This window comes from Candidatus Falkowbacteria bacterium, assembly GCA_018674305.1.
GTDB lineage: Bacteria > Patescibacteriota > Patescibacteriia > UBA11705 > JABHMO01 > JABMRF01.
This window is the reverse complement of sequence record JABHAL010000007.1, coordinates 1-115,343: the sequence shown is the minus strand read 5'-3', so window position 1 is coordinate 115,343 and position 115,343 is coordinate 1. Positions and strand designations below refer to the sequence as shown.

Genomic DNA, 115,343 nt, shown 5'->3' with positions numbered 1-115,343 from the left:
AGGTGGAGGGGGTAGCTCAGCAGTTAATCGCATGATTCAGGCTCGCGTTAAGGGAGTTGAGTTTATTGTGGTTAATACAGATTTACAGGCTTTGCAAAACAGCATGGCTCCTACCAAAATACATATTGGCAAAAGCACAACTCGTGGTCTAGGCGCAGGGATGAACCCATCCATTGGACGTAAGGCCGCAGAGGAGTCTCAGAATGAACTTAGAGAGGTTCTAAAGGGCGCAGACATGGTATTTATCACTTATGGTGCAGGTGGTGGCACAGGTACGGGTTGTGGCCCAAAGCTAGCAGAAATTGCTAAGGAATTGGGGGCTTTGACTATTGCTGTCGTTACTAAACCATTTTCTTTTGAGGGTGGACCAAGGAAGCGCGTAGCTGAAGATGGACTAAATGAACTTAGTGGTAAAGTGGATACATTGATTACAATTCCTAACGATAGGATTTGGCAAATTATTGATAAAAAAACACCACTATTAGAAGCTTTTGGTGTGGTAGATGAAGTATTAAGACAGGGTGTTCAAGGTATTTCAGAAGTAATTACTTTGCCTGGTTTAATTAACGTGGATTTTGCTGATGTCAAGACTATTATGGAATCCAGTGGTTCTGCTTTGATGGGTATGGGTGAGTCTTCTGGTGACAACCGGGCAGTTGAAGCGGCCAAAGCAGCGATTTCCAGTCCGTTATTAGAATTATCTATTGAAGGTGCGAAGGGAATTTTATTTACCGTTACAGGTGGCCCGGATATTACTATGTATGAAGTCAGTGAAGCTGCGAAAGCTATAACTGAATCAGTAGATAATGATGCAAGAATAATTTTCGGTGCAGTTGTTGATGAAAATTTAAAAGATCAAATAAGGATTACTGTCGTAGCCACTGGATTTGACGAATTGATGGCTAAAAATTCAATGTTAAGGTCACCGGTAGCAGCTAAATCCGCACCATCTTATTTTGCTTCAAATAGAATAGCAGAACAACCAACTGCAATGTCTATGGAGAAAGCTCAAGATGATGATGAGGATTTAGGATTTGATGCAAAGACACTAGAACAAAAAACGTTAGAACCAGAACCAGAAGATCCTGATAAGATTAAACCAGAAGACGTTATGGTTGGAACTACTCAAACAACGACTACAGGTGATGATGAAGATTTAGAAATTCCGGCTTTTATTCGCCGTAAAATGATGTAAGTCAGTTAAAAAGTTGAAAGTTGAAAAGTTTATAAAGTAGGATATGGAAGGGCGACTGAGGTCGCTCTTCGTTTTACAAGCTATTTTTTACTGTTTACAAATTACTAATTACCCGTCTCGCCCGTTCGCAAGGCTTACGTGCGGACGAGGCGGACTATTTACTATACTTATATGAAAGAATATAAAGGATTATTATTTCTTGATCTAGACGGTACTTTTTTCCGTTGGTCTTTGTTTTTGTATATGGTTGATAAATTGATCGAGACTGGTATTTTTAATGAAATGATTAGAAAACATTTTAATGTTGAAGAAAAAAAATGGCGAGAACGCAAGGGTAGTTACGATGAATATCTATATAAAGTAATAGAAATATTTGAAGCGCGCATTTCTGGAGTTAAGGTAGAAGATTTTGAGCTTTTGGGTAGGGAAATGGTTGCTGAATACAAAGATCAAGTTTATCGTTATACTAGAGAATTAATTAAGGAAAAAAAAGAACAAGGTTGGTATATTACAGCGATCAGTTGCTCTCCCGAGGAAGCAGTAAAGCCGTTTGCCGAAGCTTGGGGGATGAATGAATCTCACGCAGCGGAGATCGAACAGGTAGATGGTCGCTATACTTCAATGAGAAGTGTTCCGCATGATAAAGCTAGCATTGCCCAAAAAATTATGCAGAGACCTGAATTTGCGGACATTCCAAAAGAAAATATTTGGGGCATAGGTGACAGTGAAGGTGATATTAACTTTTTAGAAATCGTTGGTCACCCAATTTGTTTCAATCCAACTCTTCCCTTATATCAAGAAGCTCAAAAGCGAGGATGGAATGTAGTTGTGGAAAGAAAAAATGTAGTTTATAATATTTAGGTGATGGTAGTTAAGATTCTTAAGTAACCCTTAGTTTCCTGCCTCGACTGTCCAATAATTCATCCAGAAGTAATAATTTGGTCGGGCAAGGCGGGCTTTATTTCGTATTTCTTGTTTCTGTTTTATATGAAAAACATTCCCCCCATAACAATTGATCGCGAAGTTATAATTGATAATTTCCGAAAAGACATAGAAGACCTCCAAAAAGAACAGAAGGAGATTCTAGGTCGTCTTGCAGCTGAGGGTGAGTTGGAAAAGGTAGCCCTGCAAAGTTCTGAGGGAGCTGAGCAACTTAAAAGGTATGTTTCAATCAAGAAACGACAATTAGCTATACTTAATGATATAGCAAGTCGATTTCCCGAGGATTATCATTTGTATTTAGAAATGCACAGGCTAGTGCTTGGAGATGGGAAGTCTCACAAAAATCATTCGTCTTAAAATATAAAACATTTTAAGTTAACAAATGAAACTAAAATATATGGGAAAATTTGATTTACCTATCCCAGGGCTAGAAGACCCAAAGACAAAGAAAAAACTTGCTGCTGGCGGCGAAATAAGCGAGGCCGCTGAAAAACTTAAAGGATAAGATATCTTAAAAGGCTCCGTTATGCGGAGCTTCTTTTGACATTCTTGTTAAATAACATATAATATAGGAGATTTAATGAAAAATTATATGAAGAAAGGACAACCAAATTTAGAAGTACCTACCGAATGTGATGAAGATGAAGATTCTTCATTTTTAATTAATGAAAAAAGTGGCGAAAAGTTGCCAATGTCAAGGGTAACAGATGAACATCTGGAAAAAGCTAGGGCGATTATTGATGCTAGAATGGCTTTGTTTAATTATGCTCAAAGTAAGCCAGAAGAATACCCGCAGATTAAATTTGGCAATTCTTCTCGTATGATTGAAGACTTAAGAAAGTCGAAAGATCCCAATAAACAAGATTCTGAATATGATCGTTTAATCGATGAATTGGAGAATGCAGAGCAAGAATTGGGGTTTAAATTAATAATTTGAGGTCATAGCAGAAAAGCGGGTCATTCATTGATTTGCTTTTTGGTTTGCCGACGATTTGGGTTTTGATCAATGTCATGCTGAGTTTACCGAAGTATGACATTGTATGAAATCAATCAGAAGAGCTGTCTTTGTCGTCCTTCGGTAAACTCAGGATGACAAGGGGGTTCACATATTCCAACAGGCAGGTGGAACGCTGGAGGAAAGGTACATGTTTTACTAATACTTATCCACAGTTTTTAAATGTCAGATTTAAAAATTATGCGACACTTAAATAAAACCAAATTTTACATCAAAGTTTAAATTTTCTTTAAACTTTGAAGCGATGTTGTATTTGGTATATAATGGATAGAGTGAAGGATGCAAACCAAAATCAGATTTAGAAGCTGAAAAAGGAGGTGATTTTGCGAAGCGACGACATAGGAGTAACTGTAAGTTACTTCAAGGAGGATCGACAAAAAAATCAGTCATTTTTTGGCTTCCCTCCGGGCGGTTCAATTTTGCCCTTATTCTGCATTACTCGTCTCTCATGATGCTTTTAGCATCGTTTCGTTCCTCGTGCTTTGAATAAAAACAAAATTGATACCGCTAAATCAATTTTGGCTTGCATCCTGCACTCTTAATAGCTCATGAAAATTAGAGACCAAATGAAAGCGGTTTTTTTTGTTTAGGTAGGGCACAAGAAGTGCCTGTTGATTTTGTTTATTTTGGAAAGTTGAGTATTGGTAATTATGAATTTATTTAGAATTTAGAAATTAGTATTTAGAATTTTACTAAAGTATGGTTTACACAGCTAATAAAATTATTCAGGTAAGAAAACGTGATGATAGGATAGTGGATTTTGACCAGGAAAGAATTTCCTTGGCGATTTTTAATGCAATGCGCGCGGTCGGAGAACCGGACAAGGAAAAAGCAGAAGAGTTGAGTGATTTGGTATTGGAGTTACTTAATAAAAAATTTCATGAAAGATCTATACCAGCAGTTGAGGAAATTCAGGATTTAGTAGAAGAGGTGATAATTGAGAGTAAATTGCTCAAGGTTGCTAGGTCTTATATCATCTATCGAGACCAACATTCAAAGTTGAGAGACTTTCAATCAATGATCAATTCAGACGAATTAATGGAAAGTTATTTAGGCCAGTTGGATTGGAAAGTCAAGGAAAATAGCAACATGGATTATTCTTTGCAAGGATTGAATAACTATGTGGCTTCAACCATTAGTACGAATTATTGGTTAAATAAGGTTTATTCTCCTGAAATTAAAAATGCGCACGTTGACGGTGATTTTCATATTCATGATTTACAACTTTTAGCACCGTATTGTTGTGGTTGGGATTTTAAAGATCTATTACTCAAAGGTTTTGGAGGTGTTCGGGGTAAAGTTGAAAGTAAGCCACCAAAGCATTTTGGTACTGCTCTTAGTCAGTTAGTTAATTTTTTCTATACTTTGCAGGGTGAAGCGGCTGGCGCACAGGCAGTTTCTAGTTTAGATACTCTTGTGGCACCATTTATTCGTCATGATGGATTGGATTACAAACAGGTCAAGCAACAGGTTCAGACATTTTTATATAATATCAATGTGCCAACTCGAGTTGGTTTTCAAACCCCATTTACTAATGTCACCCTTGATCTATTTCCACCTTCAAGTTTAGCTGGTGAGTCAGTTATTATTGGTGGTGAACCACAAAAGGAAACCTATGGTGAATTCCAAAAAGAAATGGACATGTTTAATCAAGCATTTATTGAAATTATGACCGAGGGAGACAGAAAAGGGAGAGTGCTTAGTTGGCCAATTCCAACTTATAATGTGACTGCAGATTGGGATTGGGATGCTCCAATTATTGAAAAAATTATGGAGATGACTTCTAAGTACGGTATTCCATATTTCTCCAATTTTATTAATAGTGACATGAGCCCAGATGATGCTCGTAGTATGTGTTGTCGCCTACGTTTAGACAATAGGGAGCTACGTAAGCGTGGTGGTGGCTTGTTTGGAGCTAATCCTTTGACTGGATCAATTGGGGTGGTCACAATAAATATGGCTAGACTGGGTTATACTTCCGAAAACAAAGAACAATATTTTGAAAGACTGGCTTACCTAATGGATTTAGCAAAGAAAAGTCTAAAAGTTAAACGGGCAGCCTTGGAGAGATTCACAGAAGGTGGCCTTTACCCTTATTCAAGATTTTATTTAGCAGTTATCAAGGAACGATTTGGTCAATATTGGAAAAATCATTTTAATACCATTGGTTTGAATGGTGTTAATGAGTCTTGTTTAAATCTTTTGAAAGTTGACATTACTCATCCTGAAGGTCATAAATTTGCTCGCCAAGTTTTAGATTTCATGCGAGAAAGAATGATGGATTATCAAAATGACTCTAACGAATTGTTTAACTTGGAGGCTACCCCAGCAGAAGGTACAGCTTATCGATTTGCTCGATTAGACAAGGTCAAATTCCCAGAAATTGTTGTTGCCAATGAAGAAGCAGTTGGAAGTCAAGGAGCAGAGCCATATTATACTAATTCCACTCAATTGCCGGTTGGTTATACTGATGATATTTTCGAAGCTTTGAAATTGCAGGATGATCTACAAACTAGATACACTGGTGGTACAGTTTTGCATGGTTTTATTGGTGAAAGGTTGCCGTCTGCGGAAAGTACTAAGGCTTTGGTCAAGAAAATAGCAGAAAATTTCAAGTTGCCATATTTCACAATAACACCTACTTTTAGTGTTTGTCCGCAACATGGTTATATTGAGGGTGAGCATGAATATTGTCCCCATTGTGATGAGGAAATGGGTTATATTGATGATGCAATTAAATTAGAAAATATAAATAAAAAATAAAAAATAAAAGTAAATTGATAATTGATTGTACCATGAACTATGACTTTGTTAAGTTCACGGCAAGCTGATATACTGAAGTGATTATAGTTTTTATAATAGTCCGTATATTCTGCATCAATCCGTAATCCGTAAATTATGTCAATCAAGATGCAAAGACAAAAATGTGAGGTTTATTCACGAGTCGTTGGTTACCTAAGTCCAGTTCAACGTTGGAACGATGGTAAAAAAGCGGAATTCTCTGATAGAAAAACATTTAATAAAGTTTTACATAAAGTATAATGTTAAGTAAAAGTCCAAAGGTAAAAGTTTACAGTATAGTCTTTAGTCATAAGTTTCTTAGTAAATACTTTTACCTTTTACCTGTGGACTTTTAATTTACTGTATGCTTATCGGAGGATTACAAAAAACAACTTTATTGGATTACCCAGATAAAGTAGCAGCGACAGTCTTTACTATAGGATGCAATTTTCGCTGCTCTTTTTGTCATAATCCAGATATTGTAAAAGGGATAGCTAAAGTAATTGCTACAGATGAGATTCTTAATTTCTTAAAGAAACGTAGAAAACTTTTGGATGCAGTATGTATTACTGGGGGAGAGCCAACAATTCAAAGTGGGCTGATTAGTTTTTTAAAGAAATTAAAAAATTTGGGTTATTTAGTTAAGTTGGATACCAATGGAACTAATCCAGAGTTGTTGCAAAAGTTAATTGATAAGAAGTTAGTTGATTATGTGGCAATGGACATTAAAGCTCCTTGGCGAAAATACGCCAAGGTGACTTGTCGTAAACTGGACTTATCAGCAATTAAAAAAAGTGTTATAATATTAAAGAAGGGAAAAGTTGATTATGAGTTTAGATCAACTATTTTGCCAGCCTTGCATTCACCTGAGGATATAGAGTCCATGGCGAGGCAAATTAAAGGAGCGGATAGATATTACCTACAACAATTTCAAGTAAGTGATAAGCTAGTGAGTGATGATTTTGTAATTGAACGACCATATACCAAAAAGCAACTTAATGAAATAGTTCAACCCTTAAAAGAATGGTTTAGAGTTTGTAGAGTTAGATAAAAAACACGGAAAACACAAGAAAACACAGAAAGCACAAGAAAACACAAATAAACGTTAATTGATTTGATGGTTTCGTGATTTCGTGGTTTCGTGATCCCACATATGGAGGATTTACAAAGACAAATAAACAAAAATCTAGAATATACCAAAGAGATTCATACAATGGTTAAAAAAATCCGGAAGTATATTATTTTTCAACAAATTTTTAGTGTAATAAAAATTGTTGTTATTGTCGTTCCTTTAGTTATAGCAGTTATGTTTGCTTTACCATTTTTTAAAGAAGCATTAAATACTTATCAGGGAGTGATGGGTAATTTAAATAAGACAAGTGCTCCTGATACTAATAATATATTTGAAATGATTAATCAAATTCAAGGAACATCAGGCCTTAATAAAGCAGAAATTGAAGAGTTCTTAAAATGAAATAAGTAATATTGTGTAGGCAATGGTTTTTGTTTATAGTATATTACTTATTTTTTTGTGAATAACAAACACGGAAAACACAAAAACACAGAAAGCATAAAAAAACATAAGAAAGAAGAAAGCAGTGTGATGTTTTCGTGATTTCGTGGTTTTGTGATTTCGTGAATAAAAAATATGCAGAGAAAAAATCAAGGGCAATTCGCTTTAACAATTATAGTTGCCTTAGTTGTTGGCGCTATAGCTGGCGCCTTTGGTTCTTTTTTTCTTAAACCTTATTTAGAAAGTTATCATTGGGGGCAGGAATTTTTAGGCAATAACCCCATTGTGAAAAACGCAAATACCAAGGTTTATAAAGTTACGGAAGAGTCATCTACAATTGATGTGGTGAAGGACGTTTCACCATCTGTTGTTAGTATTGTAATTACTAAAGAGTTGAGTAATTATTATAATTTAACCGGTCCTAATGTTTTTGATTATTGGAATTTTAGTGGGACATTACCGCAAGAGGAAGAAACTCAAAAAAGAGAAGTTGGTGGAGGAACTGGATTTGTTATTGATTCCGAAGGACTAATTTTGACTAATAAGCATGTAGTTAGTGATCTCGAAGCAGAGTATTCTGTGATTTTTAATGATGGAACTAAGCATGAAGCTACAGTTTTGGGACGGGATCCGGTAAATGATATTGCGATTTTGAAAATCGAAGCTACGGATTTACCAGTGGTTGATTTAGGGGATTCTGACGATTTAGAAATTGGACAAACGGTAATCGCGATTGGTAATGCTCTCTCAGAATATCAAAATACTGTAACCCGTGGAGTTATTAGTGGTATTGATCGTCAAATTGTAGCAGGTGATAATTATGGCAAATCAGAAGTTTTGGATGGTGCTATTCAAACGGACGCGGCAATAAATCCTGGTAATTCAGGTGGCCCGTTACTTAATTTGGATGGGCAGGTTATTGGTATAAATACAGCAGTTAACTGGCAGGGCCGTTCTATTGGCTTTGCTATCCCAGTTAATCAAGCCAAAAATGTTATAGAAAGTGTTAAGGAGTTTGGAGAAATCATTCGTCCATGGCTTGGGGTTCGTTATGTCCAATTAAACGCAGAAATTGCTGGTCTGAATAATCTAGATTATGAAAATGGTGCTTTAGTTGTACGTGGTGATAGCGAGACTCAGTTAGCAGTAGTCCCAGATTCACCAGCAGACAAAGCAGGTTTAGTTGAAAATGATATTATTCTTGAAGTAAATGGTGTTAAACTGGATGGTGAACATACTTTATTAAATGAAATTGCGAAATATAAACCAGATGAACAGGTTGAACTAAAAATTGTTCATGACGGTGAAGAAAAGGTGATTACAGTTATTTTGGTTAAACGTGAAGAGTAATTATAAAAATGTACAATTCATAATAATTATTAGGTATTGGAAATTGTGTATTGGTTATTGCAAATGCAGGATATCATTAAACAACTAATTGAATTAAAAGACCGGCTGATGAAAGCCTGGCAGGTGGTTGGAATTGATAGCAAAAAGCAACAAGTGATTGAGTTACAGCACAAAATGAGTGAACCTGGATTTTGGAATGATCAGGACAATGCAAAGCAAATCAGTCAAAGAGCCAGTGACCTGGAAGAGGAGGTGACCGATTGGGAAAAAATAAAAAAAGATATTTATGATTTATTGGAAATCACTCAGTTAGACAAAGATGATCAGACCGTTGATTTAAGAGAGGAGGCAACCAAACAATTAGGAATATTCAAAAAAAAGTTTGAGCAACTAGAGTTTGCTCTTCTTTTTAAAAATAAATATGATCACTCTAGCTCAATTATGGCAATTCACGCCGGTGCCGGTGGAACCGATGCTCAGGATTGGGCAGAAATGCTCTTGAGAATGTATTTACGTTTTTGCGAAATTCAAAACTGGAAAACTCAAATTATTAGTTTGTCACCGGGGAGTGAAGCCGGAGTCAAAAGTGTCTTGTTTGAAGTTAAAGGTAGGAATAGTTATGGTTATCTCAAGGCAGAAAAGGGGGTACATCGTTTAGTTAGAATTTCACCTTTTGATGCTGAAAAAATGCGTCATACCTCTTTTGCTTTGGTGGAAGCGTTGCCACATGTGTCTGATCAAGTGGAAATTGAAGTGAAGTCAGAAGATTTGAAAATTGATACCTACCGAGCTAGTGGTCATGGTGGGCAGGGTGTTAATACTACAGATTCAGCTGTGCGAATCACGCATTTACCGACAAAATTAGTAGCAACTTGTCAAAACGAACGTTCCCAGCAACAAAATAAGGAAACGGCAATGAAAATTTTAACTTCAAAATTGCAACAATATTATGAAGCAGAAAAAGAAGAAGAAAAGCAAAGACTTAGAGGTGAATATACGGAAGCGGCTTGGGGAAATCAAGTTCGGTCTTATGTTTTACATCCTTACAAAATGGTAAAGGATCATCGTACGAATTTTGAAGTTACTGACACAGAAGCAGTTTTAAATGGTAATATATTAGAGTTTATAGAAACTTATTTGCGACAGGAGGCCTGCCCAGACCCGACCAAAACTACATAGTGATGGATTTCAAGTCTAGTCGAGGCTGGCGCAGGTCAAAAAAGTATGAAAAAACTAATCATAATTGTAATAGCTCTTGGCGTAATTGGCGCTGGTGGTTTTATTTATTGGGAATCGCAAACTGACGAAGTAGAGACAGTGGTAAGTTTTGATCCCCAGGGTTTAATCAGTTTGGATGAATGGCAAGCGGAACAAGAGAAAGTTGCAAAAGTGAATTTACAAACCAAGGCGCAGGAGTTGATGGAGCAAGGTTTTTCTTTGCTGGCAGTTGGTGACGTAATGCTGTCTCGGATGGTCGGCCAGAAAATGGTTAAATACGATGATTACCATTATCCGTTTTTGAAAGTGCAATCATTACTTAGTTCTGCTGATATAACTTTTGGTAATTTGGAAAGTCCAATAATTGCTGGCTCGCCGGTTCTGACGGGATCTTTTGTTTTTCGAGCTGACCCTGAAACAGCTGAAAGTCTAGATTGGGCCGGTTTTGATGTAATGACTTTAGCGAACAATCATAGTTTAAATAAGGATGAAGCAGGATTACAGTCAACCTTTGATCATTTAAAGAAATATTCTATTGATTATTTTGGGGCGGCAGAAAATTTAACTGAGCTGGATAATCAATTAGTCATCAAAGAAGTAAATAAATATAAAGTTGGTTTTCTCGGGTATGCTTATGGCCCAGATTATTACGAGGCAGATAACGGACCTGGAATTGCCTTGATGCAGGAAAGTCGTTTAGTTAAAGATGTTCAAAATGCGAAAGAAAAGGTTGATTTCCTGGTTGTATCTATGCACGATGGAGTAGAATATGAACATGAAAGTAATGTTCATCAGCAAAAATTCGCTCATTTGGCAATTGACCAAGGCGCAGATTTAGTAATCGGTCATCATCCACATGTTGTTCAAGAGCTTGAAATTTATAAAGATAAATATATATTCTACAGTTTAGGAAATTTTGTATTTGATCAGATGTGGTCGGAGGAAACACGACAGGGTTTAGCGGTTAAATTAAGAATAAATATGGATGGCGTGCAAGAAGTGGAATACTTTCCAGTTGTAATTGAAGATTTCGCTCAACCACGCTTAGCTGACGAGAAAGAACAAGAAAATATCATGAAATATCTTCAATTAAAAGATTAGGATTTAGGATTCAAGGGCCAGGGGCAAGGGAAGGTTTAGTGGGCAAGGTTCAGGAATAGGGAGATTAAGATTATAAATATGAATGAGAATCATAATGATTACAATTATTCTAAGAAAGAAGCGTTATATAAGAGAATGTTCAAGTTTGCAAAAGATTGTCGTGCTTTGGTAAAGCGGTTGCCAAAAATTTCAGCAAATTTTGAAGATAGCAAACAATTAATTAGATCTTCCGGGTCAGTAGGAGCAAATTATATCGAGGCTTGGGATGCAATTAGTAAAAAGATGAATTACATAGGTTAAAAATTAGTCGAAAAGAAGCAAAGGAGAGTAAACATTGGTTAGAACTTTTAGATTGTGAAGATGATCAATCTATTGAAAAAGAAAGAAAAAGACTTTCTCAAGAAGCATTGGAATTAACTAAAATTCTAAGTACTATTGTTGGAATAGTAGAGAAAGCCAAAAATGAATAATTCTACAGTTCGCTTGAATCTTTCTTTCTTGAACCTTAATCCCTCCCTTGCCCTTAATTTTTTATACATAAAATAAAATCATATGTTTAAACCAAAAGTTCTAGTCACTGGTGGCGCTGGTTTTATCGGCTCACACCAGGTCGATGCTTTAGTAATGGCGGGTTATAAGGTAGTGGTGGTTGATGATTTATCCAGCGGGAGTAAAAGCAATGTTAATGCTGAGGCAAAATTTCATCAACTGGATATTCGGGAAGAAAATAAATTGAGAGCTGTTTTTGAACAAGAAAAACCGCAGTTTGTTTTTCATTTTGCCGCGCAAATGAATGTTAATCGTTCAGTGGAGGATCCAGTTTTTGATGCAGACGTAAATATTATTGGTAGTTTAGGGTTATTGGATTTATGTGTTGAGTTTGGTGTCAAAAAAGTAATGTTTTCTTCAACTGGTGGAGCTTTGTATGGCGAAGCTGAGATGGTGCCAACACCAGAAAACTATCCTTGTGAACCAGAATCACCGTATGGAATTGCTAAGCTGGCAGTGGAAAAATATATCCGATTTTACAGTCGACAGTATGGACTTGAGCACGGTATTATGCGGTATGCAAATGTGTATGGACCAAGGCAAAACCCCAAGGGCGAAGCTGGAGTAATTTCAATTTTTGCTCAGAAATTACTAGCTCGACTACAGCCAATTATTCATGGTGATGGTCATCAAACCCGAGATTATGTTTTTGTTAGTGACGTGATTAATGCAAACATGCTATCTTTCACTAGCCCAGAGAGTGATACTTATAATATTGGCACAGGCAGGCAATCAACTGTAAATGAAGTTTTTGGTCATATTCGAAAGAGCTTAGCTTCTTCAATTGAGGCCAAGCATCAAGATGTTTTTCATGGTCAAAACGTTAGTTGTCTCAGTTCATCAAAGATAGTCCAAGCTTTGGGTTGGAAACCGGAGGTTGAATTAGCTGAAGGTATTGAAAAGACTGTTAAATGGTTCAAGTCACAAAGCGTATAATGTGACCGTATACTCTATAACAATTTTTGTTTACCAGTTACTTTTTACTATTTACTAATTTTATGCATAGACACGATAAAATTTTCCCTCACAATCAATCAGTTGAAGGATTGATTGACAGCTTCAAGCACACGAAGTTGTCAGGTTCTTTGACAGCTTTGTATTCCAATAGAATTATACAGCAGTTCGCCGGGGGATTGTTAGGTTTGTTTCTTCCAATTTTTTTCTATATAGCGTTTGATTTTTCTTTATATAAACTGCTTTTGTATTATCTTATCAGCTGGAGTATTTGGGTTTTGATTATTCCGATTGGCGCTATGATAATGTCTAAGATTGGTATGAAAAAGGCCTTAATTATTTCAGTAATATTTGGGACTGCCCAGTTTTATTTCCTCCGGTTGTATGACTTACATTCACTTTTGTACATATTAATTTTTGTAATTTTCGCAGCAACTTTAGATAGGTTGCTTTACTGGGTGCCGTATCATACTGATTTTGCCAAATTCACAGATCGACGAACTCGTGGTAAGCAGATTTCGTTTTTAGTGTCCATTGCTTCTTTGGTTAGTATTTTTACACCATTTATCGCGGGGTATGTTATTAATGCATACGGGTTTGATGCCTTGTTTCTGTTTGTGATAATTATATATATCATGTCAGTTATCCCATTATTTTTATTACCAGATATTCGGGAAAATTTTTCATTTGGTTATTTTCAGTCCTACAAAGAAGTTTTTAGTAAAAAGAATAGACGTTTATTATTGTCCTATGGTGCGGATGGTATGCAGTCTATGGTTGGTATTGTAATTTGGCCTATTTTCATTTGGTTATTGTTGGATAAAAATTATGAGACAGTCGGTTTAGTTTCGTCTTTAATTGTTTTATTTAGTTTGCTTTTGAGGTTAATCATGGGCGAATTTTCAGACCGTTATGATAAACACAGAGTTTTGCGTTGGGGGACAATTCTAAATTCTTTTGGTTGGTTATTTAAAATGTTTGTGGGCACAGGTTTTCAAATTTTTATTGCTAGTACTTATCACAGTTTTGCCAGTATTGTTATGCGTACACCGTTTGATGCTCTGATGTACGAAAAGGCCGCCGATAGTGGACATTATGTAGATGAATATACAGTGGTTAGAGAAATTTCCTTAAATTTTGGTAAGGTCGTAATGATTGGTCTAGTAGCAGGAGTATTTTTCATAACCGGAGGTTCTTTTGTAGCAGCTTTTTTAATGGCCGCTATTGCCGCTTTGCTCATTAACGTTATTTAAGGGTATGTGCAAGTCAATCACAAAAAACTGGAGGTATATAGCCATCCTGGTGGTAATTGTTTTGATTGGGTTGCTAGTGCGATTGCCAGAGTTTAGAACAGTTATACCTGGGCAAATTGACAGTTCAAAGGTAATTTGGTTTGATGAAGCATTGTCAATTCATTATGCTAGTTTGGACTTTGAAAGTTTATTTAATATTTTAAAATTTGACTCCAGTCCGCCATTGTTTTATTTGCTACTTTGGTTATGGCAAAATATATTTGGGAGTAGCCTCACAACCTTAGTTTTATTGCCATTCATTTTTAGTCTAGCCAGTATAGTTAGCGTCTTTTATCTGGCTAAGGAAATTTTTAATAAAAAGATAGGTCTTTTAGCGAGCCTATTTTTTAGTTTGTCAGCTTTAAACATTAGTTACGCCACAGAATTAAGGACTTATTCTTTGCTGGTATTTCTGGTTAGTTTGTCCATGTTGTTTGGCTGGAAGGGCTGGCAGCATAATCGAAATCGCGATTGGATTTTGTACATTGTTTTTACTTTATTAAGTTTATATTCTCATTATACGGCCATTGTTTACTTGGCAATTTGGTTTGTTTTGTTGTTGTTTTTTAACCATCATAAATGGCAGAAGATTCTTAGTGTACATAGCCCAATATTCCTACTTTATGTTCCGCAATTTTTATATTTTAGTCGTTGGCAGGATTTATGGGCCGGAGATTCTAGGTTAACTCCATTTTTTCAGCGTACTTTTTCTCATGGCGGTTATCAGGAGTTTTTATTGTATTTAAAAAGTTTAGTTTTTGGTAAAATATATTTGGCCGATTATTCTTTATTGCTGGGCGGTTTCGTATTTCTGCTTTTGGTGTCAATAACTGCTTATTTCTGGTCAGAGAGGAAAATGCGTTTTCTGTTTTTTCTAATTTTGGGAGGTTATGTTGGTTTAGCAATTCTAAAATGGGTTTATGTGCCCAAGTATTTTATAATTTTTACTATTCCGGTAGTAATATTTATCGCCAGTGCATTGTTTCAAATTAAAAACTTGTTGCTCAAAATAGGAGCGTTCATATTAATCATGATTCTCTTTTCAATAACTGTTAATGCTAATCGGGCAACTTCAATTCAGGACCAGTTTTTATTTTATGCACCCAGTGCTTATGAGTTTATTGAACAAAATGAACAACCTGGTGATTTGATTCTAACGGATCACTTTAATGATTTATCATTACCACATTATTATCATGGCGATTCAGAAGTTGAACTGTTTATGCCGTATGAAAATAATTTGGCCACGGCTGATCAACGTTGGCGTTACTGGGATTACAATGTGATGACTGAAGAAAATGTGGGATTAGTTCAAGGTTTAATTGAAAATAATCAACGGGTTTGGTTTTTTAATTATTTACCACAGAGCTCGGGGGTCCAAGATCCGTCTGGTTACTTAGTGAATTATTTGAAAGAAAATTTAAATCCTGTAAAATACTATTACTTTCCTGATAATAGTGAAGCGGTTCAGAAAGTAGAATTAATTCTGTTCGAGAAAAATGTTATTGACTAAATATAGAGCAAAAATGATAGCCAAATTGTATAAACCATACCTAGCTTCAGGTGTGGATGTTTTAGATATTGGTTGTGGGAATGGGGAAGTGTCTGACTATTTTCTTAATAAGTTTGAAATAAAATTAGTTGGTACGGATATTGATCAGTATTTAAAAAAGAAAATTGAATTCAAAAAAATGACTGATCTTGAAAAATTGCCATTTCCGGACAAACAGTTTAAAGTCGCTATGTTTAATGATGTTCTGCATCATACTGAATGTATTGAAAAATTAATTGCAGAATCTTTACGAGTGGCAGAAACAGTTTTGATTTTTGAAATGCAGGGAAATTTTTGGGCGCGTTTGATTGACAAGGGGATTAACTGGTTCCATCGTCCGCAAATGCCAGTACCTCTTAATTTTAAAAATAAAAAACAGTGGAATGAACTCTTAACTAAACTTAACTGTAATTATAAAGTTGAAGCTGTGAAAAAGCCGTTTATTGGTTATCCGTTGGAACATTTGTTTATTGTGGTAAACAGTAAATGACAACTTTCACCCTATCTCATTATAGTGGGACAAGTTCAAATTACATGTTTCTAAAAATTGACGCATTAGTTTCCACTCACTAAAACCAGTCATCCCACCCACCCTCCCCATTGAGAGGCCTGGCGGCCGGCCTGGTTCCTCCTCTCCTTGTTCGTCGTTACCTTTTTATTAATCTTAAATTTTTAATGTCAAAAGTTTTACTAATCAATCCACCAACGGGTGTTTACATCCGAGATGATCGTTGTCAGGTCCCTGTTCGTGGATTGACTTCCAGTTTACGTATGCCTTTGGACTTGGCCTATATGGCCACCGCCTTTTTGAGGTATGATTGGCAAACAAAAATAGGGGACTATCAGGCGTATGTTGATGGGCTGGCCAGATTTAAAAAAGATTTAAAAGAATTCCAGCCAGATTATTTAATTGTTAGTGTGACTACGCCAACTTTATTGAGTGATATGGCAATTTGTATGCAAGCTCGACAGTTGAAACCAGATTTGAAAATTATTGTAAAAGGTGCGCATATTACAGCAAAGGCAGAAGAGGTTTTAACTCAATTTCCATTTGTGGATGTGGCAATTATTAATGAATATGAAAAGGTGGCAGGGCAGTTGGCTCAAAATCTATCTTTACAACAAATCCAGGGAGTTGTTTTTCGAAATGAAGGTCAGGTTGTTGTTAATCCTTCGGCTGAATTAAATTTAGATTTGGATGAGCTGGGAATGCCTGCCCGCCAGTTGATAGATAATGCCTTGTATACTCGGCCTGACACTGGCGAGCTGCAAACTTCGATTCTGACGAGCCGTGGCTGCCGGAACCGTTGTTCCTTTTGTTTAGTGAGCTTTCTTTCCGGCAGCCACGTAGCGAACCGAACGTCTGGTAGCGTAATTCAGGAGATTGAGCAGTGCCTGGCGCAGTTTAAAATAAGCAACTTTTATTTCCGGGCAGATACCTTTACTTGGGATCGGGAATGGGTAATTGATCTTTGTGAAAAAATTATTAAATTAAAATTACCAATTCAGTGGGTTTGTAATAGTAGAGTGGACACCATTGATCTCGAGTTGGCCCAGATTATGCGACAAGCTGGTTGTTGGATGATTGGTTTTGGTATTGAAAGTGGTCAGCAACAAATATTAGATCAGGTTGCCAAGAATATTGATTCTGAGCAAATTGAAAAGGCAATACAGGATTGTAAAGAAGCTGGGCTGAAAACTTATTTATTTTATATACTGAATTTACCAGGTGAGAATTTAATCAGTTTAGAGCAAACTCTGAAGTTGAACCAAAATTTAAAACCTGATTTTGCGGAATTTCATTTAGCTTATCCTTTCCCAGGAACTAAGTTGTATGATATGGTTATTCGAGAGGGGTTGATCAGTGATCAGGAATTATATAATGCGGACGTGTTTAATTTTTATTTACCAAATCCAAATTTAACAATTGACCAGCTTAAACGGTTTCGACAAAAAGCCATAAAGCAAATGTATTTACGACCAAGTTATATTTGGCAAACCTTGAAACAAATAAAATCTTTCACTCAGTTGAAAAATTATTGTAAAAAGGGATTTGAAGTAATTAGTAAATAGTCCGCCTCGTCCGCACGTAAGCCTTGCGAACGGGCGAGACGGGTAATTTGAATAATTGTTGTTATAATATTGGAGCAATATCTGTGTAATATTAGTCTAATATTTGTTAACTTATTTAACCATGAAAGTCATAGTCGTCTTGCCAGCGTACAACGCGGAGCAAACTTTAATCAAAACCTATAACGAAATTCCCTTAGCTGAAGTGGATGAAATACTTTTGGTTGATGATAAAAGTCAGGATAGTACTGTAAAATTAGCCTCAGAATTAGGATTAACAGTAATTCAGCATTCCAGTAACCTTGGCTATGGCGCAAATCAGAAAACCTGCTATAATGAAGCATTGAAACGTGGAGCCGATATTGTGGTTATGTTGCATCCAGATTTCCAGTACGATCCCAAGTTGATTCCCGCAATGGTAGAAAAGGTTAAATCGTTTGATTTAGTTCTAGGTTCAAGATTTTTGACGGAGTCTCCTGTAAAGCAGGGTATGCCAAAGTACAAGTACGTTTCAAATCGTTTTTTAACTTGGCTACAAAATAAAATTCTAAAACAAAATTTATCAGAATATCATACAGGTTATCGAGCTTATCAGCGCCAGGTTTTAGAGCGAATTGACTATAATAAATTTTCAGATGATTTTATTTTCGATAATCAGATGTTGGTATCAGCTATTCGAAGTAAATTTTCAATTGGTGAGATTGCTTGTCCAACCAAGTATGAAAAAGATTCATCTAATATTAATTTACTTAGAAGCATAAAATACGGCTTAGGTGTGATAAGAGTCACATTGTTACATCGTTAAAACTCACCACTCACTACTCACTTAACTATGAATTTAACAGAACTAAAACAGATTTTAAGAGAAGAGCAGGTTCAGCCCTCGAAGTTTAAGGGGCAGAATTTTTTGATTGATAATAATATTTTGGATAAAATAATTAAATCGGCAGATGTTCAGAAAAAGGATAACGTTGTAGAGGTTGGGCCAGGTTTTGGTTCTCTGACTTTTCGACTGGACGAAGTTGCCGGAAATGTTTTGGCAGTAGAAAAAGATAATAGAATTTACCGGTATTTATCAGAGCAAAAGTTCAAAAATACAAAAGTTATATGTCACGATATTTTGAAGATAGGGGAGCCGGAGCTATTAAAAGAGTTGGGCTCAAAGAAGTTTAGAGTGATTGCTAATTTGCCATACAGTATTACTAGTCGATTTATTCGTCGCTTTTTCGAGTTCAAGCATCAGCCACGGGATATGGTATTGATGGTTCAGAGGGAGGTGGCTGAACGTATGTTAGTTAAAGAGGGCGATATTAATTTATTAAGTTTGGCTGTGAACTTTTATTCTGAGCCAAAAATTTTGTTTAGAGTCAGTCCCCGAAGTTTTTTTCCTGAGCCCACGATTGAGAGTTCAGTGATTCATTTAGCGAATATTAAGCCTCAGTTCAAGGTTGACCCAGCAAAGTTTTTTCTTGTTGCAAGGACGGGTTTTTCTGCAAAGCGTAAACAGTTAAGACGAAATTTAGCGAAGTTTGGTCTAGAAAAGGTTGATAAGGCATTTGAAAAACTGGGGATTAAGGATAATGTCAGAGCTCAACAGTTGTCTCTGCAACAATGGGTTGATTTGGTGAAGCATATAGGATAATTCTCCAGTCCCAGCGGTCATTTTTTTCTTAGTCTGGACTCCTACTATATCTCGGCGGTCATTCCGGACTTGATTCGGAATCTCACCATGGCTCAGTGGTCATTCTTTTCTTAGTCTGGAATTCTACTATATCTCGGCGGTCATTCTGGACTTGATCCGGAATCTTACCACGTCCCAGCGGTCATTCCGGGCTTGATCCGGAATCTCAATACTTCTCAAGTTATATGACCTATCACGATAAAACTCCAACTGTTTATATAATGACAAATAAAAAGCATACTGTTTTGTATATTGGTGTAACAGCAAGTCTTAAAAGTAGAGTTTGGCAACATAAAGGTAAATCTTATCCTAATTCGTTTACGTCAAAGTATAAGTGCTCTAAACTTGTGTTTTACGAAGACTTTCCAACTATGGAAGAAGCGATCACTTGCGAAAAGCGATTCAAAAATTGGAAAAGAGAGTGGAAAGAAACTTTGATTACTAAGAAGAATTCAAATTGGGAGGATTTGAGTAGGGAGTGGTTCGAGGAGGAGGGCTTAGATTCCGGATCAAGTCCGGAATGACGTTTAGGGGAGTTTTATAATGACGTTTAGTGTGTGGTTCACAATTGTGGTTGGGAGGATTTGAGTAGGGAGTGGTTCGAGGAGGAGGGCTTAGATTCCGGATCCTGCCTCGACTGCCCCGCTTCGACCGCGAAGCGAGGCGAGCTTCGGGCAAGGCGGGCAAGTCCGGAATGACGTTTGGGGGCGGGAGTTTATGGGTGGGAGTTTATGGGTGTTTTGCAATGATGTTTAGGCGAGGCTTTCTGTTTTAATTTTACAAAAATATTTATCCACTAGTCGTGGATATTTTTATTTGGGTAAATGGTGTGAAATGTGATATAATTATAAAGTATAAATTACTTAATTTGAACAAGCAAAACTTATATTTTTAAAGTTGCTTGTTTGTATTTTTGGAGTATGCCAAATAAAAGTGGAGAGGTTAATTTTGAGGAAAAAGAAAATCTGACATCAGAAGAAAGATTGAAACAGATATTAAATCGAAATCAGGAAGAACCAAAGACATTTTTTAGTCACAAAAAATTAAAACAAAGACAAAATATTGCAATGGCAGTGGTGTCGATTGTTAGTTTTATTGTTGTAATTATTGGAGTTTACCAAGTAAAAAATATTTTATTGATTCCGATGCCAGGTATTGGTCAGCCTGGAAATTCACCATATGTTGCACCCGTAGTAGATGAAACAGATTTATCTCAGATTGATCCAGAAAAGCTTAAGGACCAGGATACCGATGAAGACGGGATTACTGATTTTGATGAACTGTATGTATACGAAACAAGCCCATATTTAGCTGATTCTGATAGTGACGGGTTTGATGATGCTTATGAAATTCAAAATTTCGAAGATCCAATGTGTCCACAAGGCCAGAATTGTTTTTCTAGTTTTAGTCCCGAAGAAGGAACTGCAACAGAACTGGTAGAAGATGCTACTGGGGGATCAAGTCAGTATCAACCAATAGCGGTAGACCAAGAAGATATTTTGCAAATTAGTGCAGATCAGTTACGAAGTTTACTTGTGGCGACCGGAAATATTACTCAGGCTGATTTAGCTTCTATTGATGATCAGTCCTTGTTGGTTATGTATGATCAGATGCTAGAAGAAAATCCAGCTATGAAATCACAGCTGGCCGGATTTTTGAGTGGTCAGCAAAGTGCAACTGAGCCAGTTACTGAACCAGTATCCCAAACAACCCAGGTAGAAGATTCATCTGGGAACCTTGATCAGGCGGTAGAGCAACTAAGTAAAAAAACACCTGCACAGGTTAGAGCATTGCTGATGGAGCAGGGTTTTTCGGAAGCAGATTTTGCTGGAATTGATGATGAAACTCTAATGGAAATCTATTACGAGGCTATTAATGAAGCCAGTTTGTCAGTGGAATAATTAACAAAAAAATAAATAAAATTGATAAAAAAATATTTATGTTTTTCTCAAACAAAAGCAATTCAAGTAAGAGTAAGTTTATTCTTGGGCTTCTTACTTTCTTCTTTGTCCTGCAAATAGCCTTACCGGGTTTACTTTTTCCACTGACAGCCAATGCTCAATATACTGATCCTGCTGCGCTACCTCAGCGTATAGGTTTACAAATAAAGACCTTTGTCAAAAATGCAGCTGACAAAATTAAAAAATTTGCCAAGGAAAAGCTATTTAAGGGGCTAATTTTGACAGTTTCAGTTACTCTGAAAAATACTTTGGTCAAGTTGGCCAAGAAAGCTGCGGAAGCCAGTGTTAGCTACATAACCACGGGAAGTTGGGGAGAGGGGTCGATGTTCTACGAAGATGTCTGGGGTGATTTCAAAAAGGACCTCAAAGATCAAATGGTTGGTCAGTTTTTAGATAATGTAAATGAAATGTTCGGAATAGATATTTGTCAGCCAAAACTGCCTGAACTTGAATTGAAAATGAAACTTGGTTTACAGTTGAATTATTTAGAAACGCCAGGATATGATCAGCTCAAAAAACCGGATTGTACGCTTAGCGCGTTAACAGATAATTGGCAAGCTTTTGGTGATCAGATTAAAAGTAAGTATGAAGATGCTTTGAGTAAAGTAAAAGATCCATACGGTACTAGTGTTGCTTTTTTACAAGAAAGTTTTGACGTCAGCTTTTCTCCAAGTAAGTCTGAAATTGGTGGCTACATGACTATGGAGGGTGGATTAATCGAAGCCCAACAAAAAGAAGTTGATGCCAAGGAAAAACAACGTCTAGAAGATCAGGGATCCAAGGGTGTAACAGGAGTAACAGGGAAAAATATTAAAACACCATCTTCATTAACTAGAAGTCATAGTCAAGCAGAATTAGAAAAAGCAAAGCAAACAACAAAAAGTGAGATGTCTACTTCAAAAGATGTAATCACTGAAATTCCTGGTCAGGTGGCGCTAGCATTTTTGAACACCTTTGTTTCTTCACTTTGGGAATCAGGTGTAATCCAAAAATATTTTCAAAAAGGTTTAGTTGACAAGGCGACTTCCTTTAATCCTGAACAACAGGTATTTGAAGTCAAAAAACAATTACAAAAAGAATTCGCTTCTCAAAAAATTAATTTTGCGATGGCCACGAAACAGATTGATCTGATGACGGATTATGCTAACTGTCCAACTGGCGATGGGGGATCACTTCGTGGTGTTAATAATTGTGTGATGGATTCGGGTTTTGCAGAGGCTGTGCGTAATGCCACGCAGGGAGATCCAATATCAGTGAGTGAAGCAATCGAACAAGGATATATTGTTGGTAATCGACCGTTTATTGGTCCAAATGACCGAAGGAATAGTGATGCAGACTGTTTTGAACGAGGATTTTGTTATTCAAACTTAGTTAAACTTCGTAAGGCACGTATTATCCCGATCGGTTGGGAAATTGCAGCTTCCAAGGTTCAGGAAGGGCAACTTATTACTCTACAATACGTAATGGATAACTTTTATAATTGTAATACAGGTGATCCAGAAGTTGATAAGTTTTGTCACTTAGTAGATCCAAATTGGATTCTTAAATATCCACAAACTCAGTGTAAGGCTGCGGTTAGTGGCCCAATGCTTTTGGCCAGTGGTGCTAGTGAAAGATCTGAAGCTTGTGTGGATATGCCGAGTTGTATTGAACACAATGAAGATGGTAGTTGTCGTGGTTGGGGATATTGTGCAGCGGAAAAAGGCACTTTCAAGTTTGGTGGTCAGGGCTGTTCTGGTGCATACGACTCTTGTCAGGTCATGACCAATTCTAGAGGAAAGGAAGTTAGCTTTTTGATGAATACAGTTGAACAGAAAAATTGTGATGAAAGTAATGTAGGTTGCTTGTGGTACAGCACTATGCGTGACGCAACGGATGAGTATAATTGGGATGCTTTATTTGAAAATAGGGTACATTTAAATAGGAAAATTTATGATAATGAATGTCCTCCTGGAGCAGAAGGTTGTACTCGACTTATTAGTACATCCCCAGGTTTAGGAACTAATTTATTACCTAATGGCAGTTTTGAAATTTTTGAAGGAGATGTTATACCAAATGCACCAATGGAAATCCCAGGTTGGGCTGGAACACATATATTAAACGGTGATGATAAATATGATGCAACCTATTCTCTGGATACTCAGGGACCAGCTGACCTTATTTCAGAGTGGGTGCCAGTAGTGCGAAGTCAGAGAGAACGTTATTTTGCAGTTTCTGCGCAGACTTATCGAGATTCTAGTGGAATAATCAGTGTTTCTATAGAAACTGATAAACCTACTCTCTATACTGTCGAGGTTTTGAAAGAGCAAAAAAATGAATTGGATAATTATTCTGGTTTATGGACCGAAGTGTATGTGTTGGTTTCTATCAAGCCAAGCTCAAATCTTGGCCAACAACTATATAGTTCATACGAAAATATAAAAGTCACTCTTAATACGGACGTATCTGCTTATTATGATGCAGTAATACTGGAAGAGCTGGATGTTCCAAGTGAAAATTCTCGGCATGTTTACAATGATTATGCCAGTAAAAATGTTAAATATTCCAAGAAAGCGCCGGAGTATTTGAGTTGTTACAATGTAGGAAAAAAACAATGTTCAGATGGTGCTGGAAGCTTTTCTCTGAATAAGTGTGAAGTAGATTCGGACTGTACAGGTGTGAATAACATTTGTGCTGTCAATTATAATGATGATAATTATGGTCATCCATTAACCACTGCTTCAATTTATAAAGGAGACGATTTTCCTGGAACAGATACAATCAAGGGGTGTGACAAATTTGCTGGTTTATGTTCGGCTGAAGAGGTTGGTTGTAATGCCTATACTCCATCGGTTGGTGGTAACGTAGTTTATGGTACATCAGCATATAGTGATTATTGTCCACAAGAATGTAATGGGTACCAAAGTTATAGTCAGTCAGAAACATTCTTTGCTGACTATGTGTTTCCTTTGTATTTCATAGCTGATACAGCCAAGGAATGTCAATCTGCTCAGGTTGGTTGTGAGGAATTTACTAATTTAGATTTATTAGATGAAGGCGGAGAAGCCAAAGAATATTTCACAGAAATGCGATTGTGCAAGAAATTACCTGATGACCAACATTTATGTGGTAATTATTATACTTGGGAAGGGGATGAAGTTACAGGTTATCAACTTCAAGCGTATACTTTACAAAAAGATGATGGTGATGATCCAACTGGAGCTCCAAAGTTAGTTCTAGAAAGTTATCTAGACGAATGCAATCAAGATATTTTTGAAGAAAAAATTAACCCTGATTGTCGACAGTTCTTTGATGAATCGGGCACAGCTTATTTCCGAATCTTGTCCAAGACTATCTCTTGTAGTGAGGACTGCCATCCATATCGAAGAACCATTGCTTTTGACGATTCTACTGAGTGTACCAACCGCCAAGGTAGATGGGCAAACGGTGAATGTATATTTATGACTATTTCTGGTGAAGGCAAGTCTTGTAGTGTCCAAAATGCTGGTTGTAAAGAATACAAAGGCAATTTAGCGGGCATTGAGGTAGAAGTAGAAAATTATAGTTTTTCTAGCGATACTATTGATGAAGAGCTGGGTAGTCTGAAAACTTCTTATTCCGTGCCATTAATTACTCCTGAATTTGGTTCATTTCTTCAAGTAACACAAGGAAATGGAATTGAAACAAGTGGAGATCCTGCTCTTTATACCAATTCTGATTTAGTTGGTTTAGGTGGTGGTGATTATGAATTATCATTTTGGATTAAAGGTAATAGCCCAGACGGTAAATTTACAGTCAATGTAAAAGAGGGAGATGCTTTAACTGCTGATCCAGTCGAGCAATTGATGGAAGGAAACTTAACTGAGAACTTTACTTTTTATCATATGGTTGTTTCGTCTAATGTGGCCACTGCCGGTAGATCTATTGGAATTGAGATTAATGCAGATACTTTTTTAACGGATATGTTTAATATTGATAACTTTAAATTATCCCAAGTAAACGATGTTAAATATTTAATTGAAAGTACTTGGGCAACTCCAACGACTTGTGATTATAAATTAAATTCAGATACTGGAAATTCTGATAACTATTTAGCTCAGGCGCATTTAGGTTGTAGGGAATACAGAGACCCAGAAGCAAATACTCATTATTTAAAGAGTTATTCCAGCTTGTGTGAATCAGGTAGTGTCGGTTGTCAGGCGGTGCTGGATACCAAGAACAATGTTTATCCGTATGAAAAAGAGTATAGAAAGAATTTTTCTAATGAAGAAGTTTGTGAGTTAGTTGTCCAGAATTGGGGAAATTTTAAGATGGACTCACAATTAAAAAACACTTTAAGTAATAAAACTTTACTTGGGGTTGATGCGACAGCGACTCAATGTGCCCTTACCGTAGAACCGTTTGTGATTGGTACTCAATATAGTTTTAAAAAGAGTTGTGAAGCATCTGGTTATGATTGGGATCTGGTAACCCAACAATGTTATGAACCAATGATTACTATTCTTCAAGACTCCTTAATGTATTTAGTATTAAACGATCAATCAGCTTGTGTCACCAGTGAAAAGGGTTGTACTGCCCTAGGTTTACCAAATTTAACTGCGGCTGCTAAAGATATTCTTGAAGATCCAAATGATGCAAATTCACCGATAAAGTATCATAAGGGGGAAAAATATGTGAACACTGAATATGCAGAGGATGATTATGATGGTGGTTGGAACAATGTGTTTTACAAACTTGATCCAGAAATGTTTGAGAATGAAGCAGTCAGTCCTTTATGTTCAAATCTGGAGTCAAGCTGTGAAGAATTTGTTGACGGCAAGGGCTCAACTCATTATTTCAAAAATCCAGGTGACAAGACCTGTCAATACACCAAAGCTTCAAAAGATTCAGAAAGTGTTTATGGTTGGTATACTCAGGACGCAGAAGGTAATTATGTCGAGTGTGATTCAAAGGAATATTACAACGATGGTGTATTGCAGATGGCAAAAACTTTGGATGCTGATTATACAGGTTGGGTTGGTTTATGTCCTGGAACAGAAGACCAGTGTACTGCTTTTGTTGATCCAACTGACAAAACCAAGGCCTTAGCTGGTCGTCCATATTACTACATCAATAATGACTTGATGGATAATGCTACCTGTAATTCAGTCAGTCGCAAGGATGGTTGTATCTTGTTTAATGATACCTCCCAGATGGACGCAGACGGTGAACCGAGTGTTTCCTATAATTCCTTCGAAACATATATTAATAGTAAAAATCCAAGTGATCCATCAAGTAATCCATATAGTCCAGTTACTGCGGTTAGTACTGATTCTGCACTGATTGATCATGATGCAATTTTTATTGATAGTGATTATACCGCTGAAAATTGTGGTGTTTATAAATATTGTAAATGGTTGACTGAGTGTTTAGCTCAGGAAAATGATTATGAATATTGTAGAGAATTTGTTAGCTTTGAAAATGGGCCAGTAGATGCAAATGGTCTTGTCTTGGGAGATGCAAATCCATCTATAGAGGGTAAACAGCTTTATTGTCCACTTACAGAAGATGAAGAAGACGACGGGAATACTTGGAAACAAAATAAGGGCGTAGTCTGTACAGCAAATGAAGTTCTAAAAACTGATGCTAATAAAATTATCAAGGTCAACCGCGATCGTGAGTGTGGTGCCTGGTATGCTTGTCGAAGTGGTCATTGGAATTGGGATTCTGCTAAGGGTGAATATGTCAAAGTTTGTGATCGAATCGGTTTATGCGAAGCTCTAACTGATGATGTTGATTCAGCAGCTTGTGCTAAATTTGTACAGAGTAATGATGAAACTAATATTTTATCATTCAATGAAATTATTGAAAATAAATACATAAATAAAGATAGAGGAGTAGGTTGGTATGATAATGATTACTCAGGTTTCGCTATTCCGGCAAATAATCCAGTTCAATTTACTAATGCCTTTGATATTAATCAGAACAATCCCGATGAAGACCCAGATTATCATTTAGTAAATCAATCAATGAATAGCTGTCAGAATGACACTGATTGTGAAGTTCTTGATTTTTGTAAGACTCCTACCGAGCCCGTTGTTCAAGCCCCTGTTGTTAATCCATGCATTCCATCACTACCGACTTGCCAACGTCCTGAATTGGTTGGTAATGGTCAGTGTGATACTGGTGATTGGCCAGGTTGGAGTGCTGCTGAAACAATTCCAGTAGAAGACACTTTAGCTTGTCTTGTTGATGATGATTGTCTTAGTTTAGGTTCTAATTCTTATTGTCATATTGATGATAATATTTGTATTGCTGACGATTCAGTAAGTTGTGACTTGGATTCAGATTGCGATTATTTAGGTTCTGATTATCATTGTGATGGTTATGGGCAAAATACTACATGTAAAAAGCTAGAAATGACTAGCGTCTCTTGTGGTGATGAAGGTGATGACGCTGACGAGTTTTGTATGGATGCGGATTATGATCAATGTTGGACATTTCCGTCGTTGGCGGCTGATCATGTATGTGTTAACGTTTTAGAAGAGGCTAAAGTGGAGGTACCAACTGTGGTAAATTGGGGAGCTTATGATTTAGGGGCAAATACAGCAGATTGTCATTTTGATGGTGGTGAATGTTGTTTAGAAACAGATGTCACTTCGGTTACTGGTGCTACTGAGGAGACCTGTTTGAATGTTTGTTTAGATGGTTATGAAGCATATGCTCCAAATGATAATTATTGTTCAGCACAGTCAGCATGTTTAGAGTATTTACTTGGTGTAATAGAGGATGAATTAGCAGACGAGGAAGAAGAGGATTGTCGTTGTTTGAATAATACCTGCGTAAAACCATTTAACGATTCAGCTACGTTTGAATTATCACCTTCACCAGAATGCCGAGCTTATCCAGATATAGAAGCACCGTTTACTCTGAGTGAATTTAATAGAAGTGATCAGAAATATGAAAATGCTACTAAGTTCGAAAATGTCGGTGATATGGATTCTGACAAAAAAGATGATTATGCTTGTAATTATTATGCAGTGACCTTTGGTGGTAAGGCTATGACATTGTATGTGCCGAAGGAATATAAAAATGAACTTAGTTCTCAATATTGTCAAGACACAAATACACCTTGTGATTGTAGTGGGGATTCTTCTGGTGGTACGCCAGTTAAGATTAACAATGAAAAAATGTGCTCTTCTGATAAGTGTTCTGGCGATATGTGTTTAAAAGTTGATGGCGCAAACACAGAATACACTGGCTGGCAAGGATATTGCCTAGAGTGGGATGATAGCACAACTATGAATAATGATCCTGACCAGCATCCTTGTTTGACCTGGTATCCAACTCAGAGTTTAGCTGGTTTACAGGATTTATCAAATAATTATTTGGAGGCAGGGTATAATCCAAATGAAAATGTTGGTCGTTTATTTACCACCAATGCTAAGGGAAGAAATCAGAAGATGTTTTTGCCAGAAGACCCTGCTGATGATATCCACAATATAAAGGAGTATATAAGACCGTTGTTTTCTATAAATAATTCAAGTAATGAACAAAAGGAGCAAAAAAATGGAACACTCCCAAATTGGTCCTTTAGTCTAAAGGCTGGTTCAGATGGTGATGAATCATATAAAGAGGGAGTATCTTCGATTAGTGGTCCAGCAGTTTATGATGAGGAATTAGTTGGTATCATGATTGATTGTGTTGATGGGCAAAGTACGGATTGGTGTGAAAGCGCCAAGGACTGGGATGGGCAGGTGGTAATTGATCCTGGAAATAAAACGGAAGAGTTTGACATTGAGAGATATGCATATTTTCTAAAAAATGGAACTGATAATTATGGTAATTACGAGAAGGGTTATGCTGGAGCAACTGATAAGCATACTTTCAAAAAGGATGACTGGGCTTTTTTCTGTCCCAAGGGAGAAGGGGAGTGGATTGATACTAATACTCAGGGTGCTTCAGAAAAGCTAATAGATTGTTTTGGTAATGATTATTCAAAGTGGTATTATTGGCAGGTTGTTTGGCATGGAGGCCACGAATTGCAAGAAAATCATAATAATTATAAATTTGGTGGACCTAAAGAGAGCGTTTATTTAAAAGGTGATAATGCAAAAAAGGAATCTAAGTTTACCCCTATGTTCATGGGTAAAGGTTATGATTATTCACAAGGTGAGTGTATTGACATTATAAACCAAACAACATTAGATCCTGACTATTGTGATAATCCTGAAGTCGCTGATGTTGAACCTGAAATAGATGACACAGTATATGAGTTAGAACTCTATAAAACAGATGATAGCGAATGGGTCAAAAAGCCCTTGGCAGGTTGCAGTGAAGACTCTGATTGTGACGGTACTTGGGAGTGGCAGGATAGTAACTCTTCTTTTGTTTATATGCCCGAGGGCGTTGGTAAATGTAAGACAATAAATGCCGAGCTATCAGTTTGTATTAATACAGAGTGTCGAATGAATAAGTCTAATAATAGTGGAAATCCTGATTGTCGTGATGATTTAGTTTGTATTGATAATGATAATGGTAATTATGGTCTGTGTGCTAGTGATATATCTGCGGGATTAGAAGAGCCTGCGGAGACAGAACTAGGGTTTGATTTTGGTGATATTGTGGCAGTGAAGCAGGAAGAAAATGGATTCAAAGCTTTAACCGGTTATTGTGATGTGGGCAATCATGACGGCGATGCTTCCGCTTATAAAAATTACTTTGGTTTGAGAATAATTTTTGATGAAACTGGTCGGATGCGTAAATCATGGTTTGCTTTATGTGATGATTCTAAGGACGGAGGTTGGCAGGAACTGGTGATCAAGGGAGTGTTTCATGAATATGCGCAGGAAATGGTGCAGGTATATGATTCTTCTAATGTTCTTGCAGGTGAAAGTCTTAATAAAGCGTTTACAAATAGGATATATCAATATCAAAAATGGTATGAGGAAGATGATCCAAATGCTTCCCTTCCAGGTGGAGGTAATGGTATAGTTTGGGGTTCAGAGCCAACGCCATTTGGTAGTGCTGTAGGAGATTCTCTTGAAGGGCGAGATACCTTAATGAAAATACCTGATAAATATATGGGATCTAATAATTCAATGTGCGTAGGTGATACTTGTGATGGAAGTTATGACGAAATGCCTGGGGGTAGTCTCTGGACTAGATTTGATGACAATTACACTCAAGGCACTGATTATGGTGGCAAACCATATGGTTGCACCCAATCTTTGCCTTATAATTATTTGAATGAATCCCATAACGCTGTTGGTAGGACTATACAGTGCACAAATATAGACGAGGTAACTATTGCTAATAACAAGCCGGAGTATTCTTCCTTGGATTATATTTTTGCTAAGGTTTATAAAGGATGGACGTGGAATTATACTACGAAGAAGTATGAGGAAAAGGCAATTTATACTGAGGATTTTTCAGGTGATACTATTACCGATTACACCCCACATCCACCAATGATAGCTTCAGTTGGACCTGGCGAAGCGGGTGGAGCATTGAAAGCTTCCCCTAACCAGCTCACAATTGCTACGAGTTTAGGTAGTTACACTGGTGGCGATATCGTAGCGCACAATGGTCAGTTGGATTTAACTATGAAATTCTACGCCTGGGCTGCCCATGAACAAATGCCATTGAAGCAAGTTACGATAAACTGGGGTGATGGTGCCGGATCAATTACAAATAGTGGCTCCTTCAAAAATCACAAACCATTTTGTCAGGAAAAGGTTGTAATTCCTATGGGTCAATGCGGAGACTGGGATGGATTTTCTTGTCCGTGTGAGCGAGTAGGTGAAGGTGACGAAGCTACCTATGAATGTAATGATAATTCAGTTTGTGGTCAATATGGTGACTGTGATGATCCAAAAGATAGATTTGGTGATACATCAGATGCTTGTCACGAAGGATATTTCTCTTACGAAAATACATATATTTGTTATTCAACTGATGGGTTACCTGACTGTGTCGGTGATAACGACACGAGTTGTAAAGAAAAATTGTCAACCGGTGAAACTGCTTGTCGGTTCTTACCAGGTGTTCAGGTTAAGGACAACTGGGGCTGGTGTAATAAGGATAATGAATATACGGGGTATTGGGAATTGGATTGTGATTTTGAAGCAGACAGATTTGAGTTTTATGATGGATATATTTATATAATTCCATAATTAAATTAAAACTACCTCTTTACGTCATTCCGGACTTGCTCCGGAATCTGTAAAGGGGTAGTTTTTTTATTTAAAATAAAAAGACCACCATCTCTGTGTAGAATTGGTGGCTTTGGTTTTTTATTGTTTTACATATACGAAATTGGTGGTCGGAGTTGTGTCTGATTTCGCCGAGAAGGTGAGAGTGCTATCATTGTTTGTAATGATTCCGTCGAAGCATTGTACCTTTCCTGACTGAGATTTTCCACTAAACGTGAATTCATTTTGATTTTCTGTGGTCATTGCATAACCGATACAGGGACTGAAACCATTCACATTCGCTCCCAATTTAGTATCCCAGCCCTCAATTGTGACGGTATAGGTGTTGCCCTGAATTGTACCTTCAGTACACTTCCACTCACCCTCGATCCAGTAATATGGCTCGAGTGGGTCTTCAACGTCACTGCACACATAGAGCTGACCTTCTACTGGCTGGATACAAACTTGCTCTTTTTCACAACCGCAATCCGCCGGGCAGTTGATACATTCTTCCTGGTAGTTACAATCACCATCTCCACAATGTTCTAACTCTTCGCAGTCATTACTGCAGGTCAGGTAGTCTTCGAACTTATCCGGCTCGCAGATGAAGTTACCGCAGTCGCCCTGGTTTTGGCAATCTTCGATGCAGGTGAGTAGATTTTCACCCTTTTCTGGCTCACAGATACCATTACCGCAGTCAAGTAGTTCAACATCTGGATCGGTATCAGGATCGCTGATTTCAGCGTTGACATCGAGCTCCTCGCCGTCAGGCGGTGTATATTTATCATCCGTCACGTCCACGCCGGGCGTGTCGTTGGGATCATTGCCGTTACCGCTTTCGCAAGCTACAAGCACGAAAGCACAAAAGCACAAGGACACGAATGCACGAAAGCACAAGGGCACGAATGCACGAAAACACGAAAATCCTACTACGCCAAGGCTTCGCAGGACAGGCACGAAAACATTTGAAAGAACCATGAACCATTTGCTGCGCGCAGGTTCATGGCAAGCAGACATGTTGGAATGAACATTGTTACGCATTTGGGACCTCCTTTGGAGTTAATTTATCAAATGAATGCGTCTACTTTGATAATACTGTAGCTTACAAGATTTGTAAAGAGCTGTCAAGTCTAAACTTTTATTGACGAAGATGTTAATATAGGTTACGCTTTAAATGAGAATATAGAATATGCTAGACAAAGTTTTACCAATTTACAAGTACAAGTTCGAACTTTTAGTTAATGAGATTGAGCAACTGCGCGCTGGTGGTGATTCTTTTATTTTGCCACAAAAGCCGGTCGATCGGGATGTTTTGTTTTTTACAGCAGTTCACGGAGATGAAAAGATCGGCGTAGATGTTATGAGAAAAATTGAGCAGTCCCAAGAGATTGATTGGCTGATTGCTAATGATAAAGCTTTAGACGCCAATAAGCGCTTTATTAATGTAGATATGAACCGCGCAGGACCGGGAAATCCTAATTCTGAAAAACACGAAGAACGACGCGCGGCGGAAATTATTGCGAAAGCGCAAGAATTCAATTATATGGTTGATTTACATGGTAGTAAATCAGATACTGGTTTGTTTGTTATTATTACCAAGCCTAGTTTTGAGGATTTACTTTTGGCATTGCAGTTCAAAATAGCGAACATTGTATTCTGGTTGCCATCGGAGAAAAGACCGACTGGCCCTTTGGTTGAATTTCTTGAGCCGGCTATTGAAATTGAAGCTGGGCCTAAAGATAGTAGTTCCGTTCAGGCTGAGTTGCAAGAAAAAATTCAATACTTTTTACAGAATTATACTAATCAAATTACCAAAGAAAATTTACAAGGGAAAAATATATTTTGGGTGTATGGCAAGCACGAGAAAATGGACCCGAAGTTGATAAACTTTGAGGAAGTTGAACTTGACGGTGAAAAGTTTTATCCGCTTCTGGTTGGAGAGTATGATTTTGCTTGTTATAAGATGTTTAAAGTAAATTGCTAAATTGTTATATTGCCATATTGTTATAACAGAGATTGTCATGCAGGGAGGGAAAATGAACCTGAAAATTCGTTTGATGCAAGATGAGGATTTGGAACAGGTGCTGGCAGTATATAAACGAGCTTTTGCTGGCCTTCCCTGGCATGAAGATTTAAGCGATGAAGAAGTTCTCCGTCGCTGGGAAGAAGCTTTTAGCTTGCCGGGATTTCGATGTTTTGTGGCTATAGATGAAGACACAGATAAGCTTGTTGGCGCGCACTGGCATGACTTGATGTCATTTGCTCGACTGGAAGCTGAGAGAGGTACAAACTTGTGGCTCTGGGTTCATAGACAGATGGAAAGAATGAGTCAGTTTGGTTGTTTAATCATTTGGGAGCGTGAGCTGGTTGTTGATCCAAAATTTAGCAGGCAGGGGATCGGCACACTGCTTCGCAAAAGCTTTTTGAAGGAAAAACAAAAAATGGCTATACCTAATCTGATATTAACTCGCTTGCGCGAAGATAATATCGGCTCAATCAAGCCAGCTGAACAACTAGGTTTCCAAAAAACCGGTATTCAAAAGCCAGCCAGTGAGGAACCATTCATGCATGATTACTGGTATCTGCTTGTAAATTGCTGATAAGTCATAGCCCCGCACGCGGGGCTTTTTTATTGTCCCGAGGGGACTACTTTGTGGTAATTTTGCATGCTTTTATTAGGTGTACCGAATTAAAGTCAAGAGCTTGGCAACACTTGTAGTGGAGTTAAATGTAATTAATTCTAGGATGTAAATGTTCATAATTATTGTATTTAGTCACCTGGCCCTGAAAGGGCCAGGCTAGGTTTTGTAAAGGCTACTAAAGTAGCCTGAAGAGACTTAGCCCCATTTATGGGGGTTTAGAATATAATAGCCTGGGGTTTTCAACCCCAGGTGGCTAAGTAAGTGAAATTTAACTCATTAATATTGCAAAGATATTGAACCATTACGGTGTACTTGACATATTTACTCGGTTGTGATATTCTTATCTGTGGTTCTGTTCAGTTAAAATATATTAATCAAGGGGGTACTCAATGGAAGATGGTAAACATGTTGTAACAAGAGATGATGACAAGGTTTTTGAAAAAACCTTCGTTCCTGATCGGTCATTTTGGGAAAGGAATAGAGAGGCTATTAAACTCAGTACGTTCATTTGTTTCATTATTGGGGCTTTTGTATTCGCTCTTTGTTTGCTAACCGCACTATCTGAGGGGTCAGTTGTTTTAGCCTGGATTTTCGGAATTGCGTTGGTGCTCTTTCTTTGTGTGGTTGGTGTTCTCTATGAGAATACGGCGATCGAGGTTCCCAAAGGGCATGTTCTGGTTTATCCTAAAGGAAGAAACATTCGAGTTTTACGTTCAGGTAAACTCCGTGGGTTTTATACAATGGTTTCTTTTGTTCCTATAAAAAGTTTAGATTTTACCATTGAACGACTCGGTGAGGAAGCCTTGCTTTTTGATGATATTAAAGAAGTAGAAGCTGAAATCACTAACAAGGTTAGGGTCAAGGACGATGGTTGTTCTGTGGTTGAAGTAGCAAAATGCATAAGACCTAAGTTAGTAGAAGATTCAGACTCACGTAGAAACTTGCAAGAATTGGTTGAAACATACATAGTGAGCGCAGTACGCACTGTTTGCGCGCGTAATTCCTTGGATGAAGTTTTGAAAGACAAAGAACTTCTAGCAAGAATGGAAAGAGAAGTGGTTAATAAAGTGAATGAAGATGTTGATCATATGGGTATACTTATTGAAGCGGTAGGTATTACCATTTTGCGACAGGTTCAAACTGAAAAAAACAGAGGGCTTAGAGCTGCTCATGCTGATGCGCCCATAGCTTAGAATGATATACAGCGATTCGTACATGTACGGGTCGCTTTTTTATTTTTGTGTTGCGAGATGTTTGAACTAATTGATCAATTACCTAATAATCAAACTCTAAACAAATTTAAATATTCAAATTCAAAAGTTTTATTTTGTGTTTTAGATTGTTAATTTTAAAATTGTTTAGGATTTAGAGAATTGATAAATTGATTATTTATACAGTTTGACTAAACTGGGGTAAATTGGTAAGATTGAGATGTAAATGAGGTGTAAATATGAACAAAAAACTTCTAATTTTAGATCTTGACGGAACCCTTTATCAGTTGAAGGGCGGATCTTATAATAATTCTCCATTAAAGCCAGCAATTTTAGCAAGGGCTAAGGCTTTTATAGGAAACAAATTAAATAAAGATGAATTTGGCGCAGAAGAAATTTTGAATCATGTCCAAAACACATTCAAGGAGGGTGTCAGTATTGGACTGGAGAAGAGCTATGGTTTGGATCGTTATGAATACTTCAATTTTGTTTGGGACCTTGAGCCGTCTTCTTTTATAGTTCGTGTCGGGGACGTAAAGCAAACTTTGGAGAGATTAGCCACTGAATTTAAATTAGTACTGGTTTCCGATGCACCGAAAATTTGGGTAACCAGAGTTTTGAAGGAGTTAGATTTAGTCCAAATTTTCGGCAACAATGTCTATACAGGTGAAGGCGATATTCGTAAAGACCATGGGAACCGTTTTCAGTTTATTTGTGAAAAGTATGAAACTGAATTCAAGAATACTATTTCTGTTGGTGATCAGGAAAGCACAGATATTATTCCCCCGAAAGCTTTGGGGGTGACCACTGTTTATGTTGGTTCAGAAAAATCTAATTATGCTGATCACTCAATTGATGATATTTTACAGTTGCCAAATGTGCTTAATTCAAGAAATTATCTAGAAGTTTTAGCCCAATATTTAGGTGAGAGTGTAGCAGACAAAAAGATCAAGAATCTTGGTGGTACTTCAGACTCCAAAACAGTTTCAGTTGACGGACAAATTTTAAAAATCGGATTAAGCGGTGAGATCAATAAAGAATTAGCTAATTATCAAAAATATCAGCAGGCACTAGATAATTATAATGATTATTTTCCCCAAGTGGAGTTGGTTTATTCTCAAGAAGGTCAGTCAATTTTGAAAATAGAAAATTTAGGTAATGATAACTTTGAACAAAACTTACGGTTATCTCAAGTTGAAGATGAATTAAAATTAGTTAAGAGTAATGAACGGATTTTATTAAACTTGAGACAAATATATAATGAAACTAAAAATCCAGACAAAGATAAAGCGGAATTATTTTTCACAGAATTAATACAAGCTCTAAAAATTAATTTGCATAAGGCTGGTTTATGGTCAGAGTTGGAAGGCAAATATAAAAGGATTCTTGAAAATAAACACTTATATTTGAATAATTTAACCAGTGGCCTAGCACATAAGGACTTGAGTGCTGCCAATATAATTATAAGACAAGATAAGGCATATTTTATTGATCCGCGCCCTGCTTTCCCATATCTGGGTAGCTCAGAAGCGTTAGGGAATGTGGCCATTGATTTGGCTGGATTGCAGGTTTCCGTTTTTCGTAAAAATCTAGAATTGAAAAAAAATAATAGTTTGGTTAGTTTACAAAGTCTAGTCGAGCGAATTGAAAAGGAATTGGATTATTATATAAAACAACAAAAAGCGTTTAGTAAAAGTTTTTGGCACCTCTGTCAAATTGTTTGGTACTCAGTTTACTCTGCTTGTAAATGTGAGTATTGTACTTCGGCGGAAAGATGTTGGTTGTACGACGAGATGGTTATCAAGTTGAAAAAATTAATAAGTGAATAAGTTATGAAAAAAGTAATGGTTTTAGTGATTTTTTTCACAGTTATTTTAATAGGAGGAAATGCTTCAGCGGATATGGCACCTATAGTTCATCCTGGTGCTACAATTAAAGCTTTGAAAAGTTCGGATATTCAAATGAAATCTGAACATGTAAGGATTGATATTCAACCAGATGAAATGAATAGCCATTATTATTTATATAATGCTAAAGTGTCGGCTGAATTTGTTTTTTATAACAGTGAAGAGCCGGTTGACATGCAGGTTGGCTTTCCAATGGAAGATTTGATGAGTTTGAATTTGTGGGGAGACCCAAATATGCCGAAAGAGTTCACCGTTAGAGTGAATGATCAAGAAGTAGAAACTGAAAATATCAAATTGAATGAAGCAAGTTATCAAGATGATTGGATTGCTTGGGATATGACCTTTGCTGCAGATGAAACGGTAGTTGAAGTTGAGTATTTTTTGCCGTCCAGTGGTGGTGGCTATAGTGACATGGCGCGCAACTACTCTTACTATGTTTTGGAAACCGGTCAGGGGTGGAAGGATGAAATTGAATCAGCTTTAATCGAAGTTAAATTTCCTAGTGATTATGATTTAATAAAATATTTAGAAATGGATATGGTTGGTCCTCGTAATTCTGTTTTAGATCTTTATGATCCGCCGTTAATTATAGAACCTACTGGTTATACGATTGAAGAAAATACCGTAAAATGGGATTTAATTGACTTTGAACCTACTCATGAAGATAATATCGTTTTCGGAATTGCACATTGGGATGTTTATAATAATTTAGCATACACAAAGGACTCAGTGAAGGATAACACAGCAGCTGAAGATTATTTCATGTTAGCACGAGCCTATTTGCCTTTTGCTAGAGTATCTAAATCTATGTGTTACGGAGGTTTGTATAAAGAATTGGCAGAAAAAACATTGGAAAAAGTTACTGGTGATAATGTTTTCTCAGAAGAAGAAAGAGCTTTGGGTTTCTTGGAAAATGCGAGAATTTATTTGTGTACAGACTTTGATGGTGAAAATGCCAAAGAAGTAAAATATTATATTGATTTGGCAAATCAGATTTCTGGTGATAGTGAAAAAGTAAAAATGCAGTTAAGTAACCTAGAACAAGATGAATATTACAAAGGAATGTTTCCAAAAGTGGAGGAGCCAGTAGTTGAGGAGCCGTCTGTAATTGAAGATAAACCGGCTGAAACTTCGGATAAGGATTTGTTTATTATAATTGGTTCGTTTATCTTGCTTTTATTAGTATTTGCAGTAGCTTTTACTGTTAGAAATAGTAAAAAATAGTTAAATAAAATAAAGAACGCTCCACGAGTTTAGTGGAGCGTTTTTGGTTTTACGCGTTTTGTTCAGCCCAGGCTAGGCAATCAATCACGCCGGAGGCGTACTTTCTTCCTGCGACAAATTGACAAACATTTTTGTAATCGTCCCAGGCGTTGGCCACTCCGAGTTGAACAACTCGTTCAGTGTCCTTTAGGTCGTCAAAAGAAGTGTCTCCGATCATGAAGATTCGGTCATAATCATACTTGTCCAGCAAGGCTTGACCAGCTTTGTTTTTTCCATTAGTTGGAAAATGAACAATAACGCAACCCCATTCTTCGGGATTGACATAGAGCATTGGAGAGAAGCTTTGGCTTTCCATTTCAAGATTGTTACCAAATTGATCTGCAAAATCTCTTTTTGCAAACTCGGCGAGGTCTTCAATAATTTGACCGCATTTTTCTGGACCATCAGGTCCAAACACACGCATGCTCATGGCAAAACTGTGTTCTCTGGCAATGTCTACATAAATGTAACGTATACCTTGCTGATGATCTGCTAGAATTCTACGTTCATGTTCTATGGAGTTTCTACCTAGAGTGATGTGCAGGTAGTCTTCTCTTGATATGTCGATTAATCTTACAATAAATTTATTTCTTATATCAAGGAAGCCCAAAGATATCCTGGTGCTCAAGAGCATATGGGTAGATTCTAAAGAGTTTTGCAACTCAGGAAATTCGATAACTGCACCCATTTCACCAACAAGTGGTCCATTCACGGGGAGAAATCTTGCAAAATATTCTAATTCATCAGTTGGTCTGTCAGAACATAGTCCAATTTCCCAGCCCTGCTCAACCATTTGGGCAATTTTTGTAGCTAGAGTCGGGTCAGTGATTTCTGCTTTTTCGTTGATGATGGTTCTGTCGATATCAATCAGAATTAAAGTTTTGCTCATGACGGCCTCCGATTTTAAGGAACGAGTTATTATATTATAATTAAATCAAGTTTTTGTCAAATAAAAAACTGTTCTGATTTTCAGAACAGTTTTGGTTTATTAAGCCTTTCTGGTTTTCTCAATGAACTGCAGACATTCAATTGCACCTGTGGCTAATTTTTTTTGTGAAACAAACTTGGAGCGAGCCTTGAGATTATCTGTCGCGTTGGCAACTGCAGTATGGATAACTCTTGGCAGGTCAATAATGTCTGAGTCTGAATCACCAACAATAGCCAGGAAATCGATATTTATTAAACCCTGAAGAGTTTTGATTCCCTGCGTTTTACTTGAGTCAGGATGATGCAAGATACAAGCACAGTATTCATGTAGATTGACGTCAATTATAGGTGTAACTCCAAGAATTTCCCTAAACATATTTACTGCTCTTTCTACAAGTAGTGACATAAGTTTAGGATTAAGACTAAAACCAGTAGGGTCAAGCAGTTTTGCGTAAAACGCAAAACTGTATTGCCGTTCACCATTTACAATAACAACTGGTTTGGCTGGATCTTCTTTGAGTGGCCTCAGGATTCTTAGCCAATCCATGGTGTCCCCAGAAGTGACAAGAATTTGAGAATCGTTTCTACGTAGACTATTTACAAATCTCATATACAGTGACTCAAAATGATCTCGCCTAGCATCAACTAAATACCCAGAAGAACTGACGTTAGGGCTTAAGCGAACAATATTGCCTTTTTCCGCAATAATTGGACCGTTAGTTTGCAATATTCTTTGAAAATGCATTACCGAATTAAAGTGACGGTCTGAGTTTAGTCCAATTCGCCAACCATCAGCCTGTAGTCTGGCAATCTCTTCAATAATTCGCAAGTCAGTTATTTGCATGTTGATATCAAGAATGGTTTTGTCCAGATCAAGTAAAATCATCTTTGCGCCCATTTTATCTCCTGGGAAAAATGTTAAAGAAAGTAATCCCTTAAAAGAACTTTAAACTAGTTTAATTTAAATCAGCCATATTGTCAACGTCAAATCTTGTCGACCTACCTCGTCAAGATTTTTTACTTTTTTCTATGAGTAAAATTAGTTTCTGAAAATCTTGACGGACGTGGATAACATTTTTCTTGAATCTTGGAGAGAAGTGTTTAACAATAGAAGTAGAATTAATCAATTGACCAATTTCTAAATCCTAAATAAATTTCAAATAACAATTATCTAAATTGAAAACAAGTATATGAATAAAAAAGAAAAAAAATACGACCTTGAAGAAAGGACAGAGCGATTTGCTGCTAATTGCCGTGCATTTATTAAAGAATTAGTCACTACCATTGGTAATAGAGAAGACAGTAAACAGTTAATTCGCTCAAGCGGTTCGGTGGCTGCAAATTATATTGAGGCTAATGAAGCTTTTAGTAAAAAGGATTTTGTGTTCAGATCTAAAATTTGCCGTAAAGAAGTTAAGGAAAGTAGATTGTGGTTGAGTCTTTGTTATATTTCACAAAATCAATCAGAGTTGGAAAATCAGCGAAATTTTTTAATTGTGGAGGCAATAGAGATTACAAAGATATTTGGAGCAATAGTGGAAAGTTGTAAATAATTTGTGTTTCAACTTTTGAATTTATTTAGAGTTTGATCAATTGATTAATTGGTCATTATCGCCAGAGTGGCGAATTGTTCATTGACAATTAGGGGGGCGTAAAATGAAAAAGGTATGTTTGTTTTTACTAAGCGTATTTCTCGTTTCATGTGCAAGTCAACCAGAACTACAATTTAGGAAAGCTAGAACCAATGAACCAATTGATTATGAGAAAATTAAGGTAATTGATCCAGATGTTCGTTTAGCTTCAAACGGAAATGTTGGAGTATCAGCTTTCGGGTATAATCCACGTAAATGGGAAGCCAGTAAATTACAAATTTTCAATTTTCCAATTTTATGGCTCAAGGATCCTCAGCTATTAAGTAAAAACATTTACATTGTTAAGCAGGTTGGACGTTCAATTTTGTTTTGTCTTATTGAAGTGGATGAGAAAGGGGCCAGAGAAGAAAGAAAAAGCAAAGCTGACTACAGTTTGTTCTTGATAAAAATCAGTGATGCTCGTTTACCAATAAATTGGGAAGAGTATTTAGAACAAAAATATCAGTCGAATTATTTCTCTCATCGCGTCGTTGATGTTGGACAGAGACAAGTAGTTGAGCTTAATTGGAATACAAATCATTATTGGAATGCACCAACTATTTTGGTGCAAAATGGCGAACAGGTTCACGAAATGATCATGCTCTATCAGGGAACAAGTAGAACTTATGTCAATCAAATTATGAATAAGTTTCCTTGGCGAGCGGTAACTCTAAATTAAAAGGAGAAAGTTATGTGTAGATTGGAGAAAATGGGGATTCTTTTGTATGTGGTGATCTTAGTAACAATGTGGATAGTCTTTACGCCGGGCTGTGTTCGTCATGTTGAGCTAGAAGAAGATTATTCTTGGGAAAATAGTCAGACAGTAAATTTGAGTTCAGATGATAATATTGCTGAGCAAGCGACTCTAGATTGGCAATTACATGAAGACGAAATCAGTTTTCAGTTTCCCGCTGATTGGCGAATTGTTAAACATGAATCTATAAACTGTTTGAGCTATGAAATTAAAAATACTGAGAACCAAATTGTCAGAGGCGCAGTTTTGCCTGAGGACTATTATCAAGATTTCGGCGGTGAGTGGCAGGTCAACACTGAAAAGTATGCTACGGACTTTATGGCGTTTTCGGTGGATTTCTATCCTGGGCTTAGCGGAGATTGGCCAGAAATTCTGCAGATTATTTATCCGCAGTTGGTGGCTGAGTATGATTATTATCAAGTCCCATACCAGCCGGAAGTTGAAGCTATTAGTTTAACTATCAAGACTGGCTTGATCGAAGGACAGACGCGATTCATTGCCAAAGGCGAACAAGGAGTGTTTGACTTTGCCTTGTTGTTTAGACAAACAGAACAAAGTAAAGCAGTCGACATGTATTATCAATTCATTTCCAGATTTGTTTTTTAGGAGGACGTCATGAAAAGATTTTTACTAAGTGTATTCATTTTGTTTTGGTGCTGGCCAGTTTTGGCAAATGATGTGTTGCTTGAAAATGTGACATTTAAGTCACAGTCTCCACCTGGTGATTGGGATGATAATATGAATTGCGGTCCAACTTCAGCGGTCATGTTAGCTTCCACATATTTAGAAATTGACGCGGACGAAGACGAGATCAAGATTGTTATTGATTGGTTGTATGATAATGAGTATATTCAACCACAGTTGGATGCTGAATATTATGATGGTAATTCAACTAGCATCACACAAATAGCTAATGTTTTGACCGGGAAATACAAGCTAGGGCCGGTAGTGAAAAAGAACATTGGCCAACTGAGCTATTTGCAGGCAAAGTTAGAGAAAGATAATCCAGTGATGGTAGCAGTTAATGTGCAAATGGACCCAACCAAGATGGGACATTTTATGGTAGTGGTTGGCTTAACAGAGGATAACGTAGTTGTGCATGATCCTGGAAAAACACAAGGTTCTTTCAATAGCTATTCGTACGCAACATTCCTAGCCTCCTGGAAAACGTCAAATTACGCTAGTTTAGTTGTGGATACTTCCAAGGTGACCTGGCATCCAGATGGTAGTCTGGTTCAAGTGATCGGTAATGCAAAGGTTTACATTTTGATAGACTCCAAGACTTATTGGATCAAAAACGAGGCAGTGTTTAATGCTCACAATTACGATTGGCAAAAGATTATCTCAATTTCACAAAAAGAATTCAACTGTTATGAATATGGTGGTGAGATTGATTGGCAACCGTATCGAGAACTATTTAAAGTTGATGACATCTATTATCTAATGGAAAAACAGACCTTTGATTCGAATGGCGGTTCTGTTTACCAGTTTGCTTCAGAGGCAAGTTTTAATAGTTGGAACATTTCAGGTGCTGTTGTTGAATTGTCTGTTAATCAGGCTAATGAACAATACTTTTCTATTTATGCAAATGGGGGACCGCTGTACATTCGACATGGTACTTTGTTAAAACCAACTTTCAATGTGCCAGCTTATGGTGAAGGTTTAACCTTTGTTGTAGATAATCAAGGAACTCTTAGAAATTTTGAAAGTTGGGACTTGTTTGAACAGATGGGTTATGACAAGTTGCCGGTGACCTTGATTGGTGACCCAGAACTACTGGAGAGTATTCCTGGCTTTGATGAAATGATTACTGTTGATATGAGTAAGCAGTGTCAAAATCCTGGTGAATATGGTCAATATTCAATTACCATTGATGAACCTGAGCCAGAAGTAGAACCAGAGCCAGAGGTAGAACCTGAGCCAGAAGTTGAACCTGAACCAGAAGTTGAGCCTGAGCCAGAGGTAGAACCTGAACCAGAAGTTGAGCCTGAGCCAGAAGTTGAACCTGAACCAGAAGTTGAGCCTGAGCCAGAGGTAGAACCTGAACCAGAAGTAGAACCTGAACCAGAAGTTGAGCCTGAGCCAGAAGTTGAACCTGAACCAGAAGTTGAGCCTGAGCCTTTTGAAATTGTTTGTACGGTTAGTTGTCCTTCAAATATGAAGGCATTTATTTGGTACGGTTCAACAGGGGAGTCAATTGGTTCTCCTGCTGTAATGCAAACGACTAAACAGGAACTTTGTTTGCGTGGTCAGCCCTGGATTGATTTCAATTGTGCTTGCAAGTACCCAGAACTTTGGTCATGTTTTGACCCGACTGAAGCTGAAGTATTATGCAGTCACAATTTTGAAATTGAAATTCCTGGTTTGATTGATTCGGTAGGAGAAGGCGAGGCTTGGTTTACAGAGTTTATGTGTTTTGAATAAAACAAAAAAGGATGGAGTCATATCTCCATCCTTTTCTCTTTATCTGAGAGGATTATTTTTTTCCAGGTTCAATACTTATAAAAGTTCGTCTTTTCAATTTGCCAGTAAACGTCTTCATTTTCTTTTTTGAAAATTCTACTATTCCATCAATTGTTGAAAATAAAGTATCATCTTTTCCTTTCATTACATTTTTTCCAGGATGAACTTTTGTCCCTCTTTGGCGAATCAAAATATTACCGGCTCTAACAGTTTGGCCACCATATTTCTTAACACCAAGTCTTTGTGCATTTGAATCTTTTAAATTTGAACTACTACCACCCGCTTTTTTATGTGCCATATATCGCTAAATTTAGTTATTTATGTTTTTAGAATTCATCAGTCATTAGCTGATATACAGTTTATAAAAATTTATCGACTTTGTCAAGTATTTATCAACAAATTTAGTTATTTAAGGTATTAAATTGACAGTTACTCAAAAATTTGGTTTGCTATATGTATAAATCAATTATATGAAGTTATTCATCTTAATTCTAATTAGTTTGGCTGTTCTTAACGGAGCAAGCTATGATCAAGCTATTGGCCAGGTTCAGGATCAGTTGGCTAGTTTTGAATACAAAGTAAAAGATTGGCAAGTTGATTTAGAAAATGAGCCTAAAGAAGAAGAAGTTCCAACTACGGTAAATTTAAATGTGGATTTTGCCTCTCAAGCTCCGCTGGCTAATTGGGACTTGCCATATCAGGAAGCTTGTGAAGAAGCAGCTCTAATTCAAGCTTATTATTATTTTAATAATAAAAAATTGACCAATGAATTAATGGACAAAGAAATCATTGAAGTTGTTGAGTGGGAGAAACAAAAGTTTGGCTTGTATTCTGATACTGAGCTTGTAGAAGTTGAGATTATGGCAAAAGAGTATTTTAATTTGGATGTGAAAATTGTTGAGCAGGTTGAAGTTGATTTAATGAAAAAATATTTAAGCCAGGGTTATTTAATATTAATCCCGACTGCTGGCCGTGAATTGGGTAATCCAAATTATACAGAGCCTGGTCCTTTATATCACTTCTTAGTTATTCGTGGTTATGACCGCAATGAATTTATTACCAATGATGTGGGAACCCGAAAAGGGGATGGTTATAAATATAAATACCAAACGATTATTGAAGCAATTCATGATCTGCCCTTAAAAACTGATGGCCAACCATTTCGCCCATACGATGAATTAGTTGAAGATGATGAAAAAGAAAAGAAGATGTTAAAGGGTTCCAAACGAGTTCTGTTAGTAAAAGGAATTCTCGATAATTAACATAGAGAATAGCTACTTATATTGAGTAGCTTTTTTATTTTGACAAAATTGACTGGTTTGCTAAACTATTGTTGTGACCAATATTTATTATGTTCTACGGTTCAGATTACACATTGCACCTGAATCAAGGGAGAAAAACTATGCCTAAGGGATTGAAGTTATTTGCAGGTAATTCACATTTGAAGTTTGCACGTGAAGTTGCAAGGCATTTAGATGTGAAGTTGTATGAACCTGATCTGGCTGACAAAAAAGGCAAACAAATTACTTGGTTCTCTAATGGCAACTGTTTGGTTGATATCAAGGAAAATGTCAGAGATTTTCATTGTTTTATAATCCAAACTCAAGCACACGGCAGGGCCTTGATAGGAAAAGACGAACAGGGTAATGACCTGTGGGGATGTAATCTTCGGCTTAGCGATATGATCATGGAGTTATTTTTGATGATTCATGCTTTGAAAACTTCCGGAGCATCCAGCGTCACGGTTGTGATGCCATATATGCCGTATGTGCGTAGTGACAAAAAAGATCATGCGAGAGTTTGTATAGGCGCGCGATTAATGGCTGATTTGCTTACTGAATCAGGAGCTGATCGCATATTATTGATGGACCCACACTTTGCTCAGATTAATGGTTTCTTTGATGAGAAAAGAGTCAAAGTGGAGGTTCTCAAGGGAAAGCCGATCATTGCTCGACATTTTTTGGAAAAGCATGATTTAACTAATTATGCGGTAATTGCACCTGACGTCGGTGATTCCAAGCCCTGTGGTGCCTTGGCAACTAACCTGGGTTTACCTATGGCAATCATTGATAAACGTCGATATGGTGATGATGAAAAGGCCGTGCCAGAAGCGTTAATTGGCGTTGATAGAGTCAAGGGACGAATTGGCATTATGCCAGACGACGAAGTAGCCAGTGGTGGAACAATGAATGATGGTGCAGACTTTCTCATTTCAAAAGGTGTTAAATCCTTAATTTTAGCACCGACTCACGCAGTGTTTAGTTCCATGAAGGGCTTAGCTGCCATGGAAGCCAATACCTCAATCCAGGAAGTAATTGTAACTGACACAATTCCGATTGATCCAGAGAAAAGAGCTGTTTTGAAAAAGTTAACAGTTATTCCCGTGACTAGAAACTTTGCTGATGCAATAAGAATTCTTTTTTACGGTGAATCACTGGATAAATACAAAGCAGGGTTGTATGAGGGGCTGAGCGATATGAGGAATGCTCGGATTAAATCTGTAGAGAACTAACAACTTGACACTATTTTTAAGTGTGCTACACTAATACCAACTAAACTAGTTGGTATTTATTTTTATGAAATTTAGCACCAAAGCAGAGTATGGTCTAAGGGCAATTGTACATTTAGATAAAGCTGGCAAAAAGTCAGTTTCTTTGGCTTGGATTGCTGATAAGGAAAAAATCTCGCTATCTTATTTGGAACGATTATTTGCTAGTCTAAAAAAAGCTGGTTTGGTAAAGGCAGATAAAGGTGTTAAGGGTGGTTATTATTTAACCAAGCCTGCAAGCAAGATAAATTCTCTTCAAGTAATTGAAGCTCTTGAGGGTTCAGTTGCTCCGTATGAGTGTGTAACAAGTGGGGCATGTTGTGATTGCAAGTGCAAAGTTTTACCAATTTGGACTAAACTTTATAAACAAATAACTAAAACGTTAAAAAATATTAAACTAAGTGAATTATAAAAAATATGCAATATTCAGAAGAACTAATGGATCATTTTAAAAGTCCCAGAAATCAAGGTCAGATAGAAGATGCTGATGGTGTCGGGGAGGTTGGTAATATTAAGTGCGGTGATGTAATGAAAATATATATTAAAGTAGGTGAAGAACTAGGAGACGATACAATTTTAGAAGATGTTAAATTTGAAACTTTAGGTTGCGCAGCAGCTATTGCTGCAACTTCAGTTTTGACCGAGTTGGCCAAGGGAAAGACTTTTAAACAAGCTTTTGCTATTACAAAAGACGATATTGTAAAGAAATTAGGACAAGTCCCAGCTCTTAAATATCATTGTTCAGTTTTAGCAGAAGAAGGGTTAAAAAAAGCAATAGAAGATTACAAAAGTAAATAATTAATAGTAAATATTAAATTTATGAAAGATAAAATTGAAAAAGCTCTAGAAAAAATAAGACCAATGTTACAAGCTGACGGCGGAGACGTTGAGTTTGTTGATTTTGTGGATGGTATTGTTAAAGTTAAATTAACTGGCGCTTGCCATGGTTGTCCAATGTCGCAAGTCACACTCAAAGATGGTATCGGAAGATTATTAAAAGAGGAATTTCCAGAGGTGAAAGATGTTGAAGCTGTTTAATTTTTGAAAAGAGAATTAAGAGATTAAGTAATTCAGCTAATTTAACTTAATTCACCCAGTTCGTTTAATTAACTTTTATGAAAATTTATTACGACAATTCAGCAACCACTAAGGTTGATCCAAAAGTTTTTGAAACCATGGCGCCATATTTACAGGAAGAGTTTGGTAATTCTGGATCAATGCACAGTTTTGGTCAAAAGGCATTAGCTGCAGTTGATAAAGCCAGAGACCAGGTGGCCAGATTTTTGGGTTGTGAAGCCCAGGAAATTATTTTCACATCAGGCGCAACGGAATCAAATAATTTGATTTTACAAGGAGTCGTTAAGTACTTTACAAAACAAAATAAAGAAATTCACATAATAACATCTCAGATTGAACACCCAGCAGTATTGGAAGTTTGTAAGGAATTGGAAAAACGTCCAATGGTCGAAGTTGATTATGTTAAGGTTGATAAAGCTGGAATTATTGATCTTGAACAACTGGAAAGTAAAATAAAAGATAACACAGTTTTGGTTTCAATAATGTATGCCAATAATGAAGTCGGTTCTATTCAGCCATTAAAAAAGGTTGACGAAATCCTAAAACAAGTTCAGACGAACAGGGGGAGTTCAGGGCTACCAATTTATTTTCACACTGATGCAGTCCAAGCAGTTAATTATCTTGATTGCAAGGTTGATAATCTTGGCGTTGATTTTTTGAGTTTATCAGGTCATAAAATATATGGCCCCAAAGGTGTTGGTGCGCTATATATTCGAGCTGCTGCTAAGCTGGAACCAATCATTTGTGGAGGTCATCAGGAATATAATTTGCGACCAGGTACTTTGAATGTGCCAGGCGTTGCGGGATTAGGCGAGGCAATTGAATTAGTAGGAGAAGAAAGTAAAAAAGTGAAAAAAATCAAAGAACAGATAGTCAAGGAATTGGAAAATATTGAAAATGTTCGTTTTAATGGCGAGTCTGAAAGTCAATTGCCAAATTTGATCAATATTAGTTTTCTAAAAGCAGAAGGTGAAAGCATCTTGATGATGTTGGACATGGAGGGTATTGCAATTTCAACTGGTAGCGCTTGTTCTTCTGGGTCTTTGGAACCTTCTCATGTTTTAACCGCGATGGGAATTAAACCTGAGTGGTCTCATGGCAGTGTTCGTATCTCTCTTGGAAGATTTAATTCTGAAGATGAAATCAGTCATTTTATTAAAGTTATAACTTCAACTATAAAAAAATTACGGCAGATGGCGCCGTAACAGTGGAAAGCACATGAAGTAAAAATCAGCTGGAAAAGCTGATTTTTATTTTAGCATTTTTGTTTGTTTAGAAATATTTATTAATATGCCCATGGCCATCATAGTTACAGCTAGCGCTGAACCCCCATAGCTTATGAATGGCAAGGGGATGCCGGTCATCGGTAAAAGTCCAGACATGGAAGCAATATTGAAAAATGCTTGAAACACTAACCAACTTACAATACCAGTAGCCACAAGTCGACCAAATTGATCAATAGAATGTTTCGCAATTATTAATCCTCTATACATTAGGAAAATAAATAATGCCAACAAGAAGATACAGAGAATAAAACCTAGCTCCTCAGCGTATATTGCGAAAATTGAATCACCAGTTGCTTCTGGTAAATATTGAAATTTTTGTCTGGAGTGACCAAAGCCTCGTCCCCAAAAACCACCAGATCCAATTGCTAAAAAAGCCTGATTAATGTGATAGCCAATTCCTTGCGGATCAAGTTCTGGATGTAGAAAAGTGGTTAATCTGGCTGCTCGGTAAGCAGAGTTGATTATTAGAAGGTAAATTGAGCTGGCGCCAGCCAGAAATAAAAAAAACACATGTTTGAATTTTGCGCCTGAGGCAAAGTAAACTGCAATACACATGAAAATGATAATTGATAAAGTTCCCATGTCTGGTTGTAGTAACATCAATACTGAAATTATACCGATTAGAAAGACAAATGGTAAAAATCCGGAATACAAATCCTTAACACCGAAAGTTCCTCGTTTTTCTAACCAGGTTGCCAAGTACAATAAAAAGGTCAATTTAACAAGTTCAGCTGGCTGAAAAGAGAATCCACCCATGTTGATCCAACTTTTCGCCGTTCCATATTGAACACCAACACCAGGTATAAAAACTATGACCAAAAGTAATATTGAAACAGCTAATAAGGGCAAAATGAATTTCTTCCAAATTTGGTAATTAATTCTAGCAAAAATAAAAAGTAAAGCTAATCCTGGAAGTAACCCAAATAGAATTTGATGTTTTGCAAAATAGTAACTATCATTGAACTTTTGATAACCAACTGCTGTACCAGCTGACGACAAGACAATCAAGCCTAAGACAATAAGTACCCCCAATGTTACGATTAGGGGCATGTCAGGAGAATGGTATTTTGATCTTTTTTGGTGCATTTATTTAAGTTGTTTAACAAAAGTTTTAAATTGCTCACCACGATCAAATTCGTTAATAAACATTCCAAAGCTGGCGCAACCTGGAGAAAGTAGAATTGTATCACCAGGCAGGCTTAGGCTGTAGGCGTGTTCAATCGCTTTCTTGAAATCATTATACCTACCAGCAATAATGTTTTTACCGCCATATTTTATTATTTTCTTTTCAAGTTCATCAGTCGCAGACCCCTCGAGAAGAACAACTACTTTTACTTTTTTAACAATAGTTCTTGCGAATTCTGTCAGATTGAGATTTTTTGTTGCTCCACCAGCTAAAAGTATAACTGGAGGCTCGACTGAATTTAGAGCCATTTTTCCAGCTATTGGAGTTGTGCTAGTGGTGTCATTTATAAATTTAATATCGTTAACAGTGCCAACTTTTTCTAGTCGGTGTTCAATTCCTGAAAAAGCTTCGATTGAGTCCCTCATGTGTTTTTTTGTGAAACCTAAAATTTTACCTACCGCTAACGCGGCTGACAAGTTTTCTAGATTGTGAGCTCCATCAACTTTTAGTTTCCAGGAGGCTGGGACATCCTTTTTGTGAAAATTTATTGTTTTTGATTTGATTTCAGAGGAAATCTTTTTTGTGTAGTTATTTTCAGCATTAATTAAACAGTAGTCAGATTTTTTTTGATTTTGAAAAATTAGTTTTTTGTCATTAATATACTCGCGCATGGATTTGTAGCTATTGAGATGATCTGGAAAGATATTAGTGAAAACAGCAATGTGTGGACTGATTTTTTTCCAGCCGAATCCTTGTAATTGCCAACTGGATAATTCCAAAACGACTAAATCATTTTTTGTTACCTGATTGATTAGGGGTAAGGTCGCTTCACCTTGGAGATTTCCTGAAATATAAACATTCCTTTTTTCATTTGCCCAAATTTTTTGCAGCATTTGTCCAATTATTGTGGTGGTTGTACTTTTACCACGAGTCCCAGTTATACCAATAATTGGACAGGGACAATATTCAGCAAATAATGATTCGTCCATATCAACGGGAATGTTATTTTTGAAAGCTAATTTCAAAAAGGGGGACTTTAGTGGAATTCCTGCATTGCGAATGATCAAGTCTGCACTTAGAATGTCTTCTTCTTTGTGTTCTTCCAGTGTATATTTGATATTTGAATAAGGTTTTAGTTTTTCTAGTGAGGTTTCAAGTTCTTCGGCAGTTTTCAAATCTGTAACTGTGACTTGCGCGCCTTTCTCAGCAAAAAAAATCGCGTCTTTGAGACCACGACCAAGTAAACCTAATCCTAAGATTAGAATTTTTTTATTTTTATAGTTTGGTAATGTTTTATTTGGCATTGCGTATTGGATATTATAGGGTTAATACCAGCCTTTATCTAATAGAAAAACTATTACACCGGCCACTGCAGTAATTGAAGAAATTAGCCAAAATCGCATAACAACTTTTTGCTCTGGCCAGCCAAGAGCTTGAAAATGGTGATGAATCGGAGCTGAAAGAAAGACTTTCTTTTTGCGAATTTTTTTTGACAACACTTGAATTATTACAGATAAAGATTCAATTACAAAGAGTAATCCGATTATGGGTAATAGCAATGCTGTATTGGTTAACATAGCAATGATTCCAACGGTTATTCCTAAGCTCATTGCTCCAGTGTCACCCATAAAGAAGCGGGCTGGATTGATATTGAACCATAAAAAAGCCACCAGGGCTCCCATGATAACGCCACACATAGCAGCTAATTCAAATTTCCCTTGAGCAAAGCAAATGGCACCTAGTGCTGCAAAAGTTGTGGCTAAAGTTCCACCAGCAAGACCATCGAGACCATCAATTTCGTTGACTGAAAAAGCAGTAGCCACGATTATGAAAACAAATAATGGAATATACCAAAAACCAATTTCAAAATTGCCGACAAAGGGTACATGAAAAACGTCCCAATCTAACTTGAAATAAAACCATAGCGCACCAATGGCCGCAATGATAGTGTACAGGCTAAGTCGGTAAATAACGCTTAGACCACCTCCTTTGGGACCTATTTTTCGAACACCTAGATAATCATCGATCAGACCGACAACGGCAGCAAACATTAATAGACCTAGTGGCAATAAGGTTTGTTCTCGGGTCAAAAAGTTTAATTTACTGACAACGCTTCCGGGCCAGAACATTTCTAGAAAAGGGAAGAGTAGAGCTAAGAATAGTACAGGCGCCCAAATTAAAATCCCACCCATGGTTGGGGTACCTGACTTTGCTTTGTGTAGGGAAGCAAAAATTGGAGCTGACTTAGAGTCTCGGATTTGCTTTCCCATTTTATATTTGTACAAAAAATGAGTTAATAGCGGAGTTGAAAAAAAAGCAATTAAGAAAGAAAAAAGACTTAAAAGTCCGATTTTAAATACTAGGGCTGTTTCCATAACTAAATATTAATTAAAATTGTTAGTAATGTTGAGAAAAATAATAATACTTGGCACACAGTTGAAGTAATTGTTAGAAAGTAGCTGACCAGTTCTTTTTTGTTGTAGATAATCAGCGCAAAAATTGTGTTTATTAGAAAAATTGCTAAGCCAATTCCAGGTAAGTAGAATATTTTTTGCCAGCGACCAAAAAGATCAATGCCTAAATAAATATTATAATGCAAGGGAATAAAAGCTTGTTCTTCTGGTAGGTTATAAACTGCTGGGTAGAACTTGTAATAAATTAGCAACCAGATCAAAATATTAATTAAAATACCAATCCCACTGGAAATCAAAATTAACTTATTTTTCCAGGCGGGAGTGTTTTTTAACTTATTGATAAATTGATGGAAATGAATCAACATATATAAGCGAATTTCAAAATCTTAAATTCTTTGACATTGTAGCATATATTTTGCGTAATTTGAAGAGTTTTGTCAAGCTTGAATAATTGTGTAAATTATGCTATTTTGTACGTATGAAAACATATCATGTTATAACTTATGGTTGTCAAATGAATAAGTCGGATTCTGAAAGAGTGGCGGCTGTTTTTGAACACCTAAGTTATTCACTAGTAGAGAAAATGGAGCAAGCAGATTTTATCGTGGTAAATGCTTGTAGCGTAAGACAAACTGCAATTGATCGAATTTGGGGGATTGTTAAAAAATGTAAGATGTTAAAATCAAAAAAAGAACTTACTACTATTTTAACTGGCTGTTTGCTTGATGAAGATAAGAAAAGTTTTCAAAAAAAGTTTGATTTTGTTTTTAATATAAAAAAATTGAGTGAACTAGAAAAGTTCTTACACTCAAAACAGGAGTATACCAGTGAAAACTATTTTGACACTCTACCAAAATTAAAAAAAGATTATCTAGCATATGTCCCAATTATGACTGGTTGTAATAATTATTGTAGTTATTGCGCTGTGCCATATGCTCGTGGTCGAGAAGTTAGTCGCCCGGTTAAAAAAGTTGTGGAGGAGGTTAAAAGTTTGGTTGCTTCTGGTGTAAAAGAAATTCATTTGCTAGGTCAGAATGTCAATTCATATAATCCCAGCAATGGTTTTTCTGCTGAAAATCCATTTAAACAAAATTTTGCCAAACTTCTCTGGGAGGTGGATCAAATAAAGGATTTAAAACGAATTGGTTTCACTTCTAGTCACCCAAAAGATTTACATGATGATGTGATTCAAGCTTTAGCCTTGCCAAAAATGATTAATCATCTTCATTTAGCTTTACAGTCAGGTGATAATCAAATACTAAAAAAGATGAATCGAAAATATACAGCGGAGGACTTTTTATTACTTATTAAAAAATTAAGAAAAATTAAACCAGAGATTACGATTGGAACGGATATTATTGTGGGATTTCCTGGAGAAACAAAAGAACAGTTCGAAAACACTTTGAAATTATATGAAAAATTAAGATTAGATATTTCCTATCATGCCATGTATTCACCAAGAAGCGGAACTAAAGCAGCAGAATTTAAAGATGATGTCTCCTATGAAGAAAAGAAAAGGCGTTGGCATAAAATTCAAACGTTGGTTAAAAAAATTGCTCTCGAAATAAATCAAAAGTATTTAGATAAAGTTGTAGAGGTTTTGATTGATAAAGTGACGACTCGTTATGCTGAGGGAAATAGTTTGGAAATGAAAAGAGTTCGAGTGAAAAATGACAATGTGAAAGTAGGCGATTTAATAAAGGTAAAAGTAAATAAAGCTCAAGAGTGGTTGTTGTATGGTGAATTAATAAAGTAGTTGTGTTAAAATAGATTAAGAACGGCACTCTAAATTTGGGGAGGAGATATGAATGCAGATATTAGAAAAATGCTGGAACGCGCTGAACTGATACGAAAAACTGGCAATATGCCCATGCATGCAATGTTGATGGCAGATATTATGAAATTTTGTCGGACAAATGATATTCCTGGAGGTAATGTGTTTGATGGGACTGCTAGTGATGAAAAGTTAGCTATCTCAAGTGAAATTGCCGCGGGGGTATTAGAATTTTGTCATGATCAAACAATTGGTTCAATTTTTAACTTGTCAGAGCAACAAATGATTGAGCTCAATCTAAGGGCAACTACTATGGCAAGAGGAAATGATGGAAATGGAATTAATTAAAAAAGATTTTCAAAAAAACAATAAACCGTTCAAACGTTTGAACGGTTTTAAAATGAAAAAATAGCTTTATAGATTGTTTAAGTAATTGTATTTTGAATAAAGTCAACCTATTGACCAGTTAATGTTTTATTGTTATTGTTTTAATGTTTTTATGAACAAGAAAAAACAAAAAGTAATCATCGTCCTTGGTCCAACCGCCAGTGGTAAATCAGGTATCGCTCTCAAACTCGCAAAACAGTTTAACGGTTTTTTGATTTCTGCAGATTCGCGCCAGGTTTATAAACAGATGGATATTGGCACCAACAAGGATCCAGGTGTTTGGAAAGAGGGAAAATATTATCTTGTTGGTGAGGATTCAGGATTCAAGAGCCAAGAGCCAGGAAAGATTAAGGAGCAAGGATTAAAGAAAAAAAACTTGGAACATTCGGACCAAATTCAAGAATACATGGTGGATATTATTGAACCGAATCAGGAGTTTAGTCTGGACGACTGGTTAAAACAAGTTAAACAAATTATAAAAGACAATCCTAGTCGGATGCCAATTATTGTCGGTGGAACCGGACTATATATTTCTGCATTGGTAAATGATTATCAATTATTAGACGGTTTTGATGAGAAACTTCGAGCCAGGTTAGAAAAGCAGATTGAGAAAAAGGGGATTAAGGCTTTGCTAAGTGAGATAAGGGAAATCGATCCAGGAATTGAAAATAAAATTGACACCTCCAATTCACGTAGAGTTGTGCGCGCGGCAGAAATTATTTTAAAAACCAAAAAGCCATTGGAACCTCAAGTGGGGGAAGGTGAATTTGAATTTTTACAACTTGGGATAGCTTTACCAAGAGAAGAACTGTATGCAAAAATTGACAAACGAGTAGATCAAATGATGAAGGAAGGTTTAGTTGAAGAAGTAAAGTCTTTGATCAAAAAAGGTTATGACTGTAGTTCTTCTTCTATGAGCGGTATTGGTTATCGGCAGGTTTGTCAATTTTTAAATAATGAAATTAACGGCGTAGAGGCCGTTCGTTTAGTTAAACGAGATACGCGCCGTTACGCCAAACGGCAGTTAACCTGGTTCAAAAGAGATAAAACAATCCATTGGATTAAGGATTATAATGAAGCGAATAATCTAGTGAACGACTTTATATAAAAAGAAAAGTCTCACAGTTTGACTGCGAGACTTTTTTGTTTGGGTCGGTGGTAACCTTTCGGGAAAAAGCTTTTTTGTGAAAAACGTTTTATGGATCGATCCAATCACTAAAAGCAAATTCCTGGGTGCCTGATCACCGCATTGTCCCACGGTGTTCTTGCTTGAAAGCACATCGGCTAATAAGCTGTCCCTAAGGCTTTAGAAAATCCCAGTTTTATCTCAGTGAGCTTTCGCTCACATAACTGAGCACCAGGAGTTACCGTGCCCCAAAACCCATCCGATCGCAATTTCCGCAGCAATCATCAAGGCTCGAAATTAAATTATCATAATTGAAAATGAATGTCAATGTTAAAATCAAAGATTGAACAAATATTCAGCAAATATTCAGCTTCTGTTATGATAATATTTGTCTAATATTAGCGTAATATACGTGCAATATCTTTGATCTAGTATTGACTTTTTGTGCTATATTTGCTATACTCAACTGTTAAATATAGTATAATGTTAATGGTGAATAACCAGGAGGTGAGTGATGAGATATTTGTTTATCTTTGTGATTGTGGTAATTTTGATGTCTGGGTGCGTTCTTGATTGCATTGATTGCTATCCAGCTTGTTGGGATGATTATGACTGCTATTCGGATGAATATTGTGCTAGTGATGGATATTGCTATGCCTATTCTTCTCCGAGTGCTTCGGTCGTTGTGGTTTCTGACTATTGCTACTCAGACAGTGATTGTATGTACGATACATACTGTGCCACCGATGGTTACTGCTATGAAGCAGTGGAATTCGCTTGTTACACAAGTGACGAATGTCCGTACGGTACGTACTGTGATATGTACGGCTACTGTCATGAGTCGGGGTATTCAAGTTCGGACTACGGTTGCTGGGATGATTACGATTGTCCAACGAATTCCTATTGCGCAGATGATGGTAGTTGTTACGACTACGAGGACGGTTGTTATTCAGACTATGATTGTGTAGCTGGGTACTATTGTGACGTAGACGGACACTGCTACGAAGAAGAAGTTTGCTGGAGTGATTACGATTGCCCAGGTGGTTTCTTCTGCGCGACGGATCACTACTGCTACGAGTGGTAAAACCAAAGAGCGGACTTCTCACGTGAGGTCCGCTCTTTTTATATTGAAAGTTTATTGTTTACAGTTTATCTTTAAGTAGCTTTTCTGTTTTCTTTGGGTCAGCCTTACCTTTGGTTTCTCGCATGACTAGTCCCACAAAATATTTTAGAACAGTTTCTTTGCCAGCCTTGAATTGTTCAACTTGCTCGGGGTTATCTTTTATGACTTTTTGAATAATGCTTGCTAAATCTTTCTCTGAACTAATTTGGCTTAAGTCAAAGTCGTCCATTACATGAGAGGGGTCAGCTCCGGTTTTGGCCATTTGCTTTAGAATCATTTGTGCAGCAGCACTGTTAACTTTATTTTGATAGATTAGAGTAATAAATTCTGCAAAGTTTTCGGCAGTTATTTTATTTTTTGTTAACGGAATTTTTAGTTCATCTAGTAGTGGTAAAAACTTATTAATTATCCATCCGGTTACTAGCTTGATAATTTTTTTCTTATTTCTATTCCAGATTTCTTCTTCTGTTCCTTCAATGCCTTCTAGTGAATGAAGCCAGTCTTTGAGTTCAGAAATAATTTGTTCAACGTAAAAAGATAACTTTTTCTCCTCAGTTAATATTTTTGATTCCTCTCCTGTGAAGCCATACATGTCCATAAAACGACGACGTTTGTCTTGTGGTAGTTCATGTTGTTCAGCTTTAAATTCGTCGATTTGTTTTTCAGTGAAGGTTAATGGTGGTAAATCTGGTTCAGGAAAATATCTATAATCATGTTCCTGCTCTTTGGTTCTCTGTGAAACAGTTTGCCCCTTGGCGTCGTCCCAGCCTCGAGTTTCTTCTGTGGTCGGAGGATTGTTTTCTCTCCAAAGAATGGTTTGTCTTTCAATCTCGTGAGCCATGGCCCTTTCAATGGATCGAAAAGAATTGATATTTTTAATTTCGGCTTTGGGATATAAATTACTATCTCCTTCAGGACGAAGGGAAATGTTAGCATCGCAACGCAGGTGACCTTTCTCCATATCAGCATCAGATATTTCCAGGTGACGCATGATTAATCTTAATTCTTGTGCAAAAGCTTTAGCTTCTCCTGGAGTCGAAAAATGGGGAGCGGTTACAATCTCAATTAGTGGTGTTCCTCCACGATTATAATCAATTAAACTGTCTTTATCTGAATGAGTTGATTTAGCCGAATCTTCCTCCATGTGTAACCGAATGATACCAATGCGTTTGAGTTCATCTTCTTTGTCCAGTCGACCAGATAGAGCATCTTTAGCTTTGTTATTAATGGCGATCCAGCCATGTTCCGCAATTGGTTTATCGTATTGTGAAATTTGATAACCTTTTGGAAGGTCTGGGTAAAAGTAATTTTTCCGATCAAATTTAGTGAAGTTGGCAATTTTACAATTCAAAGCGAGTGCTACTCGGATGGCCATGCTGGCAGCTTCTTGGTTTATAGTTGGTAGAACTCCTGGATGACCAAGGCAGATTGGACAAATATTCTTATTTGGTTGATCAGCTTCGGCATTGGAACAGGAACAAAACATTTTAGTTTTGGTTTTTAGCTGAACGTGGAGCTCCAAGCCAATTATTGTCTCAAGTTTCATATGGAAAAAGGGGATAAAAGGGATAAAGGTGATAACAAGAAGATTATAACAAATTTGGGTTAAAAAATAAAGGGCGCCTGAGAGTGGCAGACAGCCCTTGTTTTGTTTAAGGTTTCGGTGGATTAGCTTCAAGTTCGCGGAAGCAATGTCGACAAACAGAAAGATAGTCTTCATCACCAACATGAATTGATCCAGAAAGAACTTTTTCTCTGTAAGTCGGATGTAACCAGCTTTTAGTTGCTGGAGCTTCACCACAGTGCATGCATACAGCACTTAGTTTTCTCACATGGTCAGCTTCACATAAAAGGTGGGGCATAGGACCAAAAGGTTCTTCTAGGAAAGTTTGATCTAATCCAGTAACAATTACTCGAATTAGATGCTTTTCAGCCAGAATTTTACAAACTTTAACTAAGTCAGTGTGACAAAAATGGCCTTCTTCAATCAGAACAGTGGTGATGTCCGGAGTAATGAATTCCAGGATTTTCCAAGGATCATTTTTAGGAAAAATAATTGCATTTTCATGAGAAATTGTTCCACAACGACTTACAGCTCTACCTTTGGTCTCAATTTTTTCACCATTAGTCAAGCACACTTCTCGGTCAGCAATATCAGGTTGAAATATTAAGTATTTTCTGCCTTTACCATAGCTTTCTTGGTTTATCCAATGAAGAGCAAGTTCACTTTTTCCTCCACGCATACAACTAACAATTACGTCAATACAACCTCGTCTAAACATTAATAACCTCCATTATAATTCTAGTTTGTGAACTATATGTCGCCAAATATCATCATGAATAGCTTCAATGTTATTGTCTGCATTAACTACTGCCCAGTCTGCGCGAGTTTCCGCTAGAGTTAAAAAACCAGTACGAACTTTTTGGTGAAAACCCATGCTTTCACTGTCCAGTCGATCACCATCTCTTCTATCACCAATCCTCCCAATTCCAGCATGAGGGTCGATGTCTAATAAAATTGTTAAATGTGGCTCAAGGCCACCAGTGGCAAATTGATTAATCTTTTTTACTTCTTCTAAGTTAAACAGGCCACGTCCGAAATGTTGATAGGCAAATGTGGAACCATGAAAACGGTCAGAAATAACAATTTCCCCTCGTTTTATATGAGGGAGAATAACTTGACGAACGTGTTGTGCACGTGAAGCCAAAAATAAAAATAATTCAGCTTCCGGCACCATTTCCGTGTGGGCCGGATCTTTTAATAGGGTTCTGATTTTTTCAGCCAGAACACATTCTGTGCCACCTGGTTCACGAGTCAAAAAAACGTTATGACCGTGTTTCTTGAATCGGTTTTCTAGTCGTTGAATTTGGGTGGTTTTCCCAGTCCCTTCACCGCCTTCAAAAACAATGAATTGTCCCATGATTTGATCCTCCATCATATAATTATTGCTTATGGTAAAAAATTAAAATTATTTTTTATTTCTTTTATGATTGATTGACTTATTGGTTGATTAGATTTTTTTAACTTTTCGTATTGGAGTAGGTTTATAGTTAGATTGGCGCTTTGCTTGAAGTTGAGTGGAATGATATATGGGTCCTTGTTTTTTTCGAAATTATCTTTAGCTTTTTGCATGGTAGTTAATAATAGTTCATGTTGCTCTGATTTGGGAGCTTCCTCTGGTGTCGAAAAGCCATGTCTGGTGGAAAAAGGTTGAAAACAAACTGATGGTTGGATAATATTAAAAATTGGTAAATATTCTGAGAAAGGAACCGCTAATTGAGTAGTACAAAATGGGTATTTACTTATGGTCGAAGGTAGTGAAGCTTGAATACCGGCGTTGAAAATGTTTTTGATAATTTGTTCTTGAGTTTCCATGGTCATTAGTTCAGCTTTGTCCATCAGTTCTGATATTGGGTTGCTGTTTCTGAAAAATAGATAATAAAACAAGAGTTTGTTTTTGAATGACTTGTCGATGTCTAAAATCCTGATAGAGGGGCAATTTTTTTCTTGACTTGAATATTCAAGGGACTCAAAATTTTCTGTAGTTGTTGTTGTAATTGAATCAGATGTTAATTGTTCTGCAAGTTGTGTCAATTCTGGTTTGTTTTGATTAAGTGATTTGTGAAGAACAGTTTTTAGTTGTGATTGGTTTAGAATAAATTCAGCATTTACTAAACTGGCAAAAGTAGGGAAGTGTCCCTTGAAGTTTAGTTTTTTAAAATCATTTATTAAGTTTACATATTCTTCGACTGTTTTTCGTGGTTGAATATATTCATTGGTAAACTTATATTTGCTGGTTAAACAATTACCAACTATAAGTTGAAAAGCATAAAACGAAATATTCTCAGCAGTTAGCTGAATAAGACTGGCGGTGAGATTTTTGGTCTGAATATTCATATGTCAAACTTGAGTTTCAAGTTGGTTGGCGCTAACTCGACCGTTCTGCCATTGGCCCCTGTATAAGTTAGTTGAACCTTTGACTTCAATAAATAAGGCATGAACTACGCGAGCGCCCAATTCAATGTTGATTGGGTTATTTCCCATGTTTGTGATTCCAAAAATTAATTCACCTTTGTAACCTGGAGCAACGTTTCCTGTGAATATCATCATTCCGGAGCGAAAGATAGTTGTTCTAGGGCGAAAAAGAACCGCCAGATTGTCTGGGGTGTTGATACGTTCAATTGTTTTCATTAAATAATATTTACCAGGTTCAAAAATGAATGATTGTTTGTTGGTTGGGTCATATTCAGCTAATAACTTTTCGGTTGGGGTTTTTCTTTGTTCAATACCTAGATAGCCTTGACCTTGAATTTCGTATACAGCACCAAGTCGAAGATCAAATCCACAACCCTCTGGATTATTTAATTCTCGATCACAAAGATTTTCTACTAGATTTTGTTCTTTAACTAGACGATGAAGTTCGTCAACTCCTAAAATCATATTTTTATATTTTATTAATCATTTTTTTAGCCTGTATTTAATTTGGTAATCAAGTCGTCAAGCTGAGAGTACAATTCTTCGAATGTTCCATTGTTATTTACAATGAAATTAGCTTGCTTGGCAACTTCGCGAATGGTTAGTTCAGTTTCTCCTTGCTGATCTTTTTGAAATTCCTGAAAAGTTTTGTTTTTATCGTCAGGGTTTTCTGCACGCCTGATGATTCTTTCAAATCGAATTTTTTCTTCAGTTTGGATATTAATTAAATGAAAATTGGGGAGCTCTCGGAGATATTTTATGTCGGGAGTTCTTCGAATTCCGTCTACGCAAACAATTTGATGTGGATCATTTTCTGCATCTTTTGCTATTACTTTTGCAAATAGGTCCTGGCCAAAATTTTCTCGAAGAACAAGAGAGATTCTTTGCATTGTTTCTCGTGATTCTTCTAGATGAAGTCGTTTGAGAACTTCCCTGATAATTGTAGAGAAACGAAAATAACCGGTTTGGTGTTTTTTGGTTATGTAGTCGCTAGCTTCGCCCTTGCCACTAGCAATTTCACCGACAAATCCAATAATTAATTTTTTCATATTAATATGTGTTATGTAAAATAAAAAGGGCAGTTTTTGCCCTTATTTTGAGGCATCAAGGTCAAACATCTCAGTGGCACCTTCGAGTAAATGAACTTTTGTTAAACCAATTTTCTTTATCCAATCCCAGCAAGGTTCACAACACCACCAATGACCCCAAAGAAACATTTCAGCACCTTCAGAACTTAAGGCTTTCCTTTGAAAATCCTTGGCTGTTTGTTCTTCGGCATGGCCATCTTGTTTGCAAGTCTCTTTGCAGTGATGATAACCTTTCCCAGTGGCGCATTTCTCAACTACTCGTGGGCAAACTTCAACTCGCAGGCCTGCATTAGAGCCTTGGGCAACTATTTGATTGTCAATTACAATCACAGCTCCAGTTGATTGTTTAACACAGCCAGATTCTAGAGCGACTTTTTTCGCCGCCTGGATAAAAGGATTATCGTCTTTGACGTACACAATTTCACATCCAGGCGGCATATATGGATATGCCTTTAGTGATTTATAGTTGCTGAGCATTAGTATTTCCTTGATTAGTTTTGGGTAGCTGTTGCGACGTTTCTGCCAACGTCTTCAAATTATTTTTTTGCTTGAGCTCTATTAGGTTACCTTGTTTAATTTGTTCAATTTCTTCAGTGTTGTCAGCCTTGGATTCTAGAGAGTAGGGCGTTGAACCGGCATATTTAGCATCTTGTTTGCCGTGTTTCTTTGCATCCTCTTTTGATAAATCACTCTCTAGTTTGTATAGTTGTACCTGGCAAATTCTTTCTCCTGGATACAATTTTATAATATGATGAGAGTTGTTAACCACGGGAATAGTTAATTGGCCACTATAACGACAATCAATCATTCCAGTTTCAATTTGTAGGCCCCTTCTTAGCGCGGAACTTCTGGGCATTAGTGTTCCAGCAATGTCCCCACAGTTTAAGGTTATTTTTTCTAAGGTAGAAATCAAGATGAATTCCTTCGGAAGAATTTCAAAGCATTGACCTGGGCTAAGTTTAATTAACTTAAAATATTCTTCCATGTTCTGGTAGTCCAGGTAATCAGCAATAACAGCTACTCGACCTTTTGAATTCATTTTCCAACTGTGAGGAATATAAAAACTCCAGCCAACACGAAGATCAATTGAGTTCGGTGATAGTTGAAATTCATCTAGTTCTGGAGCGAAAGTAATTTTTCCTTCTTGGATTCTTTGTAGGATTTCTTTTTTAGTTAGAGTAGACATATTGTTTTGTTAGAATAATTACCCCTCGCTTATTTTATTATTTTATATTTTAAATTAATTACATTACTTCCCAAATCCTTATATTCTAGAAGTTCAAGTTTAATGTTCAAATTTAAATCCTTGAATAGATTTAATCCACCACCGAATAAAATTGGTTCAATAGTGATTAGCAATTCGTCAACTAACCCTTGATCTAAAAATAGGGAATTGACCTGTGTTCCGCCGGCCAGGATTGCTTCAGTAAATCCTTTGTCTTCAAGTTCTTTTAGAAGTTCTTGTGGTTGTTTGTTTGTATATTCAATTTGTCCTTCAATGTTTGTAAATTGCTCAGGAATTCGCGTTAAAACTTTAATTAATCGACCGGGTAACGGTCTGTTGATAGTTTTGTAAGTTGAATTGCCCATTATGATTACGCCAGCTTGCTTAGTTTTTTCAACAAAAAGTTCTTTGTCCGCATTTGACGTCCATTCGATTGACGGCTGGCCAGCATTTTTGGCAATAAAACCGTCTGTTGTGATTACCATCATGAGGGTGTTTTTCATAATTTTCAATTTGTAATTTCCAATTTGCAATAAATTCTCAATGATCTAATTTTCAATTATCGTGTCGTGTGAATAATTTGAAAACTGATAATTTATAATTTAATGAAAATTGAAAAATTGATAATTTTATAACACTATCTTCATTCCTTTTATTGGACCAAGTGGATTATAATTTTTTTGTAATTGGTCTACAATTTCTTGAACCAAAGATTCATCACCAGCTTCGGCTCGGTCATAATGATCTGCTTGAGATTCAAACTGAAGGGGTGGGTGATCATTATTTCTTTCCACCAATTCCCAGGCATGTTGAAAGTGAATGTCATAAATGTGGGCATTGGAAATTGTATGGGTCAATTTTCCTGGTTTAACTCCAAGTTTCGCAGCCACGACACAAAGTAATAAATAAAAACCTGCCACATCGTGTGGACAGCCGAGCATCATGTCGTTTGATCTAATTACAGAATGAATATGTAGTTTGTTTCCTATAATGTTAGCCGTCCAAGTGTAAGGGCAGGGGACGTTCTTTTTTGATTCTGGATTACCGAGACCATCTTCACGTGGATCCCAGGTAATGACTACTCCATGGCGTGAGCCGGGATTTTCTTGTAAATGTTTAACTAGTAGGCCTAATTGATCTCTCCCAAAGGCGCTTCTCCAGCGGTGACCATAAGCTGCAGGAATGGTGCCATCTTCTTCTGTGAAATCTTTCCAAATTCCTGTGAATTTATTAACAAAGTCATCGGGGTTTCTACTACCCATAATATACCAAATTTGCTCAGCCACGAATAGTTTTATTGGGATTTTTCTCAAGGTTAGCAAAGGGAACCCTGTGTCTAATTCAAAAGTCACACCTGGTAAAACTTTACAGGTGTGGCCGGTTCTTTCATTGTATTCATCAAACCCTTCATTCATTATTTTGAGAACCGCTGCTCGGAATTGTTCATCATATTGAGTAGCCATACAACAAGCATGAGATGAGTTTCATTGTCATAATTATTTTACCAGATAAGTTGAGGCCTGAGAAGTGTATAAGGTTGACAAAAATTATAGTAAATGCTAGGATTAGAAAATGATTAAAAGAATGCTTTTAATTTAGACTAGGTTCATTTTACAGGAGGATGTCATGTATAAATGTGTAGTAAAGAACGCTGAGGCTGGATTCAATGGCTTGCATATTTTTTTCAGCATTATTGAGGAAGGAGTGGAGCGATCTTGCGCAGAATGTGATGAGCAGGGTGATGGTATTCACCGTCAGTTTGAAATTGTGAAGGTCAAGCGGGGAGTTGTCATTTTAAATCTAGATAGAGCCTTTAGGGCAAAGCTAGAAGAATACTTGCGAAACACTTATCGTCATGGCGAAGTGATATGCTTTAATTGTTTTGAAGAGTTCATCGAAGAGAGTACCCCCGGTTTTGTGCCAGTTGATTAGGAGTGTATAATGGATGCACCAAAAAAAATTCAATACATGGATCAGGATGAGTTGTTGGATTATGCTGCTTCTTTGATTGAGACAGGTGTCGATCATTTCCAGCCAGAGATCAAGATAGCATGTGCTAGGCTAGCAGACTCAACGTTGCGTTTGGCTGAACTCCGTAGAAAGTTCGATCAATAAGATTAAGTGAAGATTGCGGGGTAAAGTAGTTAGTTCCCAAAAATAACCGTCTCACCAAGTGAGCGGTTTTTTATTATTGACAAGTCTGATTCTAGATGGTAAATTTAGTTCAATATGGAGGTGAAAAATGAGCTCATTGAAATGTGAAGTTGAGAAGAAAAATCATCAATTGGTCATTTGTCTTGTTGGAATGTTGTTTGTTCTTAAGATTGTAAATTTACTACTGCTTCGCGTGAATCATGCTCAGGTGGGTATGTTTTTAACTGAAAGTTTGTGCGTGATTGTTTTTTTGTCAGCCATATTTTTTTCAATTATATACGGCCGAGCAGTTAGTTTTATTTGTAGCCTGGCAGCCTTATTGGTTTTTACACTTTTAATTTTGTTTGGAGTTGTTGAATCTCCACAAGAAACTAACATAATGAACTATACCAGTCTTACATGGTTTTATGCATCTTTGTTTATTGGGAATGGTTTTGCCTTATTCTTATAGGAGGATAATATGGTGGATGGTAAAAAGAAGATCAAAGACATGACTGATGAAGAATTGTTGGAGTTTTCACAAATGGTCCTTACAAGATCTGAAAGTTTTAACAAGAAAGATGAAAAGAGGGTAGCTGCGAATGCTACACAGTCATTGGCGGCCTGCGCGATTTTGCGAGAACGGCGAGCTCTTCGCTTGGAGAAAGAAAAGGGGATGGAGGCGGACAAAAACTATCATATGAATCCGCCGTTTTGAACAACAAAAAACCGACTCACCAAGTGAGCGGTTTTTTTTAATCCAACAATTTTGTCATTATGAATTCATTTCAGAATCTAAAATTGTTGAGTGGGTTTATTCTCGCAGGCTAGATCCTGAAACAAGTTCAGGATGACAGCCTGGGATGTGAGCGGTGTTTTTTATTTGAAGGAATAAATTTATTCCAGTGTAACTTTTACGCCAGGGCCCATGCTTGAACACAAAGTTGAACCTTTGACAAAAGTGCCTTTGGATGTTTCTGGTTTAGCTTTGGTTACAGCTTCTAAGAAGGTTCTGTAATTTTCGATCAAAGCTTTGTCGTCTGTACTGACCTTACCAATTGCTTGGTGAATATTAGCAGAATCATCATTTTTAAATGCGATTTTACCTTTTTTTAATTCAGCAATAGTTTTTTTTAGGTTGGTAGTAATAGTGTCATTTTTTGGTGATGGCATTAAACCTTTTGGACCAAGAATTCTAGCTAATGGCGCTAGGTTCTTCATAAATTCTGGGACAGAAACAGCAATATCAAAATCGATTTTGCCTGATTTCTTCAAAGCTTGAACATCAGCTTCAGTATAAACTTTGTCAGCACCAGATTCCTTGGCTTCTTTTTCTCTGTCTGTTGGTACAAAGGCAGCTACTTTTTTTGCTTCACCGAAAGTGTGAGGTAAGACAACGGTGCTACGAACTTGTTGGTCACCCTTTTTTGGGTCAATACCCAATCTAATGTGTAATTCAATTGTTTCATCGAATTTAGCAGTAGCTGAATTTTTTACAGTTGCTAGCGCTTCTTCGATTGTGTAAAGCTTGTCTCTATCAAAAGAGGTATAAAGCTTTTTTAATCGTGTGTTTTGTGCCATAAGTTTGTGTAATTAGTAATGAGTAAAAAGTAATTAGTAATAGAAGAATAAAAAATCGTGGCTTTAACCACGACCTTGGAAAATATAAATATTTTCCATCGGGCCAGAATACTATTCTGTCCCTGCAATCCATGAAATGGATTGGGTCGTGGTACGAACGTTCTAAAGTTATTTAGAACTTCCACAACATTTCCTATTCTATTGTATTTAATTTGTTTTGTCAACTATTCAACGGTAATACCCATTTGTCTAGCTGTTCCAGCAATAATCTTGGCAGCTTGATCTACGTCGTTGGTGTTTAAATCTGGTAACTTTTTTTCAGCGATTTCTCGAAGTTGTTGTTTCGTAATTTTACCAGCTTTATCTGTTAATGGATTACTCGCACCTTTTTTTATTCCAGCAGCTTTTTTAATAAGCTCAGAAGCTGGTGGGGTTTTCATTATGAAATCAAAGCTGCGATCCTCGTATACTGTAATAACAACTGGGACAATGTCTCCACCTTGATTTTTGGTCGCTTCATTAAATTGACTACAAAAATCCTGAATTGCAATACCATGTTGACCAAGGGCTGGTCCAACTGGTGGGGCCGGAGTGGCTTTACCACCTTGAATTTGCAATTTGATCTTTGTTAATTCTTTTTTTGCCATATTGTTTGTAAGAGCTGGGGTATCTATCATGAAACATGGAATATGGAACAATGATAAAATCTCAGCAACTTGGTTATAGGAGATAAAGGAGCTTAAGGAGGTAAAGGGGATAATAGAACTATAATAATTGTATAATCTTCTTTAGCCTTCTTGCTCTTTTTTCCTTTTTGTCTATATTTTCGTTACTTGTAAATAGTCCAATTCAATTGGAGTTTCTCTCCCAAACATACTAACTAACACTTTAATCTTTCCTCTTTCATCATCAACCGCTGAAATTTTACCTTCAAAGTTCTTGAATGGTCCGTCAATGATTTTGACAGGGGAGTCGACTGAAACATCAATTGTGTATTTTGGTTCGTCCACGCCCATTCGTTTTTGTAGCTCTTTCATTTCTTTCTCAGAAATAGGTGTAGGAATTGTTCCTGTTCCAATGAAACCAGTTACGTTTGGAGTGTTTCTTACAACGTACCAAGAGTCATCAGTCACTAGAAGTTCTACAAATACATAACCAGGAAAAATCTTCTCAGTGATAATTTTTCTTTTGCCGTTTTTAATTTTTATTTTTTTCTCTGTGGGAATTAGAATGTTGAAAATTTTGTCTTCCATGTCCATTGACTCAATTCTCTGTTTTAAATTTTCAGAAACATTTTCTTCGTAACCAGAGTAAGTATGAATGACATACCAACGTTTCCCACGTCTTACTTGTTTTGCCATATTAAAAGGGGATAAATGCATGAAGTATATTCTTCGAATAACTTCACGCCAAGGGGATAAAGGAGATAAAGGGGGTAACAATAATCGGTTACCTGAATTATAACTTTTGTCCCTTCTTTTTTATAAAAAGAGTGCTAGTGCTCTAGAAAATGCAAAGTCCAAAACACCCAGGAATGCAGCTACGAATAAACTTAGTCCAATTACAATTAAAGTGTGTTTGGTTGTTTCTTTTTTTGTTGGCCAAGTTACTTTCTTTAATTCCTGCTTAGCTTCAATTAAATACTTGACCATTCGGTTGTCTTTGAAATCCATATTGATTTGTTATCTTTATGTGTTTTTATTATATGAAAGTATTCTAAAAAGGCCCTCTGGCCTCTATGACTATATTATAAATGAAAATAAAATTATGTCAAGTCAGTGGGTTGTTATTTATTAATAGATATGGTATAGATAGATTAATTAACGAGATGAACGTTACGGAGGGGAACGTTATGGTAATGACAAAAAGGATTCAGCTTCCTTGTGAGCATTCTCAAGTTGTAACTAAGGCACATTTAAGTTGCGCGGTAATTACTTGTCAGAAATGTAAAAAAATTATTAAATTGACAGCTAAACTTAAACGAAAAATAGCCGATGAGCTGGAAGTGGAAAATTGGAAGAACAATTCGCCTATGAGATAAACAGTAAATTATTAATTTACTGTTTTTTTGTGCAGTTTTAGACTAAATTGACCTAAATCTTGACAAAAGTTAGAAAATTTGCTAAAGTTATCAGTTAAAGTATGTTCATTATATTAAAATAGGAGGCTGAAAATGCCAACGGAAAAGAAGAAAAAGGTCAATCCTCTGGACGAGTACACGGACTTTGGCACCATCCTGGTGTTGTCCGAGCGTTTGGCACAGTATTTGCGTCTGCTTTTTAAGCTGGATAAGGCTAGCTGGAACTTTGCTTTGGACAAGATTCGTCAGGGAAAGGCATACCGAGAGTGGCGTAAGTTCAAGGGTCGTGGCAAGGGTTATCGCTATTTTGCAGCGCCCTGTGCTGAGTTGAAGACTGTACAACGATCAATCAAGGCGCAGTTTTTGGATCAGATTCCGATCCATTTTTCTCGTTATGGTTGCCAGGGTGGAACTGGGATCGTGGAGCATGCGGCTGCGCACATGGGTAACAAGGTTGCGTTTGGCGTTGATATTATTAATGCTTATCCTACAGTTCTTCGCAGTCGAATTCGTAAGTGTTTGCAAAAACCATTTCGATTCATGCTCCGACAGTTTGGTGATGTTACTTGGTTGGAAGATGACGTGAAGAACATGCTGGAGGCAGTAGTTGATTTGCTTTGTTTGCATGATCGACTTCCGCAAGGCCCACCAACTTCACCGCGTATTCTGGGTATTGTGTGTTACAAAATGGACACAGCTATATTCAGTTATCTGCACGAAAGTTCAAGCCCTTTGCAGGGTTTTAACATGACTTCTTGGTTTGATGACATTACGGTATCTTCTGACAAAGAGATCCCAGAGGAAATGAGGGCCAAGATCCTTGCGCTAATCAAGGAGCATGGCTTTATTCCTCACACTCGGCCTGACAAAACTAAGTACTACAGTCCTGAAACCGGTGAAGTTCCGATTGTAACTGGGATCGTGATTTGTCCTGATGGTCGTTTGACCATGGCGCCGCGGAAAGTGAATCAGTTACGAGCTGCTTTTAACAACTGGCTCAAAATCGAAGTTTGGGATGAGCACATTCTGGGTAAGGTGAATGGCACATTGGGTGCGGTTCGTCAGTTGTATCCGGAGAAGCTACCATCCAAACTGCGCGTTCTGGTTGGCAAGATTGAAGATCGTTTGCATGCTGGCAAGGTTGCGAAGTCATTGCAATATTTGGACAACGCCTTGTTGCCGAGTGGTTTGCAGGATTTGGCAAAGCAGTTGAGCATGGTAGTGATTGACGGCCAAGGTGATGTTTCTTCTCAGTTGCTTGGTGACAATCTATTGTTTGTTGACGGTGCGGCCAGGAAGTCTTACCAGGCTGGTATCGGTGCAGTTTTGATTAAGGATCGAACTGAAGTATCAACTATTTCCCAGCTGATTGGGAAGGCGACAAGTAATCAGGCTGAATATCAAGCAATAATTGTTGGTTTGACGGCAGCTAAAGAACTTGGCATTGCTGAGTTGGACTGCTTTACCGACAGTATGCTGGTTGTGAATCAGCTTAACGGCAAGTTTGCAGTGAGTAAGCCTCATTTGCGAACCCTGGTTGCACAGGTGAAGGCACTTGTTAAGGAAATTGGTACAGTGCGTTTTCACCATGTGCCACGTGAATTGAATACCAGTGCTCACAGTTTGGCGCATATGGCATTGAAGTAGTGGTTCTAGTATAATTACAAGGGAAACTCCTAGAGTTTCCCTTCAACTTGTGAATTGTAGCTTTGAGTTAAAGTTTACAAGTTGAAAGCTAGTTTGTTTGACCTTTTTCACGGGTCGTACTTGTTTTGAATTCAAAACAAGTTTGTAGGGTTGGATAGCTCCAGCCAGTGTTTTTTGACGCTTCGGGTTTTCTGGTTAACACCACCGACCCTCAACGTCACAAGTTATCCGGATTTCTTCGAAATCCTGATAACATCACAACCAATGAAACTAGCTTTTTGGGGAGCGCCCCTACTGGAGAATGCAGCATTCTCCAGTCAACCAATGCTTTTAATTAATTTGAAATTAGTGGTTGGCAGATTTGTTTGATTGTTATAGATTCTACCCAATCGTGTAAATATCATGGTAGACTGCCAGTCTTGAATCAAGATTGGTTTGGATAACGATCCCTGGTTGATGGCGAACTATATTTTGACCTTTCTCTGTTGCGCTTCGCTTAGAAGCAAGGTCAAAATGTCGCGTTGCTTTTCGTGCCATAGCAAATTTGTACTTTTATTAGGAGGAATGCAGCATTCCTCCTTCAACTAAAGTGTTCAATCTGTTTGAGCTTTTTAGTTGAAGTTAGTTTGTTGGTTGGGCTTTAGCAAAAGTCTGCTAAAACTTATTTTGTAGCAAAATAAGATAGGCATTTTTATAGGTAGTTGCCAACCACTACCAGCTTGGGCTCCCGGGCTTCGCCTGTTAATGGAACCCCTGCACTGGCCAGTCTCAGAAAGTTTTCTGTGAAATCTTTACTGAGACTGGATCATTAACCATAGCAAACTAGCACATGGGGAATGCAACATTCCCCAGTTCACTTGAGTGTTTTATATTAAAGTATTCAAGTGAGCTGTAGTTTGGTTAATCGTCACTATTTATAGTGAGTTGTCGTTTTAACTAGCTTTGATTAGCAAAGTTAGTAAGACAACGATCGTAAGGTTGCGCCAGTTCCCCAGTTTAGCCCCACGTTTCCCCTAAAGGGCGTGAGGCTAAACTGATCTGTGACACTACACTGCGTTTTAGATGTCACAGACTCCGGCAACCATATGCAAACAAAACAGCTCCGGGGAAGTGAATCATTTCCCCGGCTTACCTGAGTAGTTAAATTGATTTTAATTATTCAGGTGAGCTGTAGTTTGGTTAATTGTCACTATTTATAGTGAGTTGTCGTTTTAACTATCTTTGACTTGCAAAGTTAGTGAGACAACGATCATAAGGTTGCGCCAGTACCCAGTCCAGCCCCACGTATTCCCCTGAGGGCGTGGGGCTAGCCTGATCTGTGACACTACACTTCGCTTTAGGTGTCACAGACTCCGGCAACCATATGCAAACAAAACAGCTCCGGGGAAGTGAATCATTTCCCCGGCTTACCTGAGTAGTTAAACTTGATATTTAATTGTTCAGGTGAGCTGTAGTTTGGTTTGTTGTTGTCACTACTTGTAGTGAGTTGTCGTTATAGTTGATTTTGTTATCAAAGTCAGTGAGACAACAACCCTTAAGGTTTAGCCAGTGCTCTCACCCAGTCGCGCATCGCAACTGGGGTTCGGTTTGTGACCCCGCCTACGGCTTGCGTCACAAACAGAAGCAACCTTATGCAAACAAAACAGCTTTGGGGAAGTGAATCATTTCCCCTTTAACCTTTGAATCTAAGGATTTGGATTTAAAGGTTGAAAATCAGTTTGTTGGAGGACTTTGTCCTTTGCTTGCATTGTAGCAATGTAAGGTTAAGGTTTAATTTGGTGTTGCCAGGGTTCCTCACGGTCACTCCGGTGGGAAGTTCCCGTGACGGCCTTGTGACAAATTTGCTGCAACCCTGCTGCAATTCTTGCTGCATTCTTGACAGCAAGTTTTTCACAAGCCTACAACAGCCATAGCAAACTGATTCAGGGGAAGTGAACCATTTCCCCTTTAATCTCTGAAGCTAAAGGATTGGATTTAGAGATTAGAAGTTAGTTTGTTTGAAGCTTTGGCAAAAGCTTTACTTGTATTGTATCAATACAAGGTTTGCGTTTAAGTATATTATTGCTAGTCCTCGTAGCGTTCCCCGCCCTTCGGGACTCATGCGGTTCACGCTACGGCACCGTAACTGTTGTCGCTACGCATTCGTAACGAAAAGTCGTTACGAATGACAATGAGCAAATCTCATTTCGTAGCGAAACTGTTACGGTCCTACAGGTCCTTAGCAAACTAACTTAGCTGGAAGTGTAACACTTCCAGCTCAAATTCTTGAAACTTATTTGATTAAATAGGTGATAAGAATTTGGAAATTTGAACATTACAAAAAGAGAGGTAAAAATGGCTGATATCCTGAAAGTGAGAGCAAAATTTGATGCCAGTGGTGTCTTGGGTTGGAAATTCGTAGATGAAGATATGCGAAGTACCCTGGTTCAAGTGAACCATCCGCCAAGTGGAATCAAGATTGAAAATGGCGATGTCTGGCAGGTTGAACTGGTTGAAAGGCGGCCTGGTAAAGGGCGTCAAAAAATCGCTATTGTGCAATTGGTTGCCAAAGTGCAAAAGTTGAAGAAATGGGAAAGTATTGCTGAATTGAGCAATTTTTGGATCGAGAATCTCGACCTGAAAACTTTGTTGGTTTGGCTTAACGAAGGTATTGATGTTTTGCTGATTGGACCGAAAGGAACTGGCAAGACAACTTTACCTTTTGCCATTGCTCAGGCTTTGGGCTGGCAGCAACCGTATAAGGTTGATGTTTACACCATGAAAAAGACCACAGATCTGTTTGGCTCCAATGCGGCAGCCAATGGCTCAAGTCTTTTTATCCGTTCTGGCTTTTACGATTACATTGAACGCGCCATGATTGCGGAGAGAGAAGGTTTGGCAACGCAGTTTTTGGTAGTGCTGGATGAAATTAACCGAGTGCATGCCAAGACTAATGAGAGTATGCATGGCTTGTTCGATGACACTCGTCAGGTCACCTTTCCTACCGCGGAAGGTAGTAACACAATTGTGTTGCCAGGGAATATTCACTTTATGGGCACTATGAACATGGGTGATGAATATCTGGGGACACATGGTGTTGATGCGGCACTTAAGGATCGCTTTGCACCGATGCGGGTCAGGGAGATGCCTAAGGATTATGAGTCTCAAAAGCTGGCTTCTGAAGTCGGCATTTTGGAATCACAGGCTCTGAAAATTGTTGAAGTTGCACGTAATTTGCGAACTGCAGAGCGTGCTGGCAATTTGGCGTTTTCACCCAGTTATCGTGGTTGTCGAACAGTAGGCTACTTGCTCAAGCATGGTGTTGATTTGGAGTCCGCTATTATCAAGGGATTCCTGGGGTGGTATGAAGGTGAAATTGGTGTCAATGGCACAAGGGACCGAAAACCCAGAGATGCCAACAGTGAAGTAGCTAAAGCTTTTTCTGCAATGAGAAAAAGTATTGCTGATCTTTCAATATAGACTGAGTTTGTTTGAACCGCTGATTTTTCTAAATCAGATCTTCGTTAAGCTGATATTGTATCAATGTCAGTAAGAAGCGTTCCGTTAGGTTTAGCTTGAGTGCAGTTAGTCAGCCTCAGTCAGGTCGGCCTTTGCTCGTCAACGTCGCGCTGACGCGCTATTGTTGTTTCCTTCACTGCAGGCTACGGCCTGACAGTGGCTGACAAACCCAAGCTCACCATTAGCAAACATCAGTCATAGCGGGAAGTGAAATTCATTTCCCGCTTCTATTTCTGGTTTCAAAGGTTCCAAGAGAAACTTGAAATTAGAAATAGAATAGTATAAAAGATAAAGGGTTAAGGATTCAAGAGCAAAGGGAAAGGGAAGTAGTAAGGTTCAAGGAGTAAGAGACTAGGCGGATTTAGACTAAATAATAAAGCCTTTTTTTTCTTCGTGTCTTGAGCCCTGAACCTTTCCTGGGTCTTTGACCTTAAATCTTGAATCTTTCATTTTTTAAATAAAATATTGATCATTAAAAAAATGAGGTAATAAAATGAATCCAGACCTTTTATTTGACAAGCCATTATCAGAACAAGATATGGCCTTGTTGGAACGAGAGTTTCCTTATCTATGCAATGATGTGGCGATGATTATTAATCGGCCATTCAGGTTTATTTGGGATCCCCGTGTTGAAACTGCGGCTACCGACTGCAAGGCTGATATTTTCATGAACCCATACTATTTTGTGAAAGGGTTTGAGCAGGTTGGCTATGGTAGCGTTTATCATGAAGCTGGTCATATCCTGTTTTCACCATTTGGTCCTGAGTTATTGAAAAGGGCAATGGACAAGGAAGACCGGACATTGTATCATATCTTGCAAATCATGTTGGATCGCAAGGATGATATTTTGTTAGCTGATGATTCGCCTGGTTTTGCTAAGGCCTTGCGTGGTCGATTGTTGTACTTGTGTGTAAATTCACGCTATGAAAAGTACGAGGGTTTTTTGACTAAACGTGGCATGAATAAGGCTCAAATGTACCAGTTCTTACGTAACTGGCCAGCTGAAGATGTTTATGAGGATTTTTTCTTTGCTGCTAAGTGGCACAAAAGCCCGAAGTTTAAAGAAACTCGTAGAGCAATGAAGCAGTTGCGTAGAAAAATCCTGGTTACGGCAACGCCAGAAGAGTTTTATTGGCGAGCTCTAAAAGTCAAAAACATTCTTGGCGAATGGCAAATACGGAATTCCGAAGATGAACGGCCAGAGATTGAATTTTGGCTCTTCTCTCAGTTCTTTAGCAATTTTGCAAGAGGAAAAGGGGAGTTGCCCAAGGCATTGTTAAAGGCGCTGAGGCAGATTGCTAAATTACATGTAGCTACGGTGCGTAACACTGGGCTGAAACAACTGGCTCAAAAGTTGAAATCTCTGAACATGGTTCACCCTGGCCCAATTTCAGTCGGGTTAAAGAACAATGTTAAAGTTAAAAAAGTAAAAGCAGATTCAGCTAATCATGCGCTGTATCAAAAGTATTTACAGCAAAATAGAGAATTGCTTAAACCCTTGATGCGAAAGTTTCGATTTTTGGAAAACCCAGAATATTCGGAGCTGTATAGTCAGTATGAGGGTGATCTGGATATGGATGAGGCAGCTGGTATTGCGCTTGGATTTCCAGATGTTTTTACGGAAACAATTGTTGAACGTAACATTGACGCTGAAATTCATTTAGCGGTTGATACCAGCGGTTCAATGAGTGAAAGCAAACTGGAAAAAGCCAAACGAATTGCTACGCTGTTTACCGAAGCGATTTTACGACTAAGTCCAGCTTGTGAAGGACATCTTTGGGGTTTTAGTTCGGAGGCAGTGTACGATTTTGGCCCAGCCAGTCGAGACTCTGGGTTTGTTAACCTAGAAGGTGAAGGTGCTAATTCAGATACTCACATGTTGAAGAGCGCTGGTTCAAAGTTGGCTAGGTCGACCAAGCGTCGTAAGGTACTTCTCGTTCTTTGCGATGATGGGCCAGATGATATTGCTCTGGTTAGAAAAATGACTCAACAACTTCTGGCTAGGGGGATCATTGTTGTGCATTTCATGGTTGGAGTGCATCACGTTCCAGATATTTATCCTATTGAATTGATTTACACTTCAATGGAAGAGTGTCTGGAAGAGTTTGGTACAGCCCTGCAAGTGGTTGTGCGCAACCTTCGTTAATGGGACTGTTACAAAGCTCACTGAACAATTCAGTGGGCTTTTTTATTCATAAATAACAAGTCATTTTTCAATTAGAATTAGGTTGTTGCTTAATTGATTTGACGCTTAGAATATTATTAGCAGGGCGGGGTCTGGGGCCCCTCGACTGGCTCGGGGTAAACTCCACTTGTCATCCTGAGCTTGTCGAAGGAGTGGAGCCCCAGCCTTTTTGCTACTTTTTGGGTCAAAAAGTCGAAACCTTAAAATTGTAAATTTTGTCTCTAAAATAAACCATGTAAAGATTATACAGGTTGGATGAAGGTATTTTTTGTTGACTATTTTGGAACATGTTATAATTGAATCATGGACTATCTAGCTCACGGTTTGTGGAGTTATGGCTTATTTCACAAACTAAAACAAGTTAAGCTAGCCGTATTGTTCGGCCTATTACCAGATTCAATGTCTTGGTTGATTTTTGCTATTTATAAAATTATTTTTGAGCGCAAGTTTGGTGAGCCAGATTTGAATAATATTCCTGATTGGACATTCACACTTTATAATATCAGCCATAGTTTGTTTGTGGCAGGTGCATGTATTTTGATTGTGTTCTTGGTTCTGAAAAAATTTCCAGTTTATATGCTGTCCTGGCCGATCGCAATTGTTTTTGATCTTTTTACTCACACCAGAGATTTTCTGCCGACCCCATTCTTGTGGCCAGTATCAGAATGGAAGTTCCCAGGTATTAGCTGGGGCAATGGATGGTTTATGATAGGGAATTACTCGGTTTTGTTAATATTATTTGTATATATATTTTGGAAGAAAAGACAATTGAAAAAATAAAATAAAAAAGACCGGCTCACGCCGGTTTTTTTTGATATTGGAATTTTGTAGTATATTATTTGTACCAAACAACAATTGGTCTTACCAGTAAATTTTTTTTGGCGGGTGGTCCAATAAAGTCAAACCATTTGTCCTTAAAATCGTCAGTTAACATTTTTTTTATTTTGCCAAAGTGTGGGTCAGCCAATAAAATATTATTTTTTTCAAAGCCCACGACTACAGAAAAATGTCCGCCTTGTTCAGGGGAGTACCAATTGACGATTACCGGAATGTTTTTGCTAATGTATTTTCTGAGTTCTGAAATTAAGGCTTCTTCTTTCCAAACTCCTTTAAATCCCAATGATTTAGCGATTCTCAACATCTTCTTATCAGATAGTCCGTTAAAAAGGATAATCTTACCGGTTTTTGGATCGATTTTGTTGGCGATTTTCATTGCCCAATATTTTTCAGAGTGAATAATTCCATAATAATCCATAACCATCTTCATTGAAGCGGCCCCACACATTCCGTAAGATTGTTTGAATGGTTTGATTTTTAGCATAAGTATGGGTTGATGTTAATTTATTAATTTTCAAAACTTCTAATGTAATCTAGTTCTTTTGAGATTGAATTTGAAACATCTTCTAATATGGCTCCCTCTAGTATTATTGGTACTGCTAATTTTAGTTTTAGTATTTCAGTAATTTCTTTTTTGTTAATAGCGCAATAAGTAGGAACATGACCCGCTGAGTCACTACAGCCACTAACGTGCATGTGGTTTAATCTATCTCCCATAACTTCAACGAATTCTTTAGCAAGTTTCATGCTTGGATCATGTTCATATGCATGTTCAACATCCAAAACAAACCTAAAGTCACATTTTGTTTTCAATTCGTTGAAATGTTCTGGATGAGTCCCATAGGTTTTTCTTCTGTCCATGTTTTCTAATAAAAATGGTAATCCTGATTGTTCTAATATCTTAAAATCATCAATAATATCTGGATGTAAGACTAACCCTGTAATGGGAAGTTGATCAGATAATTCTTTTAGTTTGTTGATTATTTCCTGAGTTTTAGAATCTGAATTGTATCTAAGTTCTTTCCATGGAGCATGAATTGAAACAGCCGAAAATTTTTCAATGTTTTGCTTTGATTGATCTGATAACCTATACCCGAATAATTCAGTGGGTGTTGCAAAGCTAAGTTCAATCGCATCCGCTCCTAATGAATGATACAATTGGATTCTTTCATCAAAGGGAACATTTGCTCTGCGTAAACTTCCTGTTGAGAAACCAGTTTTTGGCATATTATAAAAAGGTTGAGGGATTATATAAATTTAGTGAAATTAATGAGTTTTATAAAATAAAATTATTTCTCAAAAGAAGCCTCTAATATTTTGTCCAGCCACGCGCAATTTATTCCTTATTGTATTTAAGGAAGTTTTATTCGGTTTAATTCGCAAACCTTTCTTGCCAACTTTTTAATTCGTTAAATATTTTATCGTCAAAATCTTCCGGTTTAAACTTGAAAATAGCGTTGGCATTCTTTATGCAATGTTTTTTTAATTCATTCTCGTTGTTTTGGCTGGAATACCACTTGAAACTATCAATAATATCAGCCGTTTTAACAATGAGAGCGTCTTGCCCGTTTTGTACACACCGTTGAATCAGTTCGTTGGTTCTTTTTTCTTTGTCTGCAATCGTATCATCTTTGGTACTAGCACAAATCAAGCGTACAACATTATCGCCGAACTCATCTCTCAGTAATTGTTCGTCAGCACCAGACCACTCAATCGCATCGTGCAAAATGCCAGCTAAAACAATATCTTCTGAATAACCATTTTCATATAAATACACGCCAACGCGTATGTCGTGAAACATAATTGGCTTTCTGCTATTTTTATCTGACAGTGGCATATACTCTGACAGAATTCGCACAGCTTTTTCAAATTTTATATTAAGTGATTTTGCCATATATTTTGACGTGAAAATAAAATTTCCCCAAATTAAAATGAAAAGAATTTATTGGTATTTCGTTTAACGTTCCGCAGTATGCGATGTTTGGCAGTGGTAAAATTTGCGACGGAGGAGCTTACCATTGCCAAATATGAGTGGAGCGACCAACGGGAGCGAAACCGCATACTGCGTGTTATATGATGTACATTTTTACTTTTTTTCATTTTCATGCCAGAAAAATTCAACTGTTTCTTGACAGTATTTTTTAAGTGCAGCGCGATCTACCGAAGCAAAAATTGGATCGTCTGGCAACTCTAGCTCTTCTCCAACAACAATTGCATAAAAACAACCCGCGCCAAACAGACTGCTACGCAATAAATCTTGTTGTGCTTCGTTGGGTCTGGGCTCATGTAAATCAACTCCGTAATCAATGGCGACTGGCTTAGCTGTTTCAGGATGTTGTGGATCTATTACAAGTGCGAAAGTATCATTTGATAATGAGTATCTTCTCGCAATTTGTGTTGGCCCAAGTCCTGAAACGGCGATTGCAGAAAATAACAGATGATCTTTAATCATTTGCTTTGTTTCGGTGGGGATCGTCTTTATTACCCCTCTCCCTTCTGGAGTTTTAAGCTCTGGATTATTACATGAAAGCACTAATCTTCTACCATTTCCAGACAAGTCAGTCGCCACTAATGTTTGTGCACCATTGTTAAATTCATGAGCCCAGGCCCTTTCAGGAACATTAATGCCGAGTTCCTTTAAATCTTGCCACTGTCTTTGCTGCTGAAGTGCGTCTTTTCTCTCGTACATCGATTTTACAAACATAGTATAAGGATCTTTCGATGTTGGATCTTCCACTTCAGCAATGTATTTGGGACCCTCAACACCGACCTGAATAGGCGTCAATGTGCGGATAGTTATTTCACGTCTAAGTTCTCGCTCAGCATTAGGTTTGAATTTTTCTGGCATAATTTTTTGAGAATAAAAAAGTAAAAATGTATTTCACATAACTTGTTTCTATGCGAAATCATTTCGCATAAAAAACCCCGACTTACGTCGAGGCATTTTCTTATATATCTAAGTTCTTCACGCTTTTCGCATGAGTCTGAATAAACCTCTTGCGTGGCTGAACATCAGCGCCCATCAAGATGTCGAACACTTCATCAGCTGCTTCTGCATCTTCGATGGTAACTCTTTTCAGCATACGATGAGTTGGATCCATGGTAGTTATCCAAAGTTGTTCAGGGTTCATTTCACCAAGACCTTTGTATCGTTGCAAAGAAAAGCCTTTAAGTTTTTGTAGTTCGTCTTCAGATATTGTGTTCTCATCAATTTCTTCTCCTTCTCCATCTGCAGATTCTTCGACAACCTCCTTAACTTTGGTGGCAGGCGATTTTTGTTTCCCCAGTTTCTTTTTTAGTTCTTCTAATTCTTCTTCAGAATATACATAGTGACTTTCTTTGCCCCTTTTTACTAGATATAGGGGAGGCTGAGCAATATATAGATGTCCTTCTGTGATTAGTGGAGAGAAATGGCGATAAAAAAGAGTTAATAAAAGTGTCCGGATGTGGGAACCGTCTACATCAGCATCCGTCATGATAATAATTTTATCGTAACGTAACTTTTCTACTTCAAACTGTTCACCAATATTTGTTCCCATCGCAATGATTAAAGATTTAACTTCATTATTGGCCAGCATCTTATCTAAACGAGCTTTTTCTACGTTAATAATCTTTCCACGTAGAGGCAAGATAGCTTGATAATCTCGGTTTCGTCCTTGTTTGGCAGAACCACCCGCAGAGTCTCCCTCCACAATATATAATTCACATTTCTCAGGTTCTTTTGATGAGCAATCAGCCAGTTTGCCAGGTAAACTTAAACTGTCTAAAACACCTTTCCGGAGTACAGTTTCGCGCGCGGCTCTTGAAGCGCGTCGAGCTTGAGCTGCTAGAAGGGCTTTGCCGATTATTGCTTCAGCATCTTTGGGATGTTCTTCAAGGAAGATAGCCAGATGTTCTGATAGTACGCTATCAACTGCTGGTTTAACCTCAGCATTTCCCAGTTTGGCCTTAGTTTGACCTTCAAATTGTGGATCACCAAGTTTTATACTAATAATAGCAGTTAATCCTTCTCTGACGTCATCACCACTTAGGTTTTCATCTTTTTCTTTTAGAATGTTATTTTTTCGAGCATAGGTGTTCAGTGTTCTAGTCAGAGCAGTCCGAAAACCAGCCACATGCATACCTCCTTCAGGATTGAGAATGTTGTTGGTGAAAGCCAAAAGAGTTTCAGTGTATTCTTCGGTATATTTAATAGCAACTTCTACATTAATGCCATCAACTTCCTTGTCTACGTAAAAAATGTTTTCATGCTTGACCTTGTCCTTGCGGTTCAATTGTTTAACATAAGAGGCAACACCACCTTCAAAGTAAAAAGAAAATTGCTTTGGTGCGTCTTTCTCTCGGAGATCTAGACATATAATTTTTATTCCTTTAGTCAAGTAGGCTTGCTGTCGCATCCGAGTAAGTATTTTGTCCCAATTATATTCAAGAACAGTAAAAATCGTAGAGTCAGGCTGGAAAGTAACTGTTGTTCCGGTTCGATATGCTTTTTCCGGATGATTGAGATCAGGAGTTAAGGAACGTTTAACATTTCCAATCGCTTTTAGTTTGGTTTGTGGTTTACCTTGTTTATATTCCTGCTCATAAAGTTTTCCATCACGTTTAACCTCAGCCTTTAAATAGCTGGATAGGGCATTAACAACTGAAACACCCACACCGTGTAATCCACCTGATACTTTGTAGCCACCATCACCAAATTTACCACCTGCATGTAGTTTGGTTAGTACTGTTTCTAGTGCTGAAACTTTTGTTGATTTGTGAACTTCAATAGGAATACCACGACCGTTATCAGTTATTGAGACCATACCTTTTGGTAATAGTTTAACTATAATGTCGGTACAATGGCCAGCCATGGCTTCATCAATTCCATTATCAACAACCTCCCAAAGTAGGTGATGTAAACCTTCACTGGCGGTGTTTCCAATATACATTCCAGGTCTTTTCCGAACGGGAGCTAGTCCTTCCAAAACCGTAATCTGGGCGGCACCATAATCATCATCATTTTTAGCTTTGGGTTTTTTAGTAGGAGCCTTTGGTTTTGGTTTACTGACAGGTTTTTTTGGAGGCATAAGTTATAAAAACGCAAGAATACACAAATTTAAAATTATACAAATATTGGATATTCTTAATTTTTTGATTAATTGTTTCATCTACATTTTAGCATGAAAAAATGGCTTTGTGAAGAGCTTCGGGGGATAAAAAGTTAATAAGCTAATATTAATATTACTCAAGTATTGCCCCAATATTGTCCAAATATTTAACAGTTAATGGAATGTTTGTTTAGTTGTTCTATTGTGTATTGGGTATTGTGTATTGGGTATTGTGTATTTGATATTGTGTATTGGTTCCAGTTTGTGGTATAATATTTTTAGTAAAATGTATGCCAAATAATATTTATAACAATTTATCAGATGATCAGCTCAAGGCTGGTTATTGGTATGTAACGCATCGGGTTTTGCTACGCAAGCTTGGAATTTTTATTTTAGCTATATTAGCTGGCTCCTTGTTAGTTTTTGGTATTAAGGGAATAATTGATTATTATGGTACAGATGCTAGCAGTCGTGAGGCACTTTTAGCTGACATTAGTAAAAATAAATTAAACCAACAACTTTTGGTAGAATTGAATAATCCTTCAGATCTTCAAGTCCTGGAAACGGAGGTAATCAAAACTGGTGAAAATATGTACGATTTGTATACGGAAGTTTATAATCCGAATCAGCGTTGGTATATTGAATCATTTGATTACTATTTTATATTAGGTGATGACGAAAAAACAGAAATAAAAACTGATTTTGTTTTACCAGAACAAACAAAGTACGTGCTCAATTTAGGTTTTAAATCCCAGGGAATCGTCAATTCTGCCAATTTAATAGTTGAAAATGTTAAATGGTTGAAAGTATTTGATTACGAAGAGACCAGAAATAAATTTTTAAATTTTTCATTTGAAAATATTGAAATATTGGCCGCTAAACAGAGTGGGCTAAGTAAAAAAGAAGACATAGCGAATATGCGTTTTGATGTAATTAATAAAAGCGCTTATAACTTTTGGCAGCCGCGATTTGTCGTATTCGTATTGAAGCGTGACAAGGTGATCGCAGTTACTCAAACTATCTTGGATAGTATTAATTCGGGAGAGCAAAAAACAGAAAGTCTAAACATTTTTCAAGCCATTCCTCGTGGTGTCGATTTGAAAATTGTACCTGATATAAATATTCTTAATCCAGATGTTTTCAAGAGTTTTGAGGTTGATCTGCCATAGCCTAAAATGTCCCTATACAAATTTATGATATTTAGCTAAGATGGAGTTAATACTCCATCTTTTAGGAATCCCTAATTATGTTCAAAAGAATCATCCAGGATTTTCAGAAATTTGACTGGCTATTGTGTCTGGGTGTTCTTTTGTTATTTTGTTTAGGTTTGGCAGCAATTTATAGCGTTAGTCTTAGTCAAGAGCAAGCGGATTTTAATGATTTTAATAAACAGATAGTTTTTGGAGTAATAGGTTTTCTTTTACTATTTATTATTAGTTTAATAAACTATTCTAGTTGGTGGGTGCATAGTCGTTTGATTTTTGTAGCAATTTTGTCAATGTTGACTCTGGTATTATTTATAGGAACGACGGTTCGCGGTACTAGGGGTTGGTTTTCAATTGGTGGCTTGGGATTACAACCTGTTGAATTAGCAAAAGTTGCATTAATAATTTTATTGGCTAAATTTTTTAGTAATCGTTTCCAGCGGTTCAATTCCAGTAAGCATGTAATTGTTAGTCTGGGGATATTTTTAGCAATGGCGATTCCGGTCATGTTTCAACCAGATTTAGGGTCTACTTTGATTTTGGCTGGTTGTTGGTTCATTTTGTTAGTTTTAACAGGGGTCGATAAAAAGTATATTGTGGTCTTGTTAATTATAGCTGTTGTGTTTTCTATGTTGTCCTGGGTGTTATTTTTGGAAGATTACCAAAAAGAGAGAATAATGGTTTTTATTAATCCACAGCTTGATCCCTTGGGTGGTGGTTATAATGTATCCCAGTCAATTATCGGTATTGGCTCAGGGCGTTTGTGGGGTCGGGGATTGGGTTTCGGATCGCAGAGTCAGTTGCGTTTTATCCCAGAAGCTCAAACAGATTTTATATTTGCTGTAATTGCTGAAGAGTTGGGGTTGTTTGGGGTATCTTTAGTGTTGGGTCTTTGTGGGTTAATCTTTTATCGTTTGATTAAGATCGCCAAACAAGCACGTAATGATTTTGGCTTATTTATTGTCCTTGGTGTAATGGTTATATTTTTTCTGCATATAATGGTAAATGTTGGAATGAATATGGGGATCATGCCAGTTATGGGAATTTCTTTACCCTTTTTAAGTTATGGAGGCAGTTTTTTGATAGCCTGTTTAATAATGGTTGGCCTTGCTGAAAGTGTTGCTGTTCACCGATAAATAGTTAATTAACACATTTGACAAGATTTTGTTTTTTTGTTACAATCCTGTTTGACTTATAGGGGATTAAAAGCGAGGAGAGTACAGACTTGTATTCGGAAACAGTCCCTAAAATAAAAACAAACTCTTAGTTTTATATGATTTTTGAGCAATTTAAAAATTCTAAATTAATTGCTGAGTGTCCGGTTTGCAAAAAAAAGCAGTTTCCAGCAACAATCAAAATGATTGAGGAAACCGATCAAGGTCAGATGTTACATATTGAATGTAAAAGCTGTCATGGCGCCGTAGTCGTTTTGCTGTCAACATCGGAACAGGGTATTAATTTAGTTGGTGTATTGACGGAGTTAAATTCAGAGGAGATCATAAAATTTATTCATCGTGGCCCATTAGTGTCAGATGATTTACTGGATTTTTATAAAAAATTACAAGCTAAACAATTAATAAAATAATATTAATATGGTATACGAATTAAAAGCTAAAAAAAGAGACCAAAAGGCAGAGGTAAGACCAGAAGGGCAAATTCCAGCTGTTGTTTATGGTCCTGAACTTAAGGAAAATGTTTTGATCCACTTAAGTGCTGTTGACTTTGATAAGCTTTATGAAAAAGCAGGAGAAAGTTCATTAATCAATCTTTCTATTGAAGGAGAAAAAGAGCCGCGAGAAGTTTTAGTAAAAGATGTCAGTTCTGATCCTGTTAAGACAATGTTTTTACATGTTGACTTGTATCAAATTAAGCGTGGTCAAAAATTGGAAATTGAAGCTCAAATTGTGTTGGTTGGCGAAGCCCCAGCAGAAAAGGTTCATAGTGGAATTTTGATTACTAATTTGGACAGCGTAACTATTCGTTGCCTGCCAAGAGATATCGTTTCAGAGGTTAAAGTTGATCTTGGTCTTTTGAAGACTTTTGAAGACAGGATTAAAATTAAAGATTTGAATTTACCAGACACGGTTGAGATTTTGGCTGACCTAGAAGAAGTTGTTGCCTTGGTTGCACCACCAACTGTTGAGGAAAAACCTACAGAAGCTGAGGTTAAGGTTGCAGAGGAACAGGCGGAGGATGCTGAAGAAGGTGATAAAACTGAAGGTGATAGTGCTGAGGAAAAGAGTGAAGGCTCAGACCCTGTAGCTGAAGATAAAAAAGAATAATTTGCTTCGAATATTAAAGTGCTCTATTATAGAAGATAATGGAGCACTTTTAATTTAACAAAATGGATAAGAAATTTAAATTTTATATAACAGGTGTGTTGATTTTAGTAATCGTCGGTTTGGCAGTTACAGGTTTGTTGTATTTACAAAAAGAAAGAAGAAAACAACAGCAAGATCAATCTGAAATTAATGAAATTATTCAGCAAACTTTAGATATTTGTGAAAAAATTAAAAAAATTGATGGTTTGTGTTTTACGGAGGATGAAGAGCCCGGTGTTTATGCGGTGATGATAGAAAATCATGTTGATTCACGTCCACCCAGTGGCTTGGCTGAAGCGAGCCTGGTTTATGAAGCAATTGTAGAGTCGCCAATAACCCGATTTTTAGCAGTTTTTAGTGCTGATAAAGTGATTGAGAAAATTGGCCCTGTCCGTTCCGCCCGACCGTTTTATGTTGATTGGGCTAGAGAGTTCAATGGGCCATATGTGCATGTTGGTGGTAGTAATGAAGCTCTGGATTTAATTAGTAAGGTTTATTCTTTTGATTTGAATGAGTTTTCTTCAGGCCAATATTTTTGGCGTTCTTGGTTGAGGCGCCAGCCACATAATGTATATACTTCTAGTGAATTGATTACCAAAGCCGTGGACAATAAAGGTTGGCAACCTGCCTATGATTTTGAAAGTTGGAAATTTAAACCAGATACAGAATTAGTACAAAGAGGTAAAACAAAAAAGATTACTGTTGATTTTGCCACTAGAGATTTTACGATAGATTGGTATTACGATAGAGAAAACAATAACTACCAACGGTACCAAGCTGGCCAAGAGCACGAAGATAGTGATGGTGCAAAGATTAAAGCAAAAAATATTGCCATTATTTATACCGAAAGTACAGTAATTGATAGTTATGGCCGGCGAAAAACTACGACCATTGGTTCAGCTAAGGCAATAGTTTTTCTAGATGGCCAAGTTATACAGGCGACCTGGAAGCGACCAAATTTAACCTCACGAACTAGATTTTATAATCAATCTGGTCAGGAAATATTATTTAATAGTGGGAAGACTTGGATTGAAGTAGTTCCAGATCATTTTCCTAAAGTTGTAGTGGAGGAGGATCTTGAGCAAATGATTCAGTAGTGAAAATTACTCTAAATAATGCCCCAGCTATAAACGCCAAGTTAACTTGTGGACCGGTTATTGTTTATTAGGAGCTGTTTAGGTCAATTAGTGTAATTGTCTAATTATATATGGAGAAACCTTTTGATACATTCATAAAAATTTTTATTGTGGTGGTAGTCACTTCCGGCCTGATAATTTATGGTTGGAATTTAATGCACGGCAGAAATTTGGCAAAAGCACCACAAATTGATCTTTCAGCTTATGAGGACGGTGGTTTTTATGTTGAAACCTGGAAAAATGATAATGCAGAAGTGGGCGAATATTTATCAAGTTTAATTGAACAGGAAGCAGAGAGACTAAAGAAAGAGAAGGCGGCTGAAGCTATACAGGTAGAACAATTGCAATTTGAAATAGTTACTGGCTATATTTATTTCAAAGATTCGTTAGGATTGTCAAATAAAGAACAAACTGATAAGCTAATAAAAACATTTCTAGAGGATTTTCCTGAATTGAAGGATTTGTCAATTGAAAATTTTCAGAACAACAAAATAATTTCTGATGAAGTGACGTATATTGCCCGAGTTAAATATTCAGATTTGGAAAATATTGATGAAGTCTTAGAAAAGTTAAAAGTAGAATATAGTGATGTGGTTTTGGTAAAGTAGAATTAGATAGTTTTATTGTCAGTCTAACTTTATAAACTTTACAAACTTTTGACTTTATAAACTCAAGAGGAGGACCCATTGAATACAATATTATTGTTCACATGGTTAGTTGGAATTGTCCTTTGTTACACTCATATTGTCAGGTCACAGATAACCAAAGAGTCAAACGTTTTTGTTGATTTGGCAATGGTTTTACTTTGCTTTATTTGGCCAATCGTTCTTGGTGCGGTCATCTTGATTGGTACCTATCTTTGGAGTTTTCTTGATAATGGGCCTCATGTCGAAGATGATTTGCAGGAAAATCAAAAAGTTTAAATTTGAATAACGAATTTTACAAGGTTCGTCTGCCTGCCGGAGCTCAACAGAGCAAAGGCAGTTTTTTTGTCCCAACGGGACCACTTTGTGCTAAATAAAAAAGAGCAAGTCCGGTGCAACTTACTCTTTATGAATCGGAGCCTACTATTTTGCCTACTTCTTCGTGAGAAAGAATTAAATATTGAAGTTCTTTTTTTTCCAATCCGAGAGTTTTTTCTAAAAGTTCATATCCTTTGGCTTCAATCTGGCGTATTCTTTCTCTACTGACTTTGAAAATTTGAGCAAGCTCTTCAAGTGTCATTTCTTCAGCACCATTAATTCCCAGTCGATGTTTAAGAATTACTCCCATTCTGATTTCTAATCTGTAGATATATTGTTCTATCGTGTCAAGAAACTCCTGGCTTTCTGCAAATTTACGGCGCGCTTGAATCATAGTATCAATGTCGGCATAGGAATGAATTGTGTCCGGAAATAAGCTTTCTATTGATGTTGTTTCTTTACTCTCGATAGATTCAAGCTCTACATCAAGTTGAATATTTCGATTGGTTAAGTGGGCTTGTACTTTTTGGACATCTTCAAGTGTGAAATTTTCACTGGCTTGAGTGTCTCTTTTTTTAATTTCAACAAGTACTTCTTCTGGAGTGGGCCATTTTCCATTGCTATCGCGAACGAGCTTGTAGGTTTCCACTTTTACAATTGATATTTTGTCTCGGAAATTATTTGAGACGCGGTAGGGATCTTCATTGGTTTGATCTTGAACCGCTCTTGAAACTGCTTGTCGGATCCACCAGACTGCATAAGTGGGCAATAAAAAGCCTCTTCCGGGGTCAAATTTGTCAATTGCTTTCATTAGACCCAGAACACCTTCTTGGATCAAGTCATCGACTGGCACTCCTTGGTTAGAGTATTTTAAGGCAATTTTGACTACCAGTTTAATATTGTTATAGACAAGTAGATCTCTGATTTTTGTCTTTGCGCGGGGACTCTTTACCAGGTGATAGTTTTTAATCAATCCGATATTGTCAACACTTTTAAAATTGTTCATGTGCTGGCTAAATGGTGCTAGGTACCTATTGATTTCAGAGAAGGTGGAGTTGCTTCGTGGGCTTCCTTTTGATCTACCACGATTACGAAAAGCAGATCTTGGCTTCATTATAGACTCCTTCGTCCTGAAGTTATTAAGCTTGCGCAAATGTACTTCAGGGTCTTTGTGAAATGAACAATTATTTAATTTTACTTAAAATTTTGTATTACGTTAATTCAATCATTAAAGTTCCAGGTTGGACTTTGGTTAATTTTGCTGGACCTAAGTTTTGGTGAATGATTTTTTTGAGTGCAGAGGTTTGCTTTGGACCAAATTCAACTAAAATGAATTTAGGCTTATGTTTAAGCTCTGCCACTTGTTCAAAAAATTCAGCATAATGGTTCAAGCCTTCTTTACCTGAATAAAGAGCAAGTGAAGGCTCAAACTTAAGAGCTTTTTTATCTGAAGAGTTTAAAAGATTTTTGTAATCAGAATCAAGGTAGGGAAGATTGGCTACAATTAAGTCAATTTTTTTGTTTTTAAGTGGTTCAAGCAGATTACCTTGATAAAATTTAATTCTAGATAAGACCTTGTGTTTACGCGCGTTGCGCCTAGCAATTTTCAGTGCCGCGGCCGAAATGTCAGTGGCCATTATCTTAATTGGTGGCGACGCGATTAATCGCGTCTCTACTTCTTTTGCTAACGCCACTGCTATACACCCGGAGCCGGTACCGATTTCCGCGATATTTATTTCTGAGTGTGGAGACGCGATTAATCGCGTCTTTACTTCTTTAAGAGTTTCTTCCACCAGCGACTCTGTCTCCGGCCGCGGCACCAATACATTCTCATCAACGTAAAAGTCTAGTCCAAAAAATTCTTTGTTGTTGGTGAGGTAGGCGATTGGGTAGTGGGAAGATCTCTTTTTGATAAGAGTTAAGAAGCGATTAATCGTGTCTTTACTTACAATTCCTTCAGGATAAGTGTAAAGATATTCCTTTGGTTTATTCAAAACAAAACTTAGAATAACCTCAGCGTCAAGACGTGCAGTTTTAATACTATTCTTTCGTAATTTTGAATTAGCTTCTGTTAATAATTGTTTTATGGTTTTCATATTTTGATGCTTTTATGGTAACATATATATAGATTAATAAAAGTATAGTATGGAAAAATTTAAAGCAAACCAATTTTTACCAGCTGAAGGAAAAGATGGTCCAAAAGAGTCAGAATTGAATTTTAGTAATTTTATCAAAGAAGTAAAAACGTCTGACAGTGTTTTTTGGTTAGATAAGGAATTGTCAATTGAAGAGATCGAAGAACGTAAATGTAGGTTGGAGGAGTTATTAGCAAAAATGGAAAAAGCTAGTCCTGCACAGCGAAAAATTTTAGAGCAGGAGTCTGAACTATCTAGAATACCTAGTATAACGGAGGAAGCTCGAGTATATTTAAATGCTTTGGAAAAGGATCCAGAAACAGAACAAACCGAAGGTGCCGAAAATAAGAATTTAATTTTCGTTAATTCGGCAGGTGAAAAACGAGTTTTGAAAGTTTCGAAGGGGCGTCATGATCAAGATCCAATTTCAATAGTTAAGTTAATGCGCAATATGTGCGCGTTGGAACTATTTGAACGTCAGCAAAAAGAGTTTATGAGTCTACAAGAGGGTGAAATTAATATCAATGTTTTGTTTGATAATATTGTTATTTATCGCGACGCAGAGGGAAATTACAAAAGAATGATTGATCAGCCTTTTGCGAAGGGAGAATCGGTTGGTAGGTTAATGGCAGGAAGGCAAGAATATGATGATTTGCAAAAAGCTTGGAAAAAGTTTTTAGAACAAATTGATCTTCTGCAGGCAACATCAGAGGTCGTCTTGGATATTACGGATTCTACGCAAGGAGCAAAGCCTTCTCGCGGAGATGTTTCTAGAACGGGAAATGTTTTTGTTGAACGGTCAAATGATTCTGATACAGATTATAATTTTCAAATTATTGATATTGACGTTTTTGATGATCCTTTAATGGATACAAAAAAAGAAAAAGGTTTACAGCATAAGTTTTATGCATCTGAGCAGATTAGGAAAAAGGGTTCAATATCGTCGGCAATAAAAGTTTTTTTAACGAATATTTCTCGTGAATTGTATGTTAAGCCGATGCAGGATCATTACATAAAAAAAGAACTGGAAAAATAATTTAGAAAAACAACGGAGATTGCCGTTGTTTTTTGATCGTTCTTGTTGCCTTACGATTTTTGACACAAAACAATTTTAATGTTAATGTCTTAAGTGCTTTAGGTAGTTCATTGTTTAACTCAGCTATGAGGATTAGTAATGACAGAAGAGCAGTGGGAAAGAGTTGCAGATGTGGTTGCCGAAAGATTGAAAAACAAAGAAAAGTTCTTTGATGCCGTAAAATATGGTTTACGTGATTGCGGTATTCGGGATTATGATGATCACGCTAGCTATTATTGCAAGGAGATGGGACGGCGACTGGGTAAACGTAAAAGTAGTAGTTAAACAATTCATACTAGACTCTGCCAAGCGGAGTCTTTTTTGTTAAATTCTAATCATTAATATAACACACCCCACTACTTTTAATATTAGCATAAGCGCATTGTTCATTGCTTAAGCAAGATTTTTGAGTTGCAAATTTTGCGCAGGAATCATTATCGCCTTTTGGTACACAATATTGACTAAACCCGAGAATGCCAAGTGTCCCGGGTGCTGTGTTCGGGAGATTTGTGATTTGATCGCAGGTAGAGTTTTGTGAACATTCTGAACTGGAAAGTTTTTTACATTTAATAGCAGTGGATTTTTTTTGGTTTGCTAGAGTACAGCCGGTTGCAATGAAAAGAGTTACAATAAGGATTGTAATGATTTTTTTCATAATGTATTTATTTTTATTCCTGAAGTTTAAATTCCTCAGCTTTCAATGTTTCAATGATTTTGCCCATGTCACCATCAAGGACGGTTGGTATATTATTCCAATTGGTTTTAATTCGGTGATCCGTAATTCGATCTTGTGGAAAATTGTAAGTGCGTATTTTTTCTGAGCGATCGCCAGATCCAATCTGTTTTTTTCGGTCAGCACCAAGCGCGTCGTGTTGTTTTTGCATCTCGCCTTCGTAAATTTTGGAACGTAGTACTCGCATGGCTTTTATTCTGTTCTGAGCTTGTGATCTTTCGTCTTGGCAAGAAACAACTGTATTGGTTGGTAGGTGGGTGATTCGAACTGCGGAGTTAGTTGTATTTACACTTTGCCCACCAGCACCACCGGAAGCATAAGTGTCAATTTTTAAATCCTTGTCTTCGATTTTTACATCAACTTCTTCAACTTCTGGTAAAACGGCAACAGTAACTGCTGAAGTATGTACGCGGCCCTGCTTTTCAGTTTCTGGTACACGTTGTACTCGGTGTGTACCACGTTCATATTTGAAAGTAGCAAAAACTGATTGTCCTTTAACTTCAAAAATAACTTCTTTGAAGCCACCGATGCCAATTTGATTTGAGGATAAAATATTTACTTTCCAACCTTGGGATTCAGCGTAACGAGAGTACATTCGAAAAAGTTCAGCTGTAAATAAAGCAGATTCGTCTCCACCTGTGCCTGCCCGGATTTCTATGATTACATCCTTTTTGTCGTTAGGGTCTTTGGTGGTTAATTCTTTTTTTAATTGATCTTCGAGTTGGTTAATCTGTGGTTCTAGTTCTTCAATTTCAGCTAGAGCAAATTCTTTTAATTCTCCAGTTTCAGTTTCTGACGTTTCGCGAGCTTGTTTTAGGTCAGAATCAATTTTTTCGAATTTATTTATTAGCTCAATTAAATCTTTTAGTTCGGCGTGTTCACTGCCGATTTTTTTTAATTTGCCCTGATCACAAGTAACTGAAGGATCTTGAAGTTGATCTTCGAGTTCTTTAAATGTTTGTTTAATTTTATCTATTTTTTCTTGCATATTAGAAGGGGAGAAAAAGGGCTAAAGAAGTTTGAGGGGGATGACTTTAGGATTATTAATTTATGTTATCTTTTTTACCTTCTATATCTCCTTGCTCTTCTTGTAATTTAAAAACCGCCCATGTTCGTTTTCATTATAAAACAAAAAGACGGTTTATGAAAGGAAGTTATTTGTCTGCCTTTTTCTTGGCCTCATTCTCTCGTTTAACTTTCTTACCTTTTCTGGTTTCAGCAGTAGTTGCTTGCTTGGCCACTTTTTCTTTGAATTTTTCAACTCTTCGAGCTGAGTCAACTAATTTTTGTTTACCGGTATAAAAAGGGTGACAAAGGTGACATAACTCAATTTTAAGAAGGTCAACAGTTGAACCAACTGTGAATTCATTACCACAAGCACATTTTACTTTAGCACTGGTGTTGTATTTTGGATGAATAGCTTTTTTCATATTTTGTCGCGTAGCGTATAACGCATAGCGCATGTCATTAATTACTTGTGGGAAAATGATAACATATGCCAAAAAAAAATGCAAGGGTTTGGTAAAATAAGCAGTAATTTTTGGCAATTTAGTAATTATGTAGTTTTACAATTTGAAATCCTCTTAATCGCTTAATCTCTTAATTCTCTTTTGTTTTTGCTTCCTGTTTCATGATTTATGCTTTATGATACTGTGGATAATTTAGCGAATTTTTTATTTTAATGTGGTATAATTCAATCAAGAGAATTAACCGTATTTTTTTATTTATGAAAACTAAGAAGTTTTTAAGTGGTTTAGCTTTAGGTGCTTTATTGGGTTCAGCAATAAGTGTTTTTTTTAATCCAAAGTCTGGCAAAAAAAATAGAGATAAATTTAATAAAGTCAGTAAAACCGTAAGCCAGCAATTAATTAAGGAGGTTGCTAAGGCTAAAAAACTGGGTAAAAAGGAGTACGAAACAATTGTTGAGAATATCGTAAAAAAGTATTCCAAGGAAGATTTACTTACTGCTGATGCTTGGGGCGAGATAATGAATGAATTAAAATTACGTTGGACAGATATACAGAAAGAAATAAAAAAGAAAAAATAATTAGAACTTGCCGAGAGGTGAGGTTTAATATATAGCTTTGTTAAAAAAGCGAAAACCCTAAAGAGAAAGAAGAGAGCCTCACAAGAGGCTCTTTTCTTTTGGCTGAAGTTCTACTATAATGGAAGTACTATGTTTAATTTTTTACATACTTATCATCCAGAACCAACTGTTTTTAGTTTTGGGCCACTCCAAGTGCATTGGTATGGTTTGTTGATGGTGATCGGTGGGCTCCTGGGTTTTGCCTTGATTCTAAAGTTAGCTGATCACTACAAGTTAAATAAAAAGTTTTTTCATAATCTTTTAATTTACTGGGTGGTTGGGGCAGTTTTGGGTGCTCGAATTTATTACGTGATTTATGCTTGGGAATTGTACCGTGGTGACTGGGGGAGCGTGTTTCATGTTTGGCAAGGTGGTTTAGCTATTCACGGGATTATGCTAGGAGGGTTTGTCACAACCTATGTTTATGCCAAGTTGAAAAAAAGAGATTTTTGGTTAGTTGCGGATTTGATTGCGGTTGGATTAGTTGCAGCCCAGGTCATTGGAAGAGTTGGTAATTACTTTAATCAAGAAATTTTTGGCCGGCCGACCGATGCAGCGTGGGGGATTCCTATTGATTTAGTTAATCGTCCAGTCGGATTTTTTGAATTTGAATTTTTTCACCCAACGTTTCTGTATGAGAGTTTCGGTAATCTAATTATATTGGGAGTTCTATTGGGGCTTACGTATTGGAGATTTAAGCGAAAAACTTTGCAGGCGGGTAATATATTCTTGGTGTATTTGTTGCTTTACTCAGTTCAACGAATAATTTTGGAGTTTTACCGGTTAGACTTTAGTCCAATTGTGTTTGGCTTACGTTGGGCACAGCTGTTGAGTTTTGTTGTAGTTTTTGTTTGCTTAAGCGTTTTTGTTTATCGGGGAATAAGGGGTTTTCTGAGGAGAAAATAAAGCAATTGTTCAGGCGAATTGATCTTGTTTATTTAAGGTTAATTATTTAAATATAATGTGGATAAATCCACATTTTTTGTTTGTTTAAATGTCTTGAAAATGGTATAATTTAGCTAATATATAGTATGAAGGAACTAGACATGTTTTGTTTACAAATTTAGCGTCTAGTATTTTTTACGATACAAAAATTGTCGTGACACGTTTTGATTTAAAAGTGAATTTTCAATGAAGGGATTAAACAAAAATTTTATTTGTAAAACTATTGGACTATGGATCTTAGTATTAGTTCCGATATTTTTGATTTCCTATATTGCTCTGGCACATTCCTGGACAAATACGACTGTTGATACTACTAATCTTTGGCATACTTCTTTGGATTATGATAGTAGTGGTAATCCGGGTATTGCTTATGCTCGCAATACGGGAGGGTCAGGTTTTGATTTGTATTATGTTTATTACAATGGAAGTAGTTGGGGTACTCCTATTCAGGTGGATACGGCTAAGGCGTTGGGCGTTTCCTTGAAGTTTGATACTTCGGACAATCCGCGGATTGCTTTTTATAATTTTTATAGTGGAGACTTAGAGTATGCTATATATACAGGTTCAGGGTCTGAATCAACTTGTACTCACAATAATTGGGCTTGTACAACAATTGATAGTACTAATACAGTAGGGCTTTTTCCAAGTATGGATCTGAATGATTCTAATAATCCTGGTATTCTCTATAAATATAGCAATACTGCTGATCTGCGGTATGCCTGGTATGTTGGTGGTGGTGGTGGTAGTGGGTGCGCCTCATCTGATTGGTCTTGTGAAGATGTCTACACCACTAATAATATTGGTAATGATAATGTTTTGAAGTTTGATAGTAACAATGTCCCACATATTGTTAGTAATGACATTAATGACAAAAAGCTTATTTATGGAAAACGTGATGGTGGTGCTAGTTGTGACGCCGCAGGTGCCAATGACTCAGACTGGACCTGTTATGCTGTTGATGATATTGCTACCGGAGTTATATATCATGAAAATATTGGAATGGATATTGATAGTAACGATAAGGTTGGTATTGCTTACCCTCTTTCAGATGATTTGTATTATGCCTATCAGTCAGCGGGTTCTGGCTGTGATAATGCCGGCTGGACTTGTACGCAGATTCATACAGGAACTTATACGGTTCAGGATTGGGTAAGTCTTCTTTTTGACGGAACAATTCCTCAAGTTGCGTTTTATGACGAGACAGCAAATGACCTTGTTTTTGGTGATAATAATGGTAGTTGGTCATTTGAAACGGTTGATACTACTGACAATACTGGGGAATATGTGAGTATTGCTAGAAGTGGTTCTTTAACGGGGATTTCCTACCAAGATATTACGGCGACGGATTTGAATTATTCTTCGGCAACAATTTCGTATAATTCAAATCCTACTGTTAGTGTGAATAGCGCTACCCAGAAAACGGACGGTTCCGGGGATGTGACGATTTCAATTGAAGTGGATGATGCTGATGATGATGACACTAAAGTAAAAATTCAATATGAATCTGATAGTGATGGGGCTTGTGATGGTCCGTGGTCAGCGGCTACAATATTAGGTTCGGCTGCAACGGCTGATTTTGATGATAGCGGTGGCGCTCCGGATATTGCAGGTGGTGCTTATCAAATAGGTGCGACTGCAACCACTCGGACTCGGGTAATAACTTCATCAGGCTCTAATTCGGTAAGTTTTGATTGGGATTCTGATACTGATTTGGCTTCTGCTAACGGCACTAATTGTATTAATGTTACTGTTAATGATGATACATCTGATGGAACTGCGGCAAATCAGACAATGACCTTAGACAATGTTGATCCAACTGGATTATTTGCTTTCGCCTGGGATTCATCTACTACAACTACCCAGACTGTAGATTGGACAATAGCAACTGAAACTAATTTTAATCATTATGAAATTTGGTATAGCATATTCCAAGCTGATGCTGAAGGACGAAGTGGGGGTGCTGTTGAATGGGATAATGGTGATGATGTAGCTTTGGCAACTCGGACAACCACGACAACAACAATAACTGGATTATCAGTGAATGAAAAATATTATTTTGATATTTGGGCAGTTGATGATTATGGTAATGAGCAAAGTGTGGCTTCAATTTTTAAATATACTCTTGCTAATGCTCCGTCATCGCCAACCGTTACTGGCCTTACAACTACTCAAATTCAGGTGGCTGTTACTGCTGGCGATGGCAATCCTTCGACAACTGAATATGCGATCCAAGAAACGGTGTCGGGAGAATATCTTAAGGGTGATGGAAGTCTGGAGGCGGCAGAAACTTATCAAACAGCGTCTGCCTGGGGAACAGTTACAATGACAGGTCTTACCTCAAATACGCGATATGGTTTCAAAGTCAAAGCTAGAAATGGAGATAATACGGAAACCGCTTTTGGTTCAACTGTGACTGAATATACTCATGCTAGTACAGTTACCAGTTTCACGGTGGCCGAGGCAACTGACAAGGATGACTATGTAATGACTTTAACTTGGAGTGTTCCAAGCCCTACTCCAAGTGGTATGGCTATTGCACAAGATACCGGTTGTGATGCTACTTATGATACAGTTTTGTATAACAATGCTTCAGTGATGGCAACCTCACCATATTCGGTCACTGGACTATCTGCGGGAACTTGTTATCAGTTTAGAACATCTTCATACGATGGGGATGGTGATAATAACTTGGCGGACGGAGCAGCTAGTAGTCAGGATACAACTGGTCCTGCTCAGCCAACAGGACTTACAAACAGTGCAGCAGATGCAGATTCAATTACTTGGGATTGGAATGATGTAACCGGGGCAACTGATTATGATGTTTATCGTTCTTCGGATGATGTTCGTCTTGCTACTGTTGGTTCAGCTACCAGTCAATATCAGTTAAGTTCATTGGATGCTAATACTCAATATACAGTTTATGTTCGTGCTACCAATGCACAAGGGGCTGGTATTGGATCAAGTCCTGCCAGTGCCTATACTGATGCAGATGCACCAACTAGCTTAACTCACAGTGCTAATACGACGGCTTCTATCACTTGGGGCTGGAGTAGTGGCGGTGCACAGAATTCATATTATGCTAGTACTGCTACACCGGCAGATAATAGTGGTTGGGTTTCCGCTAATGGTTGGGTTCAGAGCGGGTTGTCCGCAAATGCAGCGATTGAAGTTAGTGTTAAAGCTAAAAACGAAGAAGGAACTGAAACATCACCTTCAACTTATACCGCATATACTTCACAGAACATACCGATTGGTATTACTAAAAGTGATTTGTCAACAACTTCATTGACTATCATTGCTGACGGAACTTTGGGTAATTTGACTGAAGGAAGTTCTGGCTTGTATTTTACAAATACTACGGCTAGTACAAATTCTGGTTGGATCCAGACTAATAGTTGGGCAAATTCTAGTTTAAGTGCTAATACTCAATATTCATATACAGTCAAAGCGAGAAATGGTGACAGTGATGAAACTTCTACTACAGTAGACTCTTCATCGACCATATTTTACACAGCGCAAAATACACCAAGCGGTATTAGTTCTAGTAATATTTTGATTGATAGTATAACTTTGTCTGCGACAGGAACTTTTGATAATTTAACTTCAGATAGTTCTGGTTTGTATTTTGAAAATGTTACAGCGGGAACAAATTCAGGTTGGGTACAAACAAACTCATGGGTAGAAACTGGATTAAGCGAATCTACAACTTATCAGTATCGAGTTAAAACTAGGAATGGTGATGGAGTAGAGACTTCCTTTTCTAGTGGTACTAATGTTATAACTTTGGGGGCTCGATCAGGTGGAGGTGGTGATCCAGCACCGATACCTATACCAATACCAGATCCGGATCCAGAAATAGATCCCCCCGTCTTAAGCGAACCAGCTGATGGAATGGTCACCAATAATAATAAACCATATGTAATCGGATCTTCTACCGAGGGTTTAATGACAGTAGATGTTTATGTTGATGATATAGAAGTTCATTCATTTGTTTCTCAACCGGATAAGAATTTTGTTTGGCAAATAAGTGATCCATTAGCTGATGGATTGCATTCAATCAAAGTTGCCAATGAAGATGTTTATTCAGATATCCATAGTATTTTAGTTGACACCAGTCCGCCAGATGCACCGTCAATTACTTTGATGTCAATTATTGTAGGAGCGGAAGTTGATAATAAAATTGGAGCGGATGTTACTATTTCGGGAAAAATTAAAGCTGACACAAAACAAATTTTAATATATTTGGATGATACGATTTTGATTGACACAATCGTAGTTGATTCTGAAAAATGGAGCTATTCATTTGAAGATAGCTATTATCCTGGTGAACATAAAGTTTCGGTTAAGGCGATTGATGAAGCTAAAAATCTTTCAGATGAACCAACCGAAGAGTCATTTTTATTAGTTTCTTCACAACCACCAGTTGATGAACCCGTTGACGAACCAGTTGACGAACCAGTCGATGAGCCTGTCGACGAGCCAGTTGATGAACCAGTCGATGAGCCTGTCGACGAGCCAGTTGACGAGCCAGTTGATGAGCCAGTTGATGAGCCAGTCGATGAGCCAGTTGACGAACCAGTTGATAAACCAGTTGACGATCCAGTCGTTCCTCCGGTTATTCCTCCTATAAAACCAGTTATTCCACCAGTAGCGCCACTAGTTGTACCACCAGTAATTCCAGAAGCAGACGGAGGACAAGCTGATGATTCGCAACCAGGAGATGATGGTCAGCCTGGTGATAATGACGATCAAGGGCCAGGAGCTCCAGTAGTTCCTTTGCCGGTAGTACCAAATGCAGGTGACGACGGAGGAGTGCCGGTTGTTGATGACTGGCAAGGTCCGATTGTTAAAGACGATATTATTGATGTGGTTGTTGGTCAAAGTCATGTTCCGGATAATATTAAATTGGATCCTGAGTTGATTGAAATTTATGAAGATATTGATGCAAAAAATTCTTGGGATAAAACTGAACAAGAAATTAAATTTGAAATAATATATGAAACTGAAAAGTTAATGGATGGCAAAGTTGTGCAAAGTACAACAAAAGGAATTGCTAAAGTTATTAGTGTGATTACTCGCGTTGATGTAGTAAAAGCGCAACAGGAAGTTGAAAAATCAGTTAAGGCGGTAGTTAGAACGACCAAAATTGTTCAGAAAGCGACCGTTGATAATCCAGCTTTGGAAAAAGCTAATGAGACAGTGAAAACTCCAGCAGCAGCTACAGTAACTGCAACTTCCGTAGCTTCACTGGCTACAGTTGGTGCAACTGGCGCTAGTGGTGCAGGTGTCTTAACATATTTACAGTTTTTATTCACTCAGCCGTTATTACTTCTAACTAAAAAAAGACGTAAAGGCTGGGGAATTGTTTATGACGCAGCTAGTAAAAAGCCAGTTGATTTAGCAGTGGTTCGAGTTTACAATGCGGAAACCAAGAAATTGGTACGAACTAAAGTAACTGACAAGGCTGGTCGTTATGAATTTATTTTGAAGCCAGGTAAATATTATATTGAAGTTCAGAAAAAAGATTACAAGTTTCCATGTAAAATATTAGATAAGGTAACCACTGATGGACATTTTGAAGATGTGTATTATGGAGAAGTGATTGAAGTTCAAGAGCGTGATGCCGTATCTATGCCGATTGCTCTGGATCCGATTAAATTAGCCCAAAAAGGTGAAAAAGTGATGAAGTTGTTTTGGTTCAAAAAGACACAAACACTGTTTACTTTGATTGCACCAGTGGCGGCTATTGTTTCATTTATTATTAATCCAACTTTGAAATTTGGCTTACTTATTGTCGGGCAAGTTGCCTTGTATTTCTTGTTCAGTCGTCTGGCTAAAGGTGATAAACCTAAGAGTTGGGGAATTGTGCGTGATTTGGAGAATAAAAAAACGTTAAGTAGAACTATTGTTAGAGTGTTTGAAACAAAGTTTAATAAATTATTAGATACCCAGGTTACAGATGGTAAGGGTCGATATGCTTTCTTGGTAGGTAATCAGGAATATTATGTTACTGCTGAAAAGCCAGGCTATTATCAGAAGAGAAGTGAAGTGTTTAATTTGGAGAAAGAAGAGACTGGTTATTTAACGGAAGATTTCAAGTTAAGGTCGCATAAGCTGGGCAAGGGAATTGAACAAGCTCAGAAAAAAGATCAGCAAGTTACTTTGCGTACTGGACTAGGACAACAAAAGGAAAAAATGATTCAAGGTATAAAACGAGTTATTCGCCGTGACGAAGAGAAGTTTAAGGGTGAAATTAAAGATGTTGATCTTGATCAAATGCATGAAGATTATTATGATGTAGATAGTTTGAAATAGGTCTGAGCAAAAAGTTTTTTCAAGTGAGAATTATATAACAAAAAGTGTGGATAAAAACACACTTTTTGTTGTTTAAAGAACTTGAAAATGGTATAATTTAGCTAATAAATAGTATGAAAAAACTAGACAGGTTTTGTATTAGCAATTAGCGTCTGGTATTTTTTGCGGTAGAAAAATCATCGCGAATAGTTTTGATTTAAAAGAGTAAATTTTAAATGGAAAAGCTTAAGAAAAAAATTAAGTGGATTAATTTAGCCACTGTGCTGATTGTAATTATATACAGCGCTAGTTTTAATTTTCTTCCAGGTGACACCCCATCTTTGACTATGCAAAAGGCACAAGCTTCTAGCTGTACCTCTGCTGGTGCTGGTGCTTGGGCTACTGTTGGTACTTGGAGTAATTGTGCTAGCACAGTTCCTCAGGTGGGGGATAGTGTGACTGTAAGTCATGCTGTCGATATTGGAGATTATACTATTAATGAAGTTGCTAATATTACGATTGCGAGTGGTGGAACGTTGACACAAAGTAATATAAACACTCAGACAATATCAGGAACATTGACCGTCGAGTCAGGAGGGACATTAAATCATGGAAATAATTCCACCACACATGTTTATGAAGTTGATATCACTGCTGCAAATATAGATGTCCAGTCTGGTGGCTCGATCAATGTATACGCACTGGGTTTTGATGGTGGTGCTAGTGGTGGTGGTGGTGCTAATGGTTATGCTCCAGTTGGTACTGATGGTGAAGGAAAATTTGGAGCAAATCAAGGTGGTGGTGGTGGTGCTCATTATGGAGCTGGTGGTGTTGGTGATACTGACAATGCAGGTGGTTCTGCATATGATAGTGCAACAAATCCAATATATCTAGGAGCTGGTGGTGCTGGTGCAGCTGATTCTGGTGATAATTCTGCTTTGGGCGGGGCTGGTGGTGGTTTAATTATATTGAATGTTTCTGATACTTTGACTGTTAATGGTACAATCACGGCTGCTGGTAGAAACCCTTGGCATTTTTTAGACGGAGCTGGTGGTGGCGGTGGGGGTGCTATAAAAATCACTGCAGGGACTGTTACTGGAACACCGATATCAGTCTCGGCAAAAGGTGGTAACGCTAGTGATGCTAGTGGTGATGATGGTGGTGGTGGCGGTGGTGGAATTATTTATATTGCTTATTATAATACAAATAGTATCTCAACAGTTGATGTTAGTGGTGGTACAGCTTATGGGGTTGCTACTGCTGGTAGTGCTGGTATTTTTACTGATGATCCTCTTAATTCGGTGCCAACTGTGACGATTAATTCAGCGGTACAAAAAACAGATGGAACTGGCACAGTCGATATTTCAGTTGAGGTTGATGACGGTGATGATGATGATGTTATGTTGAAAGTTGAATATAAAGCTGGATCTGATTGTAGTAGCGGGACCAGTGACCCAACAATGGATGAAGCTGTAAGTTCTACAGCAGACACCAGTGATAGTGGAGGCGTGCCAAGTGTTGAAAATGATGATACATATCAAATAGGTACAACTGCTACTTATAGGATTGATACCGGATCGGGTGCGAACACAGTAACTTTTGACTGGTCTACTGCAACTGATGTAGCTTCTGCGGACGGTACTTACTGTATTCAAATAACACCTAATGATGATGTGGTTGATGGTACAGCTGTGACAACAACTTTAACTCTAGATAATGTGGCTCCGGTGTCATCAGGTAATCTGACTTTAGATACCGTTACGACAAGCACAATTGTTCATACTCTAGGTGCAGTTGGCACAGATACAAATTTAAACGAATACAATGTTTACTATAAAGCTGGTGCCTCTGGTGTCGCTACTTCGGATACGTTGGATGTTACTATTGCTTCAGGTTCATATACACAAGGGGGTACTAATGAGATTGGAAGTTTAACTGCAAATACTCAGTATGTGGCTAATATCTGGACAGAAGATGATTATGGGCATCTGAGTAATGCGGTTGAAATTGCAAAGTATACTGCTGCGAATCAAGTTTCAGGGGTTGGATTGGCCGATGCGACGACAAAAGCTAGTTATCAACAGACTTTAACTTGGACGGATCAGTCGCAAACGGGTTTAAAAATTGAACAAGATACTGATTGTGATGGATATGAAACAACCTTGTTTGATAACGTTTCAGATAATTCTAGCAGTCCGTACACAGTTACCAGTTTAAGTGCGGCTACTTGTTATAAATTTAGATTTTCATCATATAACGGAGATGGTACTTTGAACACCGCCTCAACTCCAGAAACGGCAGAGATAATTACCCCGCCTGCTCGGCCAACTGGATTGGCATCTTCTGCGGGAGATACCAGATCAATTGATTGGAATTGGGATGATGTAGCTGGGGCCACTGATTATTATGTATATAGATCTTCTGATGATTCTTTAATTGGTTCCGTCGGCGCAGCTACAAGTAATTATACTCAAACAACAATTACTGATGGTGGGGATTCTTTAAGTGCTAATACTCAATATACAGTTTATGTTAGAGCCGTTAATGCCAAAGGTACAGGGATTGCTTCAAGTACAGCCAGTGCCTATACTGACGCAGATGCACCGACTAGTTTAACTCACAGTGCTAATACGACGGCTTCCATTACGTGGGGCTGGAGTAGTGGCGGTGCTCAAGACACATATTATGCCAGTACTTTAACGCCTTCAGATAATAGTGGATGGATTCCCGGAATGTCTTGGGCTCAGTCAAGTTTGTTAGCAAACACAGCTTATGAAGTGTCAGTTAAAGCGCGTAATGAAGATTTAACTGAAACTTCTTCGGTGACGACAACGGTTTACACCTCCCAGAATACACCAACGGGAATTAGCACAAGTAGTATTTTAATTGACAGTATAACTATGAGTGCTTTAGGAACTTTGGATAATTTAACTTCAGGTGGTTCTGGTTTGTATTTTGAAAATGTTACAGCGGGAACAAATTCAGGTTGGGTACAAACAAATTCTTGGCAAAATACAGGTCTAAGTGAGTCGACAACATATCAATATAGAGTTAAATCTAGGAATGGTGATGGAGAAGAGACTTCCTTTTCTAGTGGCACAAATGTTAAAACTTTGGGAGCTCGTTCTGGTGGCGGTGGTGGGAGTGATCCAGCGCCAGCACCGATACCTGTACCAATACCAGATCCAGTGCCAGAAATAGAGCCTCCAATTTTAAATGAACCAGCTGATGGAATAGTGACCAATAACAATGAGCCATATGTAATCGGAGCTTCTGCCGAGGGTTCAATGAGGGTAGTCATTTATATTGATAATATAGAAGTTTATTCATTTGTGTCACAGCCAGATAAAAATTTTGTTTGGCAGGTAGGTGATTCATTGATTGATGGATTGCATACAATTAAAGTTGCTAATGAAGATGTTTGTTCAGATATTCATACTGTTTTAGTTGATACTAATCCGCCAGATGCGCCATCAATTACCTTGATGTCAATTATTGTTGGAGAGGAAGTTGATAATAAAATTGGGGCGGATGTCACTATTTCGGGAAAAATTAAAGCTGACACAGAACAAATTTTAATATATTTAGATGATACTATTTTGATTGATACGATTGAAGTTGATTCTGATAGTTGGCGCTATTCATTTGAAGATAGCTATTATCCTGGTGAACATAAAGTTTCGGTTAAGGCGATTGATGAAGCTGAAAATCTTTCAGTTGAACCAACCGAAGAGTCATTTTTCTTAGTTTCTTCACAGCCACCGGTTGATGATCCGGTTGACGAACCGGTTGATGAGCCGGTTGATGAGCCAGTTGACGAACCAGTTGATGAACCTGGGGATGATCCAGTCGATGAGCCATTTAACGAGCCAGCAGCTGACGAACCAATTGATGAACCAATTGATGAACCGATTGATGATCCAGTCATTCCTCCGGTTGTTCCCCCTATAAAACCAGTTGTTCCACCAGTAATTCCAGAAGCAGACGGAGGACAAGCTGATGATTTACAACCAGGCGATGATGGTCAGCCTGGTGATAATGACGATGAAGGACCAGGAGAACCAGTAGTGCCTTTGCCGGTAGTACCAAATACAGGTGACGATGGAGGAGTACCGGTTGTTGATGATTGGCAAGGCCCGATTGTTAAAGACGATATTATTGATGTGGTCGTCGGTCAAAGTCATGTTCCAGATAATATTAAATTGGATCCTGAGTTGATTGAAATTTATGAAGATATTGATGCAAAAAAATCTTGGGACAAAACAGAACAAGAGATTAAGTTTGAAATAATATATGAAACTGAAAAGTTAATGGATGGCAAGGTTGTGCAAAGTACAACAAAAGGAATTGCTAAAGTTATCAGTGTGATCACTCGGGTTGATATAGTAAAGGCGCAACAGCAAGTTGAAAAATCAGTTAAGGCGGTAGTTAGGACGACTAAAATTGTTCAGAAAGCGACCGTTGATAATCCAGCTTTGGAAAAAGCAAATGAGACAGTGAAAACTCCAGCAGCAGCTACAGTAACTGCAACTTCAGTGGCGTCACTAGCTACAGTTGGAGCAACTGGTGCAAGTGGAGCAGGTGTTTTAACATATTTACAGTTTTTATTCACTCAGCCGTTATTACTTTTAACTAAAAAACGAAGACGAGGCTGGGGAATTGTTTATGATGCGGCCAGTAAAAAGCCGGTTGATTTAGCGGTGGTTCGAGTTTACAATGCGGAAACTAAAAAACTGGTAAGAACAAAAGTAACTGACAAGGCTGGTCGTTATGAATTCATACTTAATCCTGGTAAATACTATGTTGAGGTTCAGAAAAAAGATTACAAGTTTCCATGTAAATTATTAAATAATGTACAAAAGGATGGACAGTTTGAAGCCGTATACTATGGTGAAACGATTGAAGTTAGAGAACGTGATGCGATTGCTATGCCAATCGCTATGGATCCAGTTAAAATGGTTCAAAAAGGGGAAAAAGTATTGAAGTTATATTGGTTCAAGCGAATGCAAACATTACTTACTCTGATCGCACCAGTGGCCGCTATTATTTCATTTATCATCAATCCAAGTCTAAAGTTTGCGTTATTGATTATCGGACAAATTGTTTTATATTTGTTGTTTAATCGACTGGCTAAAGGTGACAAGCCAAAGAGTTGGGGGCTGGTTCGAGATGTGGAAAACAAAAAAACACTGAGCAGAACTATTGTTAGAGTGTTTGAAACTAGGTTTAATAAATTACTTGAAACTCAAGTTACTGATAGCAAGGGACGTTATGCCTTTTTGGTTGGTAATCAGGAATATTATGTTACTGCTGAAAAGCCTGGTTATTATCAGAAGCGCAGTGAGGTGTTTAATTTAGAAAAAGAAACCAGTGGTTATTTAACAGAAGATTTTAAGTTAAGGTCGCATAAGCTGGGCAAGGGAATTGAAGAAGCTCAGAAAAAAGATCAGCCAGTTACTTTGCGCACTGGATTAGGACAACAAAAAGAAGAGGTTGTCGAAGGTAAACAAAAAGTGGTGAGACCAGAGGGGCAAAAGTTTAAAGGGGAAATTAAAGACGTTGATTTAAATGAGATGCATGAAGATTATTATAATTTAGATTCATTAAATAAAAAATAAATATGTTTAAACCAAAACAGCATACAATTTTTTGGGTAATCAACTTAGTGATGTTTTTCGTGGTTTTAGGCGGTTGGTTAATTTATCGTGTTTTAACAGATAATTATGCCGTGGCCGGCTTTTAATAAAAAAATATGTTAGAATTTTTTACTTACAAAAGAACTTTAGCCTTGGTGGTTTTAATTTGTGCATTTTGGGTAGTCGTCATTCTTTATCGAGTTGGTAAGGGGGAGGTGATTAAGAAAGTAGATTTTTGGAGGTCCAAATGGAAAATTGTTTTGTTCTGGTTTATAATCGCCGCCCTGGCTTTAGTGGTTTTGTATGTTTTGGTATCATTAGGACTACTGGAAGTTGACGTGGGATAAATTTTCTCCAATAAAAAAATACTCAGTAGAAGAAGAAAAATTCTTCGCTTGCTGAGTATTTTTTTATTTTGTTTTACTTCTTTTTTGCAGTCTTTTGATTTGTGGAACTTTAAAACCAGTACTGCGTTTCTTGTTCTTTTTTGCCATAATGAATTTTTACGATTTATGTGAAGAGTATAATATATATTGATAATTTTGGCAAGTGCTGGTTTTGTCAACAACAACTCTTGACGTCAAGAAAGAAAAGGAGTATATTACAAACACAATTTGTCTGGATCGGTGGTGTAGTTGGTTAACACACCTGCCTGTCACGCAGGAGATCGCGGGTTCGAGTCCCGTCCGGTCCGCCATAAAAACACGACGTTTGTCGTGTTTTTATGATATTCTTGAATGTGAATTTTATTTAACTTGTTCTGCCTCAGCTTTGACTGCCTTGGGTTTATCGCCTTTAAGGGTTTTAACCAGCTTAGCAAAAATTTCAGTGTTATTTTCAGCTATGTCCGCTAAAACTTTACGATCTAGTTCAATTTTATTTTTCTTAAGCAAGTCTATAAATTTACTGTAGCTTAGATCAAATACACGAACAGCAGCGTTAAGCTTAATCTGCCAAAGTCTACGCATAGACCTTTTTTTTGCTTTCCGATCTCTGTAAGCGTAACTACCAGCTTTAAGAATTGCAGTTTTTGCTAATTTGATCAGGTTTTTTCTACCATGACGATAGCCTTTAACAGCTTTAAGGATTTTTCGTCTTTTCTTTACATGAGTTGTACCTCTTTTTACTCTTGGCATATATATTTACGTATCTCGTGTCCCGTATCCCGTATCCTCTACTTAAGTATGGAGTATGTGTTATGGGTCACGCGCTATTGGTTATTTAATTATGTGGAATAAATCTTTGAATATTTTTAGCTAGCTTTTTGTTGTCAACTGTAGTTGAGGTTCTTTTGCTTCGAGTGACTTTTCCTGATTCACGAGCATTAAAATGACCTTTGCCAGCTTTTTGTTTGATGACTTTCTTGGTTTTTGTAATTCGAAATCTTTTTGCAACAGCTTTTATAGTTTTTTGTTTACTCATATAGATAGTTAAATGGATAAAGGTGCTAAAGGATATAAATGTAAATCATTTATTCCTTGGTGCTTTATCTTTCTTATTCAGGTTTATTTTCTTGTGTAGTTTCAGGTATTAGAATAATAAATAGTTTGTTGCCTTGTCTACTGGTGTCTTGTTCAACTTGAGTAGGAATCTCAAGCTCCTTAACAAACTCACTGATTATATCCCTGGCTAAGCCTTGGTGGCGCATTTCTCGTCCACGCAGGATTAACTCAACTTTAATTTTGTGACCTTTATTTAAAAAATTGTTAGCTTGTTTAAGTTTTGTATCTTTGTCATGTTCTCCAATTTTCATCGACATGCGAATACTTTTTACATCTTTACTTTTGCTTTGTGATTTTTGTTTTTTGAGTTGTTTTTCTTTCTGATATTTAAAACTCCCATAATCCATGAATTTAGTTACAGGTGGCTTAGCAACAGGGGAGACTTCAACTAAATCAAAACCTCTTTCTTGTGCCATTTCCAATGCTTTTTTGGTTTCTAGCACTCCTAATTGTCCACCTAGTTCATCAATCACTTGAACTTCTAAAGCTCGAATTTGATGATTGTAGTTGAATCTTTTTTGGGGTGTAACTCTTTTTTTGAATTTGTAGGATTTTCTCATGGTTATCTTTAATGTTAGTCGTTTGCTTCAAAGTGAAACGATATAGGCTCTTTGTATACGAAGTTCTTCTTCGTTTTTTGAAAAATTAATAAATAGCTGTGCCATTCGGAGTTCGAAAAAATCAATAAATGGCTGCGCCATTCGTAGCTTGAAGAGCGAAGAATGGTGGAGATGGCGGGAGTTGAACCCGCGTCCAGTCAATTAATCAGAGTGAGTCTACAGAAATAGTTTACCTTATTTTGATCAAGAATTCAACCTCAAAGGTTAACAAAAGGATTGAATCTCTAGCCTTATAATAGTTTCAGTTATAATCTAAGGCGTTTTTATAACCTAGCTTGCAAAATGACACCGGTGATTGCTTAGCAAGCATCAGCAGACCGATGGCGACCGTTTAAAAAATTAAACAGCAGCTGGCACAAGGCTTGGCATTGTAAACAATGATGTTGCCTTGCTAACAAGTTTATTTGCACTTGTAGTTTTGACATATTTAATGAGTAACGTCACCTCATTCTGCACACAATGAAAGGATTAACTGTCAAAGCCCAGCATCCCCGAAATATTTGTTCGTTCAGATGTTTACTTAAGGTTAAATATAACCAACAAATATTTCGGGGTAAATTCTAATTTCTAAAATTCTAAATCCTAATTAAGTTCAAAGTCTAAAATTCAAAATTTGAGTTTAATTTACGTTTTAAATTTGATTTTCGCACTTTGTTTAGGATTTGGAGAATTAGTGCTTGGAATTTATTAATTTAGTATTGTTGTTTCAAGGTTCTTCTAATTTCTCTAGCTACATCTTTATTCTTCTTGGATTCTTTTTTCTCGAAAAGTTTCTTACCTCTAGCTAGGCCAATTTCAACTTTCACAAGATTGCGTGTAGTATACACCTTAAGAGGTACAATTGTCAAGCCTTTTTGTTCCAGTTTTCCAAGTAAAGCCTTTATTTCAATTTTATTCAAAAGGAGTTTTCTTGGTCGTTCAGGGTCATAGTTTGGCAAAGAACCCGCAGGTTTGTATTTGCTGACGTGGGCTTTAATTAAATAAAGCTCAGGTTTGGGGTTGTATTGAATGCTAATATAAGCACCTTTTAAGTTAATTTGCCCATCTTTAATAGACTTAGCTTCATAGCCTTTTAAAACTAAACCAGCCTGGTATTTGTCCAGGATTTCATAACTAAAACCAGCTTGTTTGTTTATAATTGACTTCATGTGCTTATTATAGATGTTAAAATTAATTATAGCAATCAATATGATCTAATAAAATTTAGCAATTGTCAAGTATTCTTGTTGTCATTGTTTTCAATTTATTATATAATATAGTTGGAAAATACACATAACACATAGCACATAACACGACACACATAACACGGTACTCCAACTTTAGTATTTGATACGTGATACGTGATTCGTGATTCGTGATAATTATATGCCAGACAGAGAACGACAGCTGGTTGATTTGTCAATTATGTCAATTGTCAAATTTTTTCTAGTTGTTATATTTTTATTTTTCCTTTATTTAATAAAGGAGGTTTTAGCAATTTTATTTGTGGCTTTAATTTTAGCTTCAGCAGTTGACCCTTGGGTTGATGGTCTGGAACGAATTAAGTTCCCACGCTGGTTAAGTATTTTGATGATTTATATTGGTTTATTTATAATCATTTTCTTAACGGTTTATTTAATTATCCCACCAGTTACGGAACAGATTGGACAGTTATCAACAAATTTCCCAGATTATTTTGAAAAAGTTGGTGGAGTTTTTGATAGTTTGAAGAATTTTTCTGCCGAGCATGGAGTAACAGGTGAATTAGATAGAGGGATAATGGCATTGAGGGATAATGTGTCTGGAGCTTTAGGTTCTGTTTTCTCTACGGTAGCTGGAATTTTTGGTGGAATAGTTTCTTTTTTCATTGTGCTGGTCATTACCTTTTATATGACAGTGGAAGAAAGTTCCATGAAAAGAACGGTAACTTTTATTTTGCCAGACAAATATCAACCATTTACATTGCAGCTTATTAATAAAGTGCAGCGTAAAATTGGAGATTGGTTGAAGGGGCAATTGGTTTTGTGTTTAATTGTTGGTGTAATGGCTTATATCGGTTTATTAATATTGGGAGTTAACTATGCCTTAGTTCTAGGACTTTTGGCGGCAGTTGGTGAATTCATTCCATATTTAGGGCCTACCATATCTGCCATTCCTGCAATTTTCTTGGCTTTTACCCAGTCACCAATAAAGGCTTTGTTTGTTTTAATTTTGTATGTTTTAATTCAACAAGTTGAAAATAATATTTTAGTGCCAAAGGTGATGCAAAAAGCGGTTGGTCTGAATCCGATTATCAGTATTATTGCACTTTTAGTTGGTGCTAAGACGGCGGGACTAATTGGTGTTGTTTTAGCTATTCCTGTTGCGACAGCCATTAGTGTGATTGTTCGTGAACTTTGGAGTACCAAAGAAGTAGTTGATGAACTTATTGAAGAAGAAAAAATTTGAATTAAGTAATATGAAGAAGCACGTTAAGATTTCTCGTAATATTTCCTCTGTTTTTTTAATTCTACTATTTGTTTTAACTGCAGTAGCTTATTTTTTTGCATTTCAATATTTTGAGAAGGAATTAAATTCTAATCAAATCGAAAGCTCAACAACATTGACAGAAGTGGAGAACTTTGATAATCAACAATTAGACTTGCAGGCAGATATAAAACGATTTATCGATGTTTACTTTCAGCAAGAATTTACGAACCCAAAAGATAGGTTGCAGTTTGTCCAAGTTGAATATATGAGATTTCTGGATTACCAAATGTCAAATGAAGCGGAGCAGAATCTGCAGATTGAATTTGTCACTATTCTAGGAAAAATGATTGATAAAATAAATAATCAGAATTTCGACTTCCAAGAGGAAGATCAGCAACTAGCTGACTTTTATCAGAAGCAATAAAGAATGTTTGTACTTAGAAGAATAATTATTTTGTTTATTCCAGTTATCTGGATAATCGGTCTTGAGCTGGTTCGCAATAATCATGGTTGGCTATGGTGGACGATGGTTGTTTTTTTGCTGTATTTAATACTAGCTGTTTTTATGCTTGGGCAGGTTAGATTAAAACAGTCGTTTTTTCAGTTTTTGATTATGCCGGTTGTTTTTTCTACGGTTAGTTTCATTTTTATGTTATTTTTGGTTGATACTTGGGCGTTTCATTTCTTTGCGATTTTGACTGGTTTGGCAATTTATTTCTTATTGAATCAATATTTTGTGTTTGTTAATTTTCCTTATAAATACCAGCCATACACTTTAGAAAGTTTAACTTTTTATATTGGATTATTATTAATTTATTTTATGTTTTCTGCAGCCTTTGCTGGGCAAATATTATTAAAGCTCAATCTCTGGTTTTTACTGGGTTTAGTGGGGCCTTTATTGGGAGTAGTTTTATATCATTTTTTCTGGATACATAAAATAAATTTCAAAAAAAGTTGGCTTTTTATTGTAGCAATAATTGTGACTTTATTAGAATTAATGGTTTCGGTTGGTTATTTGCCAACTAGTTATTATGTAAATGCTTTTATTTTAGCAGTGGCAGCATATATTATGCTAGGGTTAAGTCGAGAATTTATTCAAAAAGCACTAGACAGAAAAAAGGTTATTAGCTATTTGTCAATCAGTGGATTATTATTATTATTAATTTTAACAACAGCCCAGTGGGGTTAAAGTATTTAAATTATGCAGAAAAAAAAGTTTTATATTTTTGTGACAATTATTGTTGTTTTGGGTTTTTTGGGTGGTGTGGTTGGCGAACTTTGGATTAATAGTTTTTTGATGCCAGATCCATATTTAACTTTTAGAAGTTATTCTGATTTGTCATATAAGATTGATGAATTAGTTCAGGACCAACAGCAAGTTAAAAACTTGGATGAGAATGAGATTGCTGTGCAAAAAATGTTAGAAAAGGTTAATCCAGTTAACGTAAAATTATATAAATATAAAAATTTCAGTCCTGGTTTGTTTAATACTTTATTGCCTGGAGAGTTGATTGCTCAAGGTGTAATTATTACAAGCGATGGCTGGTTAATGACGACTAGCTCAGCTATAAATAAATACTCTAAATTTTGGGTAGTTACTGATGACCATCAGGTTTTTGTTAGCCAAGCATTGGTTATCGACAAGCTGACAGACACAGCTTACATAAAAGTTGAAGCTAGTAATTTGCCTGTTGCAGAATTTGCTTTGCGCAATGATTTGATTAATGGTCAGCCTTTGTATGTGTTTGATGATCAAACAGGAATACTAAATTCTTCAGTTCAAAATTTGATTTATAATAATGCAGTAGGGCTTAATGATTATATTCATAGCAGTGAACAGTTTTATAAGTATATTACTTTAGCGGATTCATTGTCAGTGAATTTTTTAGGTAGCCCCGCGGTCAATTTAGATGGCAAGGTGGTTGGTTTAGTTCAAAATGTTAATGGTAAAATAATCCCAATTAATCATTTGACAGCAGTGATGAAAACAGTTGTCAAAGGAGAGGACTGGGTGCAACCATATTTAGGGATTAGGTTTTATGATTTGAGTGAAATTATTAGTCCTGAAATTAATACTAAAAAAGGAATTCAGATTATTAATCAAGGAATTAGATCTAATAGTCCCGCTATTGGAAAGTTGTTTGTCGGCGACATTATTTTAAAAGTGGAAAGCGATGAACTTAGTAGCCATGTTAATTTGCCAGAAGTGTTAGCACAGTACAAAGCAGGTGATACTGTTAAGTTTTATGTTAAGCGTGATGATCAAGATTTAGAAATAGAGGTTGAGCTGGGTCCACAGAAATGAATTTTGTCAAAGCCGCTTTAATTTGATATAATAAAGGCGATTTAAAATAAAAATTTTATGGAAAATGTAACTAACATAAATCATTATGAAATTGTTCGGCGCGATTGGCGCAAAGTGCTAGTGATTGGTTTGTTAATAGTCTTAGTTGGATTAATTATTTCTATTATTCAGCCGTTCATGTATCGAGCTTCAGTGAGCATTTACATAATGCAAAAATCTAGTTTTAGTATTGATGCTTATAGTGCATCAAAATCTGAAGAAAGGATTGCCAATAAGTTATCACCAATTATTCTTTCCAGTTCATTTTTAGAAAAAGTCGTTTATTCTGGTTTTGATATTGATCAATCTTATTTTCCGAAAGATGAATACAAGCGCAGAGAAAAGTGGAGCAAAACAGTTGAAACTTCTGTTGTTGGTGAAGCTAGCAAATTAGAAGTTCACGTGTATCACCAAGATCCTGGCCAAGCTTTGCAGATTTCTAATGCTATTACTTATATTTTGACGCAACAAAAAAGAGAATTCATTGGAATTGATGATGTGGATTTAAAGGTTTTAGATTCACCTTTAGTTTCTAAATACCCAGTTCGACCTAATGTTGTCTTGAATTTATTACTAAGTTTACTTGCAGGATTAGCTTTAGGTGTTGCTTTTGTAATAATGACCTATGACCCAAGACAGGATAAATTGTTTGGCATTCATGGGGACTCAGAGACAGAACCACATTTGGTTGAATATGGGGATGTTCCAGTTGATGAAAGTGTAGAAGATGATCTTGAAGAAATTGAGGATATTCCAGAAATTGAGGATTTAGATGATGTTGAAGAGTTAGCTGAAATTGAGCAGTCTGAGGACAAGGCTGTTGAACAAGAAGAAACACAGGTAGAAGAGCTAGAATTACCTGATATTGGTGAGCAATTGGAAGAAGAACAGGAATTAGAAGAAGAATTTGGTGAAGACGCTGAAGATTTGCATATTGAGTCAGCTGATTCTGAATTATCACCACCAGAAATTCCCGATAATGAAGATGATTCACAAAAAGACAGTAATTTGCCTAAGTTTAGTGGAGAAGACGAGTATATAGGAATGCCTGATCTAGACAAATAGTAATTTAAACCTACTTATATATAAATCAGACTGAAATTTATAATAGTCTGATTTTTGTTTTAAAAGTAAAAGGGGTTATACTTGACATAATTTAACATGTATGCTATAATGCAAAGTCAATAATATGATGGGAGGAAAGTACTTTAAAATATTTCACATCTTTTGATGTGCTGAAATAGGGGATCACAATGAAGGTGAAGATAATCATTAAACGGAAACAAACGGAGGAAGCGATGAAAGAGCTAGTTGCATGTATTTTCTGTGGTCGTGACATTGAGAAGGGTTCAGAAAAGTGTCCTCATTGCCAGAAGGAGCAGAAGGTCCCGACGGATACCGCTACCAGTCTTGCGGCTGATGCAGTTTCCGATGCCCCGACCGAGCCTGCTGGTGACGGAGCCGATGCTGGTGATGCCGGTGACGGAGCCGATGCTGGTGACGCTGGTGACGGAGTCGATGCTGGTGCCGCTGGTGACGGAGCCGATGCTGGTGATGCCGGTGACGGAGCCGATGCT

The 115,343-nt window shown here is 37.1% G+C and carries 105 protein-coding genes, 1 tRNA gene, 1 other RNA gene and 2 pseudogenes (1 of these 109 running past the window's edge); 70 read left to right on the top strand and 39 right to left on the bottom strand.

The features are described 5' to 3' along the window. The 22 genes and pseudogenes from ftsZ to HN643_03330 all read left to right on the top strand — a co-directional run. Window positions 1-1,195: the 3' portion of a cell division protein FtsZ gene (gene ftsZ / locus HN643_03435; GenBank protein ID MBT7500695.1), read on the top strand. It extends 56 nt beyond the left edge of the window; only the last 1,195 of its 1,251 coding nucleotides appear in the window; its start codon lies beyond the left edge, outside the window; its stop codon occupies window positions 1,193-1,195. Between the two features lie 171 nt (window positions 1,196-1,366). Next, on the top strand, window positions 1,367-2,056 hold the full coding sequence (locus HN643_03430) for an HAD-IB family phosphatase (GenBank protein MBT7500694.1): 690 nt from the start codon (window positions 1,367-1,369) through the stop codon (window positions 2,054-2,056). 126 nt (window positions 2,057-2,182) lie between these two features. Beyond that, the gene (locus HN643_03425) at window positions 2,183-2,494 is read left to right on the top strand and encodes a hypothetical protein (GenBank protein MBT7500693.1); all 312 of its coding nucleotides are present in this window, start codon (window positions 2,183-2,185) and stop codon (window positions 2,492-2,494) included. Window positions 2,495-2,729: 235 nt separating this feature from the next. After that, window positions 2,730-3,074, top strand: a complete 345-nt coding sequence (locus HN643_03420; GenBank protein ID MBT7500692.1) for a hypothetical protein — start codon at window positions 2,730-2,732, stop codon at window positions 3,072-3,074. Window positions 3,075-3,851: 777 nt separating this feature from the next. Continuing rightward, complete coding sequence (locus HN643_03415) at window positions 3,852-5,915, top strand: ribonucleoside triphosphate reductase (protein ID MBT7500691.1); 2,064 nt, start codon at window positions 3,852-3,854, stop codon at window positions 5,913-5,915. A gap of 135 nt (window positions 5,916-6,050) precedes the next feature. Beyond that, window positions 6,051-6,194 carry a hypothetical protein gene (locus tag HN643_03410; GenBank protein MBT7500690.1) on the top strand — a complete coding sequence of 48 codons (144 nt, stop codon included), beginning with the start codon at window positions 6,051-6,053 and terminating at the stop codon, window positions 6,192-6,194. Window positions 6,195-6,297: 103 nt separating this feature from the next. Further along, complete coding sequence (locus tag HN643_03405) at window positions 6,298-6,984, top strand: anaerobic ribonucleoside-triphosphate reductase activating protein (GenBank protein MBT7500689.1); 687 nt, start codon at window positions 6,298-6,300, stop codon at window positions 6,982-6,984. A gap of 102 nt (window positions 6,985-7,086) precedes the next feature. Further along, window positions 7,087-7,407 (top strand): hypothetical protein, encoded by a 321-nt coding sequence (locus HN643_03400; GenBank protein MBT7500688.1) that lies wholly within the window; start codon window positions 7,087-7,089, stop codon window positions 7,405-7,407. A 174-nt stretch (window positions 7,408-7,581) separates the two neighbouring features. Beyond that, on the top strand, window positions 7,582-8,796 hold the full coding sequence (locus HN643_03395; protein ID MBT7500687.1) for a trypsin-like serine protease: 1,215 nt from the start codon (window positions 7,582-7,584) through the stop codon (window positions 8,794-8,796). Window positions 8,797-8,859: 63 nt separating this feature from the next. Continuing rightward, window positions 8,860-9,975 (top strand): peptide chain release factor 2, encoded by a 1,116-nt coding sequence (locus HN643_03390; protein ID MBT7500686.1) that lies wholly within the window; start codon window positions 8,860-8,862, stop codon window positions 9,973-9,975. 45 nt (window positions 9,976-10,020) lie between these two features. Then, window positions 10,021-11,115, top strand: coding sequence for a CapA family protein (locus tag HN643_03385; protein MBT7500685.1), 1,095 nt, complete (start codon window positions 10,021-10,023; stop codon window positions 11,113-11,115). 78 nt (window positions 11,116-11,193) lie between these two features. Continuing rightward, window positions 11,194-11,585 (top strand): annotated as a pseudogene (locus tag HN643_03380) (four helix bundle protein). Window positions 11,586-11,667: 82 nt separating this feature from the next. After that, window positions 11,668-12,600, top strand: coding sequence for an NAD-dependent epimerase/dehydratase family protein (locus HN643_03375; protein MBT7500684.1), 933 nt, complete (start codon window positions 11,668-11,670; stop codon window positions 12,598-12,600). Window positions 12,601-12,662: 62 nt separating this feature from the next. Continuing rightward, a complete protein-coding gene (locus tag HN643_03370; protein ID MBT7500683.1) occupies window positions 12,663-13,871 on the top strand; it encodes a hypothetical protein in 1,209 nt (402 codons plus the stop codon). Between the two features lie 4 nt (window positions 13,872-13,875). Next, window positions 13,876-15,423, top strand: coding sequence for a hypothetical protein (locus HN643_03365; GenBank protein MBT7500682.1), 1,548 nt, complete (start codon window positions 13,876-13,878; stop codon window positions 15,421-15,423). 13 nt (window positions 15,424-15,436) lie between these two features. Further along, complete coding sequence (locus HN643_03360; protein MBT7500681.1) at window positions 15,437-15,952, top strand: class I SAM-dependent methyltransferase; 516 nt, start codon at window positions 15,437-15,439, stop codon at window positions 15,950-15,952. A gap of 185 nt (window positions 15,953-16,137) precedes the next feature. Continuing rightward, window positions 16,138-17,535 (top strand): radical SAM protein, encoded by a 1,398-nt coding sequence (locus tag HN643_03355; GenBank protein MBT7500680.1) that lies wholly within the window; start codon window positions 16,138-16,140, stop codon window positions 17,533-17,535. Between the two features lie 121 nt (window positions 17,536-17,656). After that, on the top strand, window positions 17,657-18,337 hold the full coding sequence (locus HN643_03350; protein MBT7500679.1) for a glycosyltransferase family 2 protein: 681 nt from the start codon (window positions 17,657-17,659) through the stop codon (window positions 18,335-18,337). A gap of 27 nt (window positions 18,338-18,364) precedes the next feature. Beyond that, on the top strand, window positions 18,365-19,174 hold the full coding sequence (rsmA, locus tag HN643_03345; protein ID MBT7500678.1) for a ribosomal RNA small subunit methyltransferase A: 810 nt from the start codon (window positions 18,365-18,367) through the stop codon (window positions 19,172-19,174). Between the two features lie 224 nt (window positions 19,175-19,398). Further along, a complete protein-coding gene (locus tag HN643_03340; GenBank protein MBT7500677.1) occupies window positions 19,399-19,737 on the top strand; it encodes a GIY-YIG nuclease family protein in 339 nt (112 codons plus the stop codon). A 396-nt stretch (window positions 19,738-20,133) separates the two neighbouring features. After that, the gene (locus HN643_03335) at window positions 20,134-21,114 is read left to right on the top strand and encodes a hypothetical protein (protein ID MBT7500676.1); all 981 of its coding nucleotides are present in this window, start codon (window positions 20,134-20,136) and stop codon (window positions 21,112-21,114) included. Between the two features lie 38 nt (window positions 21,115-21,152). Next, on the top strand, window positions 21,153-31,307 hold the full coding sequence (locus tag HN643_03330) for a hypothetical protein (GenBank protein MBT7500675.1): 10,155 nt from the start codon (window positions 21,153-21,155) through the stop codon (window positions 31,305-31,307). 120 nt (window positions 31,308-31,427) lie between these two features. On the opposite strand, the gene HN643_03325 is transcribed toward HN643_03330, so the two are convergent. Beyond that, window positions 31,428-32,180 (bottom strand): hypothetical protein, encoded by a 753-nt coding sequence (locus HN643_03325; GenBank protein ID MBT7500674.1) that lies wholly within the window; start codon window positions 32,178-32,180, stop codon window positions 31,428-31,430. 334 nt (window positions 32,181-32,514) lie between these two features. Between HN643_03325 and HN643_03320 the strand changes: the two genes are divergently transcribed. From HN643_03320 to HN643_03300, 5 genes are all read left to right on the top strand, one after another. Then, a complete protein-coding gene (locus HN643_03320) occupies window positions 32,515-33,309 on the top strand; it encodes a hypothetical protein (protein ID MBT7500673.1) in 795 nt (264 codons plus the stop codon). Window positions 33,310-33,346: 37 nt separating this feature from the next. After that, window positions 33,347-33,925, top strand: a complete 579-nt coding sequence (locus tag HN643_03315; GenBank protein MBT7500672.1) for a GNAT family N-acetyltransferase — start codon at window positions 33,347-33,349, stop codon at window positions 33,923-33,925. A gap of 431 nt (window positions 33,926-34,356) precedes the next feature. Then, the gene (locus tag HN643_03310; protein ID MBT7500671.1) at window positions 34,357-35,160 is read left to right on the top strand and encodes an SPFH domain-containing protein; all 804 of its coding nucleotides are present in this window, start codon (window positions 34,357-34,359) and stop codon (window positions 35,158-35,160) included. A gap of 257 nt (window positions 35,161-35,417) precedes the next feature. Then, entirely contained in the window at window positions 35,418-37,007 is a 1,590-nt protein-coding gene (locus tag HN643_03305; protein MBT7500670.1) for an HAD family hydrolase, read from the top strand. A 3-nt stretch (window positions 37,008-37,010) separates the two neighbouring features. After that, a complete protein-coding gene (locus HN643_03300; GenBank protein MBT7500669.1) occupies window positions 37,011-38,309 on the top strand; it encodes a hypothetical protein in 1,299 nt (432 codons plus the stop codon). Window positions 38,310-38,358: 49 nt separating this feature from the next. On the opposite strand, the gene HN643_03295 is transcribed toward HN643_03300, so the two are convergent. After that, the gene (locus HN643_03295) at window positions 38,359-39,237 is read right to left on the bottom strand and encodes an HAD family phosphatase (protein ID MBT7500668.1); all 879 of its coding nucleotides are present in this window, start codon (window positions 39,235-39,237) and stop codon (window positions 38,359-38,361) included. A 99-nt stretch (window positions 39,238-39,336) separates the two neighbouring features. Then, window positions 39,337-40,173 (bottom strand): HAD family phosphatase, encoded by an 837-nt coding sequence (locus tag HN643_03290; protein MBT7500667.1) that lies wholly within the window; start codon window positions 40,171-40,173, stop codon window positions 39,337-39,339. 292 nt (window positions 40,174-40,465) lie between these two features. Between HN643_03290 and HN643_03285 the strand changes: the two genes are divergently transcribed. The 4 genes from HN643_03285 to HN643_03270 all read left to right on the top strand — a co-directional run bounded on the left by HN643_03285 (window position 40,466) and on the right by HN643_03270 (window position 44,084). Further along, the gene (locus HN643_03285) at window positions 40,466-40,828 is read left to right on the top strand and encodes a four helix bundle protein (GenBank protein MBT7500666.1); all 363 of its coding nucleotides are present in this window, start codon (window positions 40,466-40,468) and stop codon (window positions 40,826-40,828) included. Between the two features lie 103 nt (window positions 40,829-40,931). Beyond that, window positions 40,932-41,585, top strand: a complete 654-nt coding sequence (locus HN643_03280; protein MBT7500665.1) for a hypothetical protein — start codon at window positions 40,932-40,934, stop codon at window positions 41,583-41,585. A gap of 12 nt (window positions 41,586-41,597) precedes the next feature. Beyond that, window positions 41,598-42,266 carry a hypothetical protein gene (locus HN643_03275; protein MBT7500664.1) on the top strand — a complete coding sequence of 223 codons (669 nt, stop codon included), beginning with the start codon at window positions 41,598-41,600 and terminating at the stop codon, window positions 42,264-42,266. Window positions 42,267-42,275: 9 nt separating this feature from the next. After that, window positions 42,276-44,084, top strand: a complete 1,809-nt coding sequence (locus tag HN643_03270) for a hypothetical protein (protein MBT7500663.1) — start codon at window positions 42,276-42,278, stop codon at window positions 44,082-44,084. 52 nt (window positions 44,085-44,136) lie between these two features. Here HN643_03270 and rpmA read toward each other — a convergent pair whose 3' ends face one another. Continuing rightward, window positions 44,137-44,421, bottom strand: a complete 285-nt coding sequence (rpmA, locus tag HN643_03265; GenBank protein MBT7500662.1) for a 50S ribosomal protein L27 — start codon at window positions 44,419-44,421, stop codon at window positions 44,137-44,139. Window positions 44,422-44,593: 172 nt separating this feature from the next. On the opposite strand from rpmA, the gene HN643_03260 reads away from it, so the two are divergent. The 6 genes from HN643_03260 (at window position 44,594) to HN643_03235 (ending at window position 48,953) form a co-directional block, all read left to right on the top strand. Then, complete coding sequence (locus tag HN643_03260; GenBank protein ID MBT7500661.1) at window positions 44,594-45,385, top strand: hypothetical protein; 792 nt, start codon at window positions 44,594-44,596, stop codon at window positions 45,383-45,385. A 140-nt stretch (window positions 45,386-45,525) separates the two neighbouring features. Further along, on the top strand, window positions 45,526-46,635 hold the full coding sequence (locus tag HN643_03255) for a ribose-phosphate pyrophosphokinase (protein ID MBT7500660.1): 1,110 nt from the start codon (window positions 45,526-45,528) through the stop codon (window positions 46,633-46,635). A 64-nt stretch (window positions 46,636-46,699) separates the two neighbouring features. Then, the gene (locus HN643_03250) at window positions 46,700-47,083 is read left to right on the top strand and encodes an Rrf2 family transcriptional regulator (GenBank protein MBT7500659.1); all 384 of its coding nucleotides are present in this window, start codon (window positions 46,700-46,702) and stop codon (window positions 47,081-47,083) included. 5 nt (window positions 47,084-47,088) lie between these two features. Beyond that, window positions 47,089-47,469, top strand: coding sequence for an iron-sulfur cluster assembly scaffold protein (locus HN643_03245; protein MBT7500658.1), 381 nt, complete (start codon window positions 47,089-47,091; stop codon window positions 47,467-47,469). A gap of 21 nt (window positions 47,470-47,490) precedes the next feature. Then, entirely contained in the window at window positions 47,491-47,709 is a 219-nt protein-coding gene (locus HN643_03240) for a NifU family protein (protein ID MBT7500657.1), read from the top strand. Between the two features lie 77 nt (window positions 47,710-47,786). Beyond that, entirely contained in the window at window positions 47,787-48,953 is a 1,167-nt protein-coding gene (locus HN643_03235; protein MBT7500656.1) for a cysteine desulfurase, read from the top strand. Window positions 48,954-48,998: 45 nt separating this feature from the next. Here the strand turns inward: HN643_03235 and ftsW are convergent, their stop codons facing one another. The 4 genes from ftsW to HN643_03215 all read right to left on the bottom strand — a co-directional run bounded on the left by ftsW (window position 48,999) and on the right by HN643_03215 (window position 52,939). Beyond that, a complete protein-coding gene (ftsW, locus tag HN643_03230) occupies window positions 48,999-50,120 on the bottom strand; it encodes a putative lipid II flippase FtsW (GenBank protein ID MBT7500655.1) in 1,122 nt (373 codons plus the stop codon). Then, window positions 50,121-51,464, bottom strand: coding sequence for a UDP-N-acetylmuramoyl-L-alanine--D-glutamate ligase (murD, locus tag HN643_03225; protein ID MBT7500654.1), 1,344 nt, complete (start codon window positions 51,462-51,464; stop codon window positions 50,121-50,123). Window positions 51,465-51,485: 21 nt separating this feature from the next. Next, complete coding sequence (mraY, locus tag HN643_03220) at window positions 51,486-52,430, bottom strand: phospho-N-acetylmuramoyl-pentapeptide-transferase (GenBank protein MBT7500653.1); 945 nt, start codon at window positions 52,428-52,430, stop codon at window positions 51,486-51,488. Between the two features lie 107 nt (window positions 52,431-52,537). Next, entirely contained in the window at window positions 52,538-52,939 is a 402-nt protein-coding gene (locus HN643_03215) for a hypothetical protein (protein ID MBT7500652.1), read from the bottom strand. Window positions 52,940-53,052: 113 nt separating this feature from the next. Here HN643_03215 and miaB point away from each other — a divergent pair, with 113 nt between their 5' ends. The 4 genes from miaB (at window position 53,053) to HN643_03195 (ending at window position 56,945) form a co-directional block, all read left to right on the top strand. After that, entirely contained in the window at window positions 53,053-54,330 is a 1,278-nt protein-coding gene (gene miaB, locus HN643_03210; protein MBT7500651.1) for a tRNA (N6-isopentenyl adenosine(37)-C2)-methylthiotransferase MiaB, read from the top strand. 48 nt (window positions 54,331-54,378) lie between these two features. Further along, a complete protein-coding gene (locus HN643_03205; GenBank protein ID MBT7500650.1) occupies window positions 54,379-54,696 on the top strand; it encodes a hypothetical protein in 318 nt (105 codons plus the stop codon). Window positions 54,697-54,847: 151 nt separating this feature from the next. Continuing rightward, the gene (gene miaA / locus HN643_03200; protein ID MBT7500649.1) at window positions 54,848-55,843 is read left to right on the top strand and encodes a tRNA (adenosine(37)-N6)-dimethylallyltransferase MiaA; all 996 of its coding nucleotides are present in this window, start codon (window positions 54,848-54,850) and stop codon (window positions 55,841-55,843) included. Between the two features lie 532 nt (window positions 55,844-56,375). Continuing rightward, window positions 56,376-56,945 carry a hypothetical protein gene (locus HN643_03195; GenBank protein ID MBT7500648.1) on the top strand — a complete coding sequence of 190 codons (570 nt, stop codon included), beginning with the start codon at window positions 56,376-56,378 and terminating at the stop codon, window positions 56,943-56,945. Window positions 56,946-57,003: 58 nt separating this feature from the next. On the opposite strand, the gene gatB is transcribed toward HN643_03195, so the two are convergent. The 10 genes from gatB to HN643_03145 all read right to left on the bottom strand — a co-directional run bounded on the left by gatB (window position 57,004) and on the right by HN643_03145 (window position 64,736). Then, window positions 57,004-58,530, bottom strand: a complete 1,527-nt coding sequence (gatB, locus tag HN643_03190; protein ID MBT7500647.1) for an Asp-tRNA(Asn)/Glu-tRNA(Gln) amidotransferase subunit GatB — start codon at window positions 58,528-58,530, stop codon at window positions 57,004-57,006. A gap of 106 nt (window positions 58,531-58,636) precedes the next feature. Beyond that, window positions 58,637-59,266, bottom strand: coding sequence for a hypothetical protein (locus HN643_03185; protein MBT7500646.1), 630 nt, complete (start codon window positions 59,264-59,266; stop codon window positions 58,637-58,639). 12 nt (window positions 59,267-59,278) lie between these two features. Continuing rightward, complete coding sequence (locus tag HN643_03180; protein ID MBT7500645.1) at window positions 59,279-59,923, bottom strand: dTMP kinase; 645 nt, start codon at window positions 59,921-59,923, stop codon at window positions 59,279-59,281. An 11-nt stretch (window positions 59,924-59,934) separates the two neighbouring features. Next, window positions 59,935-60,882 (bottom strand): hypothetical protein, encoded by a 948-nt coding sequence (locus HN643_03175; GenBank protein MBT7500644.1) that lies wholly within the window; start codon window positions 60,880-60,882, stop codon window positions 59,935-59,937. 3 nt (window positions 60,883-60,885) lie between these two features. Then, window positions 60,886-61,425: a hypothetical protein gene (locus HN643_03170; GenBank protein ID MBT7500643.1), complete on the bottom strand. Its 540-nt coding sequence runs from the start codon at window positions 61,423-61,425 to the stop codon at window positions 60,886-60,888. A gap of 26 nt (window positions 61,426-61,451) precedes the next feature. Then, window positions 61,452-62,009, bottom strand: coding sequence for an AAA family ATPase (locus HN643_03165; GenBank protein ID MBT7500642.1), 558 nt, complete (start codon window positions 62,007-62,009; stop codon window positions 61,452-61,454). Between the two features lie 42 nt (window positions 62,010-62,051). Beyond that, window positions 62,052-62,486: a hypothetical protein gene (locus tag HN643_03160; protein ID MBT7500641.1), complete on the bottom strand. Its 435-nt coding sequence runs from the start codon at window positions 62,484-62,486 to the stop codon at window positions 62,052-62,054. A gap of 22 nt (window positions 62,487-62,508) precedes the next feature. Further along, the gene (gene dcd, locus HN643_03155) at window positions 62,509-63,234 is read right to left on the bottom strand and encodes a dCTP deaminase (GenBank protein MBT7500640.1); all 726 of its coding nucleotides are present in this window, start codon (window positions 63,232-63,234) and stop codon (window positions 62,509-62,511) included. Between the two features lie 29 nt (window positions 63,235-63,263). Next, window positions 63,264-63,776, bottom strand: a complete 513-nt coding sequence (locus HN643_03150) for a dihydrofolate reductase (protein MBT7500639.1) — start codon at window positions 63,774-63,776, stop codon at window positions 63,264-63,266. 126 nt (window positions 63,777-63,902) lie between these two features. Then, window positions 63,903-64,736, bottom strand: coding sequence for a thymidylate synthase (locus HN643_03145; protein MBT7500638.1), 834 nt, complete (start codon window positions 64,734-64,736; stop codon window positions 63,903-63,905). 163 nt (window positions 64,737-64,899) lie between these two features. On the opposite strand from HN643_03145, the gene HN643_03140 reads away from it, so the two are divergent. From HN643_03140 to HN643_03125, 4 genes are all read left to right on the top strand, one after another. Further along, on the top strand, window positions 64,900-65,205 hold the full coding sequence (locus HN643_03140; GenBank protein MBT7500637.1) for a hypothetical protein: 306 nt from the start codon (window positions 64,900-64,902) through the stop codon (window positions 65,203-65,205). A 9-nt stretch (window positions 65,206-65,214) separates the two neighbouring features. Continuing rightward, complete coding sequence (locus tag HN643_03135) at window positions 65,215-65,388, top strand: hypothetical protein (GenBank protein MBT7500636.1); 174 nt, start codon at window positions 65,215-65,217, stop codon at window positions 65,386-65,388. Between the two features lie 127 nt (window positions 65,389-65,515). Next, window positions 65,516-65,878 (top strand): hypothetical protein, encoded by a 363-nt coding sequence (locus tag HN643_03130; protein ID MBT7500635.1) that lies wholly within the window; start codon window positions 65,516-65,518, stop codon window positions 65,876-65,878. Window positions 65,879-65,887: 9 nt separating this feature from the next. Then, the gene (locus tag HN643_03125) at window positions 65,888-66,124 is read left to right on the top strand and encodes a hypothetical protein (GenBank protein MBT7500634.1); all 237 of its coding nucleotides are present in this window, start codon (window positions 65,888-65,890) and stop codon (window positions 66,122-66,124) included. Window positions 66,125-66,303: 179 nt separating this feature from the next. Here the strand turns inward: HN643_03125 and HN643_03120 are convergent, their stop codons facing one another. From HN643_03120 to secE, 4 genes are all read right to left on the bottom strand, one after another. Beyond that, window positions 66,304-66,987 (bottom strand): 50S ribosomal protein L1, encoded by a 684-nt coding sequence (locus tag HN643_03120; protein ID MBT7500633.1) that lies wholly within the window; start codon window positions 66,985-66,987, stop codon window positions 66,304-66,306. A gap of 224 nt (window positions 66,988-67,211) precedes the next feature. Beyond that, the gene (gene rplK / locus HN643_03115) at window positions 67,212-67,634 is read right to left on the bottom strand and encodes a 50S ribosomal protein L11 (protein MBT7500632.1); all 423 of its coding nucleotides are present in this window, start codon (window positions 67,632-67,634) and stop codon (window positions 67,212-67,214) included. Between the two features lie 171 nt (window positions 67,635-67,805). Continuing rightward, window positions 67,806-68,348, bottom strand: a complete 543-nt coding sequence (gene nusG / locus HN643_03110; GenBank protein MBT7500631.1) for a transcription termination/antitermination protein NusG — start codon at window positions 68,346-68,348, stop codon at window positions 67,806-67,808. 120 nt (window positions 68,349-68,468) lie between these two features. Next, window positions 68,469-68,660 (bottom strand): preprotein translocase subunit SecE, encoded by a 192-nt coding sequence (gene secE, locus HN643_03105; GenBank protein ID MBT7500630.1) that lies wholly within the window; start codon window positions 68,658-68,660, stop codon window positions 68,469-68,471. Between the two features lie 80 nt (window positions 68,661-68,740). Between secE and HN643_03100 the strand changes: the two genes are divergently transcribed. Beyond that, the gene (locus HN643_03100) at window positions 68,741-69,028 is read left to right on the top strand and encodes a hypothetical protein (protein ID MBT7500629.1); all 288 of its coding nucleotides are present in this window, start codon (window positions 68,741-68,743) and stop codon (window positions 69,026-69,028) included. Between the two features lie 132 nt (window positions 69,029-69,160). Beyond that, complete coding sequence (locus HN643_03095; GenBank protein ID MBT7500628.1) at window positions 69,161-70,714, top strand: reverse transcriptase-like protein; 1,554 nt, start codon at window positions 69,161-69,163, stop codon at window positions 70,712-70,714. Between the two features lie 381 nt (window positions 70,715-71,095). On the opposite strand, the gene HN643_03090 is transcribed toward HN643_03095, so the two are convergent. After that, window positions 71,096-71,251, bottom strand: a complete 156-nt coding sequence (locus tag HN643_03090; protein MBT7500627.1) for a hypothetical protein — start codon at window positions 71,249-71,251, stop codon at window positions 71,096-71,098. Between the two features lie 1,797 nt (window positions 71,252-73,048). On the opposite strand from HN643_03090, the gene HN643_03085 reads away from it, so the two are divergent. The 3 genes from HN643_03085 (at window position 73,049) to HN643_03075 (ending at window position 77,177) form a co-directional block, all read left to right on the top strand. Beyond that, window positions 73,049-74,173, top strand: a complete 1,125-nt coding sequence (locus tag HN643_03085) for a MoxR family ATPase (protein MBT7500626.1) — start codon at window positions 73,049-73,051, stop codon at window positions 74,171-74,173. 532 nt (window positions 74,174-74,705) lie between these two features. Then, complete coding sequence (locus HN643_03080) at window positions 74,706-76,358, top strand: hypothetical protein (protein MBT7500625.1); 1,653 nt, start codon at window positions 74,706-74,708, stop codon at window positions 76,356-76,358. Between the two features lie 342 nt (window positions 76,359-76,700). After that, complete coding sequence (locus tag HN643_03075; GenBank protein MBT7500624.1) at window positions 76,701-77,177, top strand: hypothetical protein; 477 nt, start codon at window positions 76,701-76,703, stop codon at window positions 77,175-77,177. A gap of 55 nt (window positions 77,178-77,232) precedes the next feature. Here the strand turns inward: HN643_03075 and HN643_03070 are convergent, their stop codons facing one another. The 5 genes from HN643_03070 to gyrB form a co-directional block, all read right to left on the bottom strand. Next, window positions 77,233-77,718 (bottom strand): hypothetical protein, encoded by a 486-nt coding sequence (locus tag HN643_03070; protein ID MBT7500623.1) that lies wholly within the window; start codon window positions 77,716-77,718, stop codon window positions 77,233-77,235. Between the two features lie 23 nt (window positions 77,719-77,741). Continuing rightward, window positions 77,742-78,461 carry a hypothetical protein gene (locus tag HN643_03065; protein ID MBT7500622.1) on the bottom strand — a complete coding sequence of 240 codons (720 nt, stop codon included), beginning with the start codon at window positions 78,459-78,461 and terminating at the stop codon, window positions 77,742-77,744. Window positions 78,462-78,606: 145 nt separating this feature from the next. After that, entirely contained in the window at window positions 78,607-79,128 is a 522-nt protein-coding gene (locus HN643_03060; GenBank protein MBT7500621.1) for an HD domain-containing protein, read from the bottom strand. Between the two features lie 192 nt (window positions 79,129-79,320). Continuing rightward, window positions 79,321-80,082 carry a hypothetical protein gene (locus HN643_03055; GenBank protein ID MBT7500620.1) on the bottom strand — a complete coding sequence of 254 codons (762 nt, stop codon included), beginning with the start codon at window positions 80,080-80,082 and terminating at the stop codon, window positions 79,321-79,323. Between the two features lie 100 nt (window positions 80,083-80,182). Continuing rightward, window positions 80,183-82,303, bottom strand: a complete 2,121-nt coding sequence (gyrB, locus tag HN643_03050) for a DNA topoisomerase (ATP-hydrolyzing) subunit B (protein ID MBT7500619.1) — start codon at window positions 82,301-82,303, stop codon at window positions 80,183-80,185. Between the two features lie 311 nt (window positions 82,304-82,614). Here gyrB and HN643_03045 point away from each other — a divergent pair, with 311 nt between their 5' ends. From HN643_03045 to HN643_03015, 7 genes are all read left to right on the top strand, one after another. Next, entirely contained in the window at window positions 82,615-83,493 is an 879-nt protein-coding gene (locus HN643_03045; protein MBT7500618.1) for a hypothetical protein, read from the top strand. Between the two features lie 77 nt (window positions 83,494-83,570). Further along, window positions 83,571-84,665 carry a rod shape-determining protein RodA gene (gene rodA, locus HN643_03040; GenBank protein MBT7500617.1) on the top strand — a complete coding sequence of 365 codons (1,095 nt, stop codon included), beginning with the start codon at window positions 83,571-83,573 and terminating at the stop codon, window positions 84,663-84,665. 137 nt (window positions 84,666-84,802) lie between these two features. Continuing rightward, the gene (locus HN643_03035) at window positions 84,803-85,114 is read left to right on the top strand and encodes a hypothetical protein (protein ID MBT7500616.1); all 312 of its coding nucleotides are present in this window, start codon (window positions 84,803-84,805) and stop codon (window positions 85,112-85,114) included. A 7-nt stretch (window positions 85,115-85,121) separates the two neighbouring features. Beyond that, window positions 85,122-85,811, top strand: coding sequence for a 50S ribosomal protein L25 (locus tag HN643_03030; GenBank protein MBT7500615.1), 690 nt, complete (start codon window positions 85,122-85,124; stop codon window positions 85,809-85,811). A gap of 62 nt (window positions 85,812-85,873) precedes the next feature. Beyond that, complete coding sequence (locus tag HN643_03025) at window positions 85,874-86,947, top strand: DUF3048 domain-containing protein (protein MBT7500614.1); 1,074 nt, start codon at window positions 85,874-85,876, stop codon at window positions 86,945-86,947. Between the two features lie 110 nt (window positions 86,948-87,057). Beyond that, on the top strand, window positions 87,058-87,594 hold the full coding sequence (locus HN643_03020; GenBank protein MBT7500613.1) for a hypothetical protein: 537 nt from the start codon (window positions 87,058-87,060) through the stop codon (window positions 87,592-87,594). Between the two features lie 78 nt (window positions 87,595-87,672). Next, window positions 87,673-87,909 (top strand): hypothetical protein, encoded by a 237-nt coding sequence (locus tag HN643_03015; protein ID MBT7500612.1) that lies wholly within the window; start codon window positions 87,673-87,675, stop codon window positions 87,907-87,909. Window positions 87,910-88,036: 127 nt separating this feature from the next. Here HN643_03015 and HN643_03010 read toward each other — a convergent pair whose 3' ends face one another. Then, complete coding sequence (locus tag HN643_03010; GenBank protein ID MBT7500611.1) at window positions 88,037-89,062, bottom strand: sigma-70 family RNA polymerase sigma factor; 1,026 nt, start codon at window positions 89,060-89,062, stop codon at window positions 88,037-88,039. 97 nt (window positions 89,063-89,159) lie between these two features. Next, complete coding sequence (prmC, locus tag HN643_03005; protein ID MBT7500610.1) at window positions 89,160-90,044, bottom strand: peptide chain release factor N(5)-glutamine methyltransferase; 885 nt, start codon at window positions 90,042-90,044, stop codon at window positions 89,160-89,162. 49 nt (window positions 90,045-90,093) lie between these two features. Between prmC and HN643_03000 the strand changes: the two genes are divergently transcribed. Together HN643_03000 and HN643_02995 are read left to right on the top strand one after the other, a co-directional pair. After that, entirely contained in the window at window positions 90,094-91,119 is a 1,026-nt protein-coding gene (locus tag HN643_03000; protein ID MBT7500609.1) for a hypothetical protein, read from the top strand. A gap of 138 nt (window positions 91,120-91,257) precedes the next feature. Further along, window positions 91,258-91,443 carry a hypothetical protein gene (locus HN643_02995; GenBank protein ID MBT7500608.1) on the top strand — a complete coding sequence of 62 codons (186 nt, stop codon included), beginning with the start codon at window positions 91,258-91,260 and terminating at the stop codon, window positions 91,441-91,443. Window positions 91,444-91,489: 46 nt separating this feature from the next. Here the strand turns inward: HN643_02995 and HN643_02990 are convergent, their stop codons facing one another. The 3 genes from HN643_02990 to rpmE form a co-directional block, all read right to left on the bottom strand. After that, on the bottom strand, window positions 91,490-91,813 hold the full coding sequence (locus HN643_02990) for a hypothetical protein (protein MBT7500607.1): 324 nt from the start codon (window positions 91,811-91,813) through the stop codon (window positions 91,490-91,492). Between the two features lie 13 nt (window positions 91,814-91,826). Then, on the bottom strand, window positions 91,827-92,879 hold the full coding sequence (gene prfA, locus HN643_02985; protein MBT7500606.1) for a peptide chain release factor 1: 1,053 nt from the start codon (window positions 92,877-92,879) through the stop codon (window positions 91,827-91,829). 166 nt (window positions 92,880-93,045) lie between these two features. Then, window positions 93,046-93,321 (bottom strand): 50S ribosomal protein L31, encoded by a 276-nt coding sequence (rpmE, locus tag HN643_02980; protein MBT7500605.1) that lies wholly within the window; start codon window positions 93,319-93,321, stop codon window positions 93,046-93,048. Window positions 93,322-93,617: 296 nt separating this feature from the next. On the opposite strand from rpmE, the gene HN643_02975 reads away from it, so the two are divergent. The 6 genes from HN643_02975 (at window position 93,618) to HN643_02950 (ending at window position 107,549) form a co-directional block, all read left to right on the top strand. Next, on the top strand, window positions 93,618-93,938 hold the full coding sequence (locus tag HN643_02975) for a hypothetical protein (protein MBT7500604.1): 321 nt from the start codon (window positions 93,618-93,620) through the stop codon (window positions 93,936-93,938). A 129-nt stretch (window positions 93,939-94,067) separates the two neighbouring features. Continuing rightward, window positions 94,068-94,883: a prolipoprotein diacylglyceryl transferase gene (lgt, locus tag HN643_02970; protein ID MBT7500603.1), complete on the top strand. Its 816-nt coding sequence runs from the start codon at window positions 94,068-94,070 to the stop codon at window positions 94,881-94,883. 225 nt (window positions 94,884-95,108) lie between these two features. Continuing rightward, window positions 95,109-101,237 (top strand): hypothetical protein, encoded by a 6,129-nt coding sequence (locus HN643_02965; GenBank protein ID MBT7500602.1) that lies wholly within the window; start codon window positions 95,109-95,111, stop codon window positions 101,235-101,237. Between the two features lie 215 nt (window positions 101,238-101,452). Then, complete coding sequence (locus HN643_02960) at window positions 101,453-106,834, top strand: hypothetical protein (protein ID MBT7500601.1); 5,382 nt, start codon at window positions 101,453-101,455, stop codon at window positions 106,832-106,834. Between the two features lie 134 nt (window positions 106,835-106,968). Next, the gene (locus HN643_02955) at window positions 106,969-107,199 is read left to right on the top strand and encodes a hypothetical protein (protein MBT7500600.1); all 231 of its coding nucleotides are present in this window, start codon (window positions 106,969-106,971) and stop codon (window positions 107,197-107,199) included. Between the two features lie 273 nt (window positions 107,200-107,472). Further along, window positions 107,473-107,549 (top strand) — tRNA-Asp (locus HN643_02950). 49 nt (window positions 107,550-107,598) lie between these two features. On the opposite strand, the gene rplT is transcribed toward HN643_02950, so the two are convergent. From rplT to smpB, 5 genes are all read right to left on the bottom strand, one after another. Continuing rightward, window positions 107,599-107,988 carry a 50S ribosomal protein L20 gene (rplT, locus tag HN643_02945; protein MBT7500599.1) on the bottom strand — a complete coding sequence of 130 codons (390 nt, stop codon included), beginning with the start codon at window positions 107,986-107,988 and terminating at the stop codon, window positions 107,599-107,601. Between the two features lie 85 nt (window positions 107,989-108,073). After that, the gene (locus HN643_02940; protein MBT7500598.1) at window positions 108,074-108,274 is read right to left on the bottom strand and encodes a 50S ribosomal protein L35; all 201 of its coding nucleotides are present in this window, start codon (window positions 108,272-108,274) and stop codon (window positions 108,074-108,076) included. Window positions 108,275-108,347: 73 nt separating this feature from the next. Then, complete coding sequence (locus HN643_02935; GenBank protein ID MBT7500597.1) at window positions 108,348-108,914, bottom strand: translation initiation factor IF-3; 567 nt, start codon at window positions 108,912-108,914, stop codon at window positions 108,348-108,350. Between the two features lie 163 nt (window positions 108,915-109,077). Beyond that, window positions 109,078-109,467: a transfer-messenger RNA gene (ssrA, locus tag HN643_02930) on the bottom strand. Window positions 109,468-109,666: 199 nt separating this feature from the next. Next, window positions 109,667-110,122, bottom strand: a complete 456-nt coding sequence (gene smpB / locus HN643_02925; protein MBT7500596.1) for an SsrA-binding protein SmpB — start codon at window positions 110,120-110,122, stop codon at window positions 109,667-109,669. 217 nt (window positions 110,123-110,339) lie between these two features. On the opposite strand from smpB, the gene HN643_02920 reads away from it, so the two are divergent. The 5 genes from HN643_02920 to HN643_02900 are packed head-to-tail and all read left to right on the top strand — an operon-like array spanning window position 110,340 to window position 114,831. Continuing rightward, window positions 110,340-111,401, top strand: coding sequence for an AI-2E family transporter (locus tag HN643_02920; protein MBT7500595.1), 1,062 nt, complete (start codon window positions 110,340-110,342; stop codon window positions 111,399-111,401). 10 nt (window positions 111,402-111,411) lie between these two features. Next, window positions 111,412-111,846, top strand: coding sequence for a hypothetical protein (locus tag HN643_02915; protein ID MBT7500594.1), 435 nt, complete (start codon window positions 111,412-111,414; stop codon window positions 111,844-111,846). Window positions 111,847-111,849: 3 nt separating this feature from the next. Continuing rightward, window positions 111,850-112,611, top strand: coding sequence for a hypothetical protein (locus HN643_02910; GenBank protein MBT7500593.1), 762 nt, complete (start codon window positions 111,850-111,852; stop codon window positions 112,609-112,611). Between the two features lie 12 nt (window positions 112,612-112,623). Continuing rightward, window positions 112,624-113,727: a serine protease gene (locus tag HN643_02905; GenBank protein ID MBT7500592.1), complete on the top strand. Its 1,104-nt coding sequence runs from the start codon at window positions 112,624-112,626 to the stop codon at window positions 113,725-113,727. 57 nt (window positions 113,728-113,784) lie between these two features. Then, window positions 113,785-114,831, top strand: a complete 1,047-nt coding sequence (locus HN643_02900; GenBank protein MBT7500591.1) for a hypothetical protein — start codon at window positions 113,785-113,787, stop codon at window positions 114,829-114,831. A 376-nt stretch (window positions 114,832-115,207) separates the two neighbouring features. Here HN643_02900 and HN643_02895 read toward each other — a convergent pair. Continuing rightward, a pseudogene (locus tag HN643_02895) lies at window positions 115,208-115,343 on the bottom strand (DUF58 domain-containing protein).

Bases quoted from the DNA above. Each gene is read 5' to 3' on its own strand.
- HN643_03240 (MBT7500657.1), top strand. From the start codon at position 47,491: ATGAAAGATAAAATTGAAAAAGCTCTAGAAAAAATAAGACCAATGTTA.
- HN643_03260 (MBT7500661.1), top strand. From the start codon at position 44,594: ATGAAGTTATTCATCTTAATTCTAATTAGTTTGGCTGTTCTTAACGGA.
- HN643_02955 (MBT7500600.1), top strand. From the start codon at position 106,969: ATGTTAGAATTTTTTACTTACAAAAGAACTTTAGCCTTGGTGGTTTTA.
- HN643_03430 (MBT7500694.1), top strand. From the start codon at position 1,367: ATGAAAGAATATAAAGGATTATTATTTCTTGATCTAGACGGTACTTTT.
- HN643_03120 (MBT7500633.1), bottom strand. From the start codon at position 66,987: ATGGCACAAAACACACGATTAAAAAAGCTTTATACCTCTTTTGATAGA.
- HN643_02920 (MBT7500595.1), top strand. From the start codon at position 110,340: ATGCCAGACAGAGAACGACAGCTGGTTGATTTGTCAATTATGTCAATT.
- HN643_03080 (MBT7500625.1), top strand. From the start codon at position 74,706: ATGAATCCAGACCTTTTATTTGACAAGCCATTATCAGAACAAGATATG.
- HN643_03055 (MBT7500620.1), bottom strand. From the start codon at position 80,082: ATGCCAGAAAAATTCAAACCTAATGCTGAGCGAGAACTTAGACGTGAA.
- HN643_03400 (MBT7500688.1), top strand. From the start codon at position 7,087: ATGGAGGATTTACAAAGACAAATAAACAAAAATCTAGAATATACCAAA.
- HN643_03385 (MBT7500685.1), top strand. From the start codon at position 10,021: ATGAAAAAACTAATCATAATTGTAATAGCTCTTGGCGTAATTGGCGCT.
- HN643_03395 (MBT7500687.1), top strand. From the start codon at position 7,582: ATGCAGAGAAAAAATCAAGGGCAATTCGCTTTAACAATTATAGTTGCC.
- HN643_03025 (MBT7500614.1), top strand. From the start codon at position 85,874: ATGGATAAGAAATTTAAATTTTATATAACAGGTGTGTTGATTTTAGTA.
- HN643_03390 (MBT7500686.1), top strand. From the start codon at position 8,860: ATGCAGGATATCATTAAACAACTAATTGAATTAAAAGACCGGCTGATG.
- HN643_03065 (MBT7500622.1), bottom strand. From the start codon at position 78,461: ATGCCAAAAACTGGTTTCTCAACAGGAAGTTTACGCAGAGCAAATGTT.
- HN643_03085 (MBT7500626.1), top strand. From the start codon at position 73,049: ATGGCTGATATCCTGAAAGTGAGAGCAAAATTTGATGCCAGTGGTGTC.
- gatB (MBT7500647.1), bottom strand. From the start codon at position 58,530: ATGAAACTTGAGACAATAATTGGCTTGGAGCTCCACGTTCAGCTAAAA.
- nusG (MBT7500631.1), bottom strand. From the start codon at position 68,348: ATGGCAAAACAAGTAAGACGTGGGAAACGTTGGTATGTCATTCATACT.
- HN643_03195 (MBT7500648.1), top strand. From the start codon at position 56,376: ATGAGATATTTGTTTATCTTTGTGATTGTGGTAATTTTGATGTCTGGG.
- HN643_03405 (MBT7500689.1), top strand. From the start codon at position 6,298: ATGCTTATCGGAGGATTACAAAAAACAACTTTATTGGATTACCCAGAT.
- HN643_03160 (MBT7500641.1), bottom strand. From the start codon at position 62,486: ATGCCGCCTGGATGTGAAATTGTGTACGTCAAAGACGATAATCCTTTT.
- HN643_03415 (MBT7500691.1), top strand. From the start codon at position 3,852: ATGGTTTACACAGCTAATAAAATTATTCAGGTAAGAAAACGTGATGAT.
- HN643_03130 (MBT7500635.1), top strand. From the start codon at position 65,516: ATGAGCTCATTGAAATGTGAAGTTGAGAAGAAAAATCATCAATTGGTC.
- HN643_03095 (MBT7500628.1), top strand. From the start codon at position 69,161: ATGCCAACGGAAAAGAAGAAAAAGGTCAATCCTCTGGACGAGTACACG.
- HN643_03235 (MBT7500656.1), top strand. From the start codon at position 47,787: ATGAAAATTTATTACGACAATTCAGCAACCACTAAGGTTGATCCAAAA.
- HN643_02910 (MBT7500593.1), top strand. From the start codon at position 111,850: ATGTTTGTACTTAGAAGAATAATTATTTTGTTTATTCCAGTTATCTGG.
- HN643_03410 (MBT7500690.1), top strand. From the start codon at position 6,051: ATGTCAATCAAGATGCAAAGACAAAAATGTGAGGTTTATTCACGAGTC.
- HN643_03350 (MBT7500679.1), top strand. From the start codon at position 17,657: ATGAAAGTCATAGTCGTCTTGCCAGCGTACAACGCGGAGCAAACTTTA.
- HN643_03245 (MBT7500658.1), top strand. From the start codon at position 47,089: ATGCAATATTCAGAAGAACTAATGGATCATTTTAAAAGTCCCAGAAAT.
- murD (MBT7500654.1), bottom strand. From the start codon at position 51,464: ATGCCAAATAAAACATTACCAAACTATAAAAATAAAAAAATTCTAATC.
- HN643_02975 (MBT7500604.1), top strand. From the start codon at position 93,618: ATGAAAACTAAGAAGTTTTTAAGTGGTTTAGCTTTAGGTGCTTTATTG.
- HN643_03285 (MBT7500666.1), top strand. From the start codon at position 40,466: ATGAATAAAAAAGAAAAAAAATACGACCTTGAAGAAAGGACAGAGCGA.
- rodA (MBT7500617.1), top strand. From the start codon at position 83,571: ATGTTCAAAAGAATCATCCAGGATTTTCAGAAATTTGACTGGCTATTG.
- HN643_03270 (MBT7500663.1), top strand. From the start codon at position 42,276: ATGAAAAGATTTTTACTAAGTGTATTCATTTTGTTTTGGTGCTGGCCA.
- HN643_03170 (MBT7500643.1), bottom strand. From the start codon at position 61,425: ATGATTTTAGGAGTTGACGAACTTCATCGTCTAGTTAAAGAACAAAAT.
- HN643_03165 (MBT7500642.1), bottom strand. From the start codon at position 62,009: ATGAAAAAATTAATTATTGGATTTGTCGGTGAAATTGCTAGTGGCAAG.
- HN643_02965 (MBT7500602.1), top strand. From the start codon at position 95,109: ATGAAGGGATTAAACAAAAATTTTATTTGTAAAACTATTGGACTATGG.
- HN643_03145 (MBT7500638.1), bottom strand. From the start codon at position 64,736: ATGGCTACTCAATATGATGAACAATTCCGAGCAGCGGTTCTCAAAATA.
- rplK (MBT7500632.1), bottom strand. From the start codon at position 67,634: ATGGCAAAAAAAGAATTAACAAAGATCAAATTGCAAATTCAAGGTGGT.
- HN643_03315 (MBT7500672.1), top strand. From the start codon at position 33,347: ATGCAGGGAGGGAAAATGAACCTGAAAATTCGTTTGATGCAAGATGAG.
- HN643_02940 (MBT7500598.1), bottom strand. From the start codon at position 108,274: ATGAGTAAACAAAAAACTATAAAAGCTGTTGCAAAAAGATTTCGAATT.
- HN643_03180 (MBT7500645.1), bottom strand. From the start codon at position 59,923: ATGATGGAGGATCAAATCATGGGACAATTCATTGTTTTTGAAGGCGGT.
- HN643_03205 (MBT7500650.1), top strand. From the start codon at position 54,379: ATGAATGCAGATATTAGAAAAATGCTGGAACGCGCTGAACTGATACGA.
- HN643_03010 (MBT7500611.1), bottom strand. From the start codon at position 89,062: ATGAAGCCAAGATCTGCTTTTCGTAATCGTGGTAGATCAAAAGGAAGC.
- HN643_03060 (MBT7500621.1), bottom strand. From the start codon at position 79,128: ATGGCAAAATCACTTAATATAAAATTTGAAAAAGCTGTGCGAATTCTG.
- HN643_03075 (MBT7500624.1), top strand. From the start codon at position 76,701: ATGGACTATCTAGCTCACGGTTTGTGGAGTTATGGCTTATTTCACAAA.
- HN643_03020 (MBT7500613.1), top strand. From the start codon at position 87,058: ATGGAGAAACCTTTTGATACATTCATAAAAATTTTTATTGTGGTGGTA.
- HN643_03090 (MBT7500627.1), bottom strand. From the start codon at position 71,251: ATGGCACGAAAAGCAACGCGACATTTTGACCTTGCTTCTAAGCGAAGC.
- HN643_03035 (MBT7500616.1), top strand. From the start codon at position 84,803: ATGATTTTTGAGCAATTTAAAAATTCTAAATTAATTGCTGAGTGTCCG.
- smpB (MBT7500596.1), bottom strand. From the start codon at position 110,122: ATGAAGTCAATTATAAACAAACAAGCTGGTTTTAGTTATGAAATCCTG.
- HN643_03175 (MBT7500644.1), bottom strand. From the start codon at position 60,882: ATGAATATTCAGACCAAAAATCTCACCGCCAGTCTTATTCAGCTAACT.
- HN643_02900 (MBT7500591.1), top strand. From the start codon at position 113,785: ATGGAAAATGTAACTAACATAAATCATTATGAAATTGTTCGGCGCGAT.
- HN643_03365 (MBT7500682.1), top strand. From the start codon at position 13,876: ATGTGCAAGTCAATCACAAAAAACTGGAGGTATATAGCCATCCTGGTG.
- rpmA (MBT7500662.1), bottom strand. From the start codon at position 44,421: ATGGCACATAAAAAAGCGGGTGGTAGTAGTTCAAATTTAAAAGATTCA.
- mraY (MBT7500653.1), bottom strand. From the start codon at position 52,430: ATGGGAAAGCAAATCCGAGACTCTAAGTCAGCTCCAATTTTTGCTTCC.
- HN643_03000 (MBT7500609.1), top strand. From the start codon at position 90,094: ATGGAAAAATTTAAAGCAAACCAATTTTTACCAGCTGAAGGAAAAGAT.
- HN643_03250 (MBT7500659.1), top strand. From the start codon at position 46,700: ATGAAATTTAGCACCAAAGCAGAGTATGGTCTAAGGGCAATTGTACAT.
- miaB (MBT7500651.1), top strand. From the start codon at position 53,053: ATGAAAACATATCATGTTATAACTTATGGTTGTCAAATGAATAAGTCG.
- dcd (MBT7500640.1), bottom strand. From the start codon at position 63,234: ATGTCTACTCTAACTAAAAAAGAAATCCTACAAAGAATCCAAGAAGGA.
- HN643_03255 (MBT7500660.1), top strand. From the start codon at position 45,526: ATGCCTAAGGGATTGAAGTTATTTGCAGGTAATTCACATTTGAAGTTT.
- HN643_03305 (MBT7500670.1), top strand. From the start codon at position 35,418: ATGAACAAAAAACTTCTAATTTTAGATCTTGACGGAACCCTTTATCAG.
- HN643_03215 (MBT7500652.1), bottom strand. From the start codon at position 52,939: ATGTTGATTCATTTCCATCAATTTATCAATAAGTTAAAAAACACTCCC.
- HN643_03295 (MBT7500668.1), bottom strand. From the start codon at position 39,237: ATGAGCAAAACTTTAATTCTGATTGATATCGACAGAACCATCATCAAC.
- secE (MBT7500630.1), bottom strand. From the start codon at position 68,660: ATGGATTTCAAAGACAACCGAATGGTCAAGTATTTAATTGAAGCTAAG.
- HN643_03320 (MBT7500673.1), top strand. From the start codon at position 32,515: ATGCTAGACAAAGTTTTACCAATTTACAAGTACAAGTTCGAACTTTTA.
- lgt (MBT7500603.1), top strand. From the start codon at position 94,068: ATGTTTAATTTTTTACATACTTATCATCCAGAACCAACTGTTTTTAGT.
- HN643_03045 (MBT7500618.1), top strand. From the start codon at position 82,615: ATGCCAAATAATATTTATAACAATTTATCAGATGATCAGCTCAAGGCT.
- HN643_02915 (MBT7500594.1), top strand. From the start codon at position 111,412: ATGAAGAAGCACGTTAAGATTTCTCGTAATATTTCCTCTGTTTTTTTA.
- HN643_03125 (MBT7500634.1), top strand. From the start codon at position 65,888: ATGGTGGATGGTAAAAAGAAGATCAAAGACATGACTGATGAAGAATTG.
- rpmE (MBT7500605.1), bottom strand. From the start codon at position 93,321: ATGAAAAAAGCTATTCATCCAAAATACAACACCAGTGCTAAAGTAAAA.
- HN643_03280 (MBT7500665.1), top strand. From the start codon at position 40,932: ATGAAAAAGGTATGTTTGTTTTTACTAAGCGTATTTCTCGTTTCATGT.
- HN643_03135 (MBT7500636.1), top strand. From the start codon at position 65,215: ATGGATGCACCAAAAAAAATTCAATACATGGATCAGGATGAGTTGTTG.
- HN643_03100 (MBT7500629.1), top strand. From the start codon at position 68,741: ATGAAAATAAAATTATGTCAAGTCAGTGGGTTGTTATTTATTAATAGA.
- ftsW (MBT7500655.1), bottom strand. From the start codon at position 50,120: ATGCACCAAAAAAGATCAAAATACCATTCTCCTGACATGCCCCTAATC.
- HN643_02905 (MBT7500592.1), top strand. From the start codon at position 112,624: ATGCAGAAAAAAAAGTTTTATATTTTTGTGACAATTATTGTTGTTTTG.
- HN643_03360 (MBT7500681.1), top strand. From the start codon at position 15,437: ATGATAGCCAAATTGTATAAACCATACCTAGCTTCAGGTGTGGATGTT.
- prfA (MBT7500606.1), bottom strand. From the start codon at position 92,879: ATGCAAGAAAAAATAGATAAAATTAAACAAACATTTAAAGAACTCGAA.
- rplT (MBT7500599.1), bottom strand. From the start codon at position 107,988: ATGCCAAGAGTAAAAAGAGGTACAACTCATGTAAAGAAAAGACGAAAA.
- HN643_03070 (MBT7500623.1), bottom strand. From the start codon at position 77,718: ATGCTAAAAATCAAACCATTCAAACAATCTTACGGAATGTGTGGGGCC.
- HN643_03340 (MBT7500677.1), top strand. From the start codon at position 19,399: ATGACCTATCACGATAAAACTCCAACTGTTTATATAATGACAAATAAA.
- HN643_03425 (MBT7500693.1), top strand. From the start codon at position 2,183: ATGAAAAACATTCCCCCCATAACAATTGATCGCGAAGTTATAATTGAT.
- HN643_03185 (MBT7500646.1), bottom strand. From the start codon at position 59,266: ATGTTTAGACGAGGTTGTATTGACGTAATTGTTAGTTGTATGCGTGGA.
- HN643_03275 (MBT7500664.1), top strand. From the start codon at position 41,598: ATGTGTAGATTGGAGAAAATGGGGATTCTTTTGTATGTGGTGATCTTA.
- HN643_02995 (MBT7500608.1), top strand. From the start codon at position 91,258: ATGACAGAAGAGCAGTGGGAAAGAGTTGCAGATGTGGTTGCCGAAAGA.
- HN643_03140 (MBT7500637.1), top strand. From the start codon at position 64,900: ATGTATAAATGTGTAGTAAAGAACGCTGAGGCTGGATTCAATGGCTTG.
- HN643_02990 (MBT7500607.1), bottom strand. From the start codon at position 91,813: ATGAAAAAAATCATTACAATCCTTATTGTAACTCTTTTCATTGCAACC.
- HN643_03370 (MBT7500683.1), top strand. From the start codon at position 12,663: ATGCATAGACACGATAAAATTTTCCCTCACAATCAATCAGTTGAAGGA.
- HN643_03030 (MBT7500615.1), top strand. From the start codon at position 85,122: ATGGTATACGAATTAAAAGCTAAAAAAAGAGACCAAAAGGCAGAGGTA.
- HN643_03355 (MBT7500680.1), top strand. From the start codon at position 16,138: ATGTCAAAAGTTTTACTAATCAATCCACCAACGGGTGTTTACATCCGA.
- HN643_03420 (MBT7500692.1), top strand. From the start codon at position 2,730: ATGAAGAAAGGACAACCAAATTTAGAAGTACCTACCGAATGTGATGAA.
- HN643_03330 (MBT7500675.1), top strand. From the start codon at position 21,153: ATGTTTTTCTCAAACAAAAGCAATTCAAGTAAGAGTAAGTTTATTCTT.
- HN643_02960 (MBT7500601.1), top strand. From the start codon at position 101,453: ATGGAAAAGCTTAAGAAAAAAATTAAGTGGATTAATTTAGCCACTGTG.
- HN643_02935 (MBT7500597.1), bottom strand. From the start codon at position 108,914: ATGAGAAAATCCTACAAATTCAAAAAAAGAGTTACACCCCAAAAAAGA.
- HN643_03300 (MBT7500669.1), top strand. From the start codon at position 37,011: ATGAAAAAAGTAATGGTTTTAGTGATTTTTTTCACAGTTATTTTAATA.
- HN643_03290 (MBT7500667.1), bottom strand. From the start codon at position 40,173: ATGGGCGCAAAGATGATTTTACTTGATCTGGACAAAACCATTCTTGAT.
- miaA (MBT7500649.1), top strand. From the start codon at position 54,848: ATGAACAAGAAAAAACAAAAAGTAATCATCGTCCTTGGTCCAACCGCC.
- HN643_03150 (MBT7500639.1), bottom strand. From the start codon at position 63,776: ATGAAAAACACCCTCATGATGGTAATCACAACAGACGGTTTTATTGCC.
- HN643_03310 (MBT7500671.1), top strand. From the start codon at position 34,357: ATGGAAGATGGTAAACATGTTGTAACAAGAGATGATGACAAGGTTTTT.
- prmC (MBT7500610.1), bottom strand. From the start codon at position 90,044: ATGAAAACCATAAAACAATTATTAACAGAAGCTAATTCAAAATTACGA.
- HN643_03375 (MBT7500684.1), top strand. From the start codon at position 11,668: ATGTTTAAACCAAAAGTTCTAGTCACTGGTGGCGCTGGTTTTATCGGC.
- rsmA (MBT7500678.1), top strand. From the start codon at position 18,365: ATGAATTTAACAGAACTAAAACAGATTTTAAGAGAAGAGCAGGTTCAG.
- gyrB (MBT7500619.1), bottom strand. From the start codon at position 82,303: ATGCCTCCAAAAAAACCTGTCAGTAAACCAAAACCAAAGGCTCCTACT.
- HN643_03335 (MBT7500676.1), top strand. From the start codon at position 20,134: ATGCCAAATAAAAGTGGAGAGGTTAATTTTGAGGAAAAAGAAAATCTG.